Source organism: Butyrivibrio sp. YAB3001, from assembly GCF_900112195.1.
In the GTDB taxonomy this organism is placed as follows: Bacteria; Bacillota; Clostridia; order Lachnospirales; family Lachnospiraceae; genus Butyrivibrio.
Genome location: NZ_FOKR01000011.1, coordinates 1 through 115,343 on the forward strand (window position 1 = coordinate 1; position 115,343 = coordinate 115,343).

Here is a 115,343-nt window from a genome sequence, read left to right on the forward strand (position 1 = left end):
TCCTTATCAGCGTGGAAAACAACCTGAACGGATTTTGTTTTACGAGCCTGCTTATACTTTTGAGTTTCAGCAGCGACTTCACTGCGACACCAGGCTATAACATCATCGCGAGTTGGACCATGATCTTTTATCAATTCAGCAAGAGTACCGAGTTTACGAACTGTAGCAGTGGTGCTTTTTCCAGAATTATCGATATAAGATTTGGATATGTAGAATGATTCTGAGTTCTTGGACTTTGAGATTGTGAGTTTCATAATAAATACCCCCAGTCCTTATTATATCACGTATCACTATATATTACTATATAATAAGAATAAAAATTTGACAAAAAAATACAGGCCAGATGTGGCCTGTAAGGACTTCTGATGTAATTTAACTGTCAAACACCCGGAAAAAAATATAAAAAATGCTGCGGACATGATTATGGAATTAAGGGAAACGATTAAGATTGTTTTACAAAGAAGCCAAATAATGGTATATTATTACTGTTATTTGTAGTTTTTAATATTTATATTATTGCTTGTAGAGCCTTGGATTTATTCCAGGGCTTTTTTGATGAACAAAGAACAGCTTCACAAGTACATTGAAAACAGTACGGGCAATGAGTCAAATATCTGCCAGATCTATGCCATCAAAGACGGTTCTGTTGTTTATGATGATTGCTGGCATGGATTTAAGACTGAGGATGCGATGAATGTCAATTCCGTGACCAAAGGCGTCATGGGACTACTTGCCGGAATTGCTCTGGATAAGGGCTACATTAGGAATCTGGACCAGAAGGTGATGGATTTTTTCCCTGATTACAACGTTAAGCGCGGAGAGAAGACTATCTATGACGTTACCATCAGGCACCTTCTTACTATGACAGCTCCGTATAAGGGTAAGTCAGAACCCTGGAAAAAGGTGTGTACTTCACAGGACTTTACTCTTGCAATCCTTGATTATCTTGGAGGACGTAATGGAATAACAGGTGAGTTCAGGTATGCTACCCTTGGAATTCAGATTCTTGCAGGAATAATTGAGAGAGCTACGGGCGAAAAATGCATTGATTTTGCTAACAAAAATCTCTTTGAGCCACTGGGACTTCCGAAACGAATACCACACGGTGACAGTTCCAAAGACGATCTGTTGATCCTAAGTATTCTATGTGTGTTCAGCCTTCTTTTATTATAGGCACTAATAATGAGGATAAGATAAGTGAGATGGGCATCATAATAGCAAAAGGACTGAAGAAATCAACTCTTTTGTTGTATACTTATATCTATAAACTTAAAGATGTAGTAGTTACAAGGAGGGAAAAGCATGTTATTAGTGACAACAGAAACTGTTAGCGGAAGAAATCTTGAAATGCTAGGTCTCGTAAAAGGGAGTACGATTCAGACAGTCAACGCCATTAAGGACATCGGGTCAGGTCTTAAGACACTTGTTGGAGGTGAGCTTGGAAGTTATAACGAGATGATGTCCAAAGCCAGAGGGCTTGCAACAGACAGAATGATCAAGGAAGCAGAAGCGCTTGGAGCAGATGCTGTTGTGGGAATCAGGTACTCATCGTCTTCTGTCATGCAGAGTGCAGCTGAAATCATGGCATATGGAACAGCAGTTAAGTTTGTGTAAGCAGGATAGTAGTGAGTGAAATTTCGGCCATCCTGAAAAGAAAGAATAATGGTCCGGTTTCTGCAGCCATTTCATTTATGAGAACGCTGGTGTTCGAGCTATTATCAGTAATCATTTTACCAATCAAATTTGGAGTAAATGGAATCTGGGGTGCTGTCGCCGTGGCTGAAGTAGCATCATGTATACTCTCATGGACATTCCTTGTTACACAGAACAGGAAATACCATTATTTAAATCCGTGAAAGTTTTTTTTAAATTTTTTGTTTTCATGTGACCTACCTAATATTTTTTCTGTGTATATAGGCGATGGAGATTATTAATATGATAGAGTAATGTAAGTTACTTCTGAATATTTTAGCAAAAAATTACAGATTGTCCTCACCCCATTTTTTCAATTCAAGGAGAATGGGGATGAGGCTTTTTGTTTTTTCAGTAAGATTGTATTCTACTCTTACAGGCATTTCATCATACTGCTTTCTCTCCACAAGTCCGTCTGCCTCAAGCTCTTTTAATGAATTAGCAAGCATAGTATTGGTGATTCCATGTATTGAACGGCGTAATTCTCCATATCGCACTATTTCATTTTTATCGATGATGCACAGAATCATGATTTTCCACTTGCCGCCAACGGTATCAATAACTCTCTTTAATCCACAATCTTTTCCTGCGATATCTTCACATAATGGTTCTTTTGTCTCTTTTTTTCTCATAGTATACTTTTCCTTACCAGATAAATAAAAACTGCGTACTTGATATAAAAATTATACCACATATAATAAAACCATCAGCTGAGAAAAACAAGTAGGTTTCAAAGGAGAAGATTTACAAATGAAAAAGGCAGCTAATGATATAAAAAGATGTGTTGCCTGTGGTGTCTGCGTGTTGCAGTGTCCTAGAGAGGCAATAGATATCTATAAAGGCTGCCATGCTGTAGTAGATGTCATGAAGTGCGTTGGGTGTGGCATTTGCGAAAGAGCATGTCCTACAGGTTCGATCAAGGTAGCGGAGGTGCAGGATGGCATCAAATAAAACTAAACACTGGTATGATTATCTGTGGATATGGACAATTATTTATTTTGCACTGGGGTTCTTTAATATTCTGTTTGCGTGGCTTGGGATGATTGATTTTATATTACCGCTGATTTTTGCGATAGCAGGTGGAGATAAGCTGTTTTGTAACAGATTTTGCGGAAGAGGCCAGCTTTTCTGGGTACTTGGGAAAAACTGCAAGTGTTCCAGGAGTAAACCAGCGCCCAGATGGATATCTTCTAAATGGTTCAGATATGGATTCCTGGCATTCTTTATGACGATGTTTGGAACAATGGTTTTTCAGACTTATCTTGTATTTGCCGGGACAAATACTCTTCGAAAGGTTATAAAGCTCTTTTGGACATTCAAAGTTCCATGGAAATGGGCGTATAATGGAAGTGTGTTCCCCGACTGGGTAGCACAGTTTGGATTTGGTTTTTATAGCCTGATGCTTACATCAACTCTTATTGGGCTGATTGTTATGGCTTTGTACAAAGAAAGAACCTGGTGTTCATTCTGTCCAATGGGGACAATGACTCAGGGAATATGCAAGATAAAGGAAAGGTGTGGAAAATCATGACGTTAAAAGAGAGAGCTGAGAGAGCTGTTGAATTAAAGAATTCAGGAAAGTATAACTGTGCCCAGGCTGTGACAGTAGTTTTATCCGATCAGACTGAACTTGCAGAGGAACAGCTAAAGCAGATATCAGCAGGATTCTGCGCAGGAATGGGCAATATGGAAGCAACCTGCGGCGCACTAATTGGAGCAGGCATGGTGGCAGGACTTAAGACAGAAGGAAAAGGGACTCTCGGGATTACAAGGCAGATCCAGGAAGAATTTGCAACAAGATGCGGGGCCTTAAAATGCAAGGATTTAAAGACAATGACGGATGGTAAACCCTTATGCCCATGCGAGGAATGCGTGAGAAATGCTGTTATGATTTATGGTGAGATTATGGGATTTTAATGTTGTTTTAATGTTGACCATATATTATCAAAATGCAACCAGAAACAGGTGAGCACAAGGATGGGGATCAGGTAATTGATGAAAAGATTTCTGTTTTTGTGATGGATGAGCCTGCTATTAAACGACCTTTTAGCAATTCCAGGTTAAAAGAAAAAGTGGACGACTCATATATACAGGATGAATTCAGGCATGAGCAGTATGTAGTTGTCACCGAGGAAAACAGGAAAATCCTCATATCGGGATGCGCGCACAACGGAATCCTGAATATCCTTGGTGAATATGAAAGAAAATATGGATCACAGCCTGATGCTGTTATCAGCGGATTCCATCTGATGAAGAAGTCTGACTACACGGATGATGAGATCACCGAGATCATTGATACTGCAAAAAGGCTTAAAGAGTACCGGACAACATTTTATACCTGTCATTGCACAGGAATAAAGGCATATGAATCGATGCGCTGCATCATGGGTAGTCAGCTGAGGTACGTCCACTCAGGTGAAGAAATCAGACTGGAATACCAGAAAGGCTCACGAGAGGAAAGGAGAAAATTGTTTATGAAATGGCATAAGTTTTTTGCATGGGCAACAGTAATATGCTTTATCATCACCATGATGACCGGATATGAAAAGAAATGAGGCTAACATCGAAATGGATCTTTTTAATGAACATGGAAAAGAGCCTTGATCCGGAACAAACTACAGGCAAATTCATAATTCCTACGCAGAGCTATAGAGTGGATGGCGCTTCATACTACTATGCTCCAGCCTCAGATTATTTTGATACCTGTCACACCTGGGACGCAGGCTATGATATAGCAACAGATCCACAGTGCCTAGATAAAAATATCAGAAAAGAATTAGAAATAGCCCAGAGAACCTGGGAGAAAGGAATAATCCAACCACTTTTCAAATATGATTGGATTATACGTGATGATATGTAATTCATGCGAACGATGTGAAATAGTGAAAAAATATATTGAATAATAATCGCTTCGCTATGGATGCGCACTCGCGCAAAATGTTTCCTTACGTTACAAACATTGAAAATTCATTTGTCAATCAGAATAACCGTCAAGGTTTTAGAAATGTGCAGTTCTCGGACGAGCAGGATGATTTTCAAAATGAAGAATACAAGAGCATCCGAATGTTTCGAACAGCGTTGAGATGAGGATGCTCTTGTATTATGAATTTATGAAAATCACCGCGCAGACGAACACAAACATTTCTAAACCTTGACGGTTACATTCTGCTGATAAATGAATTCCAACAAAAAATTCAATAAAAAATCAAATTTCTTATTGACAATTTTTATTGATAAGAATATCCTATAAATGCAGTTAGCAAAGGCTAATAAATATTATCGTGTGCTAACATGAATTAGGAGGCTTATATGACACTTAATAATGCTGAACTTGGCAGAGAATATATGATAGATTCTATAGATACAGAGGGCGATGATGAAATGGAGAGCTTTTTGTTCTCACTTGGATGTTACAGCGGTGAGAAGATTACTGTTGTAGACAAGAAGAGAAATTTAGTTGTCGCTATTAAAGATGCCCGTTATAACATTGATCCACAGTTAGCAGATGCTATCAAGATTTAATTTTATCGAAATGTTAGCAATTGCTATCACAAACTAATGTAAACGTATTTATGTTAGCATATGCTATCAAAATATATGAAAAAAAGAATTTAGGAGGAAAGTTATGAGAATCGCAATGGCAGGTAATCCCAACAGCGGAAAGACCACAATGTACAACGCTTTGACTGGAAGAAGCGAGAAGATTGGTAACTGGGCGGGTGTTACTGTTGACAAGAAAGAAAGTGTTATCAAGAAGAAATATTATGATGGGGATAAGGAACTGATCGCAGTTGACCTTCCCGGTGCATATTCAATGTCTCCATTTACATCAGAGGAGAGTATCACCAGCGGATATGTTAAGAATGAGCATCCTGATGCCATCATCAATATCGTTGATTCAACAAATCTTAGCAGAAGTTTGTTCTTTACTACACAGTTACTTGAGCTTGGTGTTCCTGTAATCGTGGCACTTAACAAGAACGATGCAAATGATAAGAAGGGAAATGCCATTGACGAAAAGCTCCTCTCAGAAAAGCTTGGATGTCCTGTTATCAAGACTGTAGCAACATCTGAGACAGGCCTTAAGGAAGTAGTTAAGGCAGCTGCTGAGCTTGAAGGCAAGGGACAGAAAGAACCTTATGTGCAGGGAGAGGTTGACCTTACAGATAAGGCAGCTGTTGAAGCAGCAGATAGAAAGCGTTTCGAATTTGTTAATAAGATCGTAAGCGAAGTTGAAAAGCGTAAAGTGCTTACAAAAGATAAGAATTTCGGCGATAAGATTGACAATATCGTAACTCATCCAGTACTCGGCATTGTAATCTTTGCTGCAATTATGTGGCTTGTATTCTATATTTCACAGACAACAGTCGGAACATGGATCGCTGATATCCTTGCAGGATGGATTGACTCCTTCAAGGAAATGGTTGGTGAAGCAATGGCAGATGCTAATCCGCTTTTATATGCACTTTTAGTTGATGGTATTATTGGTGGTGTTGGTGCTGTAGTTGGGTTCCTTCCACTTGTTATGGTTATGTATTTCCTCATCGCTCTGTTAGAGGATTGCGGATACATGTCAAGAGCAACTGTAGTTCTTGATCCTATCTTCAAGAGAGTAGGTCTTTCAGGAAAATCTGTTATTCCTATGATCATTGGTACAGGTTGCGGAATCCCAGCTATCATGGCTTGCCGTACCATCAGAAACGAGAGAGAAAGACGCTCAACAGCGATGCTGGCAACATTTATGCCATGCGGCGCTAAGCTTCCTGTTATTGCTCTTTTTGCAGGCGCATTCTTCCCTGAATCAAGATGGGTTAGTTTTATCTGCTATATGGGCGGTATTGTTCTCATCCTTCTCGGAGCGCTTCTCATCAAGGCTATCACAGGCATGAAGTACAGAAAGAGCTTCTTTATCATTGAGCTTCCTGAGTACAAGGTTCCAAGTCTTATGTTTGCTGTAAAGTCAATGCTTGAAAGAGGAAAGGCTTACATTGTAAAAGCAGGTACTATCATTCTTGTATGTAATACAGTAGTACAGATCATGCAGAGCTTCAATTTCAGCTTCCAGCCTGTTGAGGAAGGAATGGAAAACACATCAATCCTTGCCGGAGTTGCTGGACCATTCGCTTATCTTCTTGTTCCTGTAGTCGGAGTTGTAAGCTGGCAGCTTGCAGCAGCAGCAATCACAGGTTTCATTGCGAAAGAGAATGTTGTTGGAACAATCGCTACAGTATTTGCAATTTCTAACCTTATTGATACAGAAGAGCTTGAACTCATCGGTGAAGGAAACGCAGTAGCAGCAGTTATGGGTATTACAAAGGTTGCAGCCCTTGCATACCTTATGTTCAATCTTTACACACCACCTTGCTTTGCAGCACTTGGTGCTATGAACTCTGAGATGAAGTCAGCAAAGTGGCTCTGGGGAGCAATTGCACTTCAGCTTGCAACAGGATTTACAGTTGGATTCCTTGTATACCAGATTGGTACACTTATTACTACAGGCAGCTTAGGAAGCGGATTTATTTATGGCCTTATCGCAATTGCTATATTCGCAGGAATTATAGTATATTTGATCAAGAGAAATCAGAAGGCAATGGTTCTCGAGTATAAGCTTGATTAAAAAGAAAGAGTAAAGTTATGGTTAATATTATTGCAGGAGCAGTTATTTGTCTGATTTTGGGATTTTCAATCGGATACATCTATAAGGAAAAGAAAAAGGGCACACATTGTATCGGGTGTCCTATGGCGGGAAATTGTCATAAGTCAGGATCCTGCAAGAAAATCGAGTAGTAGGTAGTTTGCCATCCTACTAATGAATAAAGAGCAAAGCCCGTTTTACACGGGCTTTACTTTTAAATATAAGGTTAGCAGAAGCTAACCTTATAACAAGCAGAAAATTGGCAAATGCTAATAACAGTTACGATAACTTATTTTTAATTATTTAATGACGGTACAGTGAATATTGGCGGGGACAGTGTATGAGTAATGAACAGATAATCAGGGCACTACGAGATAAAGGCATGCGAATTACCAAACAAAGAGAAATAGTTGCAAATGTCATAGCTGAAAATGATGGGGCTTCATGCAAAGATATCTGCTGCATAGTTCACAACAAGGATAAGTCTATTGGTACTGCTACTGTATATCGCATGATAAAGGCTCTGGAGGATATAGGAGTTGTTGAAAGAATAGATATGATCAAGCTGCAATAAGAAACGGTGTTAAGTGCAGTTTCTTAGTAGTATTTGAAAGGAACTAAATATGCAACTGGAATTACAGAATATCAGGAAGTCTTACGGAGAGGGGGCAAGCCGTATAGAAGTTCTCAAGGATATAAGCCTAAGCGTTGAAAAAGGCGACTTTGTGGTGCTTCTTGGGCCATCAGGTTCCGGTAAGTCAACTCTTTTAAATATTATTGGGGGAATCGACAATGCTGATTCCGGCAAAATTATAATCAGAGAAAAAAGTATGTCTGATATGAATGAAAAAGCTCTCACTGAGTACAGAAGAGAGCATCTTGGATATATTTTTCAGATGTACAATCTTATACCCAATCTGACAGTCAGGGAAAATATCGAGGTTGGGGCATATCTTTCTAAAAATCCACTAAATATCGATGAAATAATAGAAGTTTTGGGGCTTAAAGAGCATCAAAATAAGATTCCAAGTCAGCTCTCCGGTGGTCAGCAGCAAAGATGCGCTATAGGCAGAGCTATCGTTAAAAATCCCGATATCCTTTTATGTGATGAGCCTACGGGAGCACTTGATTACAATACATCCAAGGAAATTCTTGCGCTTATCGAAGAAGTCAATCAGAAGTATGGAAATACAGTGATCATGGTCACACACAATGATGCCATCAAGAATATGGCTGATTTTGTGGTGAAATTAAGGGATGGAGTGATCAGAAAAAGTTACAGAAATGAAGTAAAACAAACAGCTGCAGAGCTTGACTGGTAAAGGAGCAGGAAATGAAAAATCCGTTAAATAAAAGGCTCCTTAAGGAACTTACAGGGGATATCGGAAAATATATAGTTATTTTTATCTTACTTGTTTTATCAATTGGCTTTGTCTCCGGCTTTTTGGTTGCAGGGGAGAGCATGATAAAGGCCTATAATGAGGGCTTTGAAAAATACAATGTTGAGGATGGGAATTTTCGGACAGAAGATAGACTGACAGATTCGCAGAAAGAACGGATCGAGAGAAAGAAGGTCTCGGTATTTGAGAATTTTTATGTTGAGAAGGAATTCGACAACAATACAAAGCTAAGAATATATGGAAACAGGGAAGAAGTGGATAAAGTCTGCCTGATGGAAGGAAGACTGCCACAGGAGCTTTTGGAAATAGCAATAGACAGAATGTATGCGGATAATAACAAGCTTAGTGTTGGAGATACATTGGTTTCTGATGGCAAAAGCTATAGCATTGTGGGACTTGTGGCACTATCGGACTACAGTGCTCTTTTTTACAGTAATAACGATATGATGTTTGATTCTTCAGCTTTTGGTGTTGCCGTTATCTCAGATAAACAGTTCAAAGAGTATTCAAGCGAAGAAATTCAGTACAACTATTCATGGATTTATGATAATAAGCCTGAATCTGAAGAAGAGGAAAAAGAAGTTTCCGATGATCTAATGGAATCAATTGCGAAGAACGTTACTCTTGAGAATTTTGTGCCCGGATATTTAAATCAGTCTATTATTTTTGCAGGGGATGACCTGGGAAAAGATAAGGCTATGATGTCAGTTCTTTTGTATATCATTATTATCATCATTGCATTTGTTTTTGGTGTTACGATAAACAATACGATTCATAAAGAAGCGACTGTTATTGGTACACTTCGCGCGTCGGGATATACGAAAAATGAACTTATAAGGCACTATATGGCAATGCCACTGATAGTAACGCTTATAGCGGCTTTTATCGGCAATGTCATGGGGTATACGTTTTTTAAAGATTTGTGCGTAGCAATGTATTATGGAAGCTATTCACTTCCAACCTATGTGACGGTGTGGAGCGCGGAAGCTTTTTTGAAGACCACAATAATTCCGATGGTGATAATGCTTGTAATTACGTATTTTATTTTAAAGAAAAAACTTGCGTTAAGCCCACTTAAACTGATCAAGCATGATCTGTCAGGTAAAAAGCAAAAATCTGCAATTGCATTGAATAAACGCATAAGATTTTTTGACAGGTTCAGAATTCGTATTCTTATACAGAATAAGAGTAGTTACATTATTCTTTTTGCAGGACTTCTATTTGCAAATATGCTTCTTTTCTTTGGAATGATGCTGCCTCCGCTTCTTATACACTATCAGAACACAATAACGGAGACGATGCTGGCAAAACATATTTATCTGTTGCAGATACCTGCCGGAGCAGTGGATTCAGACGATGAGATGTCTGCAGCAATATCCTATGTCTTTTTACAGGGAAAGATAACAAGCAACAATAAGACGGCTGAGAAGTTTTCTGCAACCAGCTTGAAAACCACGGGAAGTGATGGAAGCAGAGTTGAGGAAGTGACACTATATGGAATAAAAGAAAATAGCAGGTATATTCAGGCTGATTTTGATGAAAAAACAGTTCTTGTTTCATCATCCTATGCAGATAAGTATGAACTGGAAAAAGGCGATGTAATAACGCTAAAAGAGCCATACGAGGATAGGTATTATGGCTTTAAGGTGACGGGAATATATGACTATGATGGCGGAATTGCGGTGTTTATGAGCCAGAAGCATCTAAATGATGTAATGGGGATGAGTGAGGAGTTCTTCTCAGGCTATTTCTCAGATACGGAAATAACTGATATTGAGAGCAAGTATATCGGAACAACCGTTGACGAGGAATCACTTACCAGAGTGTCAAGACAGCTAATGATCTCTATGGGAAATCTTATGTATATGGTGGATGGTTTCTCTGTGATCATGTTCATTGTTCTCATATATCTTTTGTCAAAGCTTATTATTGAAAGAAATGTTCAGTCCATTTCCATGGCCAAGATTCTTGGTTATTCGAAAAAAGAAATTGCAAAGCTTTATATTGTACCCACTGCGTTAGTGGTTGTTGTTTCACTTCTTATCTCATATCCAATCTTGTCTTACGTGATGGTTGCTATATTCAGGATGATGTTAAAGCAGATGATGAGCGGCTGGATGGTCATATGGCTTGATCCGGGAGTGTACGTAAAAATGTTCCTTATGGGGATAATCACCTACGCTGTTGTTGCTGTTTTGGAGTACAGGAGAATTGGTAAGATTCCGATGAGCGAAGCACTTAAAAACGTGGAGTGATAGAACTGGTGCGACATTTGGAAATAATTGTTATGGCGAATACGAGAAATTTTATCAATTAGTCAGATTGACTGCATTGGGGGGAGATGATAATATCTTTACTGTTAGCAAATGCTAACCATAAAACACAGATATGAGGCTCTTGGAGCCGGGAGGAGAAATTATGAAGAAAAAGATTTGCGCCATTGTGCTTAGCGGAATCATGCTTTCAATGGTTGGATGCGGAAGTTCGAATGAAGTGCCTGCGGAGGGGGAGACTTCAGAAGAAAAAGAAGTAACAGAGACAGCAGAAAGCTCAGAGGAACAGGAAGCTGCACAGGAACAGACAACAGTGGAAGAGAGCGAAGTTGCTCTTGCAGCAGCACTTGATCCAAATACAGAATATGTTTTTGGAACTGCCACTTTATCCTATGCTGATTTTTACAGTGGAGATGTATCAAGCACAGATTCCTATGACGCTGTATCTTCTGCTACTTCCAAGAAGTATGAGATATTTGAAAATATGGCAACAGACTACGTTGATGAGACAACAAATGCAGAGGGTTACCATATCACCGGAGTTAAAAATGTAAATGTTGCCGTTCCTGCTGATAAGGTTGAAGAGTATGAGAAGCTCAACGATAGCTTTGTCAAGGCAGATGCTCAGCCTGCACAGTACAAGATTGTATCAGTTGAAAATGGAGCTGCAAGCTATTCAGAAACAGTTCTTAATGTAGTTGATACAGTAGAAGATGCAGAGGTTGAACTTCTGACAGGTTCTAACTGGGGGGATTATCAGCTCAACATAAAAGAAACTTCTACAGCATACCTTAGAAATACAAGAGAAGATGAAGGCTTTGCAGTAAGCGGCGCTGTTCAGGGTGTTATTGTAGAGACCGAATCAGGAATCAAGGTAGGTATGGAGTACCTCCAGAGCGTTTGGGTACAGCCTTATGAAATTTCTTTTAACATCGAAGCAGACAATTCCCACAATAAGAGAGTTGTATTCGATAATTTGGCTGAGCTCTCAAAGCTTGAAAAAGAAAACATTGTGTCAGTAACTTACATCAATCAGAATGACGCTTATGTTTACAAATTTGCTCCTACATATGTAAAGCCTGTATATCGTGATGTAACTGTTACAGGAAAACCTGATGCAGAAAAGGTTACCTTTACTCTTAGTGAGATTCCTGAAGGCCTTGAGAATCCGGGACTTACAGTTACCTATATCGTAGGTGAAGGACATGATTCTGTAAGAACAGTTATTTTTGATGGAGCCCTGACAGAGGGTGAAACTTCAGTAAATCTTGATGCTGAGGCTTTTGCAGAAGCAACAGCTGACAAGTCACAGGAAGGAAGTTACACCGCAGTTATTACAAGTGATAACTATGCGAATGTAGCTGTTACGGTGGAAGAATGATCATTGTTTTCGCTTTGTTTATAGTACTTTCATTTGTGCTCATATCAGGCGATACGCTAAGAAAACATCCGCTCCCATTTTATTTGGGAGCGGCTTTACTATGCGCAGTTTCTTTGGCACTTCGGGCTTTGGGAATTTATAATTTCACATATTCAGGTATTGTGGCAGGGGCACTTTTTATACCTGTGATGTATGCAGGAGTTTTTCCACCCGGAAGTTTTGGCGCCAAAAAACTTATGCCGGTAAGAGCGCAGCTTTCTATAATAGGAGGCACTTTTGCAATAGAGCACAGTCTGGCTTATCTGGATGTGACTATCAAGCGTGCATTTTCTAATCTGGGAAATGCAAATGCTGTGTTATCGCTTTTGATTTCAATAGCTTTACTTGCAGTGATGCTTCCGCTTTTTATTACTTCTTTTAAATTTATCCGTAAAAAGATGGATGGAAAAAAATGGAAGAAATTGCAGAGAATGGCATATGCTTTTTATGCATTAATGTATGTTCATGTTCTTATATTTATGCTTCCCAAAGCAATAGGCGGAGTAGCAGGTTATGTGGAAAAGGTCGCAATATACTCATTTTTGTTCATTACATATCTTTTTTGCAGGATATATAGGGAAGCCTTTAAGAATGACAAGAAAACTATGGTTAAAAGGCAGATGCTATCTACTGTAGGGATTTTGACCGTATCTTTAATGTTCTTTATTTCAGTGAGCCTTACTAATCATAGCCAGGCAAAGAAAAATGAGGCAATGCCTGATGTGGAAGACGCTGCCGGTGAAGTTTTGCTTGAGGAAAAGAAGGCAGATGGCGTGTATTATGGCGAAGGAATGGGAAACAACGGAAAGATTGGTGTAGAAGTAACCCTTTCTGACGGACAGATCAAAAAGATAGAGATAGTAAAATTTCCTGATGATGAAGATTATTTTGATATAAATACAGATGGCGCCAAGATGATACAGAGTATGATCGAAGCTCAGAAAAGTGATGTTGATACAATTTCCGGCGCCACATATTCTTCTATGGGCGTGATAGATGCAGTGGAAGATGCGCTTTCCGATGCACAGGATTAATGGAATGGTTATTCTATGAGCTTGTTATATGATAATAAGAGCCTTTTAGCGTAATTCTTTATGATAATTTTAGAATTATAAGGGATGGAGCATAGTAAAATAGAAAGATGGGGTGTATTTATATTCATTTTTCTATTAAGGAGAGCTATCTGTATGGATGTTTCATCATTGAATATTGATCAGGAATTGTTGGAGCGTATAAATCCTGTGTTTAATACTGCGAAAATGACATTGTTTCAGCTGGCAGCCACAGGAGATCAGGATGCAATAAATATCGCTGATAAGCTGGGACTTACGCTTGAGGGTACACAAGGGGAGATGGATGCAGAGGAACTTCTCCTTAATTCAATCGTGCTTGAGACAAGATTTCGCACAATTGGAGCGATGGCTGAAAAGACGGATTTTGCTACAAAGGTTGATATGCCTTGCGGATATACTCCAAGGGCAATCGATTTTTCTAAAAAGGGCATAAATTATGTGGGGCTTGACCTTCCTGCAGCAATTACTGAGGGAAAAGATGCTATCACAGGTCTTATAGAAGCTGATAAGCGCAAATTTGTGCGTTTTGAGGGTGTTGATGCAACGAATTATGATTCGCTAAAAAAGGTATTTGATGAAATCAAAGGTGAAGTGTGCATTACTACTGAAGGCCTTCTTATGTACTTTACCGATTCAGAGACAGGAGAGCTCTGCGATAATATCAGACGAATCCTGGATTCTCATGGAGGATGCTGGCTAATGGCTGATCCTGAGACAGCGCTTCAGTATGTGATGACTGCCCAGGCAATCTATGGAGACAGATTCATGGAGATAATGCTTAAGGGCAAGAAGCGTGCGCAGGATAAATCCGATGTGGAAGTGTCATCAAGGACGCTTGTTATTGATCCATCAGATCCTAAGCAGAACATGGAAAATGCAATGGCGTTTCTTGCAAGCCACGGACTTAAGGCAGAGAGACTTATTGTAGGTGATTACGTTCCTGAACTTAAGAGCCTGAAAAACGCTACTTCTTCACAGATTGAGATGATAAAAGAAGCAATGCAGAAATTTGCCTATTGGAAAATTACACCAATAGAGGAAATACAGATTGATACTAAAGAAGCAAAGTGTGAGAATTTTGACCTGAGAGCAGAGTTTAAACGTGATAGCCTGACACTTCATCTGTGCGGAAGACTTGATACATTGTCTTCGCCGGGATTGTTGGCATTGTACGAGAAGACAGTGGGAATATTCACAATTGAGGAAGCAGTTGTTGACTGCTCTGAACTTGAGTATATTTCTTCTGCCGGACTCAGGGTTCTTTTGATTATGCAAAAGAGATGTAAGCGCGGTGTGACACTTACAGATATCAATGATAATATCAGAGAAATTCTTGAACAGACAGGGTTTGATTCAATATTAAATATTCAGGATACGTAAAAAGAGGCTTAGAGCCTCTTTTTTTCTTGACCTATAAACGCTGGGATGAAATAATAACGATAATATACATATGCAGGATGGTGGGAACGCAGTATGCAGAACATCCGATGAAATCATTTTTTGGCTTTTATATCATTTATATGCGGCACCTAAAGGAGTATGAAATGATACAGGACATCTATCCAAGTAAACTTAATAATTCGTTTGTTAATTGTGATATCAGTGATGCTGATTTTTTGCTGGTGTTTGATAATGAAGGAAGAATACTGATCAAGGATAATGCGGACGAACTTATTTTTTTAACAGGAAAAGACCTTGATGAAAACAAGGCAGTATATCTTTTTTCGATAGATGAAACAAGATATTTCCTTAGATTTGGAGATGAGGCTTTTTCAAAGGAAGGCTTCGGCTATTATTCAATAAGGGATATCCGTGATAAAGATTCAGGGTACGGCGTTTTTGCCGCGTTTACAGGCTATCATTTATGGAAATGGTACGATGACAATAAGTTTTGCGGTAAGTGCGGTCATCACCTTGAACTTGATGGTAAAGAAAGAGCTATGAGATGCCCTGAATGCGGGAATATAATATATCCAAGAATAAATCCGGCTGTGATAGTCGGAGTGACGAAGGGTGATAGTCTTTTGCTTACCAGATACAGAAGAGGCTATGGACATAATGCATTGGTGGCCGGATTTACTGAGATTGGAGAAACTCTTGAGGAAACAGTTGCCAGAGAGGTTATGGAGGAAACAGGAATTTCTGTGAAAAATATCCGGTATTATAAGTCACAGCCATGGGGGATGGCTCAGGATATTTTGGTTGGCTTTTTCTGTGATGCTGAGGGCGAGGGAGAAATCCACATGGACGAGAATGAGCTCAAATATGCGGAATGGGTGAAAAGAGAGGATATTGAGCTTCAGCCCAATAATCTGAGCCTCACCAATGAGATGATGAAAGTTTTCAAGGAAAGAATTGTATGAGAAAAGGGAACTGAATCGATTTAGGATTTCTTTCTGCTATCTATCTAGCCAATGAGTTTAAGGCTGATAAGAAAAAAGGAGTTGAATTCTTTATTAAGCTTGGAGAGATCGGCGGCTCTATGGATTATAATGATGCCATCGCGTATACGGGACTTAAGTCTTCTTTCTCGGAAGATGTTATCCGTGAAGTGGGAGAGTATCTGGAGAATGAATTGGAATTATAAGTAACAATAGGAAACAGGAGTCGGATAGTAAAATAATAATTTCTGGCTCCTGTATTTATAGAACTGTATTAAGATTTCTCGTTGTATGTAATCTGCCACCGTCATTCCGTAATATGTTTTGAAGGCGCTTTTGAGTTTGGTTGTGCCCATACAAGCTATTTTTGATAACGAATCTATTGAAATCTTATCTGCATAGTGGTCATTGATATAAAGACCAAGGCTTCTGAGTAATTCCGCATCGGCGGAGGAAACGGTGGCTTTGGTCTTTTCATTTAGTTTTCTATGGTGTTCAAAGATAAGGCAGAGAGCTTCCCGGACTTTTTGAAAAAACTAAGGGATAAAGGGAAAATCATAATCTTAAGGATATCTTAAGGATGGCTTTAAGAAAACTTTTATTTGCGTTGCTACTATATGGAATGTAAGGAGGAGCAACACAAATGGTTGATATGCTGGTTTTGGACAATGTAAATAAGGAGTATAAGGGAACGGTCGTTGTAAATGATCTGTCACTGAATATTAAAAAAGGAGAAGTGTTTGCACTTCTTGGCGCTAACGGAGCAGGGAAAACGACCACAATAAAAATGATTCTTGGGCTTACGAAGGCAAGCTCAGGAAAAATAGAGATTGATAACGCAGCGAAGATTGGATATTCTCCTGAAACACCATATTTTCCTGAATATCTCACAGCTATGGAAGTGATGAATTATTACGCTGGGGTAGAGGGCGATAAATCAAAGAAAGATAAGTCATATCTGCAAAGCCTTTTGGATATGACTGGATTATCTGATACGAAAATAAAAGTAAAGAATTATTCAAAGGGTATGATCCAGAGACTTGCACTTGCACAGGCGCTTATTTCCGACCCGGATATTCTGATCCTTGATGAACCGACAGCGGGTCTTGATGCACTTGGAAGAAAGCACAATCTTGAGCTCTTGAAAAGACTTAAAGAACAGGGAAAGACGATTATTATCAACTCCCACATATTGCATGATATTGAGGCTGTATGTGACAGAGGAGTAATAATGAAAAAAGGAAAAGTCATAGATACCTGGACTAAGGATGAAAGCAGCGAGAGTCTTGAAGATAAGTTTGTGAGGTTAGTGGGAGAGGAATGATCATGGAGATTACACTTAATGTAATAAGGGAGAAGATACGTAAAAAGATGCTTTATGTTACAACAGCGCTGGGAATTATTGTTGTAGCTGTTTTTTCTACAGATATGGGAAGTCTTACTGTCGGAGGGAGAAGTATAAATGATTATCATGTACTTCTTCCCATACTTATAAATGTCTTAAATTTTCTGAATGGGGCAATAGCTCTTGCAATTTCATGTTCAACTATTCCATTGGAATACGAAAGGCGAACAAGTCATCTGATATGGTCCAGAGGAATCAGCCAGGGCAGATATCATATGAGCCTTACAGTGGGAAATCTGGTGACTTCCTGGATTTCAGGAATTATTCTATATATGACACTTGGAGTGTTCGCGGTAATAAAAGGTTACGCAGATATTCTCGGAAAAATAGCAGTGGCCGCAGTATTTATGATGCTATATGCCGCAATCATCTGCATGCTTACATCGGCTCTTTCAATCAGAATACCTACACTTTTTACAGGTACGATAATGGTCATCATTTTGGTTTTTGGTGCGTTTAGGAATGCACTTAACCTGCTAACTGCAACTCTCACCGGAATTGGCGCAGTTGTGATAAAAAGAGCTATCCGGCTTATTCCAAATCTGGCAGGAATCAGCACACAGGCAGGAAATCTGGTCCAGGAAAAGCCATTGAATGCGCATGTGATCATCATGGCGCTTTTAATGATCTGGATAGCAGGACTTTTGGTAATGATCGTAAAGAGAGAGGAAGCATAAGGGGATGAAAAAGGGTGGATTTGTATTATATATGCTGCTTGGTGTGACTTTGGTGGTTTCAGGCTTTGCCACAACCGAGAGAGGACTTAAAGAAAACGACAGAGAAATGCTCTATAACGTTGCTGAAGATTATGAAGAACTTGGGGATATGGGTTTTAAAGGCTTTTATCCCCTTGATTATAAAGTGGCCTTTTCAGATTCTGAGAAGGAAATTCTTGTGAGTTATGATGAAGGAAAATGCAATTTTTCAGAGAGAAAAGCTGTCTATGGAGGACTTGTCGGAAGTATCTATCAGGATGGAGATGAGTTCGAGGTTATTGTACCGGAATATGACACCTGGATAACTCTTGAAAACTTAAATGACGAGCCTCTTTCTGTAGTTATCTGGCATGAAGGCTTCCATGCATATCAGAATTCTTATCACAAGGCGTATGAAAAAGTTACATCGGAGGTGATTTCGGAAACTGATCTTTCAGAGGTGGTTGATTCAAATATTGAGGGAAAGAAACTGTTCTCAGAGATGTTGAAGGTGTTAGAGCGCATAATAACTGATGAAAACTATGGCAACCTAAGAGAAATTGCGATAGAATATAGCAAAATAGCTAATGAGAGAAGGAAACTCTTTGGCGATGAAGTGAATAAATCGGAAGATTATTATGTGATGATTGAAGGCACAGCATATTATGTGGAATCACAGGCTGCAAGATTAGAGAACGGCGAAAAATTGTACAGAGATAATTACCTTGGTACAGCTTCAAAATATGCTGAAGGTAATGCTAAATATTATCGCCTGGGAATGCTGGAGTGTATGCTTTTGGATAAGCTGGCACCTGATTGGAAGGATTCTTATGGATTTGACAGAACACTTGATGAAGTGATTGAAGCTTATACACGGTAAGACTGCAGATTTTTCCTCAAGTTGCCCGAAATCATAATACTGCATATTAACGGGGATGGAGAAGATATGGAATACACAGTACTTGGGGCAGACGATGAGGTAGAAATACTTGATTCGCTGGAATTATTTTTAGGTAAAGAAGGAATAAGACTTATCAAGGCCGATAATGGGATATCGGCCTTGGAGTTGTTCAAGGAAAAAAAGCCAAATATGCTGCTGATTGATGTTATGATGCCGGGGCTTGATGGCTTTTCAGTTCTTAGAAAAGTTCGCGAAATAAGTCACGTTCCTGTTATTATGCTTACTGCAAAGGCTGAGGATTATGATAAGATTCTCGGCCTTGAGCTTGGCGCAGATGATTATATTTCAAAACCATTTAACCCTATGGAGGTTGTAGCCAGAATTAAAGCGCAACTTCGAAGAAACTACGATTACCATGAGAAATTTGACAAGGTTTACAAAGCTTTTGGAATAGAACTTAATACAGATGCAAAATCTGTAACAGCCGGGGGAGAGAGCATCGCACTTACTGGTACGGAATACAAAATATTAGAACTACTTATGCCTCATCCGGGGCATATTTTTACCAAGCAACAGATATCAGAGTATGCATGGGAGAATGACTACGCTGCGGATGATAGCACAATTATGGTGCATATAAGTAATCTCAGAAATAAGCTAAAGAAGGCAGATAAAGAAGCTTCGATGATCAAGGCGGTCAAGGGGCTTGGTTATAAATTTGAGAAAGAAAAAAGCTGATTATGATGAAAAAGAGAGCAAAACAGAAAAGTATTTTTTCAAGGCTTGTAAAAAGCTATATTTTGTTTCTTATTGTGACAATTATTCTGTATCTCGCTGTAGCTATAGCATTATTGATGTATCTGGGAAATGGGAGACTTGGTAACGCTTCACCGCAGACAGTTGTTAAGTACGATGGAACGATTACCGATATGGAAGTTCTGGAGCGCATCGGGGGATGGGTTGAGGAGCTTGACGAAAACGGAAAAGTAGTTGATGTCGTAGGAGAGAAAAAAACAGATAAATACAGTTATGATATTCCGGAATTGGCAAACTTACTTGATATGGGATATGTGGCATATAACAGTAACGGACTTATCATAAGTCAGTACGATTCTTCTGAAAAAAAGGCATACTCAGCATGTGCAAGATATGTTGGAAATACGAAACGTGTATTTCTTGTCTTTTATCCCGCGGATATGGTGACATACAGAATGTCATACATGCTCTCAAATGAAAATGGGAGAATGGATCTGGGATTTCTCGCTATTTTTGCTGTGCTTTTCATTGCTGAGATTGTCGGAATCAGTTTTTATTTAAAAAGGCATATAGAAATGCCGCTTAAGTTTCTGATGCAGGGAATGGATGAAGTAAGCGCAGGAAAAAGAAATGTGGTCATAGACTATATTACTGACAAGGAATTTGAGGGTATCAGAGAAAGATTTAACAGCATGGCTGAAAAGCTAAAGGAGAGTGAAGATAAAAGGCATCAGGTGGAGCAGAGCAGAAATCTGATGCTTCTTGAGCTTGCTCATGATATAAAAAATCCTATCGCTTCCATAAAGGGAAGTATTTGTGCACTTGAGGAAGGAATTGTTCCAAAAGAGAAAATAGACGATTATTACAAGACTATTGAGATGAAGGCTGAAAGGATAAGGGCTCTTACTGAGGACATAAATACCAGTCTTAAGATGGAGAGTGATGATTATAAGCTGAATCTTGAGAATACAGATATATGCGAGCTTGTGCGCAGGATCTGTGCTGAGTTTTATGAGGAGATTACTGCAACAGGAAAAGAATTTGATATCGACATACCTGACGAGCCGATTTTTACTGAAGTAGATACACAGCTTTTTAGAAGGGCAATCAATAATCTTCTTGGTAATGCAAATAAGTATAATGAGACCGGTAATAATATAGGCGTAAGAGTATATGGTGACTTGGGCAGGCTTACAATTGATGTTTATGATGACGGCGAAGCTATAGCGAAGGATTTTGCCGTAAGGATGTTTGATTCATTTTCAAGAGGGGATACGACCAGAAAAACCGACGGAGGCACAGGACTTGGACTGGCAATTTCCCGCAAAATCGTTGAAAAACATCATGGCACGCTTGAATATAAACGGGATGCGGGTAAGAATTATTTTACTATTCAGATGATGACATGACAAAGAAAATGTGGGTTAACTTATGAAAAAGAGATTGATATGGCTGATGCTTAGCGGAATATGTCTATTGTATTCCGTGAGTATATACTTTGTGGGAAGTGGGACTTTTTCTTTTGTGATATGGCTTGTTGGAGCATTGTTCTTTGGAACATTATTCTGGCTTTCCGGGCAGGATAGATGGAAAAAGATTCCGGTACCGGTGCGAAGGATAGCTTATGCCTGTATAGCTGTAGTGATGGTTGTTTTTATCTTATGTATGTCAGCTATGATAAGCCATTTTAATGATAATGGGGCGAATGATCTTGATTACATAGTTGTCCTTGGTGCACAGATGAGAAATAGCGGACCGAGCATAATATTTAAATACAGACTTGACGCTGCTTATGAATATCTTTTACAGAATCCGGATACAATGTGCATTGTCTCCGGTGCTAAAGGGGCTAACGAGTTAGTAAGTGAAGGCGAAGGCGGAAAAGAGTATCTGATTTCAAAAGGAATTGATGAAAATAGGATTATTGCTGAAACTAATGCAGTAGATACAGTTCAGAATATAGTTAATTCTTTGGATATCATAGGTAATAGTAAGGATGTAAAGATTGGTGTTGTGACTAATAATTTCCATGTGTTTCGGGGAGTTCATATCGCTAAGAAGCTTACAGACAGTGAGGTATATGGAATAGCCGCATATACAGTTCCCTGGTATCTTCCAAACAATATGGTCAGAGAATGCTTCGGTATTTTGAGGGATATAAAGAAGTTGGGGATGTAGAAAAAAAGGGCATAATGTGCATCATGCCTGCATGAATGCATTATGCCCTTTGAATGTATTATAGCCTACGCTTACTAACTCTAGCAGATAAGCAATACTGTGTCAAATTCCAATTGTTTTTGTGCTAAAATAGGAGAAATGGACTGTGATCGTGATTAGTTACGGTTCAGTATCTGTTTCATTATATTGTTCTGTGGGGAGTAATGATGGGGAGATTAAAGAGAATAATTTCGGTTGTTTTTTCGTTGCTATTGGTAATCTGTACTCTATGTAGTTGCAGATTGCCTTATTTTGATGATACGCGCACTCAGGGGGAAAAGAAGTATCCTGAGTTTATTACAATAGATGTCTTTGATGTGCAGTCAAACACCAGAGGAATCCAGCGGGGATGGTTTGCCAAGCTCGTCCGCGATAAGTTTAATATGCAGCTCAATATCATAGCTCCCAATAAAGAAGAACATGGAAACGCTATTTTCGAGAGCATGAGAGCTTCCGGAAATATTGGAGATATTATATTCATCGGCGCGGATGATGGAAATCTCCGGGAATTGGTAAGAGAAGGTCTTATTCTTGATATGACAGATTATATAGATGGCAGTGAGAACCTTCTTAAATATGAGGATCAGATAAGGCTTACTTCAGCAAATTCCGATGCTGAGGGCTTATTTGCAATTCCAAGTGAGATTTCCTCCAATACGAAAGTTGGGGAAGCAGATTTCAGTGAGCCCACCAATGCACCTTCTATTAGATGGGATCTCTATAGAGAGCTGGGATACCCGGAAGTTAATACCCTGGAGGATATTTTGCCTGTGCTTTCCGGGATGCAGGAAAATGCAGGTAAAAGCGATAGCGGGGATGATGTCTATGCTTTTAGTCTTTTTTCAGACTGGGACGGCGGCATAATGCAAAATGCCGGAGCTATTACATCGCTTTATGGATATGATGTTTTGGGATTTGTTCTGATGAATCCTGAAACCGGAGAAATGGAGAGTATAGCAGATGAGAATTCGGCTTATTTCAGAGCCCTTAATTTCTTTTTTGAGGCAAATGCCATGGGACTTGTGGATCCTGATTCTCCTTATCAAAGCTATGACAAGGTTGCTTCAAAATACAGAGATGGAGCGGTTCTTTATTCATTTTGGCCCTGGATGGGGCAGTCTTTGTACAATTCTGAAACAAGACTTCGTGAAGGAAAGGGCTTTGCATCGCTCAGAATAAAGGATGCAAGCTATGTGACCTGGGGAAATGACCCCGGTGGAAAGCAAAGTTTTTGCATGATGATAGGAAAAAATACCAAGGACCCGCAGAGAATGGTGGATTTTGCCAACTGGCTTTTTTCCAAAGAGGGAATTGAGTGCAGCGGTTCGCCCACTGGTGATTTCAGAGGGCCAGAGGGGCTGACTTGGGAAATGACGGAAGATGGGCCTAAGTTTACCGAATTTGGCATAAAAGCATTCATTGACATGGAAGAGAATCTTGAGGTTCCTGAAGAATACGGGGGCGGGCTATGGAGTCAGGGAGTATCCGCTCTTAATTTCAAACCTGTTGATGTTCAGGATAGCGATGAAAACGGTGTTCCTTATCGTTATCAGCTGTGGGATGACTATGCCACCCGCAGCAAGACTGTGGTATACAGCGATTGGAGCAAATTATACGGAACAGATAAAGAACCTATAGCCTATTTTAAGGAACAGGATATGCTTACAATAATTCCCGGTGTTGAGTGGGGAGGTTTTGTTTATCCTGAGTATCTTCAGACAATTGAAGATCAGTGCAGGCAAACAATAGTTGACCACTCATGGAAAATGATATTTGCGTCTTCCAGGGCTGAGTATGACCTTCTTAAAAAGGAGCTTATCAGCACTTTGGATAAACTTGGGTTTGATCAGGTTTTGGAACATAATATGAAGGCTGCAAAAGAAAAACAGTTATTGTTTGATGCCGCATTTAAGGGGGATACGTAATGCACCGGGGACGCGTTGGCGGTCAGATGTACCGCGTTTTGATATTTGCCCTTTTAATTCCAATGGCCATTATAGGAGTAATGTCAATCTCGATTCTTATGGGCCAGATGAAGAATAGATATGAGGAACAGGCAAGGGCAGAGAATATCAGAATTAAATCAATAGTATTTGATATTACCTCAATTGTTTATACCAGTCTGGAACCGATTATTTCTTCACAGGAATATAGGGATATGTTTTCGTCAGACAGTTATGCTGTTGTTACTAAGGGCAGATATGATGCCCTTGATGCGGCAGTTTCTTCTATCATAAGGACCACAGCAGCAATTTCCTCCATCAATATATATACCAATAACCCCAAGGTTCCAACGGGCAATCATGTGATAAATGTTGGTATCAGCGGCGCTGAAAGATTTGGAGAAAATGCGGATAAAGCAGCGGGAAGTGGAGTTACTGATGATCCCTTCAGCAGGTTTGAGTGGTACAACGACATTGATCATTCTGCATGGGATTCCTATACCTGTATTCATGTGCCGCTAAATGAATATGAGAATGACTATGAGCTTGCACTTGTGCGGCGCTTTAATACAGGTTCTTCTGACAACAGAGCTTACATCGTTGTGACGGTTAGCACAAACTATTTAAGGAACAGACTGCTTACAACGGATAATTACATGCTCATAAGTCTGGATAAACATCCTGTATTTTTTTCCTCCAATTACAATGAGCGTGAGATAGAAATGCCGGAGTTTGAAGGCAATGGTGTAGATGAGTACAATTATATGGGTGATATGATGCTGGATGGAAAGCTTGCTCTTACCTGTATTTCCAGTTTTGTGCCCTATAAAATATCTTCAAGATTTTTTGTCCTTATAGGAGATTATAATGCGCATGAAGCCATAAAAGATATCATGAGAGGCTTTATTCTGGTTTTGCTTCTTGCATTGATAGTTCCATTTGTAATAGTTGTTCTTTATTCAAGGTATTTTACGACCAGGGTAAATACTCTGAGAGAAGCCATGCACAGAGCCAGTATAGGTGATTACGATATTATTGAGAATATAAGCGGAGACGATGAGCTGACTGATACCTTTATGGATTTAAAGGCTACAACACAGCAGATAAGAGAGCAGGAAGCTAAGTTCTATGAGACAAGGATCCATGAGCAGCAGCTTATTAATATGCAGCAAAATATGGAATTTAAGATGCTCTCCGGGCAGATCAATCCGCACTTTTTATATAATACTCTTGAGGCTATCCGGATGCAGGCCATTAGAGGAGGGGACAGAGGCGTCGCAACCAGCGTCAAGTATCTTGCCAAAATAATGCATTATGTTCTTGAGAGTACAGGAAAGTCAACTGCAACTCTTGCGGAGGAACTTACGCATGTGGAGAGCTATCTGCAGATTCAAAGGCTTCGCTTTGGAGAACGCATCAACTGGAATTTCTATATAGCGGAGGATTTTGATACTTCCAGGTATTTCTTACTGCCGCTTCTTTTGCAGCCTATAGTAGAAAATGCCGTAAGTCACGGATTTAAGGACATGGATCAGAATGGACATATCAGCATAATCGTTGAATTAGGCGGTGAGGAGCTCCTTATCACGGTAAATGATGATGGAAAGGGGATGAGCCCGCAACAGGTTAAAGAACTGAATTCTTCCATAAATGAAAAGAGACAGGAAAATGATGGGAAAGGTGCGGAGAGTATCGGACTTTATAACATCAACCAGAGAATCAAATATTTTTACGGAGGTGATTATGGTCTGAAAATCAGATCAAATCAGGGAAAAGGCACCAGCGTTGAATTGAGACTTCCTATAAACACATATGATTCTGATAAATGTACAAAAAGTACAGTGAATTATGTAGGATTAACAGGGTAATAAATTAACAGATTATTGTATAAAATTGCATTTGTAAGCGATGCTTTTTGGCTTGCAGGTGCAATTTTTTTGTAGCATGCGCTAATTGGGGGAGGGGAAAAGTGTCTAAAGAAAAATTGGCGAAATATGTCTATTACCCATTTCGGGCAATCTCTGTACTGCTTTTGGTGGTTCTGTTTTTTCCGGCGCTTAATGTTGCCAGAATAAGCGGCCTGATCAATAGGAGTATTTCTCTTCTTACAACAGGATTTTCGTACGGGAACTTAATTTCCAATTTTGGAAGAGCCTTTAAAAAAGGTTGGGTCATGGAATCTACCTTGAGGCTTCTGAATGTATCAAGTTTGATAATATGCCTTGGAATTATAGCCTGTGCTGTTGGCGCCTGTTTATCCCTTGGAAACAGAAAATGCAAGTTCTTGGGGAATCTTACCAATGTAGTCGGTTCACTGGTTTCAACATTTGCAATGGCAGGTGTTTGGAGTGCTTACCAGCAGATGGCGGCAACTACAAAGCCTTCCAAGATTGAGCCAATGTTTCCGGGATTCTTCTTTGTTATGCTTGGAATGCTTGTGCTGATGGTTTTGATTTCTGTCTTTGAGATATATCTGGTGGGAAAGCCGGCTAAGGATGAGAAGTTTGAGATGGAAACGAAATTCAGATTGTTCCTTATGTTTCTTCCCTTTATCCTTTTGACTTTTGTTTTCAGCTATCTGCCACTATGGGGATGGAGATATGCTTTTTTTGACTACAAAGCCGGCGATACCTTATCAATGGAAAACTTTGTTGGTTTTAAGTGGTTTCAACAGCTGATACGAAACAGATCCACCACCAAAGATATCCTTAATGTTATGAAGAATACCCTGGCTATGAGCGGACTTGGAATTGCTACAAGTTGGGTTCCAATGGCTTTTGCGATTTTTCTTTCTGAAATAAAAAATGACAGATTCAGAAGAGTAGTTCAAACCTTTACAACGATTCCTAATTTCATCAGCTGGGTTTTGGTGTTTGCTATTGCTTTCTGTATCTTTTCCACAGATGGTTTTATAAGTTCTTTTATGATGAACCTTGGAATCTGGACGGAGGGAAAGAATTTCCTTATGGATGGGTCCCACACCTGGATAAAAATGCTTCTCTGGGGACTATGGAAGGGACTTGGCTGGAGCGCCATTATCTATATTGCAGGAATTGCAGGTATAGACCAGCAGCTGTATGAAGCGGCAATTGTAGATGGTGCGGGACGATTCCAGAAAATGTGGCATGTAACAGTGCCGGGACTTATGCCCACTTTTTATGTGCTTCTTCTCATGGCGGTGGCAGGAATACTCTCAAACGGAATGGATCAGTACCTTGTATTTGAAAACTCTTCAAATACAGCACAGATCATGGTCTTGGATCTTTATGTTTACAAGATGGGTATCGTTAAAGGAGCCATTCCATTATCCACAGTGGTGGGTATGCTTAAATCTGTCATAAGTGTAACGCTTTTGTATGGAGCTAATACCATATCCAAAGTAATCAGAGGAGAGACTATAGTTTGATGAGGGGATGAAATGAGTAAGAACAAGCATAACAAAAAAATAAAGCTCAAGTTCGGAGATGTAGTATTTAACATCATCAATTATTCGGTGTTTGCGGCCTTTACTTTGGTTTGTATTTTCCCGTTTTATTACCTGTTCATTAACACCATAAGTGACAATGAACTTGTGAGAAAAGGCCTTATAAACTTTGTGCCAAAGGGAATACATTTTGAGAATTACATTCGTCTTTTACAGGTAAATGACCTTTTTGGTTCCTTTGCAGTAACTCTTGCAAGAACGGTGCTTGGAACCTTTCTCATGGTTCTGGCATCAGCTTTTGTGGGATATCTTGTAACGCAGCAGGAGATGTGGGGAAGGAGCTTCTGGTACAGATTTTTGGTAATAACAATGTACTTTAATGCCGGAATCATTCCATGGTATCTGAATATGGCTATGTTGGGACTTACAAACACTTTCTGGGCATACATAATACCCGGAATAGTTGCACCTTACAACATTATCCTGGTAAAGACCTATATAGAATCTGCCATACCTTCTGAACTTGAGGAAAGTGCTGCTTTGGACGGGGCTTCTCATATGAAGATTTTCATGAGTATCATACTTCCTCTGTCCAAACCGATTTTGGCTACCATTACCATATTTGGAGCAGTGGGACACTGGAACTCTTTCCAGGATTCGCTGATTCTCATGCAGTCAGCGCCAAAGCTATATACTCTTCAGCACAGACTATATATATACCTCAATACCACCAGTAATCTGGCGGCTCTCATGAGTGCCGGAAGTACATCCGGTATTAGCAAGAGTGTAATGGATTCTGCATTAAACGGAAAAGTAATCAAGTACACAATAGCAATGGTTACAATAATTCCCATTCTTTTAGTTTATCCCTTTATGCAGCGTTATTTTGAAAAGGGAATAATGATCGGGGCAGTAAAAGGGTAAGAGACCCTTAGTGATAATTATGCAACTCATAAGGAGGAAAGCTATGAAAATGAAAAAGGTACTGGCTCTTTTAATGACGGGCGTTATGACGCTGTCTCTGGCGGCCTGTGGTTCTTCAACGGCTCCTGCAGATGCAGTGGAAGAGGAGGCTTCGTCAGAAGAAAAGGCTGAGGGAAATGAAACTTCGCAAAGTGCAGACACAACAGAGTCTACAACTGAAGAAACAGGAGATACAGCTGAGAGCAGCGGACTTGAAGGCGATCTTTCAGACATTATTCCTGAACAGACTGTTACACTTGATGTTTACGATCAGCTTGCAAACTATTCAGGTGAGCAGACCGGCTGGTTTGGAAAAATAATGCTCGATAAGTTCAATGTTAAGCTCAATATTATACCTGAAAATGATGGCGTTTATGATACCCGAATGGAGTCCGGAAATCTTGGAGACCTTGTTATATGGGGAAATGACGGCGATGATTATCAGCATGCGATTGATAAGGGAATGCTCTTTGATTGGGAAGAGGATGATCTTTTAAATGAATATGGACCTTACATTGCAGCCAATATGAAGGCTGCCCTTGAAAAGAACAGAGGTATTTCTTCAGATGGAAAGCTATATGGTTACGGCTTTGATGTGACACGTTCTGCCGAAGATCCGGGATCTTTTATGTATACCTGGGATTTAAGATATGATCTTTATGAGCAGATCGGATCTCCTGAGATTAAAGATTTTGACGGAGTGGTTGATGCTCTTGAGAAGATGAAAGAAATCTGTCCTACAGATGATAATGGAAACCCAACCTATGGCGTATCTCTTTTCAATGATTGGGATGGCGACATGGTGATGTTTGTTAAGTCTACAGCTACAGCCTATTATGGCTTTGATGAATTTGGACTTGGATTATATGATCCTGATACACAGACCTTCCACCCTGTTCTTGAGGAGAACGGTCCTTACCTTACAAGCCTTAAGTTCTATAATACACTTTACCAGAAAGGACTTCTTGATCCCGACTCACAGACTCAGGGCTTTAACGGTATGCAGGAAGATTATCAGAACGGTACTGCATTTCTTAACGTGTTCAACTTTATGGGATCAGCTCTTTACAATTCACCTGACCACTTAGCAGCAGGAAAGGGTATGTTCCCTGTTAAACCTGCAGATGCTACACCAATCAGATATGGTCTTAACATTTACGGCGGAAACAGAATCTGGTCTATAGGTGCAAATACTGAATATCCTGAACTTTGCATGGCTATCATTAACTGGCTTACAACACCTGAGGGAAGAATGATTTCAGAGTATGGCCCTAAAGATGTTTGCTGGTACTATGATGAAAATGGAAAGACTTGTTTTACAGATATCGGTCGCGCCTGCAAGACAGATATTTCAACAGAAATTGGCAATGGCTACGAAGGAACTTATGATGATGGTTCATTTAAGATGAATAACTCAACATGGGCACTGGATGCACCTAATCCGGACAGTAATGGTGAAACATTCAACTATCGTAACTGGGCAAGCTACTCTACTGAAGCCGGTTCAGATATTGAACAGAAATGGAGAGACTGGACAGGAGCTGATACACCTGACGAGTATCTGGATAAGTTTAAATATGTCCTTGCTCCCGGAACAATGTACACCGGCGGCGTTCGCTCAGATGAACTTCAGGTAGTTTGGGATCAGGTTTCAACCTGTGTTAAGGATAATTCCTGGAAAGCAATCTATGCAGCAAGCGACGAGGAGTTTGACTCTATTGTTGCTGATATGAAACAACAGGCAGAAGAGTATGGCTATGCGGAATGTATTGAGTTCCAGGAAAATGAAGCTAAACTCAGAGCAGCTGCTGAGGATGATGCTAAATCAAAGTGATAATGACTCCCTTATTGGCAAAAAGCCCGCGGCGCCTTAGGCGTCGTGGCTTTTTCGTCTATGAAGTATATGATAAAATTAAATATGTTTCGTAAATTCAAGGAGCAACGTATAGAATGGAAACTGTGCTAATAGTAGATGATGAAGAGAATATAAGAGAAGGCATAAAGCTTATCATTGATTGGGAGGAACTGGGATTTGAGATAATCGGTGATGCTTCCAACGGTGAGGAGGCTCTTTCAGCTGCTGAAAAAATGAATCCTTCTTTGATAGTCATTGATATGCAGATGCCCAAGGTTCATGGTATTGATGTTATCAAACAGTTAAGGAACAGGGGCTACAATGGCTATTTTATCATCCTTTCAGGCTTCTCAAATTTCTATTATGCCAAAGAAGCTATCGTAAATAATGTTGCAAACTATATCACTAAACCAATAGATGAAGATGAACTTTTAGCAACAGTTAAAAGAATAAAAGCAGATATTGATAAATCCAGGAATGAGGGAAGCAGACTGGTTGAAATAAAAAGTAAAGCCAGAAGTGTCATAGTCAGGGATCTTTTGTTAGGGGTACCGGTAACTGAAGAAAACCTGATATCAATGGATTTACTCTATCCCAGATATCAGGTTATTATCCATGAGACCTACAATTCGGGAAAAGAGACTGTAGGATATAGATTATCGGATCTTATATCGGTGTTTTTGGATGAAAAAAGCTATGAAATTACTACAGTAGAGAGAAATGAGTGCATTCTTCTGAAAGGAAGGACTGCAATTTCAAGATTTGAAGATTTTATAAGTCATTATCAAAAATCCCCCATTGAATCCGATAGTCCTCTGGATAATATATTTATTGCTATCGGCAATGAATGTGAGCATTTTTTAGATATTGTAAGCTCATATGAAAGGGCTAAATGGCTTGCTAAAAGAAGATTTTTTTGTGATGAAGGGGAACATTTTATACGGAAAGAAAATAAAGATTTGCAGAGTGTTTCTGACAGCAAAGATAATAAAGCTCAAAAGGATTTTTTTGAAAATGTGATGAATGCCATTGCCTGTGGAAACAGAAATATGGTGGTGAATGCTCTGGATGAAATCTATGAGTATGTGAAAAAGCATGAGGCGGAGAGTACGGATGCATGTCTTTTCATGACTGAGATCATGCTTTCCTTAAAAGAAAAATTGACTAGGCAGTACTCTGTACTTTCCGATGTTTTTGACACCAATGCAGGTATTATTGAGTTTATCGAGAGCAGGTTTTACCTGTATGAAATAATCCAGTATATTTCAGATACCATGGATATTGTGATGAATAAGATATATTGCAGGCAGGATGGTGAAAATGTAATAGAGGACATTATCTTTTATATAGACAGGTTTTATGCACAGCCCCTTACTCTTGAGGAACTGGCATTGCAGTTTGGCTATAACTCAGGATACTTGGGACGACTCTTTGCAAAGACCACGGGCTGCGGATTTACTTATTATCTCAATGAATGCAGGATTAAAAAAGCCAAGGAGCTTCTCTTGGAGGGCAGACACAAGGTATATGAGGTGTCGCAGCTTGTGGGATACAGCGATGTGGATTATTTCGGCAGAAAATTCAGGAAGCATGCCGGTCTTACTCCTGCGGAATTCAAAAAGATGAGAGATAAGTGTTAAAATATGGATAATGCTATAATATAGCTTTGTACATCTGCAGAAAAAAATAAGCATGAGGAGAAAAGTTATACTGGCAGACAAGATATTGAGAAAAATTATCAACTGCGTATATTTTAGAGCAAATCAGATTGTGATAAGCTAAAGAAGCAAACAAATGTGGGGATTCTGCATTTGTTTGTTTTGCATTTTGAGAAAAATAATAATGAACAGGAGATGATTTTTATGAAGAATTGGCAGCATTGTGTTTGGTTTTTAGGTGGAGTCCTTTTTGGAACAGCAGGTGTAAAAGTCCTTTCAAGTAAAGATGCAAAGAAGTGCTATACACATACTACAGCGGCTGTCCTTAGGGCAAAAGACTGTGTAATGGACACAGCAAACAAGGTTCAGGAGAACTGCGACGATATTCTTGCAGAGGCAAAAGAAATAAATGCTGAGCGCAAGATAAAGGAAGATGAAGCAGTAGTTGGAGAATAATCGAATATGAAAATTGTCATTAAACATGAGATTAGTGGACGTATCCGCTTTTCCATGCCAAAAAGACGTTTTTCTTTTGAAGAAGCAGATAGATTACAGTACTATCTGCTTTCTCTTGATGGTGTGGAAAAAGCTACCGTCTATGAGAGAAGTGCTGACGCAGTGGTAGTTTATACGGGTGACAGAAAAGATCTGCTTTCTAAGATCTGCAGTTTTGATTCTGATTCGGAAGGTGTTAAGGCGCTTGTGCCTGATAATACAGGAAGAGAGCTTATGGCTTCTTATAAGGAGAAGCTCATCGGCAAGGTAATCCTTCATTATGGATGCAGACTTTTTTTGCCATCACCTATCAGAAGGATAAGAGCCTGGATTATGGCCACCAAGTTCATATACAGAGGTCTTGTCAGCCTATTTAAGCATAAAAAGCTTGAGGTCGCTGTTTTGGATGCTACGGCTATAACGGTATCTCTTTTGACAGGGGACTATCAGACTGCTTCGTCAGTTATGTTCCTATTGGGTGTCGGAGATTTGCTTGAAGAGTGGACACACAAAAAGTCTGTGGATGATCTTGCCAGGAGTATGGCTCTTAAGTCGGATAAAGTCTGGCTCAAGAAAGACGGCGTTGAGGTACAGGTTCCTATTAGTCAGATAGTACCCGGAGATGAAATCTCAGTGAGAGTAGGCAGTGTAATTCCATTGGATGGAACTGTTGTGTCAGGGGAAGCCATGGTTAATCAGGCGACTCTGACAGGAGAAGGAATTCCTGTTGAAAAGAAAGAAGGTGCCTATGTCTATGCCGGAACAGTCATAGAGGAGGGCGATATTGTCCTTAAAGTAGAGAAGGCATCAGGAGCAACAAGATACGAGAAAATCATAAAGATGATCGAAGAGTCAGAGCAGCTTAAATCAGGCGTGGAGTCAAGAGCTGAGCATCTGGCAGACAGACTGGTGCCATATACGCTTGGTGGTACAATTCTTGCTTATCTGATAACCAGAAATGTGACCAAGGCATTGTCTGTACTGATGGTTGATTTTTCCTGCGCATTAAAGCTCTCAATGCCTGTGACAGTACTGTCTGCGATGCGAGAGTGCCAGGATAACCATCTTACAGTAAAAGGTGGAAAATTCCTTGAAGCTATTGCAGATGCGGATACCATAGTGTTTGACAAGACCGGAACACTTACAATGGCTACACCTAAGGTTGTGGATGTAGTTACGTTTTCAGAAAATGATAAGGATGAGATGCTGCGAATTGCAGCCTGTCTTGAAGAACACTATCCCCACTCCATTGCTAATGCTGTTGTCGCAGAAGCGGCAAACCGAGGCCTTGAGCATAATGAAATGCACAGCAAGGTTAAATATGTAGTTGCTCATGGAATTGCGTCGGATATAGATGGCAAGAAGGTTGTCATTGGAAGCTGGCACTTTGTAATGGAAGATGAGCAGTGTGTGGTACCTGATGGTGAACAGGAAAAGCTGGATGGCATTTCAAAGCAGTATTCAAGGTTGTTCCTGGCTATAGGCGGCAAGCTATCTGCTGTGATTTGCTTAGAGGATCCGCTGCGACCTGAAGCACCTGACGTTATCAAAAAGCTCCATGAGGCCGGCTTTAAGAATATAGTAATGATGACAGGCGATTCAAAGCATATAGCAAAAAGAGTTGCGAAAGAGGTTGGCGTTGATTCTTATTATGCAGAGGTTCTTCCGGAAGAGAAAGCAGGATTTGTTCAGCAGGAGAAAGCAAAGGGTCATACAGTTGTAATGATCGGTGATGGCATAAATGATTCTCCTGCACTCTCAGAAGCAGATTGTGGTATTGCAATCAGTGAAGGTGCACAGCTTGCCCGTCAGATTGCAGATGTGATGATATCCGAGGATGACCTGTATAAACTCATTACTTTAAAAGAACTTAGTGGTCTTTTGATGAAAAGGATACATTTTAACTATCGTTTTGTTGTTGGATTTAATCTGGGGCTGATTGGTCTTGGATTACTTGGAACCATAGCACCTGCAACAAGCGCTACATTGCATAACGGTTCCACGATAGCGCTTGGACTGCATAGCATGACAAACCTAAAGAGAGATAAGAACCAATAAGAAAAAAGAAGTTATTGAATGATGTTCATTATTGCGATACTACGTGAAAATCCAGATTTTCTATGGCTTTAATAAAGATATCGTCATCAATTTCTCTGTCAAATTCTATATCAACGCGACCTTTCTTAAGGTTAACTTTACATGACGCGCCATCAATACTGTTGATGGTGCGTTTTACTCTGTTCCTGCAGTTTTCGCAGTGCATTCCTTCTACAAAAAATGTTCTTTTCCCTATAACAGGGTTATTGAGTTTTTTATCAGGTTCCTTAACTGTGGAGCTTTGGCCGCAGCAACCGCCTTCTCCCTTGAAGTGCTTGATTGAGCCTGAAATGGCAATTGAAATAATAAGTATAAGGACAATAATTGAAACTATATTGGAAATCATTAATTCACGCTTTCTTGATAAATATTATCAACTAATAGTATTGATACACTTGTTAGTGTATACTAACATAATTTATTAGAAATGTCCAGAAAATATAAGGAGGCGAGTATGAGCTTAAGTGAATTAAGAAAGAACAGCCAGGCAGTTGTTGAAAAACTGACAGGTGATGAGAGATTTATGAGCAGGATTACATCCATCGGTCTTACACCGGGGTGCAGTATCAGGGTTATCAGAAACGATAAGAACAGACCTATGCTCATCTATTCAAGAGACACCCTTATTGCTCTTAACAGAAAAGAGTGTATGGGAATTGAGGTTACGGAGGTGGCAGGATGAGTAGCGCAACGATAGCCCTCCTGGGGCAGCCCAATTCCGGCAAATCGACACTTTTTAACGCTCTGACAGGACTAAGGCAGCATGTGGGTAACTGGCCCGGCAAGACAGTTGAGAAGAAAGAAGGCAGTTTTGCATATAAGGGTATGGAATGTGCTATTGCCGATCTTCCGGGTTCCTACAGTCTTACTGCAAATTCTGATGAGGAACTGATCACGAGAGATTATATTGCATCCGGAAAAGCTGATGTGGTATGCATTCTTGCGGACAGTTCACAGCTTGAGAGAAGCCTTTTCATGACTGCCGATTATGCAGGTATTGATGTGCCAAGCTTTCTTGTGCTTAACATGGCAGATGTTGCTAAAGATCAGGGAAAAACAATAGATGTAAAATCAATTGAGGAAAAGATTGGAATTCCGGTACTTCTTTTTTCTGCTACAGAAGGAAAAAAATATGAGTCATATTATGAGACTATGGAGCGAGCGGTAAAAGAGAAATCCAAGATAAACGTAAGAGCACTTGAAGCCGAATATGAGAAGATAGAAGGGTACAATCAGTTAAAAGAATTGATTCCGGAAGGTATAGTCAGCGGTTTTACAAGTATGTGGCTTTCCGTTAAGGCACTTGAAGGGGATAAGCAGGTGCTTTCAATGTTGAAGGCTAAGCTTTCTTCGGCTGATTATAAAAAAGTGGTTGATATCTGCAATAGCAGTCAGGGAGCTATTGCAACAGGAAGCAGTAAATTCAGATGGATTGATGAGATATTGGAGGGGAGTGTTACTTCCAGAAAGGAAAGCATTGCGCTAGGAAAACTTGATAAGATATATCTCAGCAGAGTATGGGGAAAGCCGGCGGTTATCTTAACTGTTCTGCTTGGTCTTATTGCCTCGTTTATTCCGGCGCTTCCATTTATGGGAATAGGACAGGGAATCGCTGCAATAAAAGCACCTGTCGCCGCTGCGCTTAGTGCTGCAGGCGCTCCGGACATTCTGATCCAGATAATATGCACTGTTCTTATCCAGTCATTCTGCTATATAGTTCAGATGCTGGGATTTGTTTTTGGTGTCACACTTGTTTTTGGACTCCTTGAGGAAGTCGGTGTCATGGCACGTATTTCCTATGTTTTTGACAATACTATGGGCAAACTTGGCCTTCAGGGAAAATCTGTTATGCCTTTCCTTGTAAGCTTTGGCTGCACCATGGGAGGTGCAGCAGGAGCAAGAGTTATCGATAACTGGGGACAGAAGGTTCTTACCATAGCGCTGGCTTGGGCAGTTCCATGTGGAGCAGCATGGGCTGTAATTCCTATGCTTTCGGCTGTGTTCTTTGGCCCCGGAGCGGTGCTTGTGATCGTTGCAATTCTTATTACAATGGTTCTTCATATGTGGGTAACAGCTAAGATATTTGGAAGAAAGCTTGTGCAAAAGAGCGACAGATATGGAATGATAATGGAACTTCCGCCATATCATAAGCCTAAGATTGGAGCACTTCTTCGTTATGTTCTTGGAAGAACCGGAGATACATTTAAGCGTGTAACAAGCGTTGTGCTCTTGGTATGTGGCGTGTTCTGGCTCTTAAGCTATACTTTTGTTCCTGGTACGCAGCCGATTTTGTATCGCATTGGTACAGCAATTGAGCCTGTCACGAAAGTTTTTGGGCTTGGATGGCAGCTGTTTATAGCATTTATTGCATCTGCAGTTGGAAAAGAGGGCGCAATAGGTGTTATCAGTGCTCTATTTACCGGAGGAAATCTTTCAGCAGCCTTTAATGATGCCATGAGCGGAGCAGGTGCAGCATCAAATTTGAATGAGATTCTTCTTTCAAATGTTTCTAAAGCGGAAGCTCTTGCTTTTATCTTTGCGATGACCTTTAACATGCCATGCGTTGTAGCTCTTGCAGCCACATTCCAGGAGACGTATTCAGTCAAATGGACTGCAAGGATTGCTCTTTATTACACTGCTACAGCACTCCTTTTGGCAGCGGTGGCTTATCGTATTGGACTGATTATATTTTGATATTGTGCTTTCTGGGGATTTATTATGAGGGATTTAATTGAACTATTAAGTGATGGACATGCCAGAACTGAGAAGCTTCTGGCAATCGAACTTCACACAACAGTTGAGGATGTAAGAAGACAGATAGAATATTTGGAACACATGGGTATAATCCACAAAGTAGATGTTTCCTGCTGCAGCAATGGCTGCGGCGGGGATTGTGGTAAGTGCGCTCCCAAGGATGGATTTAAGAATATGGGAGCGATGTATGAAATTGTTCTGAAAAAAGCTATATCATGATGTGAAAAGAATCAATAACCTTAAAGAGTATTCCATTCTTGTTTACCTGGTTCTGTTTGATGTGGACTGTTTGCGATATGCAGAGGGCGTCATGCCTGTATGCTTTTTAAACTGTCTTATATAATGCTCTGTGGTATCGTACCCAACAGCTTCTGCTATGGTCTGCACCGTCATGGTGGAATTGGCAAGAAGATCCTGCGATCTTTCGATTCGGACAGTTCGCAGGATATCTGTGTAATTCATGCCTGTGAGCTCTTTTATCAGTCTTGATGTATATTCATTGGAATAGTGGAACTTATTTGACAGATCCGACAAGGTAACGTCTTTGTAGTTTTCCTGAATATACTGGATAAGAGCATAGCGCTGGACATCTACTCTGGAATCGAACAGGGGCATCTGAACAGATTCGGAGTACCGTCTTATTATCAGATAGAAGTCGAGGAGTAGGGTGTTTGTTATGGCCTGGTAGTGGTACTCTTCCTTGTTGCGACTCTCTGTTAACATCCATATGAAGGACTCGGAAATGGTCGCGTCCTGGCCGGTCCTGAACATTATATAATCGTTCGCCTTTTTGGCATAAATGTTGTTCAGAAAGAAGGATGAGAGGATGTTACGGGTGTTGAGAAAGGAGTAGAACATAGTGTGAAGTGTATCACGGCGCAGCATTATATTTATGGCGATAGTGTCGTCAAATACCGCAAAAGAATGCCTGATTCCCGGTGGGATCACGCAGAAATCTCCTGTTCTCATCTCAATGGTATTGCCCGATATAGTCTGGGTGCATCTGCCATCGTAAATATATGAGATTTCAAAAAAGGTATGGCTATGCTCAATATCCGGGCTGTATCTTTCGTGCTTTTGAACAATAATACTGTCATTGTCAGACAGATCAAAAAAGAAATAATCCTCATAAACATTGGGGATTGTTTCTTTTTTTTCTTTGATAAGAAGGTGCTTACTCAGCACCATTTCCATGTCAAGATTCTTAAGAAATTCTCTAAGCGAATCCGGGTTCTTCCCTGCGAGGTAGTACTCTCTATAAAATGCTTCCACCTCTGTAACATCGTATATATGCTGCTTTAATGCATTAGCGTCCATTTTATTCTCCTTATATTGAGGGCTCCTATTAAATATACTATATCTGCTCGGCAAGTAGATGTCAAAAAATCAAAGATTTATATAAAAATTATTATATTTAAATCATAAAACATCAATAATATTGAGCGATTTTGTGAATTATGTTCAGTGCTTTTTAAACATATAATTGCATCATAAAGAGCGCCGTTACAGAAAGGAATGGGCAGTTATGAATAAACCAGTTCTTGAAATGAAGAATATCAGCAAACGATTCGGAAGCGTCGTGGCTCTTAACGAGGTTGACCTTGAAGTTTATCCCGGCGAGATCAGAGGCCTGATCGGTGAGAACGGATCAGGAAAATCCACTATTTCCTCAATAGCTGCCGGAATGCAGAAAGCAAATGAAGGAGAGATGTTTTTTAAGGGAAACAGATGGGAACCGGCCAGTATGATAGATGCACTGAACAAGGGCATTGGAATGGTTGTTCAGGAAAGCGGAACCATTGGAGGAATATCGGTGGCTGAAAACATGTTCCTTGCCGAACTTGGGAGCTTTAAAAACAAATTTGGCCTTGTGGACAAGAACAAACTGGAAAGAAAAGCAGATGAGGCTCTTAAAAGCGTTGGGATAGCAGGTATCAGCGGAAGAGATGCGATGGGAAGGCTGGACTTTCAGGACAGAAAGCTGGTTGAAATAGCCAAAGTTATCATGAAAAACCCGGATATTCTGATCATCGATGAGACATCAACTGCGCTGTCCCACGATGGAAGGCAGATCATGTACAGTCTGATCAGAAAAATGAGGGATGACGGAAAGTCAGTGATCTTTATATCTCATGATCTGGACGAAATCATGGAAGTCTGTGACACGTTGACGGTACTCAGGGATGGAAACATCATAAGGACTTTTGAAAAAGAGGAATTTGATGCAGATGCCATCCGCAGCAGCATGATAGGAAGAGAGCTTAAAGGTGATTATTACAGGGCGGATACGGAGTGTACATCTCTTGATGAAGTGGTACTCAGCGCTCAAAGCCTGAACTACAAAGATAATTTAAAGGACGTTTCACTGGAGCTCCACCGCGGAGAGATTGTGGGAGTCGGTGGCCTTGCGAGCAGCGGGATGCATGATCTGGGTGAAGCCCTTTTCGGAGCGCTAAAGCTTGATTCGGGGCATGTTATCTGCGGTAGTGGAAAAGAGATACTCAGCCCTCACAATGCAATGGGGCAAAAGATCGGATATGTGTCGAAAGACAGAGATCAGAAATCGCTTTGTCTCGATGCCAGTATAAAAGACAACATTGCTATCGCCGGAATGAATATCTTTAAAAACAAAATAAACCTTGTTACTTCATCCGGTGAGAAAAAATATGTAAAAAAACAGGTGGATGAACTTAAGATTAAATGTTCAGATATGGATCAGGCAGTAGGTCAGCTTTCGGGTGGCAATAAGCAGAAGGTTGTCTTTGGTAAATGGATAGGCTGCGGAAGCGAGATACTGATCCTGGATTGCCCCACAAGAGGCGTGGATATCGGAGTCAAGCAGGCGATGTATCAGCTCATGGTAAAGCTCAAAAATGAAGGCAAGGCAATACTTATGATAAGCGAGGAGCTGCCGGAGCTGATAGGTATGAGTGACAGAGTACTCATTATGAAGGACGGAGAGATCACAAGAGAGTTTAAGAGAAGCAGTACCCTCAGCGAGGGAGACATCATAAGCTACATGATCTGAGGAAGGTAAAAGAGATGACAGATAAAAGAAAAACCAACATAAAACAAAAAATCATATCCTTACTTCCCATTGCCGCTTTACTGGTTTTGTTTGCAGCATTTCTGGTGGTGGTAAGCATAAATGGTTACAGGCTGGATATGTACCTGAAAATAGTATTTAATGAGGCTCTTGTTCTTGCGGTGGTTGCTACTGGGGCGATCTTCATTTATACCCTTGGCACCTTTGATATAAGCCTTGGAGCATCAACGCTCTTTGCAGCCACTATGGGGGTCATGACTTATAACAAGACTCAGAGCCTTATTTTGATGATCGTCGCGATATTCGCAGTGGGTATCACAGCTTCACTGCTGAATTCGGTTTTAGCCTCGGTTTTTCATATACCTCCCTTCGTGACAACTGTTGCCATGATGTCGGTTCTTTCAGCTCTCTCAGCACAGATCATCACAAGTTATGGAGGAGCTCTTGGCGGAATAAGTATTCCCAGCGAAGTTGTAAAGCCCTTTGACAACATAGGTTTGAAGGCAATGCTTTTAATAGCCTTTTTTGCCATATGCTTCTTTGTATTCCAGTTTACGAAGGCCGGAAGAAGGATGAAATTTGTGGGCGGAAATCCAATTTGTGCAGAGCTTACAGGAATAAAGGCAAGTAAATATACGATCCTGGCTTTTGTGATGGCGGGAATTGGAATCGGCCTCGGAGCATTTTTGACACTTTGCTATACCCCATCGGTTACTACTACAACAGCATCAAGTATAGGAATGAATATCTTTATTGCGATCGTTTTCGGAGGAATGCCAATCTCAGGAGGTGCAAGAAGTAAGATTTACGCGGCACTGATCGGTGGCTTCTCATATATTTTGCTGAATGACATTCTTGAGATAGTCATAGACAGCAGCGCAGCATACGGCATCACACAGGTGATCAGTGCAGTCTTTTTCCTGGCGGTGGTTTATGTAACCAGCATGAATTACAGGACAGCACTGTTACCAAGATAAAGGAGGAAAATATTATGAACAAAAAACTTACAAAAGTGATCGGACTTATCATGGCCGGGGCCATGACGGTGATGGCAGGATGCGGAAATTCGGCACCTGCTGCACAGGGTAGTGCTGATAACGCAGCACCGGCACAGGAAGCTGAAACAACTACTCAGCCTTCCGGCAAAGCCAAGAAAATCGGAGTGCTTGTAGCAGATGTCAGCGGTGAGGAAGCCCTGGGATTTAGAAATTACTATGAGAAGTATATTCAGGAAAACTATGATGTTACCTTTGATTACACTGATGCGCTGGCAAGCGCTGAAGACGAGAAGGCCGCTATTGAAAAATTTGCATCAAAGGGATATGACGCAGTTATCTCTTTATCCAGCAGCGACAGAGCACAGCAGATTGAGACCTGCGAGCAGTATGGCCTTTACTATGCAATAGCTTCAGGAGTTCTTGATGACGAGCAGTATGAAAAATACAAAGGTTATGAGCACTTCGTTTGCCAGATCGGACCTTCAAATGCCACTGAATTTGAGGCAGGAAAAGCTATGGGCGAGTATTTTAAAAATCAGGGAGTAAAGAAGGTGGCTCTCTATGGCGCTTTCATTCCAAATCCTATGCACGTTTTCAGAGCAGCCGGTATTCTTACGGGACTTGGTTGTACCTACGGCGGAGCAAATGACATGGGAGCGATCGTGGGACAGATTTTCAAGGATCAGGGAATTGATCTTTCAAAGGTTTCCGGCGATGTTGAACTTGTTGCATACCTCCAGGGATATGGCGATACAACAACAGATGAGCTTGGTGCAGCTATTCAGAAGGCTCCCGAGGCATTCCTTTCAGTTGGAATGGCAACTACATTCTTTGCACAGACACTTTCACAGGAAAATATACCTTTTGCCGATATTGATTCCTTTACTGCCATGAACAGTCAGTCAATGGAGAGTGGAAGTCTTAAATATCTTGCAGGTAAGTATTCATCATCTATCGGACCTGTATTTGCGCTGGTTTCAAATGCGATTGACGAAAATCTTATCAGAAATGATGAGGGAAATGCTGTATCGCTCAATCAGGGCTATCTGGTAGCAACAGACAAGGCAACCTTCGATGAGTATTTTGTCAATGACAACGGTGATTCACCCATCTACAGCAAAGAGACACTTGATAGCATTATCGGAAGTCAGGTCACCTATCAGGATGTAAAGAGCCTTGTAGAGAGTAAGTAATACAGAGTAATAAGGAGATTAGCTATGAGTACCCCGAAGAGAATCGTAAACGCACTGGCCATGCCGGTTGTAACCCTTGTGGTTTTGCAGACTCTTTGCCTGTTAAATGGACAGAGTGTGATTTCAAATATGAAAAGCTTTGACAATTTCATAGTTTATACAGCTATTGTGATGATCACAACCATGGCTCTTTCCATAAATCTGAACAGCGGAAGATTTGATTTCTCCCTGGGATCAATGGCCGGTCTGTCATCTATCATAGGGGCAAAAATAACCTATGGGATTCTCTCCGGGGGAAATGGCTCTGCACCGCTGATGCTTTGTATATCCCTTGTTGCAGGAGTGATACTTGGACTAATATCGGGTCTTACATATTGCACATTAAGACTGCCTCCCATCATAGTCTCACTGGGAGTAACGCTAGTGTATGAGGGAATTATGTACACAATAACCGGTGGCAAATATGTTATGAGTGAAGTTCAAAATCCTTCAATGTCCGCTCTTACAGGAACCTGGGTCTATGCAGCATTGATAATAGCGGCAGTCCTTGCATTTATGATAATTACTTTTGATAAAACGGCCTTTGGATATGACTACAACGCACTTAAGTCGGGACAGAAGGTGGCTGTGGCTACAGGTATCAATGAGGTAAAAAACACTCTGATATGTTATGGGATCAGTGGAGGCCTGATGGGTATAGTGGGAACACTTAATGCGGCCAGAAATACGACAATAAATGGAGGACAGCTCAATTTTGGCAGTATAGCCATCATGTTTACAGCATTTCTCCCTATGTTTATCGCAGGATATATCGGCAGATTCACAAACGAGAAGATTGGCTTTCTCCTGGCGGCTGTTTGCATGTCACTTTTAAATTCTACCTTTGCTGTATTCTCAAACTCAGTGAATGCAACAATGCAGTCAATTATAAATGCAGTATTGCTGGTTGTTTTCCTTATTTACCTGAACAACAATGATTTGATAAAGAGATTATTGAAAGCATGAAAGATTTAAGATTATTGAAAAAAGCAACGGCTCTTTTCCCAAGGTTAAATGAAAAAGAGATTGCTGTAGCCGAAACAGTAAGTATTACAAGGGACGGCAAGGGAATAAAGAAAAAAAGTCTCCGGGATTTCAGGACTATGTCACTAAAAAAAGGTGATGAGGTCATCCTTGACTTTGGTGGACATCTGGTTGGATATCTTTCTCTTGATTTTAAGAACATAGGAGCTCATGCAGATGCTCCGGTGCTCTTAAGAGTACGCTTTGCCGAAAGAGAAGTAGAGCTGTTTGAGGATGCATCAGAATACAGTGGCTGGGTAAGCGCATCATGGATCCAGGAAGAGCTGGTAAAGGTGGATGTGGTCCCCGGAAGGCTGGACTTTGACAGACGATATTCATTCAGATTTGTAAGGATTGAGGTTATGGATATCAGTTCAAGATTTGATCTTCAGATTTCCGAAGCTTGGGCCAAGGCCGTCACTTCTGCCAGAGATACGGATCTTTTACCCTATGAGGCGGCAGATCCCTTGGACAGAGAGATGGACAAGGTGGCTGTAAAAACTCTCAAAGATTGCATGCAGACAGTGTTTGAGGATGGACCTAAAAGAGACAGAAGGCTGTGGATAGGAGATCTTAGGATACAGGCTCTGGCCAATTATGAAACCTACAGAATGAATGATATGGTCAAATCCTGCCTATACCTGTTCGGTGCGCTTACTCAGGAGAATGGAAGAGTCGGAGCCTGCGTATTTTTGGAACCTGAGCCTGAAGTAGACGACACATGTATGTTTGACTATTCTCTGTTTTTTGTGGTCATTCTCAGGGATTATTACAGAAAGACAGGTGACCAGGAGGCGCTGGAGGATCTGTGGCAGGTATGCCGCAGACAGATCAGTCTTGCCAGAGAGGACCTTGACCAACACTATGTAGTAAAGGACCTTGACGTTCTTGGCTGGTGCTTTGTGGACTGGAATCTGGAGCTGAATAAACAGGCAAGTGCGCAGGGGATATTCCTGTACGCGCTGGAGGCAGCAATTGAACTTGCCGAGCAGGTCGGAGATGTGCTCTCAGAGGAAGAGTATGCTGATCTTTACAACAAAGTAAAGGATGCAGCCAATACTTTTTTATATGATGAAAAAATGGGCATGTACGTAAGCGGGAAAGACAGACAGATCTCCTTTGCATCTCAGATATGGATGATACTTGGAAATGCCGTTGAAGGTAGTGCTGCACTCAGGCTTTTGGAAAGACTAAATGGCTGCGACGGTGCTGTTAAAATGGTTACTCCTTATATGTATCACAACTATATAGATGCACTTATTAAGCTTGGCAGGAAAGAAGACGCTCACAATCTTATGAGACAGTACTGGGGCGGAATGATCAAAAACGGTGCAGACACCTTCTGGGAGCTGTATAATCCCGAAAATCCGGACGAGTCACCTTACGGAGGAACTATTGTAAACAGTTATTGTCATGCCTGGAGCTGTGGCCCGGCGTATTTTCTCAGGAAATACTTTGCTTAATACTTTGGAAGAAGAGAGTTTGATATGACATTTGATAATTATGAAATCGATTATACGGGGAATCCGTTTTTTCTTGACGAGAGTGCCATAAATTGGGTAAAAGAGACCTTTGAGGACATGAGCCTTGAGGAAAAATGCGGACAGGTTTTTTGTCCTATGGGATTTAGCAGTGAAGATGAAGTTCTTCGCGGAATCGTCAGTGGAATTGGTGTTGGCGGGATGATGTACAGAAGTGGGAGAGCAAAAGAGATTCAGGATACTCACAGAAAAATACAGTCAATGGCCAAAATTCCGCTTTTATTAGCCGCTAATACGGAGAGTGGTGGAGATGGACTGGCAGTAGAGGGGACATCTTTTGGCAAGCCAATGGCAGTTGCAGCAACTGCGGATCCTGAAAACGGCTACAGGATGGGGTATGTTGCATGCAGGGAAGGGTCAGCACTGGGACTAAACTGGTCTTTTGCTCCTATCGTGGATATCAACAGAGACTTTCATAATCCGATAACAAACGTCAGGACCTTTGGCGATGACCCGGAGAAGATAGTTTCCTTCGCTTCACGCTATATGGATGGTGCAGATGAAAATAATGTTGCCGTGTCAATAAAACATTTCCCCGGAGATGGAATAGATGAAAGAGATCAGCATATCCTTACCAGTGTCAATTCTCTGTCTGTAAAAGAGTGGGATGACAGCTTTGGATATATCTATAAAAGTCTTATAGACAAGGGAGCAAAGACTGTAATGGTGGGCCATATTGCCCAGCCGGCTTATGTAAAAGAGATTAACAATAATGCTGACAGAAGAAGCATGTTGATGCCGGCATCTCTTTCTAAGGAACTTCTTGGAGGTCTTCTCAGAAAACGTCTTGGCTTTAATGGCCTTATAACCACAGATGCCACTCCCATGGTAGGATTTACCAGTGCAATGCCCAGAAATATTGCCATACCGAATGCCATAGAAAACGGCTGCGACATGATTTTGTTCAACAAGAGCCTTGAAGAAGATTACGGTTTCATGCTTGAGGGTATTGGCAGTGGTTTGTTGTCCGTAAAAAGACTTGATGAGGCAGTGCTGAGAATCCTTGCAACAAAGGCATCCCTGGGGCTTCATGAGAAACAAAAAAACGGAAGTCTTGTCCCTATGGAAGAAGAGTTATCAGTTGTTGGCTGCAGCAAACACAGAATGTGGGCAAAAGAGGTGGCTGATAAGGCTGTCACTCTTGTGAGGGACGAGAAAGCTCTTTTGCCGTTAAGTCCGAAGAAATACCGGAGGATATACCTAAATGTGATCGACAAGGAAATGGACCCGGAGAGCGCATTTGTAAAGATGTGGAAGGATAAGCTGGAAGAAGAAGGGTTTGAAGTTACGGTAAGGGACAGACGTGTTAAAATTGTCCCGGCTGATTTTATGGATCCGGCATCACTGCCTGATGAGAAGAAGGCTCTTTTACATGAGATGTACAGAAGTGTTGCTGAGATGAAGGAATCCTTTGATCTGTATCTATATGTCTGCAATATGGAAAATGCTTCAAATAACACTACTTTGCGACTCAACTGGAACGTAGTGTTTGGGCTTGGAGATGATGCGCCCTGGCATGCATCAGAAATACCTATGATGATGATATCGACTTCGTATCCATATCATCTGTTTGATGCTCCCATGATCGGGACTTATATTAATTCCTACAGCGCAGGTGCGGATTTTGTCGATGCAACTGTAGAGAAAATAATGGGCAGATCTGAGTTTATGGGAGTAAGTCCCATTGATCCCCTGTGCGGAAAGGATTACATCTGATATGAAATATAAGGCCATAATTTTTGATCTGGACGGAGTTATCTGTTTTACCGATGAATACCATTATCTTGCCTGGAAGGAGCTGACAGATGAGCTGAATATTCCCTTTGACAGGACTATCAATGAGAGGCTAAGGGGCGTCAGCAGAATGGATTCTCTTGAGATCATACTGGAGAAATATTCAGGACCTGAGTTCTCAAAGGATGAAAAGGAAAAGTTCGCCGGAAAAAAGAACGACATCTACAGAAAGAGTCTTGAAAATATGTCTGAAAAAGACCTCTCGGAGGAGGTCAGAGAGACGTTAAAGGAGCTTAGAAACAGGGGACTTAAGCTTGCCATCGGATCTTCGAGCAAAAATACCAAGTTCATATTAAAACAGATCGGGCTGGAAGGTTTCTTTGACGCCATAAGTGATGGCACCAATATCACAAGATCCAAACCCAATCCGGAAGTGTTCTTAAAAGCTGCCCAGTTCCTTGCAGAAGAGCCGAAGGACTGCCTTGTTATAGAAGATGCTGAAGCCGGCATAGATGCTGCGGTATCGGGCGGTTTTTACAGTGCCGGTATCGGGAGCGCAGAAAGCTATGGAAAGGCCACATATCATTTAGAGAGCTTTAAGGACATTCTAAAGTATGTTTAATGGTAAAGTTTCTCTTTGGCAGCTTTGTGCTTAAAGAAGAGAAACACAAGATTGACAGATGGTCAGTACAATAAACTCGTAGGCTGCATGAACAAGAAAGAGCGTAGAGAGTTTGAACGCAGGCAGGAGGAGCTTCGTCGCGATAGGGAAGAAGACAGCCCTTTGTTCCTAACCACACTTTATCTGCCGGATGGGACAAAAGAATCGCCCCAATGTCATTTAGATAAAAAATGCAGAAAATGCTAAATAGGCACGCTACGTTCTTCAGATTATACAGTAGCGTGGACATCTACGTGACACCGCTTTATCTTTAGACTGTTATCACGTAGTTTCGCTATGATTTTATGGCATTCTACGTGATACATCCCGTTAACAAACCTCTCCTCACGTATTTTTTCCAAATATCTGTTTGTTTTTACGTGTTCTACTACTAATAAAGAGCAGTGTCTCACGTAGACACTTCCAATATCATGCTTGTTGCTCTGTCACATCTTTTTCTTATCTAAATGACATTGGAACCGCCCCTCTGTCCCATCATGTATCGGTCCATGTCCTCGGCGATCTGCTTGGATACAGCGACAGCTGCCACAACGGTTTTAGCACCGGTAACGACGTCACCTGATGCAAATACTCCGGGAAGGGATGTCTCACCCTTGGAATCTGTGGCAAGATTTCCTTTTTCGTTGAGCTTCAGTTCTTTTTCATGAGTAACAATCCTGTCCTGCGGGACCTGTGAAATAGCGATCATGATGCTGTCTGCAGGAATTAGATGCTCAGTATCTGCAAGGACCTTTAGCGGAGTCTTTTGAGTATCTGCTCCTTCTGCCTCAAGCTGTGCAAGCTTTTCCTCATCAGGTACCATATCGCAGAACACCGGACCCTCGTCCTCAATCCTGACAATGGCTTTTCTGTATTCAAACTTAACGCCGTCTACCTTGGCATATTCGAACTCTGCTTTGGATGCGCTGACCTCATCACCTCTTACATATACCACAACCTCTTTTGCTCCATGCCTAATGGCAGTTCTGGCTACGTCCATAGCTGCGTTGCCTGCACCGATTATAGCAACCTTGTCGCCAAGCTCGTAGACATCAGGATTGTTGAGATAGTTGATAGCATAGAAAACATTTCCAAAAGTCTCTCCCGGAACGCCCAGCTTTCTCGGCTTCCAGGCACCGGTTCCGATAAACACACTCTTGTAGCCATCATTCAGAAGATCCTGTATTCCCGTAGAACCGCCAATCGCAAAGTTGGGTCTGAACTTGATGCCAAGCTCCCGCATCTTTTTGCAATATCTATCCAGGATAGACTTGGGAAGCCTGAACTCGGGAATGCCATAGCGAAGTATTCCGCCAATCTTGTCATGAGTCTCAAATACTGTGATCGAGTATCCCTTGAGTGCCAGGATTATTGCGATAGTGATCCCTGCCGGCCCAGCGCCAATAACTGCCGCTTTCATGCCGTTTGCCGGAGCAGGCTTAAGTTCAAGCCTCTCAAAACATGAGTCGGAAATATAATTCTCAATTGATGATATGTGAATGGGCTCACCCTTGATTCCTCTGACACAATTGCCCTCACACTGGTTCTCGTGATTGCACACAAGCGAACATACCATAGAAAGCGGGTTATTCTCAAAGAGCATCTGAGCCGCTTCAAGCATGCGATTTTCCTTAAAAAGACGTATCATCTCCGGAATATTTGTGTGAATCGGGCAGCCATTCTCCCTGCACCTTGGATTAGGGCACTGAAGGCAACGATTTGCTTCATCGATAACATGTACTGACATAGAATAATCCCCCGCTTTCTTTTTTGATTATTCTATATGTAAAGAAAATCAATAAATACCCCTTTTCATGGAGCGTTTATTGATTTTCTTGAAGTGTGGGATAGGGAGACGTTTTGAAACAAGGGGATGGTTTGGAACAAGGGGACGGCTCTCTGTAAAGCTCCTAACAACTTACTCTCTTATTACGGGTTTAAATTATTGCCAACGTATTTCCGATACTTTTTCCTCGTATGATTCAAAAGCCATGCAAATCCTTTTGCAGATGATGTTGAAACAAACGTGGATTCTATCGAAGAGTATGTGTCTAGACAGGCCCTTAAGAGTCTTGATTATGGACGGTTATTGTTTTCGAGAGACAGCAGATGTATTTATTATACTTATGATGTTTTTATAAATGATATATCGGAATTGACGGATGCCATACTGGATAAGACAATTACTGGGGCTGCGCTCTATATAGCAGAGGTTTATGGATCTGATATTGCGGAGATATTAGAGGCTGATAATAAATAACTTTAATTTTTTTGTTGACATGGACACATAATGTCCGATATATATGATAGTGTATTATCAGAAACAACAAACAAAGATTTTTCATGATTCAAAATGAATTTCAAGAAAGGAGGACGATCATGAAACACACGATGAATACTAACAACATAGCAACAATAGACAACAGGGGCATGATTGTCCGCCGTCTTTATTTCTAAAACTATTTCACACAAAGAAAAAGGACTGGTATAAGGACAAGACTTTAGGCCTCTGAAGATTAGAGGTGTTTTTGTGTACTCATTTACACAAGCACCTTAGGCGGAGGTTTTATTTTGATACCAGTAAAAGGAAAATATTCAGATGCCATGATCATGTGCATGGGGGATGTTGCTGATGGAAATGTTGACCAGTATGCGATTGCTCAGGTACAGATGATCAGCGACATCGAAGCTACAAAGGGTAGCAAGATCCGTGTAATGCCTGACGTTCACCCTGGAAAGGTTGGACCTATCGGTCTCACAATGACAGTGACAGACGCAGTTCTTCCTGCACTTATCGGAATCGACATTGGCTGTGGTATGAGCATGGTAAAGATTGGAAAGATCAGAAAGGATTTCCAGAAGCTCGACACAGTCATCAGAGACAACGTTCCGGTTGGATTCAAGGTAAGAAACAATGTTCACAGGGATGCATCAGATTTTGACCTCGGAAGACTCAACTGCTTTAAGCACATCAGAGATGATAAGGCAATGCTCAGTATCGGAACTCTTGGCGGAGGAAACCACTTTATTGAGCTTGATGCAGACGAGAACGGAGAGGGATATCTGATCATTCACAGTGGCAGTCGTCACCTTGGCAAGGAAGTTGCTGAGTATTACATGGATAAGGGACACAAGTACTTAATGGAACATGGAAAAGAGGGTGTTCCATATGAACTTACTTACCTTACAGATGAGCTTCTTTCAGACTATCTTCATGATATCCAGGTTGTTCAGGAATACGCTGAGCTCAATCGTCACATCATTATGAAGGAAATCTGCAAGGGAATGAAGTGGAAGGTAACAGATGAAAAGAGCTGCATCCATAACTACATTGAGCAGACAAATGGAGCAGCTATCCTTAGAAAAGGTGCCATCTCCGCTAAGGAGAATCAGGAGGTGATCATACCAGTAAATATGAGAGATGGCGTAATCCTTGGCGTAGGAAAGGAAAACACTGAGTGGAACAGCTCAGCACCTCATGGCGCTGGAAGAATCTCATCAAGAGAGAAGGTTACAACCAGCCACACAGTGTCTGAGTTTAAAGCTTCCATGAAGGGAATTTATACAAGCTGCATCAGCAAGGACACACTGGATGAGGCACCCTTTGCTTACAGGGATATTGATTACATTAAAGAGGCTGTAAAGGAGACTGTTGAGATCACAAAGCTCCTTAAGCTGGTTTATAACTACAAAGGAGGCAATGCCTAAATGATATTACAGATCAGCTCTGGAATGGGCCCAGTTGAATGTAGTGCAGCTGTAGGCGGCATTTTCAGAGCATTACAAAAGGAATTTCCGGATATAGAGATGATTACAGGCGTGAAAGGAGAGGTAGAAGGAGCCTATTCATCAATTATTTTTACTTCAGAACAGGACTTGTCAGCCCTTGAAGGTACAATGCAATGGGTGTGCAAGAGTGGCTACAGACCGGGTCACAAGAGAAAGAACTGGTTTGTAGATGTAAGCATAATCGAAGAGCCTGATGAAGTGGATGAGAAGATTACGGAAGACAAGATAACATTTCCGAATCTCATGGGAGCATTTGATGTCATAAAGGCATGGGGCTTTGATTATAAAACAGTTGCATTTGTTTGGGTGAAGCAGAATAAGAAATGCGATTCTCTTTTCTGGGGTATGGGCTATTGGACAAGATCCAATGCAGAAATCTGTCTGCTTGCCACCAAAGGACATCCAAAACGAATTGGCAGAGCGGTCCATCAGGTAATCATCAGTCACATCGAGCAGCACAGTAAAAAGCCAGCAGAGACTCGCGACCGGATCGTGGAGCTTGTCGGTGATGTACCTCGAGTGGAACTATTTGCAAGACAGAAAACTCCGGGCTGGGATAGTTGGGGGAATGAAGTGGAGAGTGATTTGGAGTTGGCAGCGTGATTAAAAATACGCGGGTGATGCATAGAAAACATCACCCGCGTGGTTTATTAGTCATCTTTTGCCAGTTCACGCTCAATATCTTCTTCTACTTCGCGTTCTGTTTGTGCATGTGATTCAATGAGATTACCAATTATTTCCCGGGAACATAGCATACCTAACTCATATATTTCTACTGTGGCACCAGCAGCAGTGAGTTCGTCATAGCATTTAGCCAATTTTTTTACGCCGGGGTGGCTGATGTGTTCGCTTGAGTATACGAAGTCATTTGATTCAATCGCTTCTTTTATCTCTCCCATTGAAGCGGAGGTGTATTTTCTTAGAATGCTAATACACTTTGAAAGGGAGTCATAAGCTACAATCTTTAAAAAAATATAATCATCTAAGTCTTTTTGATTCATTTTGTTTTCCTCTGTTTGTGTAATAGGTTTGCGTTGATTGGTTTGCCTGGTATTGAGTTTTTGAAGTTGCCTCCATGCCATCCATAAAAATGTTCTCTGAAAGTAGCAGGGAATATCACACCACTTTGATTTGCAAGATGTGGATAATGAGAGACACTGTATGTGTGATGGCTATGAAGAGTTCTGCCATTATGTTTAGGACGTCTTCCGTGCAGGATATCATTGGCTTGTTCAGGAGTCCATTGCCTGGTGGTGGGAAGCTTGCTAATTAGGCGCTTCTTTTCTTCCTTCCAAAATTTATCAATGCCAGAATTTCGTCTTTTGTTAAGCCTGATGTTGCTCTGATAAGTATGATATTCAGTTCTTGTAATAGTCCTGTTGGCAACTTTTTTGCGAAGGCTGCTTCGCTGCTTGGGGGATAATTCTTTGTATTTAAGAGGATGATCCCTTAAGTCCAAGCCTCTGGTTCTACTAGATATGATATCACTTTCTGATGGGATTGTGATATTGGAACTGCCGTCTGAGGCAAAAGCACGAGAGAGCTTGGAACCGATAGTACCAGTAAAGTGATTACTGTTTGCTTTGCTCATGGTGCACCTCCTTATAAGCTTTACATGTCTTGCTGTCAAAGGAGATTATCTCGATACCGCATTGCCGAAGAAAGTCAAAAATCGAATAGTTGGATGAACCATACACCAGAATCTTTGAGGGTTTGATAACAGTAGCTAATTTTTTAAGCCCGTCTTCAAACAGAGGACGATTATTGAGCTTACGTATTCCGCTGGCTACTGTTCCAATACAAAGATTACTTCCAACAGGGATTCCGTCGAAACAGTAGCTCCAAGTCTCATATGTTCCCCAACGTACACAATTTATGACAGGTATATCCAGTGAGTTCATCCAACAACCAAATGCTCTCATGCGATAGGTGTTGAATCTTTTCCATGGATCCGGAAAGTCTGCATTGGTAGAAAAATCCGGAGAAATGATACCTGCAAAATGGCAGATTATTTCTAAGGCCTTTTCAGGATATGTCCAGATGCTACTTCTTTTTCCATCAAACTTTTGATCATCGATAAAGAAGTGTATAAATGCATTGACATGAAAGTCTTTGTTGCCGGAGCGAATATGCTTTTTGTACAGAGCTTTAGCGTCTTCATATGAGATTAGTTCTTGCGGAATTGTTTCTGTAGAAACGCAATAAGGGATATCACTTCCAGGAGCAAAGGTGGCGTTCTTAACCATAAATGCATTCCACATGTCATGGCAACCTGATCTGGGTTGCATTTGTTTAGCATTATTCATGTGCTTCTCCTTTCTGAATTTAATAGCAGATGTTGAAACACATGGGCCCAAGTGCTTTTCTGTTTATAATTGTGACAGGTGAAATTAAGTTTAAAAATTCCCACTTCTGTCAATCCTGCTAAGGTTTTCCTTGTACTACGATTGAGTAATGCATTAGTGAGAAAGATGAAATAAATTATACTTATCGGTGTACAAATATATCGAACGGTGGAATAATATATAGTTAAAGATATAGGAAGGGAGAAGGATGTAATGAGCTATGAAGAACATATTGGCGAGAATATAAAAAATGTCAGAAAAGATCAAAGTCTTTCTCAACAGCAGCTTGCGGATAGATGTGGCATGTCTAACACTATGATTAGCGAGTACGAAAGAGGCAATAAAATACCTAATTTGGTTACGACTGCGAAGATAGCTTCAGCACTCAAAGTAAGTATTGATCGTCTGTACTATGGTGATGAAAATAATGCTTTTATAACCACAGTAGATGACGATGGAAGAAAGATAGTTAATGCTGTATATCTTTTGTGGGATAAAGGCGTGGTTTGGTACCATGAGAATCTGCGTTATTCAGTTTTTCCAACAATGGATGAGAATAATGGATACTTTTTGTTTGTAAGACAATTTCCTGAGCAGATAAAACGCCTTATAGTGAGCCTAAATGATTATAAGGCAAAAAAAGATACTTTTCCGGATCCGGAGGCATATCTGGAGATGATACTTTCGTCTGTCGCTAGCGATATTAATAAAGAGATAGAGAAGCAGGAATCTGAAAAAGAAATTAAACACAAAAAATGATAGGGGTGCCATAGGATGCAGGATTTGAAGTAGTCCATAATGAGATTGGCTCTGATAGCAGACCCGGAAGGGAAAGTGAATAGTGGATCAATGTAATTGGAAGAAAGGGTTGACAATTTTCATCGGTATATAAAATAAGTATTTGTGAAAGAGTGAATAATGGATTTTTTTGATATAACAGACGACAACGGAATACCCACAGGTAAAACCATAAGCAGGAGTGAAGCTCATGATAAGGGGATAGCTCACAGAACAGCGCATATCTGGATTGTAAGAAAGGTCGGCGATGGTTATCAAGTGCTTCTTCAGAAGAGAAGTGGTGAAAAAGAATCTTTTCCAGGCATGTATGATACTTCCTCCGCAGGGCATATCCAGGCAGGGGACGATCCGCTGGAATCCGCTCAGAGAGAGCTTCATGAAGAACTTGGAATAATGGCAAACGAAGGAGACCTGACATTTGCGGGGAAGTTCCATATCAATTATGAGATGGAGTTTCATGGAAAGCCATTCCGGGACAATGAAGTGGCTTTTGTTTATGTGTATGAAAAGCCGGTTGATATCGACAACCTTGTTCTTCAGAAAGAAGAGGTAGATGAAGTTAAATGGTTTGACATATATGAGGTCCGAGAAGGATGCATCCACAGAGATGGAACATTCTGTGTTCCGATGGAAGGGCTTGAAACACTCATGAAGTATCTTGGTGCGGATTAATGAATCAGGCAGAATTGATTAATAAAGTAAATGGCTCTATGTATCATCAGGTGAAGACAACAGGTTATGCCACAGCTGTACAGACTCTTATGGATGTGGGGATCTTGTCAAAAGAGGACTATGAGAGATGGCGGAATGGTCAGGTTCCATATCTTGAAAAGGTCTGTAAGATTAACCTGAAGAAACTTGCAGGTGTTCTTGAGGAAATGAAGCGGTACGCTGCAAAGAATAACTTGAAGCCGAGTTTTACATTTTATAAGCAGTGGGGGAAAAAGAAAAAAGTACTGTGCAGCTTAGATTTAGTAAGACCGGGAATGAGTATATTGAGAAACTGTATGCGACTCATTATGTGAGAAATTGATGCGGATGTATGAGGAACTGTATGGCAATGATACCAGAGTTTGATTCACAGCGTGAAAAGGAAAAGTATTTCAGATCCTTATCACCGGAACAGAAGATAAATGCTTTTACAGAACTGATTTGGGAATCAGAGCACATCGTATTCCTTGGTGGTGCCGGTGTTTCTACCGAAAGCGGCACTCTTGAAGTAGGCTCTGCAGCTCAGCTTGCGCATATGTATCATGAAAAATATATGGTGATAATCAATAAGGGAAAGACCAAAATGGAAGGGAAAGCAGATCTTGTTTTCCATGACAGCATTGGAAAGGTTATGAACTCGTTGGATTGGTAAATCCGACTTAGTGAGTGTGAAAACACAGGAGAGCTTATATGAAGTATAGAGAAAATAAGAAAACAAAAGACAAGATAAGTGAAATAGGATTTGGTTCGGCATATATATTTGAGGCAGGATTTGACACTGCGGTGAAAACAATTCGACATGCCTATGAAAGCGGAATCAACTATTTTGATATGGCCGCCGGGGATGGGAGTGCTTTTCCTATGTATGGAGAAGCGCTATCAGATGTCAGGGACAATATTCTATATCAGATACACTTCGGGGCAGATTACTCAAGGGGAACCTACGGATGGTCACTTGACCTTGATACCGTCAAAAGGTCTCTTGATAAACAGCTTCATGATTTAAAGACTGATTATATAAATTATGGCTTCATACATTGCCAGGATGAGTTTTCAGATTGGGAAACTTATCAGAGAAATGGGGTATATGACTATCTCCAGCAGATGAAAGCTGAGGGTGTTGTAAAGCATACCGGCTTATCATCACATACTCCGGCAGTCATACAGAAGATCATGGATGATGCAGACATTGATATGCTTATGTTTTCTATCAACCCGGGGTATGACTATGGGCAGGGAGATTATGCTCATGGCGGCGTGGATGAGAGAGCAGAAGTATACAAGCGCTGTGAAAAAGAGGGAGTTGGAATCTCTGTCATGAAGCCTTTTTCCGGAGGGCAGCTCCTTGATGCCAGGCAATCTCCATTTGGACAGGCACTGACTCCTTACCAGTGTATCAGATACTGTCTGGATAAACCTGGCGTGTTGACAGTCCTTCCGGGGGCTCAGAGTGTTGCAGAAGTAGATGAACTTCTTTCGTATTATGACAAGTCAGAGGAAGAGCTGGACTATTCTATCATAGGCACTTTTGCTCCGTCCCAGGCTGCAGGTAAGTGTGTGTACTGTAATCATTGCAAGCCATGCCCCGCAGGAATAGATGTTGGTCTTGTAAATAAATACTATGATCTTACTAAGGTTGGAGACTCTCTTGCAATAGAGCATTATAAAACTCTGGAAAAGAATGCATCCGATTGTATATCATGTGGTCACTGCAACAGCAGATGCCCGTTCGGGGTAGATCAGATTAGCAGGATGAAAGAGATAGCAAACTTTATGATGTGAGTCGAGTTTATCCGATAATAATAGGGGTGATTATGTCAATAAAAGAATATATAAGTCAGCAAGATAAGACAATTCAGCCAAAACTGGAATTGATTTATAATACAATTCACGATGCAATACCTGATGCAGAAGAACGGTTAACCTGGGGAATGCCTACGTTTTGGAAGGGAAGAAATATAATACATTTTGCTCCTGCCAAGAAACATATAGGATTGTATCCGGGACCTGAGGCAATAGAGGCATTTGCGGATAAGCTGGGTGAATACAAAACAAGTAAGGGAGCAATACAGCTCCCTAATGATAAAGACCTGCCACTTGAACTTATTGCAGACATAGCCAGATGGAGTTATGAGAACAACAGGAAGTGATTTTTATGATGACTTCTTAAAAATGAAGGGCTAGGATTGTTTGGAAAATGATTTGCAGATTTTATTCTTATTTAATATTTTAGTGCACAAATGTATAGGATAATTGAAGAGATGGCAGTCGATAAACTGAACATTTATAAATGATGAATAGATGGAGGAGGACGACTTATGAAAAGATCACTATCAATTATCCTAGTGGCAGCACTGCTGATTAGCTGCATTGGGATCACAGGATGTGGGAAGGGGAATACTAAGGCCCTTTCAACATACTGGGCAGCAAATTCCCAGGCGGCGGAAAGTCTGAGAAACTATGTGACAAAGGTTACCAACAAAAAGGATACAGAGAATTTTATTCCGGTTGAGGATCGTATAGCCGTATTTGACATGGACGGAACCCTCACCTGTGAAACTTACTATACTTACTACGATACCATGATGTTCATCAATTATTGCCTCATTGATCATCCGGAGAGAGTTTCTGACGAACTAAAGGCAGCTGCGCTTGAGATACAGCCTGGCTACACAGCAGGAGAGGAGCTGGCAAGAAATTTTGCCAGGGCCTACGCCGGCATGACCGTAAAGGAACTGTATGATTATGCTGTTGAATTCGGAAAGAAAGAGACTGACAGCTTCGAGAACATGCGCTACATTGACGGCTTTTATGAACCAATGGTTGAAGTGGTGAAATATCTCTATGACAACGACTTTACTATCTATGTGGTCAGTGGTACAGAGCGTACTACTACAAGAGCCATTGTTGCCAATTCTCCTATAAAAGATTATGTTGACCCGGCCCATGTGATTGGAACTGAGTTTGAGGTTAAGGTAAAGGGCTACGAAGATAGCTCTTCCAATATGGATTTCAAGTATGCTGACGGAGATGAGCTTGTTTTCACCGGTGGATTTGTTCAGAAGAACCTAAACGCCAATAAGACTATCTGGATTGAGCGTGAAATAGGCAGGTATCCTGTTCTTGCCTTTGGAAATAGCGGCAGTGACACCAGTATGATGAATTATGCGCTGGATAAAAGAAATCCCTACCTTTCAGAAGCATACATGGTAGTTGCAGATGATGATGTACGGGAATGGGGTAAGCAGGACTGGGCGGAAAAATCCGCAGCCTACGCAGAGAAGGGATATGTTCCCATTTCCATGAAAAACGATTTTCTGGAAATCTATCCTGAGCCAATCAAAAGAGCAGCCGAGCAGTATATAGAGCCTGAATATAAATTGTCTGCTGACAGTAGCAATATTGTAGAGTTCCCTGCTAAGGCCGAGGAAACTACCGGCAGTGAGGAAACAGATGAGAACACACTTACAGCTCTTTCACGTGAGGGCTATACCCTTGAACAGGCAGTGGTTCTTAGCAGGCATAACATCCGCGCTCCGCTATCAGGCGAGGGATCTGCGCTGGATACCATCACTCCCAATAAGTGGTTTGACTGGTCGGCTCAGGCCAGTCAGCTTTCAGTAAGAGGCGGAACCCTTGAGACTGAGATGGGGCAGTACTTCAGAAAATGGCTTGAGGCAGAAGGGCTTTTTGAACCGAACTATCAGCCTGAAGACGGAGCAGTTCGCATATATGCCAATTCCAAGCAAAGAACTATAGCCACAGCAAAGTTCTTTTCCGCGGGACTTCTTCCTGTTGCCGGCGCTCAGGTTGAGTACCATATGGACTTCGACACCATGGATCCCGTGTTCAATCCTGTGTTCACCTATATATCAGAGGATTACGCTGCGGATGCTGAGGATGAAATAAAGCAAAACTATAATGATACCATCGCTAGTCTTAGTGATAATTATGATCTTATTTCTGAGGTCATTGATGTTCAGGAATCAGATGACTACAAGAAGGGTGTCTTTACAGGATTTAACGTTGATGACTCTGAATTTTCTTTTGAAGAGGGAAAAGAGCCTTCGGTGAAAGGTTCACTTAAGACCGCGTGTCAGATATCTGATGCTTTGGTGCTTCAATACTTTGAGGAACAGGATCCGGTGAAGGCAGCTTTCGGCCACGAGCTTTCAGAGGCAGACTGGGAGACAATATCAGAGGTTAAGGATGTATACGGCGATGTTCTGTTTTCGGTTCAATCAGTTGCGGTTAATGTGGCACATCCACTTCTTGAAGAGTTGGAAAAAGAGCTGTCAACAGAGGGCAGGCAGTTCACATTCCTGTGCGGACATGACTCCAATCTGACAAGCGTTCTTTCGGCACTTGAAGTTGAGGATTACAGCCTTCCGGGAACTATCGAGAAGAAGACACCTATCGGAGGAAAACTTGTGATCAGCAAGTGGAAAGATAATGATGGTCAGGAATTCATCAGCCTTGACCTGGTTTATCAAAAGACACAGCAGCTTCAGCAGATATCTCTTTTAAATGACGAGAATCCGCCAGGAATCTATACTTTAAAGCTCAATGGAATAAATGCCGATGCAAATGGACTGTATCGGGCAGAGGATGTAATGGAGCGTTTTGAGAAGGCAATTGGGGCCTATGATAGCCTTGTAGAAGAATACGAGGCAAAAGACGCAGCATAAAGAAAAAAGCACCAGGTGGCTGAATTTAAGAAGATTGCTTTTTATAACCATCTGATTTTTGAAAAGAAATCTATTAAATAAATATAATTATGCAAAATGTAATTGACAGATACCCCACCAGGGTATATATTGATAAAAAATCAATATACCCTAGCGGGGTATTTGTGATGGAGGAAATATATGTCTGAGAACGAAAACAATATGGAAGAAATGAATGGCTGTTGTCCGCATTGCTCCGGTAAGCATAAAGATAGAGATGATAAGGAAAAAAGAGATCTGATGAACAGGTTAAAAAGGATAGAAGGGCAGGTGCGTGGCGTAGAAGGAATGCTGGAAAACGATGCATATTGTACTGATATCCTGATACAGGTATCTGCAATTACCAGTGCTCTCAATAGTTTTAACAAGGTTCTTTTGGCTAATCATATGAGAACCTGTGTGGCTGACAATATCCGTGAAGGAAATGATGAAATTATTGACGAGCTTGTTGTCACACTCCAGAAACTCATGAAGTGATAAATTGGTCTCCAAATGTCAGACCAGCGAAAGGAATAAATATGGAACAATACAATGTAACCGGAATGAGCTGCGCTGCATGCCAGGCCAGAGTAGAGAAGGCAGTAAATGCTATAGATGGTGTTGACAGCTGTGCTGTAAGCCTTCTTACGAACTCCATGGGAGTTGAGGGAAGCGCATCATCGGAAGAAATAATTAAGGCAGTAGAGGCGGCCGGATACGGCGCAAGCCTTAAAAAGTCAAATAAAGCAGGTAATACTGCAGGAGACTATGAAGATTCGTTAAAAGATACGGAAACACCGGTTTTGAAAAAAAGACTTATAGCTTCAGTCATTCTGCTGATTCCCCTGATGTATGTTTCAATGGGGCATATGTTATGGAACTGGCCGTTGCCGCAGTTCCTTGATGGAAATCATGTGGCGATGGGATTGTATCAGCTCCTGATTGCAGGCTTTATCATGGTTATAAATCAGAAGTTTTTTATCAGTGGATTTAAAGGGCTGATTCACAGGTCTCCAAATATGGATACCCTGGTAGCACTTGGAGCTACAGCGTCCTATGTCTACAGTGTATATGCGCTTTTTGCTATGACCGGTGCTGTGATGGATGGAAACAACGATCAGGTCATGTACTACATGAATCAATTTTATTTTGAATCAGCTGCAACTATCTTGACACTTATTACAGTGGGGAAAACCCTTGAGGCGAGATCAAAGGGAAAAACCACAGATGCACTGAAAGCACTCATGAAGCTTGCTCCAAAGACCGCTGTTATCCTTGATGGCGATATAGAGAAAACTGTCCCGGTAGAAGAGGTAAAGGTTGGGGACAGATTTGTTGTAAGACCCGGAGACAGCATACCTGTAGACGGTATTGTAAAAGAGGGTGAGAGCGCAGTTAACGAATCATCACTTACAGGAGAAAGCGTTCCTGTAGAAAAACAGGCAGGAGATAAGGTATCAGCTGCAACCATCAATACTTCCGGATATATGGTATGTGAAGCTACCAGGGTTGGTGAGGATACAACTCTTGCCGGAATCATACGTATGGTTAGCGATGCTGCGGCTACAAAGGCACCGATTGCCAAGATTGCTGACAGAGTATCGGGAGTTTTTGTTCCGGTGGTAATTGGTATCGCATTTGTTACTTTTATTGTGTGGTTATTGGTTGGACAAAGCTTTGGATATGCCATGGCAAGAGCGGTATCAGTCCTGGTAATAAGTTGCCCCTGTGCTTTGGGACTTGCAACTCCCGTTGCGATAATGGTTGGAAACGGTGTGGGCGCAAAGAGCGGAATTTTGTTTAAGACTGCGGCAGTGCAGGAACTTACAGGAAAAACTCAGATAGTGGCACTTGATAAGACTGGAACAATAACGACAGGTGTGATGCGTGTTACAGATGTAATCCCTGCGGATGGCATCAGTGAAAATGAACTAATTACAGCTGCATATGCACTTGAATCAAAAAGTGAGCACCCTATTTCAAAAGCAATCATTGAGCATGCAAAAGAGCATGGGATTGCGCTTCTTGATACAACTGAGTTTGAGGTATTATCCGGAAATGGGTTAAAAGCAAAACTTGAGGGTGCATCTGTTGCCGGTGGAAATGCACGATTTATAGCAGATGTACTTAAAAATCACGATTCCTTAAGCACAGAATCTTTGAATAAACTGTCAGCGCAGGGTAAGACACCGGTTCTTTTCACAAAAGATAGCAAATTAATGGGAATAATTGCGGTTGCTGACACCATAAAGGATGATACGGCGCAGGCGGTTAGTGAGCTTAAGAAAATGGGTATCCATGTGGTAATGCTGACAGGTGATAATGAGATCACGGCAAAGGCAATTGCAGAGCAGGCCGGAGTTGATGAAGTAGTAGCGGGAGTACTTCCTGATGGTAAAGAGGCAGTTATCAGAAAACTCATGGAGCATGGAAAAGTTGCCATGGTCGGAGATGGAATAAATGATGCTCCTGCGCTTACCCGTGCGGATGTGGGAATTGCCATTGGAGCAGGAACTGATATTGCAATAGATGCAGCGGACGTTGTGCTTATGAAGAGCAGTATCCGCGATGTGGCAGCTGCAATAAGAATCTCAAGAGCAACTATCAGAAATATCCATGAGAATCTGTTCTGGGCATTTTTCTATAATGTCATCGGTATTCCGCTTGCCGCAGGCTGTTATGTGGCTGCCTTTGGTTGGACGCTTAATCCTATGTTTGGGGCAGCAGCTATGGGACTTTCAAGCTTTTGCGTAGTATCTAATGCACTAAGGCTTAATTGGATAAAAGTGCATGATGGAACCAAAGACAAGGCTATAAGAAATCCGATTGATCATAAAATCATTCAGTCAACAAATGGTCAGACTGTTGATGATACAAAATTAAATGACAAAAAAGAAAAGGAGAATAAAGAAATGAAAATTAAGGTAAATGGTATGATGTGCGCACATTGTGAGGCTCATGTAAAGAAGGCTCTTGAGGCTATAGACGGAATCGAGTCTGCTGTTGCTTCCCACGAGGAAAATATGGTAACTATCACAAATTCTAAGGATGTTGATGAGTCTCTTATTAAGGCAGCTGTAACAGATGCAGGCTATGAATACGCAGGAATTGCATAAATTAAATATGTACATAAAATTTTCATAATATGACTAATAAGTCTTGAAAAGCCCATCATTCATCTTAAAGGATATGAATGGTGGGCTTAGTATGAGTTTTTTGCAGGATGACCAGTTGGTCATTTGTTGTGAGTTACATGTTGTGTTAGCGAATTTTTACTTGCTCTTTATTTAAAGTAGCTTTATTATAGTTGCATAAAATACATAAGACGGAAGGTGCTTATGGACAAGAAAAAAACTGATACTGGTCAGACAGAACTGCGCACTGTGCTGCGCAGTTCGTGAGAAAATGATTCAGTAGTGAGCGCATTCCTTCGACGAAGTCGAATTGGAATGAATGCGCGAATTAGTTACTGGAACGAGCTGATAGCGAGTGAACAGTAATTAAAAGCTTGTTGCATGAGTGAAAAGGGAAGCGGGTGTGAATCCCGCACGATCTCGTCACCGTGTTTCGATAGTTCTTTTCAATATGCCACTGGGGTGACCTGGGAAGGTGAAAAGAGCGCACAAGAATCGATCAGCCGGGAGACCTGCCTGTCGTCGTACATGGGAAACCAAGTCACGAGGAATTGACTGTACGAAGCTTGTAAGTGAATGAACTAGAAAAACTAGTGCATTTGCTTTAGTTTTGCGTACTCAAAAAGTCTTCGCCGCTCTGGTGGAGGCTTTTTTCTTTGTTCTTTTTCTTTTCTGACAGGATTTCCATGAAAAAGGAGGCAAATATTATGAGAAAAAAACTATTGGCAGTACTTTTGGCCGGAACACTGACGTTGACAGTTTTTGGCTGTGCAGGAAATGAAGGAAGTGTAGCCGAGACTGAGCAGAGCCAGAGCGAAACTACTGCTGAGGAACTGACAACAAATGAAGCTGAAAAAGCTGTTGAAACAGCTACTACTGAAGATGCAAATGTAATTGAAGATGGAATTTATACAGCCAGATTTACAACTGATTCAAGTATGTTCCATATCAACGAGGTTTATGAAGACAGAGGAACTCTTACAGTAAAAGATGGAGTTATGACACTTCATATAACTCTTTCTTCCAAGAATATCGTGAATCTTTTCCCGGGAAGCGCTGAGGATGCTCAGAAAGATGGAGCAGAATTACTTATGCCCACAACAGATGAGGTTACTTATGCTGATGGAACTACAGAGGAAGTATATGGCTTTGATGTTCCGGTTCCTGTGATAGATGAGGAGTTTCCACTTGCTCTTATCGGAACAAAAGAAAAATGGTATGACCATATGGTAAGCGTTTCAGATGTTCAGCCATATGAAGAGGATGCAGACAAGATGGCAGCTGATAATGTAGCAAAGCTTATTGACAGTATTTATGTTCAGAACTTTACAGATGACACTTATGATAACTGCGAAAAGGCAAAAAAAGCCTGGGATGAGCTTACAGATGCGCAGAAAGAACTTGTAGAAGGAGAGGATGCTGATCCGGATTACTTTGGAAGAGATACCGGAGATGCATCAAAGGACGATCCTTTGAATGCTGATGATATTGGTGAGAATGAACTGTTGGTTGTAAGCTTTGGAACATCTTTTAACAATAGTAGAGCAACTGACATCGGTGGAATTGAGAAAGCACTGGCAAAGGCTTTTCCTGACTGGTCTGTAAGACGAGCATTTACAGCGCAGATCATAATCAATCATGTGTACGCAAGAGATGGTGAAAAGATTGACAACATGGAACAGGCACTTGAGAGAGCTGTAAACAATGGCGTTAAAAACCTGGTTATTCAGCCAACACATCTTATGCACGGCGCTGAATATGACGAGCTTAAGGCTGCTGTAGAAGAATATAGTGATAAGTTTGAGTCTGTTGCTATAGCAGAGCCACTTCTTGGAGAAGTCGGAAACGATGCAACTGTAATTAATGAAGATAAAGAAAACGTTGCAATCGCTATCACTAAAGCTGCTCTTAAGGAAGCAGGTTTTGATGATCTTGCAGCAGCAAAAGAAGCCGGCGTTGCATTTGTATTCATGGGACACGGAACATCACATACTGCAAAGGTTTCATATGATCAGATGCAGACACAGATGGATAAGCTTGGCTATGACAATGTATTTATTGGAACAGTCGAGGGAGAGCCTGAGGATACTGAGCTTTCAAATGTTATTCAAAAAGTAAAAGATGGCGGTTATAAGAAGGTAGTGCTTCGTCCTCTGATGGTTGTAGCAGGCGACCATGCTAATAATGATATGGCAGGTGACGATGAGGATTCATGGAAGAGCGGATTCACAGCAGACGGAAGCTTTGAGAGCATAGACTGCCAGATCAGTGGTCTTGGTGGAATTGAAGATATTCAGAGTATTTATGTTGAACACGCTTCTGCAGTTATCAAGTAATAATATATGGTAAAAGAGTTAAGAAAAAGAGGAAATATCATAAAATATTTCATTTTCGTTTTCTTTTCCGTATTGATGATTGGATGCGGTAATATTTCCGATGGGGAATTTACCGCATCTGTTGTCCTTACGGGAGGAAGCGGAAAGGCTTATATAGAAAGTCCTTGCAAAGTTACTGTTTCCGATGGAAAAGCAATTGCCCACATTGTATGGAGCAGTCCTAACTATGATTTTATGATTCTGGACGGAGAGACCTATTATCCGGTTAATGAGGAAGGCAATTCTAAATTCGATATTCCTGTGCAGTTTGATAAAGAAATGGTTATTCAGGCTGATACTACAGCGATGAGCACTCCGCACTTGATTGAATACACTTTACTCATTACTTTGGATGAGAATTCTAAGGAAGCTTTAAATTCAGATGGAAATAGGACAAATAGCGAAGAAATAACTAAAACAGTTTCTTTTGAGCCTCCTATTATAGATGGTTATGCATATCTTGGTACAGATGAGAACGAATATGCTGAAGGCTTCAGGATTCACAGGTACGAGGGGGATTATGCTGTCATAAGCATGTCGGATGGCAGAAATTACCTGATTGTTCCTGAAGGCAGTGAGGCGCCTGATAAAATAGCAGATGATATCATAATCTTACAAAGACCTTTGGACAGGATATATCTTGCGGCTTCCGGAGTGATGTGTCATTTTGATTCCCTTGGAAGAGTGGATGACATTCTGTTTTCAGGTTTAGATACTGATGATTGGTACATAGAGTCTGCAATTGAAGCGATGGAGTCAGGAAGGCTCCTTTATGGTGGCAAATACAGTGCTCCCGATTATGAGCAGATGGTAAATATGGGGGTAGATGTTGCTATAGAGAATACCATGATCCTTCATGTGCCCAAGGTTCAGGAAAAGCTTGAACAGCTTGGAATTCCTGTTTTTGTAGACCGCTCAAGCTATGAGCCGCAGCCTCTTGGAAGATGTGAATGGATTAAGGTATACGGTGTTTTGACAGGCTGTGAAGAGAAGGCTAAAAGTGCTTTTGATGAGCAGAAGGCACAGGTTAATTTTGATAGTTTGTATAATCTGAGCGAAAAAAAGGTAGTAATTTTTTCGCTGAATTCAAATCATCAGGTTGTTACAAAGAAGGCCAATGATTATTTTGCAAAAATGGTTGAGATGGCAGGGGGCAAATATCTTTCACCCCAAGATGGGGATGAAGAGGGAACTGCCCAGACAACTATCAGCATGGAGGCATTTTATTCTTATGCGTCAGATGCTGACATTTTGATATACAACGCTACTATATCCGATGTGCCAAAGTCACTGGAAGAACTGGAAAATGCAGATGCCATTTTTTCTGATTTTAAAGCCTTTTCAGAAGGATGCGTATGGTATACAGATAAATCCCTCTATCAATTTGCAGACAGGACAGGAACGATAATAAATAATCTTCAGAGCGTGATAACTGAAGGAACAGAAGAAACAGTTTTTTTTCATAAATTAAAATAATGTAGCAGGAGTTAATAAATTGGCCAAGAATCTTATGATCCAGGGCACTATGTCCGGAGTAGGGAAAAGTATATTGACGGCGGGGATATTAAGAGTATTAAGGCAGGATGGCTTAAGGGTAGCGCCGTTTAAGTCTCAGAATATGGCGCTAAACTCTTTTGTTACCAAAGATAAAAGAGAAATAGGAAGGGCCCAGGCGCTTCAGGCTGCAGCGGCAGGTCTTGAGCCAACTTCCGACATGAATCCAATCCTTCTTAAACCCATGGGAGACACTACTTCTCAGGTGATAGTAAACGGGCTCCCAATCGGGAATATGAAGGCAAGGGATTATTTTCGCATGAAAAAAAGCCTTATTCCGGATATTTTATCTGCTTATGAGAGGCTGGCCAGGCAATCAGATGTCATAGTAATAGAGGGAGCTGGAAGTCCAGTTGAGATAAACTTAAGGGAAAATGACATTGTAAATATGGGACTTGCAGAGGCTTTGGATGCTCCTGTGCTTCTTGTGGGTGATATTGATCCGGGTGGAGTTTTTGCACAACTGCTTGGAACTTACAATCTTTTATCTGAAAGGGAAAAAGAAAGGGTAAAAGGGCTTGTGATAAATAAGTTCAGGGGAGATGTGACTTTGCTTGAGCCCGGACTTGATATGTTTAAGCCATATTGCAGCGTCCCTTTTGCAGGAATAGTACCATTTGTGGGGCTTGACCTTGATGAAGAGGACAGTGTTTCCGAAAGGCTTAGGATCAATAAAAAAAGTTCTGAGAACGCGGATGTCAGGATTTTGGTGGTAAGGTTGCCATTTATAAGCAATTATACTGATTTTACGATTCTTGAGGGAATTTTCGGAGTTTCTCTTTCTTATATAGATGAGCCGGATGCCCTTGATGAAGCAGATCTTATTATCCTGCCAGGGACCAAGAACACGATTTCTGATATGAAATGGCTCTATGAAAAGGGGATTGCAGGAAAAATACAGGAACTTGCCAAAAAGGATGTTCCAATTATCGGGATATGCGGTGGATTTCAGATGCTGGGGAGAAGCATACAAGATCCTGATAATACAGAGGCGGGGGGAAGTGAAAAAGGCCTTGGGCTTATACAGGTTGATACCGTTTTTGAGGCGACTAAGAACCTCAGACAGATAAAGACACAAACTGGAACTCTTACAGGAATATTTAAGCCTTTATCTGATTTAGAAATAGAAGGCTATGAGATACACATGGGGGTAAGTTACGGCGAAGAAGAAATGCCTGTAAGGAGCGAAGAATCAGTTCTTGGTACCTATATACATGGGATTTTTGACTCACCGGAATTTACGAGAAGGCTTTTGAAAATAATATATGAAAAAAAAGGTCTTGACAGGGAAGTTCCCGAGATTGAAGGGGCTTTTGTCCATCAGGAAAAAGAGCTAAATAAACTGGCGGACGTTCTTAGGCAGAATCTGGATTTTGAGCTGATTTATAAAATCATAAATTCTTGAATGAAATGACAAAAAACACGCTTCTATTGCGGCTTTAAATGGCCTATTTACATGAATTCTTAGGTTATGATTAAAGACTATGAGGAAAAGAAATGGAAATTAAGCATATACGTCCAGCGGACATAGAGAAGGAAAGCTTTCGCATAATAAAGAGTGAACTTGATGAGATGGGCAAAAGCATTCCGGAGGAGCTATTGCCTACTGTCATACGTGTTGTGCACACGACCGCTGATTTTGAGTATGCTGATACGCTTGTTTTTTCAGAAGATGTGATTTTCTTGGCTAAGAAGCTTATTCGTCAGGGAGCGCACATAGTTACTGATACCAACATGGCGCTGGCAGGGATCAACAAAAAGACTTTAGCGAAGTTTGGCGGTGAGGTTCACTGCTTCATGGCTGATGAGGATGTAGCAAAAGAGGCAAAAGAAAGAGAAGTCACAAGGGCTATTGTAAGCATGGAAAAAGCGGCAAACCTTGGCGTGCCCACAATTTTTGCAGTAGGAAATGCGCCGACTGCGCTTATAAGATTAAAAGAACTCATGGATGAGCAAAATTTCCGTCCAAGTCTGATAATAGGAGTTCCTGTGGGATTTGTGAATGTTGTTGAGGCCAAGGAACTTATTATACAAAGTGATGTGCCATATATAGTAAATAGGGGACGAAAGGGAGGCAGCACAGTAGCGGCTGCAATCTGTAATTCAATTTTGTATCAGTGCTAAGGAATTTTATGTTATGACTGATTTGTTCATTGAAAAGGGCGGAAAAAAGTTAAGGTGCGGATTTACAACAGGGAGTTGCGCAGCAGCTGCTTCAAAAGCTGCACTCCTCATGCTCATAGAAAATATTGAAATCCACGTTGTTACGATCATGACACCTAAAGGCATTCCATATAATGCGGAGATTACAGATATTACCCAAAACAGGGAAGAAGGCTATATATCCTGTGCAGTGATTAAGGATGGGGGAGATGATCCGGATGTTACAACAGGCACCAGGATAGTTGCAAAGGTAAGGCTTAAGGATTTGCCCGGAATTACAATAGATGGGGGAGAAGGTGTTGGAAGAGTCACAAAACCGGGGCTTGACCAGCCCATAGGAGAAGCAGCTATAAACTCTGTTCCAAGAAAGATGATAAAGGAAAATCTTGAAGAAATTCTTGAAAGCCATGGAATGTCTGGAAAAGGTGTTTTGGTTACTATAAGTGTTCCCGGGGGAGAGGAACTAGCACACAAAACCTTTAATCCAAAGCTTGGCATTGTGGGCGGAATTTCGATTCTTGGAACTACAGGAATTGTTGAACCTATGAGTGATGAAGCGCTTTTGGAAACGATAAGAGTTGAGACAAAAGTTCGCATAGCTCTGGGAAGAGACATTCTTTTTGCGGCGCCGGGTAATTATGGGCTTTCATTTTTAAAGGAAAACTACGGGATAGATGAAAGTCTTGTGGTCATGAGCTCCAACTTTATCTATGACACTGTCAGAATCGCCGTAGCAGAAGGTTTTAAGAGACTTCTTTTTGTGGGACATATAGGAAAACTTGTCAAAGTTGCCGGCGGTATAAAGAATACGCATTCTATGTACGGAGACCACCGAATGGAGATACTATCGGAAATATCACAAGCCTGCCTTGATGATCAGACTTTTTTGATGATAAAAGACAAACTTTCTGAATGCGTTATGACTGATGAAGCGGTCAGAATAATCAATGAAACCGGAAAAGGCGCCATGGTTTTTCAAAAAATGGCTGAGGATATCAAGTTTAATATTGAAAAATGGTCGGAGGGGCAACTTACAGCGGAAGTAATAGTCTTTTCGAATGAAAACACAGAGCTTGTTGCTACTGCAAGAGCTCATGAATATGTAAAGGAAGCATGATTTATGGTTCATTTTGTCGGAGCAGGTCCGGGAGCTAAGGATCTTATTACTATTAGAGGAAAAGAACTTATAGAAAAAGCAGATGTTATTATATATGCGGGTTCATTGGTAAATCCCGCTCTGTTGGATTATGCTGGTGAAGCGTGCGATATATATGACAGTAGCAGACTTAATCTGGATGAAGTGATAGAGATAATAAAATCTGCTGAAAAACTCGGAAAAGAAACAGTGAGGCTCCACACAGGAGATCCCAGCATATATGGCGCTATCCGAGAGCAGATGGATATTCTTGACAGAGAGAACATTGTTTACGATGTAACACCGGGAGTAAGCTCTTTTTGTGGAGCGGCAGCAAGTCTACAAATGGAATATACTCTGCCGGGAATCACGCAAAGTGTCATTATAACAAGAATGGATGGTCGTACCGGTGTGCCCGAAAAGGAGTCGGTTGAAGCACTTTCAGCTCATGGCGCTACGATGGTGTTCTTTCTTTCTGCAGGTGATACAAAGAGACTTTCGGACAGGCTTATTGCAGGCGGTGTTTCCGGGGATACCCCATGCGCAATAGTCTACAAGGCTACCTGGCCAGATGAGAAAAAGCTTGTTTGCACGATAAAAGAACTTCCTGAGAAAGCCAAAGAATACGGTATTACCAAAACTGCGCTTATTATTGTGGGAAAAGCAGTTGCTCAGAGCGGATATGAACTTTCAAGGCTATATGCTCCGGAATTTACGACTGAGTTTAGAAAGGGCAATGCATGAACAAAAAAAGGCGATATGTCTATGTGTTTATCATATTGATCATTCTGACAATTGCGGCGCTCATTTTGAATCTTCTTATTGGAAATATCAGGATTGATCTAAGGACTGTATTGGAAGTTCTTTCAGGCAATGCTACAGATGTCAGGAAGCGTAACATTATTATGAATATCAGGCTTCCGCGGACTTTGATGGCTTTTATCCTTGGTGGAGCGCTTGCTGTTGCGGGATTTCTTTTACAGACGTACTTTTCAAATCCTATCGCCGGTCCATATATTCTCGGAGTTTCTTCAGGGGCCAAGATGGTGGTGGCGTTGCTGCTTATTTTTGTGGCTAAAGGAAGCGGAAAAACCACAGGCTACATGCTGATATTGGCGGCATTTACAGGTTCTATCATTGCTACGGGCTTTATAATATTGATCTCGAAAAGAGTGAAAAATATGGGGGCACTTCTTGCCGCCGGAATCATGATCGGATATATTTGCAGCGCAATTACCGATTTTCTTATAGCATTTGCTGAGGATTCCGATATAGTTAATCTCCACAGTTGGTCACAGGGGAGCTTTTCCGGTGCTTCAGCGGAGGGCGTAATTTATTGTATTGTCACTGTTTCTGCAGCCATGCTCTTTGTAATACTTTTGTCCAAGAGCCTTGATGCTTTAAGGCTTGGGGAGTCTTATGCAAGGAGTGTTGGTGTGAACGTAAAAATGTGCAGAGGAATGATAATTCTTTTGTCCAGCATTTTATCTGCCTGTGTTACGGCTTTTGCAGGACCGGTTTCATTCATTGGAATTGCTGTGCCTTTTCTTATGAGAGAGGCTTTAAAGTCGTCTAAACCAATCGTGCTGATACCTGCATCTTTTTTATCAGGTGCAATTTTCTGTCTTTTCAGCGATCTTTTGGCAAGGATGATGTTTGCTCCAAAAGAGCTTAATGTATCGGCTGTAACATCGCTTTTTGGCGCACCTATAGTGATTTTTATGATAGTCAGGAGGCAGAACAGGCGTGAAAATTAGTAATCTTAGTGCAGGCTATCAAAAGAAAATAGTGGTCAGAGATTTGACAATAGATGTTGCCGAAGGAGAAATAATCTCGCTCATAGGGCCAAACGGCGGAGGCAAATCAACGCTTCTTAAAAGTATCTCAGGGGAGCTTGATAAGATTGCAGGAAGCGTTTATCTGGGTGAGGACGAAATTAAGAATATTCCGCTAAAAGAACTGGCGAAAAAAATGTCTATTGTAAATACAGAGAGAGTGCGCCCAGAGCATATGAGTGCTTTTGATGTGGTTATGTCCGGGAGGCTTCCGCATACTGACGGCTTTGGGCTCAACAGTAAGGAAGACAGGACAATTGCCCTAAAAGCCTGCGAAATGATGAATATAGAGGAATTTCTTACCGTGCCGTTCTCAGCACTTAGCGATGGCCAAAAGCAGCGAACTCTTATAGCCAGAGCGATATGTCAGGAACCTGAGTATCTTATCATGGATGAACCTACATCATATCTTGATATCAGGCACAGGCTTGAAATGATGGATGTTGTAAAGAAACTTGCAGGTCAGAAGATAACTGTCATTATGTCGCTTCATGAAATTGAGCTTGCCCTGGAGATTTCAGACAGAGTCATTCTTGTGAAGGCTGACGGAACTACTTTGTGTGAAAGTCCGGCAAAAGTCATAGAAAGCGGAGTGATAAAGGAACTCTACGGACTTACAGATGAGATGTATGAAAGAGTAAAAAAACAGCTTCCTATTGTAAAGCAAGCTCCTGAAAAAAGGCACTCTTCATATTTTCTCAATAAAGAGTGTGAGTATTATCCATGTCATAAGCTTCTTGAAGAAAAGTTTAGCTGTTTGTTCTGTTATTGCCCTTTATACGACATTCCTGACTGTGGCGGAAGTTATACCTACACCTCTAAGGGTGTTAAGAATTGTAGGGACTGCACTTTTCCACATGACCGTGACAATTATAGCGCAGTGATAAAAAAGCTTAAGGATAAAATGTATGGAAAAAGCTGAAACCGGAAAATATAAGTTCATATGTTTTACTGAGGAAGGCTGCAAGCTGATGAATCGCCTTCGGTCAGAAGTGTTACAAAATGAGAAAGAATGTGCATCTGGTCAGGATTTTGTTGAAGATTATAGAGAAACAAAAGTAGAGAGTTTGCCAGAGTGGACTAGTGAAAATTTCAAGCAGGGAAATATTCTTGTTTTTATAGGCGCTTTAGGCATTGCAGTCAGAGCTATTGCTCCATTTTGCAAGGACAAGACTAAAGACCCGGGGGTAATTGTAGTTGATGAGAAAGGCACTTTTGTCATACCGGTTCTTTCAGGGCATATAGGCGGAGCTGTAAGTTCGGCAAAAGAGCTTGCGGCAATTATCGGCGCTATGCCGGTTATTACAACAGCGACGGATGTAAGAGGTGAGTTTGCTGTTGATGTTTTTGCAAAAGAAAACAATCTCGGAATAAACGATATGAAAAGAGCCAGGAAATTTACTGCAAAAATTCTTGCAGGTGAAGAAGCTACTTTTCTGGTTTCGCCAAATACCTCCCATAAGGAAGGACTATGCCTTATTCCTAAGTGTACAGTGGTAGGAATGGGGTGCAGAAAAGGGAAATCTTTTGATGAACTCAATGAGTTTCTTAAATCTGCACTAAACAGCGTCGGAATTGATGCAAGATCCTTAAAGGCAATTGTCAGCATTGATAAAAAGAAGGATGAGCAGGGACTTATAGAATTAGCAGAGTTTTATAAGGTTCCTTTTATAACGTATCCGGCAGAGGTTTTGATGAAGCAGGTTGGAGATTTTGAGCATTCCGACCTTGTTATGGAAGTGACAGGAGCAGACAATGTCTGCGAAAGGGCTGTTATAGCATATGGCTGCACCAGATTAGTACAAAAGAAACTGGCAAAAGACGGTATGACTATCGCAATCGGTATGACGGACGTTGGAGTGGAATATGAACGTTATGAAAAATAAAAAAATCTGGGTTGTAGGAATTGGCCCAGGAAATGAAAAAGATATGACAATAAGAGCCCATGAAGTTCTGAATGGATGCGAATATATATGCGGCTATACAGTGTATTGTGAACTGGTGAAGCCTCTTTTCCCTGATAAAGAATATATCAGTACCCCAATGACAGGTGAGGAGAAGAGAGTTCAGCTTGCCTTTGAAAAAGCTGATGAGGGACATGAGATTGCAATGATTTGTTCCGGAGATGCAGGGGTGTATGGAATGGCCGGGCTTGTGTATGAGATTGGACGAGACTATCCGGAGGTCAGTATCGAGGTTATTCCGGGAGTTACGGCGGCTCTTTCGGGGGCAGCGCTTTTGGGTGCGCCGCTGATCCATGACTTTTGTCTTATTAGCTTAAGCGACCGCCTCACACCTATGGAGCTTATTGAAAAGAGACTACGAGCCGCAGCGGCAGCTGACATGGTCATCGTGATCTATAATCCTGAAAGCCGGGGAAGAAGCGGATATCTATCAAAGGCCTGTGACATTCTTCTTGAGACATTTCCTCCTGAAAGAGTATGCGGAATTGTAAGGAATATCGGAAGAAGCGGCGAAAGCAGCACTGTTATGACGCTTGATGAACTAAAAAATACCAAAGCTGACATGTTCTGTACTGTGTTTATCGGCAATTCGTCCACCAAAAATATAAGCGATGTCATGGTTACTGAAAGAGGATATAAGAGTGAAGTGTAAGATACTTGTTTTTGGAGGCACAACTGAAGGAAGAGTTCTCGCAGATTATCTTCGGAGATATGATATTTCTCATGAAGTCAGCGTTGCAACTGATTATGGAAAAGAAATACTTGAGGAAAGCGGCGAAGAAAACCTCATGGTTGGGCGTAAAAACTCAGCTGAAATATCGGATGTTATTATATCAGAAGGCTTTACTCTTGTAGTGGATGCAACACATCCCTTTGCTACAGCGGTTTCTGAGGAAATAAGAAAAGCATGTGATATGGTCGCGGTGCCATATTTAAGGCTTAAAAGAGATACCGGAGAAAGCCTTTTAGATAATTCAAATATAATTTATGTAGATACAATAAGAAATGCAGTCTCTGAACTTGAAAGAGTTTCCGGGAATGTACTTCTTCTTACCGGAAGCAAGAATCTAGAGGAAATTGCAGCATCTTTTTCTGATGTATCAAGATTGTATGTCAGGGTACTTCCAAATGAAGAGAGCATAAGAACCTGCGTTAGAGCCGGTCTTCAGGGCAGGCAGATAATTGCGATGCAGGGTCCGTTCTCCAAAGAGATGAATATTGCAACTATAAAAGAAGTTGGCGCAGAAGCTATTTTTACCAAGGAAAGCGGTAAGACCGGTGGTCTTGACGAGAAGATAAATGCAGCTCTTGAATGTGGAATAAAGGTTGTAGTTCTGAAAAATCCCGAGAGTATGGGAAAAGAAACATGTGGCTATGATCTAAAAGACGTTCTTAAGATGATTTCTGCACATGCAGATAAAGAGATTGTGCCCAAGAAATCAATTTCCCTGGCCGGAATTGGACCAGGGAGCGATGAGTATCACACACAAGAACTGGAAAAAGAACTTAAAGAGGCTGATATTATCTTTGGCGCCAAGGCAGTATTAAAAAATATCCAAAAAGACAATAGACCTTTTGTTTCTGAGTATGATGCAGAGATAATATTTGATCATCTTAGAGATAATCCGGGATTTGAGCATCCTTTGATTTTATTTTCAGGGGATATCAGCCTTTGCAGCGGGGCTAAAAAAGCTACAGCTTTTTTTGAGAAAAACGGTTATGAGGTAAAAAGAATATCAGGAATATCTTCAGTAACTGTTTTGGCTGAGAGACTTCGGCTTTCGCTTGAGAATATAAGACTTGTCAGTGCTCATGGTAAAGAATGCAATGTAATCGGATATGTGAATGAGAACAGTGAAGTGATTGTCCTAACATCGAGCGCAGGGCATGCATCTGAGTTGTGCACTGAGATTAAGAATGCATTTCATGATAAAAAAGGCGTTGGGAGTGCTTTGGAGGCTGCGCAATCAGAAAATGATAAAGATAATTTTCTGATTGTTGTGGGGTGCGAGCTTGGAACAGAAGATGAAAGAATACTTGATGTGACAGATACTGAAGTTATTTCAGATAATATTAAAGGAAAATGCCTTATTTATGTAAAGAATCCTTATGCTAAAAAAAGAAGTGTGGTAAGAGGTCTATGCGATGATGAGATTATACGGGGCCATGCGCCAATGACAAAGGAGGAGATAAGAGCTCTTTCCTTGCGTAAGCTTGCGCTTTCTAATGATTCAGTTCTTTATGATGTGGGTGCCGGAACTGGGTCCATATCACTTGAGGCGGCGCTTCTTTCTGCTGATATCAAGGTCTTTTCTATTGAAAAAAATGATGAAGCATATGAGCTTTTGAGGCAGAACAAGGATAAATTCGGCGTTCAGAACATGGAACTGATTTACGGAGAAGCTCCAGAAGCGCTGCAGTCTCTTCCTGTGCCAAGTCATGCTTTTATAGGCGGAAGCAGCGGAAATATAAAAGAAATACTAAGAACTGTTTTTGATAAAAATGATGCGACAAGAGTAGTGATAAACACGGTTACTGCGGAAAGCTTTGCAGAAGTTGTGGATTGTATCAAGGAATTTAAGGATATAGAACCGGATATTATTCAGGTGTCCGTCAGCAGGTATAAAAAAGTTGGAAGATATCATCTTGCTGATGCACTAAATCCTGTTTATATAGTTACGCTTCAGAAAGGTGCGCCGGATGGTAGAAACTAAAGAATTTCCAAGATTTATGATATGCGCTCCTGCAAGTGGCAGCGGCAAGACACTTATAACCTGCGCGCTTTTGAGGATACTTACAAGACATGGGTATCTTCCGGCTTCTTTTAAGTGCGGACCTGATTATATAGATCCTATGTTTCACAGGAAGGTTCTTGGCATTCCCTCAAGGAATCTGGATCTCTTTTTTATGGAAGAGAAAGGCCTTAGGAAGACTCTTGGCAGAGGCTCTGATGGTAGAAATATCGGCGTTTTGGAAGGCGTAATGGGGATATTTGACGGTATTAGCGCTGATTCCTCAAAAGGATCATCAATTGATATCAGCAAAATCACAGGGACGCCTGCAATTCTTGTGGTCAATTGCAAGGGCATGAGCAGGTCTGTTATTCCGCTGGTAAAGGGATTTTGCGACTATGACAGGGATAAACAGATACATGGAGTGATTCTTAATAACATATCGCCTATGGTCTCAGGAAGCATAAAAAAAGAGATTGAAGAAGAAACAGGAATTCCGGTCATAGGTTTTTTACCGGCTATGAAAGATGTCGATTTTGGTAGCAGACATCTGGGACTGATAATGCCTGATGAAGTTCCAAAGCTGTTGGAGACTATAGACCAGGTGGCAGATAAATTAGAGGAAAATCTGGAGCTGGATAAGCTTATCTCTATTGCTAAAGAGGCGGATAGAATAGGTGTTTGCGATAAGCCTAAGTTGTCGGAAAAAAGGGTTAAAGTAGGCGTTGCAATAGATGAGGCATTTTGTTTTTATTACGAAGATAACTTTGATCTTTTGAAAGAGATGGGGGCGGATATAGTGCCTTTTTCCCCTATACATGACACTAAGCTTCCCGAGGTATCAAGACTTATTATTGGAGGAGGATATCCGGAGCTTCATGCTAAAGAGCTTTCTGAAAATTTGTCCATGAGAAAAGAAATATTAAATGCGGCCAAAAATGGAATGCCTATTCTTGCCGAATGTGGCGGCTTTTTGTATCTTCAGGAGAAACTTTCTGATCAGGCTGGAATAAGCTATGAGATGGTTGGCGCACTTAAAGGTCAGGGATACATGACAGGCAGACTTGGACATTTTGGATATGTAACCATGGAGGCTGGAAAGCATGGAAAATACCTGGATATTGCAGAAAGTGTAAAGGCGCATGAATTCCATTATTACGATACGACGGATAATGGAGATGTGTGCATTTTGAGAAAACCTTCAGGAAAATCCTGGAGTGGTTATCAGATGATAGGAAATGTTTTTGGCGGATTTGCGCATCTTTATTATCCTTCATGCCCAAAGCTGATCAGGAGGTTTTTGGAGTGTTAGATTTTAAGTCTTTGACAGAGATTAAGATAGAAAAGCCGGATTTTTTGTGTGGCGAGATTATAAAAAAATGCTGGGATTCAGTTTCCAAGCCAATTGATGGCCTTGGAGATTTTGAAAATCTCATTTGCAGGATAGGTGCGATCCAAAGAAGGAATACTCCTGATATTTCAAAGAGAGCAGCACTGATTTTTTGCGCGGACAATGGCATTGTTGAAGAAGGGGTATCCCAAAGCGGCAAGGAAATAACACTATCTGTCGCTAAGGCGCTGGGAAGTGGGATCAGCTCTGCATGCCACCTTGGGAGATTTGCTAAGGTGGAAGTTATCCCTGTTGATGTTGGGATTGATTCTTCCGAGAACATAAGCGGTGTGGTAAATAAGAAAGTTGCAAGGGGAACACGGAATTTTCTAAAAGACCCTGCCATTACGAAGGAAGAGACAATTTTGGCGATTGATGCCGGGATTTCGGAGGTAAAGGAACTGTCAGAAAAAGGGTACAGAATTATTGCAACAGGTGAGATGGGCATAGGAAACACGACGACTTCTACAGCAGTTCTCTGTGCCATGCTTGGGATTGACGTTGGTGTTACCGGACGCGGCGCAGGGTTATCTGACGAAGGACTTGGCAGGAAGAAAAGAGTTATCCAGGAAGGAATATCCAGGTATTCATTTGATAAGATAAATGAGCCAAAAGAGCGTGCTTTTGAAATACTGAGATGCGTAGGCGGGCTTGATATTGCTGCCCTTGCAGGAGCTTTTATAGGTGGAGCAATTTATCATATCCCAATGGTATTGGATGGAGTGATAAGCAGTGCGGCTGCGCTTGTGGCAGAGGCACTTTTGCCCGGAGTTAAGTATTATCTTATTCCGTCACACAAGGGAAGAGAAAAGGGGAATGAACTTGCACTTAACGCACTTGGATTGTCGCCATTTTTAAATGGAAATATGGCATTGGGAGAAGGAACCGGCGCTATCATGCTTTTCCCAACTCTTGATATGGTAATGGACTACTATGAACATGGAGCCAGATTCGAAGATTATAACATCGATAAATATGAGAGGTTTGGCAAATGATATATTTGGTCTTGGGAACGCCTGACAGTGGTAAATCTGCAAAGGCAGAGAGTATTGTAATGGATATTGCCGGGGCAGGGAAAAAGTATTACATAGCGACAATGATTCCCTATGGAGAAGAGGGGGCAAAGCGGGTTAAGAAGCATCGCGACATGCGAGCCGGAAAGGGCTTTGAAACTATTGAATGTCCTGTAAAAGTCCATGAACTGATTTCAATGACCTCAGATTTGAAGGATGCTACCGTTCTTTTAGAGTGTATGTCAAATCTTATAGGAAACGAGATGCATGATCCTGAAATATCAGACAGAATTAATTTCGAATGCGAAGCGCATGGAAAAGCTGATAAGGTGGATGACCTTGCCAAAATGTGTGATTATATTGTTGATTCTGTGATGACACTAGCCAGGGAAGTTGAAAATATTGTTATTGTAGCCAACCACTTTTCTCTTGAGGATGAGGGATATGATGAGGATACAAGAAGATATGTGACTTTGGTGGATATGGTCAACACAGAGTTAAAGAAAAGAGTGGATAAAGTATATGAACTTGTTTAAAAGTATAGCAATTTCTTTTTCCCTGTATTCAAAGATACCTATGCCGATTTTTGAATGGAAAGAGGAAAACTACAAGCATGCGATAGCTTTCCTGCCGCTTGTAGGAATGGTCATTGGCATCATTTCTTTTGTGTTATCGTTTTTATGTAGTACTTTCCATATGCCTGTGTTTTTCGTGACAGCAATTCTTACGCTTGTGCCGGTGTTTCTGACCGGGGGCTTTCATCTGGACGGCTTTATGGATGTTCAGGATGCACTTCATTCATATCAGCCGAGGGAAAAGAAACTTGAGATAATGAAGGATCCGCATATTGGCGCATTTGCTGTGATTGGCGTTGGAGCTTTGGCACTGATGTGGCTTGGATTCATGTACCTATTGGTAGATAGGGCATTCTTAAGTGAAAAGATAACGTCGCTATGGGCGTTTTGCGGAATATATCCACTTGTCAGAGCATTTTGCGGCTTAAGCAGTATTCTTTTCAAAAATGCAAAGAAAGACGGAATGCTTTCCATGGAAACAGGAAAGAGCGGAAAACTTGATGTTTGCCTGCTTTCTGTTCAGGGAATAGCCTCATTTTTGTTTATGCTATTTATGAATGTACTTACAGGTATTTGTGCGTTGGCAGGTGTTATTCTTTTTACATTTTGGTACAAGAAAATGTGTCAAAAGCAGTTTGGCGGCGTTACCGGGGATACAGCCGGCTTTTTTGTTGTGGCAGGGGAAGTATTTCTTTTGATGGTGATATCTTTTTTGAGTTTATGAAGACATTGGGATATGCAAAACATGAGGAAGTAGAATATGTGTGTATTCAGAACTGTTAGAATTGAGAGAGTTATTTGTAACTGAGTAAGTAGTGATATCACAAACAGTTCACGATTTAAAACGAAATAACGTACCATAGAAAGGATCAATAATAAACGGTGGTAAATAATCATATAATTGCTTTTGCAATAGGATTTTGTCTGGACCGGATAATCGGGGATCCATACAATATTCCTCATCCAATAAGACTTATTGGTAATCTGATCAGTTTTTTGGATAAAAAGCTTTTGGGAAATATTGAAAATAAAGAAAATATTCAAGAAAAGCGTGATCTTCAAAAGGAGAAGAGGCGTGGAATACTGATGGCAACGTTAGTGATCTTGATAACTGCGATTGTTACTTTTATAGTCAGCTTTGGGGCATATTTTATCAATAAATATCTGGGCATTGTGGTGGAAGCTGTTCTTACGTGTTATATTCTTGCGGCAAAGAGCCTTAAGGATGAGAGCATGAAAGTGTACAAGGCTCTTGAAACCGGAACAATTGAGGATGCAAGAAAAGCAGTATCTATGATAGTTGGCAGAGATACTGCTTCTTTGGATAAAGAGGGAGTGACAAAGGCAGTAGTTGAGACTGTTGCCGAGAATACTTCTGACGGTGTGATTGCTCCACTTATCTATACATTTATTGGAGGACCAGTCCTTGGGCTTATTTACAAGGCTATAAATACTATGGATTCAATGGTGGGATACCATAATGACAAGTATGAGTATTTTGGAAAGGCAGCGGCTAAAATTGATGATGTAGCAAATTATCTGCCTGCAAGAGCCAGCGCTGTGTTTATGATAATTGCGGCTTTTTTTGGAGGTAAGGATTATTCAGCTTCCGGAGCTATAAAAATATTTAAAAGAGACAGATACAATCACAAGAGCCCTAATTCGGCTCAGACAGAGAGTGTATGTGCAGGGGCGCTGTCAGTAAGGCTTGCAGGCGATGCAAGCTATTTTGGAAAAATTGTTAAAAAACCATATATCGGGGATCCGATAAGAGCGATTGAGACAGATGACATCAAGCGCGCATGCAGGCTTATGTATCTGACGGAATATATTTGCGGGCTGACATTGCTTGCACTGTGGGCAATCGTTAAATTTGTTGTCTAATGAAGTAATGCTTTTTACTATGTGGTTGCGCTATATAGTAGAGAATTATTATTAAATAATGTTGTGCTGCAATGTGTGACATTTTTTACCTATAAGTTATTGGATATAAAGGAGCGGTTGTGATTCACGGCGGAGAAATATATGACAAAACAGTTGAATACGATTTTTCAGTAAATCTTAATCCTACTCCCTGTCCCAAAGATGTGAAGGATGCGCTCATTGATTCTATATCTGAAGTGGACAGGTATCCGGACATTTCACAGCAAAGATTTAGGGAGTATGTTGCAAGGGCAGAGAATAAGCTTGCAGGAAAAGATTATCTGACAAAAGACAATGTTATTGGCGGAAATGGAGCATCGGAGCTTTTCATGTCAATTATAAGATTGATAGCGCCAAAGAATGTCCTCCTTCCAATTCCGAGTTTTTTTGGTTACAGACATGCTTTGAATGCACTTGATGGGGTTAAAATCCATGAATATCTATGTAAAGAAGATAATGATTTTTGCATAACAGATGATATTATTTCTGAGATAACTGAGAATACAGATCTGATATTGCTTGCAAATCCCAATAATCCAACGGGAAGAGCGGTTGACAGGAATGTTCTGAAACATATAATTGACAGGTGCAAAGAGACAGATACCTGGATTATAATAGACGAGTGTTTTTTGCATTTGACAGACGGAGCAGAAAGCGCCTTGAAATATATTGGCGATACGCCAAAGCTATTTATTGTCAATGCATATACAAAGCTGTTCTCACTGCCCGGAATCCGCGTTGGTTATGCTATGGCTGACAGTAAGAACATTAGCAAGCTGCAGAGATTTTTGCCGGAGTGGAATATGTCTGTGTTTGCGCAGAATACCGGATATGCCTGCGCAAAGTGTATCCTTGAGACAGATTTTGTCGAGAATACTAAGAATACGGTAAAAGAGCTATGTACAAAGCTTTCTGAACTTTTGGCTGAATGTGGATTTAGGGTATTAAGGTCGGATACGTGCTTTGTTCTGATAGAATCAAAGGCTGATCTGTACAGTCTTTTCCTTGATAAGAAGATACTTATTAGAGACTGTTCGAATTTTATCGGACTGGGCAAAGGATATTTCAGAATATCTGTTTCCGGTTATCACAGACTTTGTGAATTAAAAGAATATATAAATAGTAATAAGGATAGGATATGATTTTATTTTTTGACATTGATGGAACCATATGGGATTACAAAAATTACATTCCTGACAGCACGAAGGAAGCTATCAGCCTTGCTCAGAGAAATGGGCATAAATGCTTTATCAACACAGGAAGGGCTAGGGCTTTTGTTTACAACAAGGAATTATTGTCACTGGGCTTTGATGGAATAGTGTCTTCATGCGGATGCATGATCGAGTATAATGATGAAGTTATTTTTAACAGGCTGGTAAGCAGGGATGAGAGCATCAGGACAATTGAGACCATGAGGAAATATCATTTCAAGCCGATTCTTGAAGGACCTACTTATCTTTATATGAATCGTAGCGATTTTGAAGGCGATATGTATGGTGAAAAAGTCATGAAAGAGATGGGAGATAAGCTTCTTGGCATTGATGAAAACTGGGGAAACTGGGAGATGAACAAGTTATCAGCAATCTGTCCGGTAGAAACAAGGGATAAATGCTTTGAAGAATTGTCTGACCTGTATGATTTTATGCTTCATACAGAGACGATTTTAGAAATGGTTCCAAAGGGAATCAACAAGGGGACAGGTATCCTGGAAATATGTAAACTGCTTGGTGAAGACCCTCAGAATACCGTCGCATTTGGAGACAGCATAAATGACAAGGAAATGCTTGTTACAGCAGGTACGGCTGTGGCAATGGGCAGAGCCTCCGATGAAACAAAAGCCCTGGCTGACATCGTTACCACATATCTTGAGGATGACGGAATATGGAACGCGATGAAACAGCTAAAGCTTATCTGATTTTCTACGATTTTTTTAAATTTAGCGTAGCGTAATCAAACTGATGTTTGATATAATGTGTTCGAATACATGTTTGCAGATAGCAGGGAGAATTTATGCTGGAACTATTAGAAACGCTGAATGAGGCACAGAAAGAGGCTGTTACAAGTACAGAAGGGTATATAAGAGTAGTTGCGGGAGCTGGAAGTGGCAAGACAAGAGCTCTTTCATATAGATTTGCTTATCTTGTAAATGCGCTTGGCATTATGCCGGGGCATATTCTTTGTGTTACTTTTACCAACAAATCAGCCAATGAAATGCGACAGAGAATACATCTTTTGACCGGTGATAATGATACCGGCTATATCAATACATTCCATGGCTTTTGTGTTTCGGTTCTGCAGGAAGATTCCCATGCGCTTCAGTATCCTAAGAGTTTTCTGGTATTGGATAATTCAGATATAGACGACATTTTGAAAATTATCTATGAGGAGCGAGGCCTTTCTTTGCGTGATAAGACGTTTAGTTCAGCGAGAGATATGTTTGAAATCCGTAAATGTAAGGATGAACCGGAGTATTATCTGGATATGCTGAATATGTCTGTTGATGCGCTCAAAGAGAAATATGATAACGCTAAAAAGGTGGACGATATTCTTTTCTATGGCTATCTTTATCAGGAAAAGAAATGCTTTGGCCTTGATTATAATGACCTTATCAAATTTACTTTGTATATGTTTAGTGAACATGCAGATATCAGGCTTAAATGGCAAAAGCGTCTTGAATATATAATGATCGATGAATTTCAGGATATTGATGGCCTTCAGTATGAGCTTATGGATGTATTGTCTTCGTACCATAAGAATCTTTTTATTGTCGGTGATCCTGATCAGACTATTTATACCTGGCGAGGGGCAAGTGTTGGTTTTCTGCTTGGCTTTGACCAGAGTTATCCTAATGTTAAGACTATTTATATGAATGACAACTACAGGTCTACACCTCAGATCATTGCAGCCTGTAATAGTCTCATAGACAAGAATAGTCAGAGACTGAAAAAGAGCTTGATAGCCCAGAATGAGAGTGGAGAAAGTGTGTTATGTCATTTTGCGCCTAATACTGCGGATGAGGCTGACTGGATAACAGGTCAGATGCTTGTTCTGAAAGGTATGGGTGTTCCATATAGGAATATGGCTGTTTTGTACAGGGCTCATTATGTTACAAGGACGATAGAAACAGGTCTCATCAAGGAGAAGATACCATATACGATTTACTCCGGGGTTCAGTTTTATGGACGAATGGAGATCAAAGATGCTCTTTGTTATTTAAGGATGATACTTTATAGGGATGATGTTTCGTTCAGACGAATAGTCAATGTTCCTAAAAGAAATCTTGGGAAAAGACGAATGGCTTTTCTTGAGAAATATGCCGCTGACAACGGCTGTTCTCTATATATGGCACTTGGTGAAAATCTTGAAAATGAGCCAATAAAAGGGACTAAAGCAAAGAGCTTTATTAATATTATAGAAAAGTATGCAAATAGTTATGAAGGAATGCCTGTTTCAGAGCTTCTTACTAAAGTATTGGAAGATTCCGGCTATGAAGAAATGCTTAGGACAGAAGGTGCTCAGGATAGACTTGATAACCTGGCAGAGCTTAAGCAGTCTGTTTTTGAATATGAGACAACTTGTGGTGAAGAAGTAGGGCTTGAGGATTATCTTAGACATATTGCTTTATTTACTAATGCTGACTCAGACATTGAAGGAAACGATAAGGTGAGGCTGATGACTGTTCATGCCGCCAAGGGACTGGAATTTCCGTATGTATTTCTTTGCGGAATGAATGAGGGAATTTTTCCTTCGAGGAAAATCCATTCGCTTGATGCGATGGAGGAAGAAAGAAGACTTGCGTTTGTTGCGATGACACGTGCTCAGAAGAGGTTGTTTTTATCTGAGGCAGGTGGGCAGACTTTTGAAGGAATACCAAGATATCCATCACGTTTTATCATGGATATTGATGAAAAGTGCCTTGAGTTTACGCAGGAGCCTTCGCAGGAAATGATGCAGAGAGTCAGGAAATATATAGCAAATGAAAGCAGGCATCTTAAAGGCGCAGAAAAACTTAACTTCTTAGAAAAGGGGCAGAGAGTGGAACACGCCATTCTTGGAGCAGGTACAATTCTTGATATTGATACTGAAGAAGAGAGCTACCTGGTACAGTTTGACACTATGCCCACGCCAAGACAGATTGCGATGAAAGTGCGCCTTAAGCCGGTAGATTAACTATTCATCTTTGAAGCCTTTGAGTGCTTTAGTCTTTTCCTGCTCCGTTAACTCCAAGAAATTCGACGAAGTCACCCTGTTTTATTTCAAAGCTGAGATTGTTTACAGCAAAGAATTTACCATATCGCTTTGTGAGATTTTTAAGTTCTATTGAATTCATTTGTTCTCGTGTCCTTTCTTTTGTTTTTTTATAGTTGGATGATACTGTAGAATATACTTATGCAAAATAGAATTTGAGGTAAGTTGTAATTTTCGAAGGGTAAGTTGCAAAACCCGATGATTTTTCAGGGAGATTTATGAAATGATAATACAAACAGGTTCACGCACAGATATTCCGGCTTTTTATGCTGACTGGTTTGCAAATAGGCTTAAGGAAGGCTTTGTTTATGTGCGAAATCCCTACAATATGACATATATTACAAAGCTTACGCTTAATCCGTCAGTGGTGGATCTTATCAGCTTTTGCTCCAAGAATCCTAAGCCAATGCTCAAATATTTAGATCTTTTACGGCCCTATGGTATGTACTGGTACGTGACAATCACAGGCTATGGAAGGGATATTGAGCCAAATGTTCCCAAGATAACAGATGTCATTGAAACTTTTAAGAGATTTTCTGAGTTTGCGGGAATTGATTCCATGGGCTGGCGGTATGATCCTATTTTTCTAGACGACAAATACACCAGGGACTATCATTTGGAGATGTTTGAGAAGATAGCCGCAGCTCTTGATGGTTACACAAATACTAGCGTTATTAGTTTTATTGATATCTATCAGAAGGTAAAAAAGAACTTTCCTGAAGCAAAGGTTTTGGAAAAAGCGGATAGGCTCTACCTTGGTGAAAATATGGCGCGAATTGCAAGAGAGCACGGCATGGTTCTTCGTCCATGCGCAGAAGGAAATGAGCTGGAAGCTTTTGGAGCGGACTGTAGCGGTTGCATGACTCAGGCTATTTATGAGAAGGCTTTGCATAATACAATGAATTTTCCGAAAATAAAAAATGCAAGAGAATCCTGCAAGTGTTTTCTTGGAAATGATATCGGAATGTACAATACATGCCTTCATATGTGCAAGTATTGCTATGCCAACTATGATTACAAGACTGTCATGCAAAACCATGATAATCATGATCCAATGTCACCACTTTTAATAGGACATGTAAGACCTGAAGACGAAATCCATCAGCTTGAGCAAAAGAGTTGGATTGATGGGCAATTGACATTTGATTTTCTGTAAATTTGCGAAATATAGGGTAAATTTTTGCCCATTTAGGACTATTTTTTAAGAATTCAAAACAGTATACTATATTTTTAGAAACTTTTATTTTTATATTTACGGGGTGAGGTGTGTATGAATATTGAAGTAAAGAAGGGGTGTGGAGAATGATGAAAGAAGTACTTGAATTTAATCACAAGAAGCAATGTGGACTTTGGCTAATGCTCATAGGTGTTGTTTTAATCATAGCTGCTGTTTTTGGTGGGAGTTTTCTGGTTAATCCATTTATATTTCTTGCCGGATATTATGCCTGCTTTTTTGGAGTGAATGTTAATAAAAAACTGAGGAATAAACTTTCACAGGGAAGTATTTCACAATTCCAGATCAGGATGATATACATGAGCATAGCAGCTCTGTTTATTTTGATGTTTGCTATAGCAGGACCATTTATCCCCGGTTGGCATTGGAGGCTTATATGGCTCGGAGTTCTTTTGGCAACAGGAATTCATTTCTTGTTATGGTTTGTAATTCATGGTTGGAGCATGATAATGCTTGGAATAACATGTATTATTATATCCGTAGTCGGTTATGCAGCTGTTGATATACCTCTTGTTTGGATTGTTATTGCTGATGCGGTAGTTAAAATACTGTTTGGGATATATCTTTTCTTTTTCTCAAAGCCTTCGAAATTTGTACCAAGAAAATTATGTGTTGCTGAATGAAATATGAAGGGAAAATGGGGATAAAGCTTCAGCACAAAGAAGATTAGTATGAAGAGAGCAAATCTATGATCTTTTCGTAATTAATGGCGTGGAAGGCATCAAGTACCTGATTCCACAAAGGTGCGACATTTTCAGATATTGTGTATTCAGACATTTCTTTATAGACAGCTTCCAGGGTGTCATAGTCCATGTCCTGTGCGGCTTTTTTAATCTGGGCAAAAGCCTCATCGACAAGGATAGATGAGGCTACAGGCTGTATAGTTTTGCTTTGATTTTGTTTATTCAGTAACTGACGGACTAATTCTGTTACCTGTCGGAATTTCTGCTCGTAATCATTGTGATTTTTACGGATTATGTCATAATCTCCGGCCTTTCCGGCATTTTCAAGATTTTGGGCATCATCAGCAAGCCCAAGAGCGCCTATGATTCGGCTTGAGCTTTTAAGAGCGTGGATCTTTATGGTGTAATTCTCAAAGTCTTCACCAGAATAGAAGCGGTTTAGATCCGCCAGGCTCGTATCTGCGTTATTTGAGAATATTTCAAGCATAGACAAAAAACATTTTTCGTCGCCACTATTTGCTATTCCGGCTTTTGAATCTATCAGATCCTGATCTTGCAGTGAAGATAGTTCTTCAGAAAGTGGAAGAGTAGTTGTTATAGACCCGTTTTTAGCGTTTTCCGTAGTGTCTTTTGTAAGCTCAACCAGGTCCGAAGGAAGATATTTGATAAGCATATCTTCGAGAACATCCGTCTTTATAGGCTTGGTTAGATAATCGTCAAAACCGGCAGAAATGTATTGCTCTCTGACACCGGAGATTGCATTAGCTGTAAGGCATACCACCGGACTATTAAGGTTTGGATTATCGTCATCTAGCTTTAATTCATGAAGCGTTGCTATACCGTCTTTATTTGGCATCATATGATCAAGGAAAATTATGTCATATTTTTTATCCCGCATCATTGCAAGAGCCTCATCGCCGCTGGATGCAGTGTCTGTGTCAATAAGAGTCTGTTTGATAAGATTTTTGAACACAAGCAGATTCATAGGATTGTCGTCTACAACAAGAATGCGGGCCATAGGAGCGGTGAATTTCTCTTTGTAAAAATTCTCTTTGCTATTGGCAGGGAGATGCTGGGTGCTGAAATCTCCGAGTAGCTCAGTGCCTCTGACCTCTTGTTTAAGGGCAAAATGGAAGTTGGAGCCCTCTCCGTAGGTGCTTTCTACTTCTAAAGTAGAGCCCATCATACCAAGAAGACTTTTGGTAATGCTCATTCCAAGGCCGGTTCCCTCGATATTTCTGTTTCTCTTTTCCTCAATACGTTCAAATTCGGAAAAGAGCTTTTTTATATCTTCAGGTTTGATTCCAATGCCTGTATCCTTTATTGACACTAAAAGAACAATGCTGTCAGGATCATTTTCCGGCTTCTTAAAGCTCATTGTGAAGGTGACAGAGCCTTCTTCCGTGTATTTGGCAGCATTTGTCAGGATGTTGGTTATGATCTGTTTTAAACTTTTTGAATCTCCGTAGAGTTTTTTTGGAATGTCCGGGTTAAAATCAAGCTTTAGTTCCAGTTTTTTGGCATCAAGACGAGGTCGGATCATGTTTACAAGGTCGTTTAGTACAGTTAAAAGATCGTATTCAACGGCTGTGATTTCCATCTTGCCGGCTTCAATCTTGGAAAAATCAAGGATATCATTAATGATGTTCAGAAGGGTCATTCCTGCAGATTTAATATTCTCGGAATAGGAGCGGATTTCCGGTTCTGTGGATTCACGCAGGATCATCTCATTCATTCCAAGAACTGCATTTATAGGAGTTCGGATTTCATGGGACATATTTGCCAGGAAGTTACTTTTGGCTTTACTTGCTTCTTCAGCTTTTGTAATCTGTTCGGTGAGAGAAGAAGACATGGACTGCAAGGCGTTAGACAGAATACCCATTTTTTCCTCTTCATATACTTGGATGGGCTGGCTGAAATCGCCTTTTTGATATTTAGATGCTATTTCTGTTAATTGATTTATGGGGTTAGTTATAGTTCGTATGGTAAAAAGACACATTGCCACTATAATTGGCATGCTGATACAAAGAATAATCATAAATGAAATGAGAATTTTTGTGTATTGCTCTCTGACCTGATCGTCGTACCATTCCTTGGGAAAGTCAACCCCGATAATTCCGGCTACTTCGCCGTTAGAATCAAAGACAGGGCTGTATGCGCTGTAGAATGTGCCCCAATTATCTGTAGTTGTGTAATCTTCTGCGGCGGCAACCCCCTTACTGGCGGATACAAGAGCTTCTGTTGTCTCAATTGCGGCGCCAAATTCATCTATACTTTCCATGGTTGGATCGATTGAAATTGTAAAGGTTCCATCGTCTTCTATGTGAACTGCATAAATGTATTCTGCTTCGATATTGTTAAGAAAAATGGCCAAAGTATTATTGATGTTGTGATATCCTGCACTGCCAATTTCATTTATGGTAATTCTTTTCAGACTGTCTCCACTGATTGATCCGGCAGCACAGTTTGCTATATCTATCATTCTTTGTTGTGTGAAATGTTTGATTGTATTGTGCGCCAAAAATAAAATGGTAGCACAAAATAAACTAGTAGAGAGAAATACTGCTAGCAGGACTATTTTCCATATTCGGATTACCAGGTTTTTCCGGAAAAAGATCATTTTTTTTACCTGAAAACTGAATAATGATACGTATATTAATATACCATATACAGAAGGTTAAATTACCATGTTTAGCAATTGTTTATATTTGGTTGATAAACTAATTGTTAAACCGTTGATTAAATGTGTCCCATTATGGAACATAGTATTGAAATAATCGGTAGGAAATTTCATGATAACATTCCTTGCGCGGTTTTATAGAATTGTGAGTGCTTTTTGGAGATGCCATTTTATAGAAAGACACTTGGGAGAACAATGGTTAATATCGCAAAGCTATTTTGGCGCTGAAAAATGCTTCAAAATGGCTTTTTATTTTGCCTGAAAAAATGTATGATAATTCATAAGTTGTTTGAAATCAGAGAGAATCGTACCATGGATAGGGTATTTATCCTGTTTTCTGGACATAGGTATTGAAACATGTGCTGATTGTATGGAATACCTTTGTTTTATGGTGTTCTACATATGGTTCTTTTACGGAGTATTAAATGTAAAAGCGTTTTGGTTGTATGACTGGAAAAAGGATAAGTTTTAAGGAAAAAAGCAAAATAATTCTTAGAAGAATACTTCTGATAATTATGGTAATTATTGCAGTCATCTTCTTTGTTTTGCATTATGATTCAAAAGAATATGCCTTGCAAAATGAACAGGAATATATAAACAGAATCTGCAAGATGACACATAATAGAGCTGTCGCTGTAGGAATAATGGACGGCGATGAAAACATATATCTGGAATACTGTGATATTGATGGGGAAAAGGTAGATGAGCATACGCTTTTTGAATTAGGATCGACGACAAAAGCATTCACAGGATTGGGAATCCTTAAACTTGAGAAGGAAGGCCTGATAAACATGGATTCACCTGTCTCAGACTATATAGGCTGGTTTAAACCACAGTATAAAAGCTGTGATGCTGTAGTCACAGTCAGGCATCTTATGAATCATTCAAGCGGGATTCCGGTATGGACCATTTCGCTTATTCCGGAGGGCAGCGAAGGGGAAATTACTTTAGAGGAAACTGTAAGAAAAATAGCCAATGTTAAGCTATCTCATAACCCTGGACAAATTCATGAATATGCAACAATCAATTATGATGTGCTTGCACTTATTATTGAAAATGTCACCGGCCAAAAATATGAAGATTATATTACAGAGACTGTTCTTAAAGCTGTAGGGATGAATGAGTCATTTTTTAGAACTTCAGACTCTGACAGGCAGCGTATCTTTACGGGACGTAAGGCTGGCTTTTTTGGGATGTGGCAATATGATGCTCCAACCTATTATGGAAATACTGCAGCCGGCTATCTTGCTTCTTATACTGCGGAGCTTGTCAAATGGATGAGATATGTAAGGAAAAATATTGATTTTGATTCTTTTCAGATAACAGACGCAAATAATTACTATGCGGGATGGAATTTACATCCCGACGCTCAAGAGCTTAAAGTGAGCTGAGGGGAACTGAGTTGTAATAGAGTGGCAAATTTTTCCAAAGAAATCCAGATGTGCATCAGAAGTACAACGATTTCGGTGGAGCTCAGGGGTGTTCAGTACCGGTCAATGCTGAAATTGTCCAAAATCGGGTTCCGCTCTATTCGCTGATTTGAGTCATTATTTGATGTCAAAAATGTGGCAAAAATGATTCAAAAAGAGGAACAGTTGAAAGCGTGTAAATAATGACCGGTTATTTACTTGACTCAATCAGCAAAGTAGAAATGTTATTTTAGAATTACGATAAGAACAGATTCCAACAATAATTAGGACATATACATTTTTCAAATGAAGAAGAATGTATGTGTCCTTTTTTATTCTTTTTTTCTAGCGCATCTCGGCCACCCAAAAAGGAGGACCGACGATGAATCGACCAAAACCACCACCAGTGAATTTAGACAAATATTGTGAAGGAAGATCCCGTAACTATGTCTCTTATGAAGATGGAGCCAGGATGTATGGCATGACATATTGGGGATTTGTGAGGCTCTGTCAGGAGATTGGAGCCAATATTCCCTTGAGGAAGACATCCATAGTAGATACGGAGATCGTGGAAGCATATATAGAGGAACATACACTTGAAATGGTAGAAGAGAAGGAGAAAGCAGATATGGCTAGAAGAAAGATAGAAGATCTTGAAGATCTCATTAAATTAGGGAAAAAGAAATATGTTCGAATCGCTGAAGGTGCTGAGCTTTATTCAGTTGGACTTCATACCTTTGAGTCCTGGGCCAAGGATGCCGGGGCTACAAGGAAGGTAAAAGGAGTTGTGCTTGTAAACACTGAGAAAATCGATAAGTTTATCGAATCATTTGCGGAGGATTGATTATGGGTAAAGTAATTGCGGTAGCAAATCAGAAAGGCGGAGTCGGAAAAACAGTAACCAGTGTAAATCTTGGTATTGGACTTGCAAGAGAAGGCAAAAAGGTCCTGATGATTGATTCGGATCCTCAGGGATCTTTGACAATCAGCCTTGGTTGTGAAGAGCCGGATAATCTTGATTATTCCCTGGCAAATGCACTCATCAATATCATCAATGAAGATCCTGTGGATGTAACTAAGGGGCTTATCCATCACGAAGAAGGTGTTGATATCATGCCAGGCAACATTGAACTGTCTAGCTTGGAAATTACATTAACCGGTGTGATCAGCAGAGAAACAATCCTAAAGGAATATGTTGATAAGGCCAGAGAGCTCTATGACTACATAATAATTGACTGCATGCCTTCTCTTGGAATGATGACTATAAATGCCCTTGCTTGCGCTGACAGTGTACTCATTCCGGTACAGGCCGCCTATCTTCCTGTAAAGGGTCTTCAGCAGCTGATTAAGACCATAGGAAGGGTTAAGAAACAGCTTAATCCAAAGCTTGAGATTGAGGGAATCCTTATAACTATGGTAGATAACAGAACCAATTATGCAAAAGACATTGCGGCTCAGATTTATGAAGCTTATTCCTCAAGCATAAACGTGTTTGATACAGAGATTCCTCTTTCAATCAGAGCTGCAGAGATCAGCGCTTCAGGAAGCAGCCTGTATGTATATGATCCTAAAGGAAAAGCGGCATTTGCATACACATCACTCATAAGGGAGGTAATGAATAATGGCACAAAGAGTTGGGCAGAAAGTAAAGCTATCTAGTATAGATGAACTCCTCGGTGTTCCAAGCACCGAGGGGGCTGTAGATCTTGATGTATTAACAATATATCCTTTTGAAAACCATCCTTTCAGAGTCGTTGATGATGAGAAGATGGATGAGCTGGTTGAAAGCATCAAAGAAAGCGGAGTTCTTACTCCGGTTCTTGTAAGACCGGATGACGAAGGTACTTACGAGATGATCTCCGGTCACAGAAGACTTCATGCGGCTAAGAGAGCTGGGCTTCGCAAGATCCCTGCAATCATCAAGGAAATGACAAATGATGATGCAACTATTGCGATGGTTAACGCAAATTCCCAAAGAGAAGAGGTATTACCCAGTGAAAGGGCGTTTGCATTGAGAATGAAGATGGATGCTATGAAACATCAGGGGAAAGCAACTTCGTCCCTTGAAGGGACGAAGTTAAGAACAGGAGACAGTATAGATAGTTTAAATAGGTCTCAGGTTCATAGATACATTCGACTTACTTATTTAATACCTAAATTATTAGATATGGTTGATGAAGGAAGATTGGCGGTTTTTGTTGGAGTGGAGATTTCCTTTCTCAACCAAGCATACCAACAGTGGATTTATGAATATATCCACGAAAACGGAATGATTAAGCAGGAACAGCTCATGGATCTGAGAAAGTACCGTGAAGATAATTCACTTACTCAGGAACAGCTGATAGACATTCTAATTCAGGGAAGATCCACACCTCAGGCGAGAAAGAAGTTCACAATCACAGAACGTAAGCTTAATAAGTTCTTTCCGGCTTATTATTCTCAGCCAGAGATAGAAAGAATTATCTACGGCCTTTTAGAGCAGTGGAGACAGGAACACGAAAGTGAGGACAAGTAATGCTGGAATACTTTTATAACACACAAGCAGAGCAGTTTGCCTCTGTTGAGATACCCAAGGAGCTTCTGACGGGGAAGAATTTCTCTTCCCTATCTCCAGCGGCCAAGATGATGTACGCAGTTCTTTTATCCAGGATGACAGAAGCTAAGAAGAACAGATGGATAGATAACGAGAACAGAGTTTATATCATTTATCCCCTTAGTAAGCTACAGGAAGATATTGGATTCTCAAGACATACAGTTATAGACAGCATGAGCGAATTGGAAGAGATTGGTCTCATCCAAAAGCTACAGATTAAAGGCAAGCCAAGCAGAATTTATGTAAAAAATTTTAATAAAGCACATCGATTTCAACTCATAGGGTAGTGCAAATATTGCACCACTAAGGAGTATAGAACGGAAATAATAGTAATTGAAGGGAGGTAAAAAAGAGTGAGCGAAAGAATCGTTTTTGACTATTTTAATGGTCAGGAAGCGGAGATGCTTGCCTTTTATAGAATACCTAAGCTTTTGTTCACAAACGCCTATTTTAGGGATTTAGACGCCCTTGCTAAGACATTATATGGCCTTATGCTGGATAGAATGTCATTATCCCTGAAAAATAAGTGGTTTGATGAGTTACAAAGAGCTTATATATACTTCGCTCAGACAGAAGCCGCAGAAATGCTGGGATGTGGCGAGGACAAGATCAGATGTCTGTTCAAGAATCTTGAGGAATACGGGCTTATAGAGCGTAAGAAACAAGGCCAGGGGAAGCCAACAGTTATTTATCTTAAGAATTTTGCTTCTAAAGAAAATGAAATTTCAGACCCCGGAAATATCGGGGTCAAGACCACGGAAAATTCGGGTTCTAGACCAATCGAAAATCGGGTTCTAGACCACGGCAAATCCGACACTAATAATAATAATATTAATAATACTTATAAAGTTATAAATACTAATCCTATCTCTTCGATGGGACAGGAACTGAATGATGAGTATAATGCATACGCAGAAATCATCAGAGAGAATTTGGCCCTGGATATTATGCTTGAAAGATATCCGGATGAAAAGGAAATTGTTGAAGGAATCTATGATCTTATCCTCGAAACAGTTCTTTGTAAGAACCCATCTATATGGATTTCCAAGAACGAGTACCCAACAAATCTTGTTAAGTCCAAGTTCCTGAAGCTTAACAACATGCATCTTGAGTATGTCATGGACTGCATGAAGAACAACACTACAAAGATTAGGAATATAAAGAATTACTTGTTATCAGCACTATTTAACGCACCGACAACGATGGGAAGCTACTATCAGTCAGAAGTAAGCCACGATATGGCTTGTGGAGCAGTTTAAGAAAGGAGAATCATATTATGCTAGCTATAATCTTACTGCCAATCGGAATACTACTTGGAATAGCAAAGGTCCTTATAACCAGGCTTGATCTGCTTAATTCACTTATGGTAGGAGCAGTTCCTGCCTTTCTTATCCGAAATATGGGTTTTGAAACTAGGACATCTTGGATTATATTTGGCGCTACTGCGCTTATGGCCTTTATCATCCAGCACATGTTTAAAATCGGTAAGGTACTCTTTGGCATCTGGGGATGCCTGGCTGTAGGGATCCTGTGCTATCTCTTCAGGGATAGCAGCCCTTACAATACTAGGATGATTACGGCTGGTGTTGGCATGGCTATAGCGGCGGTTATGAATTTTGGCTTTTGGATGTTTGAAGAATAATATAATGGTAATTTGCTGTAATTTGATTTCTTGAAAAATGCAGTTTAGCTAAGATAATGAATTTGTTTAATATAAAGGTCAGAAAATACCTGTATTTCATTTGAAATATTGTTTACATGGGTTAAAAATGTATATTTTCTATCTTGATGAAATGGAGACTTGGAATGACAAAAGGCGAATAAGCGGATATGTATTTTGCCGCAATCCAACAATATAATTGAATCATAAAAACACAGAAGAACACTTTAAGCATCAGGAGGATGCAGGGAATCAGTTTATCAGATTTCAGGAGGAGCAAAGTGGACTGGGGAATTATATTATTTCCTGGTCCACTTTTTTTGAAAAATAAGTAAAACAATAGGAGCGATAATAAGCCTGCTTGAAGAAAGGAGAGTGGATATTATGATGAACATTGCGATTCTAATAATATTAGCCTTTTCGGGATTGATGATCTGGTTTGTTTTGAGACCAAAGAAAAAGAGTTCTTATGAAAGAACAGGGATTTATGACGTACTAATGACAGAAAAGCAGTTTCGCAAAATTGCTATAGCATCATTAAGATGTTGGATAGACCGAATAGAAGACTTTTATGTTGAGGATGGAGTTGCATATTTTGAAGTAATGTCCCAAAGAGGCATATCAACGTGGAACTTTTGCATTGACTTTAATGATGGCGGAAGAATAACAGGAAGATATCATATAAATTCAGATAATATCGAATCTGGCATTCCACAAAAAATAGCCAATAGAATGGAGACAAAAATACGAAGAGCGTTGGACCAGGATTCTGATTACACAGGCTGGATAGTTTTACTTCTAATTCTTGCCGTTGTATTTGCTGGAATGATAATACTAGGAATGGCTTTTGCATAAGAATATATGTTTGGAACGCTTGTGCGAATACTTAGAGAGGTTTATGACCCAATAAATTGTTTAGGATAAGGATGTAGGGTGGTAGTAGTCTCATGAAATATAAGCAGAGAGGAGAATTCCTATGAAGCACGCAGTAATTGATCTCGAAATGTGTATGGTTCCAAAAGGATATAGAAAGCATGGGTTTAAGTATCGTCAAGAGACAATCCAGATTGGAGCAGTACTTCTTGATGAAGATTACGAAGTTGTCGACGAGTTCAATACCTATGTTAAGCCTGAATATGGAGTGATTGATAACTTTATAGAGAATCTTACGGGGATAACACGACGTGATGTGGCGGCAGCTCCATGCTTTGAAGAAGCGCTTGAAGCGTTTTTAGATTGGCTTCCTTCAGATGATGTAAGATGCGTTTCCTGGAGCAATTCTGATCCAAAGCAAATTATTCATGAAACCTTTGAAAAGGGAATAGAAGATGATAGGCTCGAGATTATCTTTGCAAACTGGATTGACTGTCAAAAGATTTTTGGCCAGAAAATGGAGAGAAAGAAAGCATACAGTCTTGAAGAAGCTCTTTATATTTCAAACATAGCTCCTGAAGGAAGGGCTCACAATGGCCTTGTTGACGCAGCTAATACAGCAACTCTTTTCACAAAGCTTGAGACAGAACCGGATTACAGACTCAATGAATGGTATGAGACAGCAAGAAAAGAAGATGTTGATCACCTGAGCTTCTGTATGGGAGATCTCTTTGCAGGGATAGTACTAGCATAATACCGGAATAGATCGCTTCCTCATTACAATTGAATATCCTTTTTGATTCGCGAAGAAATCATGTCCTGTAGTGAAAGGAGGATTGCACTGCAAATGTTATGGAAAAATGGCAGTGTAAATTTCACATGAATAATACAGGGCACAATGCAAGTGATATTTTCAAAAAGGATTCTTTACAATTGAATATTGATGAGGAGGTGGCGGCAATGAACAGCAATCCAGAGCGCTATAGTGGCGTATATAAAGAATTGGCTGAACTTATTGGTGATGCTGCGACGTTGAAGATCTGGAAGAGGTTTTCTGGACTTAATATCACGTTTCCGCAAAAGCTTTATTCAATAGATTTTCGTAAGGAATTCATAATGGAAAACATGGAGCTTATGAGACCTTCAGAGATGGCAAAAGCTTTAGGGCTATCAGAAAGAAGAGTGAGACAAATTATAGCAGAGATCAAGTGCGAAAAGCATTGAAAAACTGCATGTGATGTAAAAATGCCAAACTGCAAACGATGTTTAGGGAATATTTAGACTATTTTTAAAAAATCATCATTATGAACGCCTATAATGTATAGTGAGGGTTTATTAAGCAAAATATATAGATACAGGCAGTTTGGGGAGCAATATATTTACATCAATAAAGTAGACCACGGTGTACTGTGGGATTTGAGGAAGGAAAGTTATGATGAGGAAAAAATCTATTATCTTATTGGCTGCGATGATTATTCCACTGATTTCATTAAATACATTTAGAACGAACTCTATAACTTGTTATGCTGCTGAAACTGCGGCAAAGCAGCCGGTTGTAGGAGTAACGTATGTATTTGGTGAAAAGTCAAAATATGATTTTTCTGCACCAGAAAGCTCTGAAGCAACATCTAAGGATAATACATATGGTTCGTTTGAAATCTCTGGCGATATTTCTAATACAACGACCAAGGATGGGATGCCGTCTTATGGAGTTAATGGTGGTAATTTGCAGTTTATATATACCTACGATGATACTATGCTTAATGCTACCGGAGCGCAGGAACATTTTGTCGATGATAAGACAAAGACTATAAATGATATAACTTTAGATAATGACATTTTAAAGGGTGCATTAGTATTACAAACATCTAAAGATGGAAAAGTATGGTATACGGTACCAAATGAAACAGAAACCAATTTATTTGCAACTGATAAAGTTAGAACTGAGTCGTTCTATACTACTACGGACACACAGTTAATGAATGGTTGCTATTACAGGATAATAATAGCTTATAAGACTGAGAAGACAGTTGGGACTAATAAAATATTGTTTGTAAAGACAGATGATAAGGAATATCACAAGTACGCTGAGGTATATTCTTTCTACGCATATGATGCTACCGCGGTAAAAGTAAAAGTCCCAGAGGATGATAACCGTATGAATATGGGCAAGGTAGTAAGGTGCACTGATTATGATTCATATGGTGGAGCAAAAGACATAGATAATGAGGATCCGCACTCTGGATGGTCTATTGGCTCATTTTTCGTTGGTGGTTATACAGATAGTGTGGTTGACTCACAGACTAAAAGAACAGTATTTCTAAAGAACAACGGAGATCGTATCAGTCTGTGGTTTGATTTGGAGCAAAATATAAATCAATGCAGAAATAACCCGGATATAAAGATTGTTGCTGATACTAAGGGCTATGATAAGGGATTTGATGTGCCTGGTGGTGTTAATGAGACAATGGATTTTGGTAAAGGCGTCCTTATGATCAGGCAGAAATATAAGGACAATACATATTCTGATCCACAGGTATATACAAACTTTCTTGAGGCGGGAGCATCTCCGGATGCTACGACCAAGGTCGACTTGTTTGAAGAAGGCGATTATGAAGTTGCTTTGGATTACGCCGTAAAATATAACAAAACAAAACTGTTTGGAAAGACTATAGCTCCGCAGACTAATCACTACAGAATTGCATTTGAATTTGAGGTTCGAAATGGTAATACGTTGGTGTTCTTGAAAGATACTGCAACAGGGTCGGATCTTTCTAATGGTTCAATAACTGAGAATGGATTTTATATTGACCTGGCAAATTCTCAGTACCTGAAAGTTCACGTAAAACGTGAAGTGCTCAAGGATGGGTTTGACGGTCTTTCTGAAGATACTAAATTTAATAGCAGTGCGACAAATGGGGATAGATTCACCAAAGAAGGGGTATATACAGTTACCGTATCAAATCAATACAACAACGCTTCAACTGAAAAGCGAATATATGTAGGTAAGGACAATATACTTAAGGCCTATATGGTTACTGGGCTGTCAATATCAGAAATACAAGAGCAGCTAGAATTAGGTGCAACTATTGAAGATGATGGTACATTGATACCTCCGCCGGAACCAGAACCGGAACCGGAGCCAGAACCTGAGCTGACAGCTGAACAGGATAATGGTGTCGAAGGAGCTGCTACGGATTCATCATTAGGAAATACTAGCGTCACTGAAAATGCTCAAACATCTGAGAATACTAAGTCTACACCAAAAGAAACAGTTGGACAGGATTCCTCCATTGAGAATAAGGCATCTACAGGTAAAGGTAACGATGAGAAAAAAGAAATCATGAATGATAAAAAGGATGAAAAGGGGAAAACACCGAAATTACCTGTTGTACCGATTTCAATTGGGATAGTTATACTGGGATTTGTTGCATGGAAGAGAAAAGAATTAGTTGCTCTTTTTTCATCGAAAGATCAAGAACAGAAAGAAAACCACATAAACAATGATGCTGCAGTTAGCAACGAAAGTGATAAGGAGGACGAGAATAAATGAAAAAGTCAATTGCCCTTATCTTAAGTATGGTACTAGTTCTGACTGGTTGTGCATCACCAGTCTCCGAAAGTAATAATGAAGCTGTTAATATGGCATCCGAGGAATCTGCGACAATAGAGACAGCAGTTAACAATGTGGATGAAACAGTACCAGAAGAGACAGAAATTCATTCGGAAACTGCTACAACGAATGCTGAGAACTTATCATTTTCAGGATTGGATGATGAAGAGTTACTTACTTATGTCCAGAATAAAGTATATTCTGATGTGGTGAGCGGGCTTAATAGTGATGAATACTTTGTCGAAAATGTAGAAGCTATTTATGTTTCCGAAGAGTATATAGAGGAACTGACATATAACTCACAATCAAACATTTTCTTTGGATACACTCTCGATGAATTAAATAATATGTTCCAGGGTTCTCGCTACATCTTTACCGTAGATGATAATGGTCAGACGGTAGTGCAGGAGATGGAAACATTTTATGATGATTCTGCTCAAAAAATGCTTGAGAACGTAGCTATAGGCAGCGGGGTTATACTCTTATGTGTAACAGTGTCAGTTGTATCAGGAGGTCTTGGAGCGCCTGCAGTTAGCATGATATTTATGGCTAGTGCTAAGACCGGAACTGCATTTGCACTTTCATCTGCTGTTTTGGGTGGCGCTGCCACGGCTATAACAACTGGATATCAGACTTCTGATGTAGAGCAGGCATTTGAGCAGGGGATGTATGCGGCCAGCGAAGGTTTTAAATGGGGCGCTATATCGGGAGCAATTGTAGGTGGCGTTAGTGAAGGCACTGCGCTCTATGGAGCAGCAAAGCAGACAAACTTCACTATGAACCAGTATGCAAAGATTCAGCAGGAGACAGGATATCCTCTAGATGTAATCAAAGAATTCCATAGTATGGAAGAGTATCAGGTATTTAAAGACGCCAATTTAAAGTCTACTATGGTAGGCAATAAATCTGCATTGGTACGAACAGATATAGATTTGATGCAAGTTGATGCAAAGGGCCGAACGAATCTTGAGAGAATGAGACAAGGATTAGCTCCTCAGGATTCGAATGGAGTATCTTATCAGCTTCATCACATCGGCCAGAAAAAAGATGGCACATTAGCAATTCTTTCTGAGGCAGAACATGACAATCCTGCTTTGCACGGCTTCCTTGAAAGAACAGAAGCTCATGCACCTGGCAATAACTGGGATGCTGAAAGGAAAGCTTTTTGGGAAGCATATGCAGCCATGGTTGGTTAATTGGGAGGTACGAACTATGAGTAAAATAACAGAAGCATTTGAGAATAAAAGAAACTTTTATAGTGAAAAAGGTGCCTCATCCGAAGAAATAATAGATGCTGAGAAAAAGCTTGAAGTCAAATTTGCTGATGATTATAAAGAGTATCTTAAGCTTTATGGATCGGTTTCTTGTGCTGGTCATGAATTGACTGGAATTAGCGCAGACGCCAATCTGGATGTAGTGAATGCTACATTAAAGCAGTATAAGAAAAATCCAAATGTTAACGAACCGTTCTATGTTATCGAAGATACTCATATGGATGGAATAGTAATATGGCAGACCGAATCAGGAGAAGTATTTCAGTCAGAGTATAAAGAAGCACCTTTGAAAGTATATGGTTCCTTAGCGGAATATGTTTCCTCTTTTGAGAATTGATGAAAACCTCTTCCGATATAAGTGAAGTAATAATTGGAGATTATTATGAGCGAATACTATTGTCCTAATTGTGGAGCGGATCCAGTTTATGAGAGGCGGAAAGCTTAGAAAAGTAAGATTTGAGTATTCCGGATATGCTGTGGAAGCTGTACTTGATAGACTTCCTACGGCACAAATAATCAATGAATATGAAGGGAAATATACGGTTGAAGCAGAGGTTTTTGGAGATGGGATAGATATGTGGTTGAAAAGCCAAGGCGAAAATGTGCAGGTATTGAAATGAGCCTGTGATTCTGGGTGATTATAATGCAACGAATTTAGGAGGCTAATATGGGTGGGAAAATTGAAAATATTACAATACAGGGTATAGGCGGTACTGTGGATACGATTAATCAGATGCGCTTGGACCAGTATTTAAACAACTTAAAGATTCAAAATACAAATTTAGAAAAGGCAATTGAGGAATTAAGTAAGGCTAGAGACTTTTTAGGATCACCAGAACACATATTAGGAACAATGGCAACCAAACATGGAGAGGTAGCAGAGGTTTTTGACGTACGATTTGGAAATGCTGATAGGATTATCCGAGGAGAAGATCCCAATTTTACTTTTGATGGTGTTGGAAGAACTGCTGCAGAAGATTATCTGAAAAATTACCTTCCGATACAATCAAAGTTTGTGCAAAGTAATTTATCTATAGATGCTGTAATTAATCATCTTAAGGATTATCCTGACTTTGTAGAAAAAGGAGGTAGTTACTGTATTCCAAAGGACTTTTATGAACAAATAGAAATATGGAGAAAACTATCACCTGAAGAGTTGACTAAATTACCTGCATCAGAAGGAGGACGGCTTGCAAGAAATGTTATAAGTCGTGTTCATGAGTTAGAAGACAAGGCGGGAAAATCATTTGCAGAAGTTGTCGAGCCTTCTCAGTGTAACTATGACCAGGTTCAACTTAATTGTGCTGGAAATACTATAGATGGCAAAGAAAATGAAATTATCGAGGTAGATAATAAGTTAAGAGAAAAGTATTGGGAGATGTCCAGGGCTTCTGTAACAGAAGGGTTGAAAATGGCAGGAATAGCTGCTGCTATTTCTGGTGTCATTTCGTTTTCAGTTTCTCTAATAAGTGTGATGAAAGGGCAGAATAAAAACATTTCAGAACTGACCAAAGAAGATTGGATGGACATACTGAAACAAACTGGCATTGGAGTGGTAAAAGGAGGTGTTTCTGGAGGTGCTATTTATATATTAACAAATGTCGCTGGAGTGTCAGCGCCATTGGCTGCTGGTATTGTGTCTGGCACACTTGGAATAGCTACTGAAGCAGTTCGCCTTTATAGAAAAGAAATTACACTGGATGACTTTATTTATAATGCAATTGATGTTGCTACGGAAGCGGCTGTTAGTGCGGCTGGTGCTTTTGCGGGACAGCTTTTAATACCAGTACCTGTATTAGGCGCAATTATAGGATCTATGGTGACAACTGCTATTTTGGGCATGATTAAAAAATATATTTTTGGTGGGGGATTTTATGAACTTGTCAAGCAAGCTCATAAAGAAAAGGAGTTTTCCGATGAATATAAACCTCTAGTTGAGGCATTTGAACAGGCAAGTAGTGAGTGGGAACGATTAGAAAAGGAAATAACAAATATGCTCAGGCCGTATATAAATGCTAGTGAATCGGTATTCGAAAGGAAAGTTGAAAACTTGAGCAACTATATAGAGGGGATTTAAATATGAGTGAAATAGCTAATAATCTTGAACAGAGAGCAAATGAATTTGTGATGGAATGCAAGAATTATCCTGATGAAGAAATTAGTAAGATAGTAGCTGGAATGGTTGCAATAATAGAAGGTAATGAAGCAACGTACGAACGTATGAAAAATCAGAAATGGTTTGAACGCATTTGGTATGGGCTTACTTTACAAAATAAGGCAACTGTAAAGGAAATGCATGCAAAACGCGAAGAGCTTACCAAATATACCGTTAGAATTATAGTTAAGATGAATATGATTCTAGCAGAGCATGGTAATTGTATTTTCGATTTATATAGAGCAGTTGCAATTGTTAGAAGAGATATTGATTTACTTACAGATCAGGTTTCTGCTCTTGCACAAAAATTAAATGAGAAAATAATAAGTGTCGATCAGTATTATTTTTTAATTAATGAAATACGCAATCGAAAATTCAGTGTTGAAACACCTTTATTAAGCTTGATTAATATATTGTCTTTTATTGACAGTCGTGCATCAAAAGATAAGGCTAAGCTCGTCCAGTTAAAAGAAACTATGGAAGAGATGGGATTTGATTTTTCTAAGGAAGTAACAGTATCACATTACGCCGAAGAAATTCTTTCATTACCAAAAGAAAGTGTGGGTAGAATATTACTATTTTGCCAAAATTTTGCAAATAGAAGTCGCTTTATGGCATTTACTTGCTCTCTAATGGAAAACTATTTCTACCAGTGGGAGTCAGAAAGACATTTATCAAAGGCTAATGGAGAAGCTTTATCGCTTGCGCTAAATAGTAATAATCTACATGCATCAGATACATGTATAATTGGAGAACTTTTTGATGATATAACAAAGGAATTACCGAATGAATTTGATATTGTAGATATTTCATTTCAGGAAATATCTACGGAAATTCCTGCAAGACGTTTTACTAGAAAATCGACTAAGGCATTGAATATTATTGTTACAGGGACAGCTGGTGCAGGAAAGACTACGCTAATCAATTCGATTTTTGGGTGGAATTGTGAAGTTACGGGACAAGTGAAACAATCAGTAAGTAAATACTCAAATGACGAAGATAGTTTATGCTTATTTGAAACTGCAGGATTTTATTTTGATAATGTGGTAAACGATGAGATATTTAGGAGTATTGAGCAACTTAAACACCAACATGATAATTGTGTTGTTTGGTATTGTATTAATTCTCGTGGAAATCGGGTGGACACTCCATTTATTGAACGTATTTATGGCATAAAACTTCCTATAGTTATTGTTCTTACTCAATCTATCATTGAAGACAATTTATTAGAGAACGAAATAAAGCAAATGATACAGAGTAGAAATATGAGTAAAGTAAACTGTGTTTCAGTGGTTGCGAAAGAATATGAGAAACCTGCCAAAGTGCCAGTAGAAGGCTTGGAGGATTTGATTGATTCTACGATTGGTATAAGCAGTTGCGATAATTCAAATATAGGGTGAAGTTTTTAGGAAAGTAAAATTATAAGACTGGGATGTGTATTTGGAGAAATAATTGGATTTTTGATACTTTCATATTTGCTCTAGAGGGAAAAAATGAATAATGTCAACATAGTGGTAATGGGAAAAACAGGCTTTGGAAAAAGCACACTAATTAATGCAGTATTGAGCGAGGAAGTTGCGGCCACTGGAACTGGACATGCAATAACTAAAAAAAATGAAAAGTACAGCAAACAGGTAGACTTGCCGTTAGGTAAGAAGAATGCGTTGGTTAGTTGTAATTTGAATATGTATGACACGGTTGGGTTAGAAATTGATAATTCGATCACTGAACAAACGCTTGAGAACATAAAGGAAGAAATCGAGCGTACGAAGCAAGGTTTGGCGGTAAACGATATTTATGTTGTTTGGTTTTGTGTTAATGATAGGAGTAATCGATTTGAGTCTTATGAGATTGAGCTTATAAAAAAACTTTCGATAGATTATGAAATACCATTTATCATTGTCCTTACTCAGTGCATTTCGGAAGATGAAGGAGAATTGCCAAGGCAAATTAGAAGAAATCTACCTGACATTCCGATGCAGAAAGTGTTGGCTAAGGATTATTCTACAAGAGGTGGAAAGGTAGAGGCTTTTGGAGTTAATGATTTACTGAAAAAAAGCATAAATGATTATAAAAAACTTCGGGTAAAAATATTAGAACAGAAAATTGATAATCTAGATGAAAATCGTAAATTAAGAATTGAGCAGATTGAAAGTAGAGGAAAGGCAGTTGTTTCAGGTTATTCGTCGGCTGCGAAAAAAATTGGATTTGTACCTGGAGGATGTATTCCGATTGTCCATGGTATGTGTATAAAAATGATTTCTGATCTTAATGGAATTGCTGGAATAAAGTCAGGAGGAGATCTGGCTGCTGAGGTTTTTGCACTTATTACATTCGGGATAATTGCATCACCATTTATGGCTGTTCCGTTAGTAAGTTCGTTGATCGCGTCTATTTACGTTGAAACTGTTGGTGATTTTTACTTGGAAGCTTTGGTTAAAGTTATTCATTTGTCTACAGATAAAGAATTAAAAGATAATGAGCTGATAAAGAAAAGACTTAAAGAAGAGCTTTCAAAGTTAAAAAAGTAGGAGGATGAATAATGGCTAGTGTTACTGGTGAGCAAAAGTTCAATCAGAAAAAAGATGAGCTCGAAAAGAATTTAGATGAGAGATTAAATGCAGATAATTTACCTGATGCAAACATCATGGTTGTAGGAATTACTGGAACAGGGAAAAGCACTTTGATAAATGCGGTATTTGGTAGTGAACTGGCAGCAACTGGAAGCGGACAACCAGTAACAGACCATATATCAGAATATAAGAGCAATGATACTCATATAAATATTTGGGATACTATTGGGTTGGAATTGGATTCTGAAAAGACAAAAGAATCAATTAAATCAATACGAGCAAAAATTGCATCTAAAGCGGAGTCTGAGGATCCGTACGATAGAATACATGCTATATGGTATTGTATTAATTCGGGAAGTAATCGTTATCAAGGTGCAGAGCTAGAATTTATAAAGGAGCTGTATACTATTGGAGTTCCGTTTATTATAGTGTTGACACAATGTTCCGGAGATGAGGAAGAGGTGAATGCATTTGAAGCGGAAATTAAGAAAATCAATTCTTCGATGAACATGGACGACATTAAAGTGGTTCAAGTACTGGCTTTGCCGGTTAAATATCGAGGACAAGCAGAACCAATTCCTGCGTTTGGACTAGATGAGTTAGTTAATGTAACTTTACAGCTACTACCTGACTTTATAAAAAGCGGTTTTATTGCTGCGCAAAAAGTTAGCCAAAACCAAAAACGAAGTGAATGTGAGGGAATTATATGTGAATATGTTAGGGCAGCACAATTAGATTTTTGGGATAGGGTGCCACTTGTTAATGTTGGAAGAACTGGTAGAAATATTATGAATATGTTTAGAAAGATTGGTGAGATGTATAATACGGTATTGTCCGAGGAGAGTATAAAAGAAATAATGGATAAATGTCACGTTGATAAAGAAAATAAATTCTTTGGGCTTATAAGTCCTATTGATATGGGATATAGTAAAAAAATAACTGCATTATTAGAGCAGAAAAAGGATGAAGGTTTTTCTGTTGAGGTATCTGATGTAGAAAGCAAATATCGCGCCGCAAGAATGATAGCTTTTTATGGATATACATTTGTGGATGCCATTGAAGAATTGTGGAGGAACTTGACAGAAGAACAACTTAAAAACGTTGATATGGTCGTAAGAGAACTTATTGGAATTATTAATGCCAAGCTGAAGGCACGTGTCAAATGAAAGGAGATTTACTATGAAGGAGAAAGGGGCAAATGATGTAATCACTGTTATTGTGGCGGGAGTAATAATATTCGGAATTTTAGGCGGGTTATTATTTGTAGATAAATACGCGAGTCGTTAACTGCGACGTTTTGCGACAAAATGCGACGGATTGTCCCGGTTTTGCGACGAATTGCGACGTTTTGTCCATTGCAAGCCATTTTTAGGGATGATATTATTATAGTGGACAAGGGAGCAGGTAAGAGCCAAGCTTCCTTGTCTTTCTTATGCGCATAATTGAATAAGGGAAATTTAGAGCGTCAGCTCATGACTGAGAAATCAGTTGTGGGTCTGGCGCTTTTCTTTTGCCCGAAAGCAGATGGCTCAATAAAAGAAGAGAGGAAGAAGTTATGGATTTTGAAGAATTCAAAGAAGCCATTACCAAGGATGTTAAGAAAGCAGTGGATGAGCGACTTGGCACCAACACAGAGGTCGAGATCAGGCATAACAATAAGACAAACTACTCTTATGATGCTCTGATCGTAAGACCTGAGGGTGCTGAGGTTGGAGTGAGTCTTGATTCGGACCAGCTGTACAAAGGCTTTGAGAACGGAATTGATTACAACACAATCGTATCCGGAGCTGCTGATCAGGCAGCCAAAGCTCTTAAGGAAGGACCTGAGTTCGATATCGACATGTTCTCTGATTACGGTCAGATGAAGGAAAAGCTTTCAATTGAAGTCATCTCTGCTGAGAGAAATGCAGACATCCTCGTAAATGTTCCTCATAAGAACCTTGAGGATATGGCGATTGTCTACCGCTTCAATGTGGGTATGACTCCTGAGGGAAGAGGCACAATCCTGGTTACAAACGACATGCTTGATAAGTACGGAATCACTGCAGAGCAGCTTCATGCTGATGCTCTGGAGAGTGCTCCTGAGATCAGGCCTGTAGTTATCAAGGGAATGTCAGAATTCCTTGCAGAGATGATGGGTGCTGAACAGGCAGAAATGCTTGGTTTTGCACCTGTTCAGGATGAGCCGGTACTTGTGGCATCTGTTCCTGACAACATCAAGGGAGCCGGAATCATAGCCTACACCGACTTTATGGATAAAGCGGCTGAGAGGATTGGCGGCGACTTCTATATTCTCCCTGCATCGATTCACGAGGTTCTCCTTGTGAAAGATGATGGCATGGTCAGCAAGGAACACCTTGAAATGATGGTAAAAGAGGTAAATGCCACCACGGTAGATCCTTCAGAGCAGCTTACCGATAGTGTTTACCACTACGATTCCAAGGAAAAGATCTTTGAGCTGGCTGATAAGTTTGAGGCCAGGACCAAGGGAGAGAAGGAAATCGTAGGTAAGGAGAAAGGCTCACTGATGGCTGAGATCAAGGAGAAGCAGAAAGAAGTAGCTGCAACGCCTAAGAAGGAAACACCTGAGATCAAGCCAAAAGCTAAGGGAGGGGAAGCAAAATAAGATGATTTTTTCGAAGGATAAGCCAAAGAACTGCCGCGGTTGTCAGCATAAAGACGTCTGCGACGGAGTAAAAAGAAGATGTGTATACAGACAGGAAAAGCTGGAAAAGAACTTTGGGGATGACTACCCATGTAAAGGCTGTTGTTATGGGGAGTGTAGCAGAATCTGCTTCCCCTGCTATAAGAACCTTTTAGGACAGCCGGGAATAAAAGAGTGGGAAGCTGCGCACCCGAAGGTCAACCTCGGATAAGCTTGGGTTTTCCTTTGATAAATCAAGCAGAAAGGGGGATAGCATGGAAGTTTATGAATTTGACGACGTTGTCGTTATAGTCATGAAGGGGGTGACGCTGATTGCAATCAGATCAGACGACGAAAGAGAGCATCGAGTTCTGCTATAGGCGTGCACTTCAGGCAAAAGACCTTACTGCCAGGAATCTGGTAAGGCTCATAAAGCTTGCAAAATTCATCTGCAATAAGGTCAAAGAATCAAAGGACCCGGAAGTAAAGCATGGGAAGATGAAGATAAAGGACCTGATCCGAAAGGATGAAGGTGCTACCAGCGTTGATGTTTCCAAGACAGAGCTTAGGGATTTCAAGAGAGTAGCCAAAAGATATGGCGTTGACTTCGCTATTGTGAAACACAAGACTGAAGATAAGACGCTGTACTCAGTATTCTTCAAGGCTAAAGATCAGGAAGCCATAAACGATCTGATCAATTACTACACGGAGAAAAGGCTCTTGAAGGAGAGCAGGCCTTCTCTTAGGGAACATCTTAAGGAACTGAAGGACAAAGTCAAAAATGCTCCCCATAAGATCATTCACAGGGCAAAGGAGAGGAGCAGATGATTACATTAGATACTCTTCTCCATAACCCCAGGGCTCTTATCGGAATCATTGGCTTTGTTGTGATGATGCTGGTCTTAACCATCTGGGACAAAAGGGAAAATAGGCGAAATTTTAAGAAACGCATAGAATTTGGTTCTGCCAAATGGGGAACCAAAAAGGACATAGAGCCCTACATAGACCCAGTGTTTGACCAGAATGTCATTCTTTCGGAATCTGAGATGCTGACAATGAACTCAAGACCTGAGAATCCCAAGTACGCCAGGAACAAAAACGTCATGGTAATTGGTGGTTCCGGTTCAGGTAAGACGAGATTCTTTGTTAAGCCCAACCTTCTTCAGATGCACTCATCCTATGTGGTTACTGATCCAAAGGGTCAGCTTCTACCAGAAACGGGGACAGCTCTTTTGAAAAATGGATACAGGATCAAGGTGTTTAACTCTATCAACTTCAAGAAGAGTATGCATTATAACCCATTTATGTATATCCATTCGGAAAAAGACATCCTGAAGTTGGTCAGTGTACTCATGCTAAATACCAAGGGTGAAGGCAGTGGATCAAATTCCGATCCCTTCTGGGACAAAGCAGAAAGGCTGCTGTACACAGCGCTCATAGGATATATCCATTATGAAGCGCCAAAAGCTGAGCAGAATTTCACCACACTTCTTGAGATGATCAATGCAATGGAAGTCAGAGAGGATGATGAGAACTTCAAAAATGCTATCGATCTCCTTTTTGATGAACTTGAGGAAAAAGATCCCGAGCACTTTGCAGTAAGGCAGTACAAGAAATATAAACTTGCTGCCGGCAAGACTGCTAAGTCTATTTTGGTTTCCTGCGGTGCTAGAATGGCTCCTTTTGATATTGCGGAGCTGCGGGAACTTACTTCCTATGATGAGCTGGAGCTTGATACCTTAGGGGATGAGAAGACAGCTCTTTTCCTGATCATGTCAGATACGGATGGAACATTCTCATTCCTCATAAGCATGATCTACACTCAGCTATTTAACCTTTTGTGTGAAAAAGCTGATGATGTGTATGGGGGAAGGCTTCCGGTCCATGTAAGGTGCCTCATCGATGAGTTCGCCAACTGCGGAAAGATTCCGGGGATAGAAAGACTTGTAGCCACAATCCGAAGCAGAGAGATTTCAGCCTGTATAATTCTTCAGGCCAAGTCCCAGTTAAAGGCAATCTACAAGGATGATTCCGAGACTATTGTGGGCAACATGGATTCTCAGATATTCCTTGGCGGAACCGAGCAGAACACGCTCAAAGATTTAAACGCCATCCTGGGAAAAGAGACAATCGACTATATCAACCTTCAGGACACAAGGGGCAACTCAGAGAGTAAAGCCAACAATTTCCAGAAGGCAGGTCGTGATCTTATGACCATGGATGAGCTGGCTGTTATGGATGGTGGAAAATGTATCGTTCAGGTTCGAGGTGTAAGACCATTTCTTTCAAAGAAATATGACCTGACACAGCATCCACGCTACAAACAGACAGCGGATTACAGCAAAAAGAACTATTTCGATATCGAGAAGTTCTTGAAGCAAAAAGACAACTTAATATTGAAACCCGATGACGAGTACATAGTCATCGACGAAAATGAAGCAGGTAACTATTAACCGGCATCCCAGCATCACGAGGGGTGTCGCTAACCAAAAACAATTATTGGAGGAAAAGAATTATGGCATTTTTTCAGAGCAGCGTAACAGTTTTACAGACACTTGTAATCGCACTTGGTGCAGGTCTTGGTATCTGGGGTGGTGTAAACCTCATGGAGGGCTACGGCGGAGATAACCCTGGAGCAAAGTCTCAGGGTATGAAGCAGTTGATGGCTGGTGGCGGAATCGCCCTCATCGGTACCACACTTGTACCTCTTCTTGCAGGTCTTTTCTGATCCGCGAGGAGGGAAGGAATCAGGTCGGGGAGTAACAACTCCCCGGCTTTTTCCAAATTAGTAGAAATAATGGAGGGCATGAATGGAAGCCGTACTTGAACAAATAGAAGAGTGGGTTAGAAACATGCTCATTGAAGGAATAATGGAACACCTGACAGGCGTCTTTGACTCGATGAATACAGAAGTAGGCGAAGTCACAAACATTGTTGGCCAGACACCGGCAAGCTTTATGCCTTCAGTCTATAACCTGATCAGAAATCTGTCAGAGAACGTGATAATGCCTGTGGCGGGAATAATACTTACGTTTATTGCCTGCTACGAGCTTATCCAGCTTGTTATAAGTCACAACAATCTTGCGAACTTTGAGACCTGGATTTTTTTCAAGTGGGTTCTCAAAACCTTTGTTGCAGTAACACTTATCACAAACACTTTTACCATAACCATGGCAGTATTTGATGTTGCCAAATGGATAATCGACCAAAGCGGAGGAATAATAGCAGCCAGCACGGCAATTGATGCATCAGCTCTTGCCGGTATGCAGTCTACACTTGAAGCAATGGAGACCGGAGAACTATTCAGTGTCTTTTTACAGACCTTTGTTCTTCAGTTCCTTGTAAGAGTAGCAGCAATCTTTATTTACATCATAGTGAATGGAAGAATGGTGGAGATCTATCTTACAATCTCCCTTGCACCTATTCCTTTTTCAACCTTCGGAAATCAGGAACAGTCCCAGATTGGGCAGAATTATTTCAGATCAGTATGTGCTCTTGGATTCCAGGGATTCCTTATTATGGTCTGCGTAGGAATATATGCAGTGCTTATCCAGTCGATAGCATTTTCATCTGATATCATGGGCTCACTTTGGAAAGCGTTTGGATTTACGGTACTCTTGGGATTCACACTTCTTAAGACCGGTTCTATAGCAAAGAGTATTGTTCATGCACATTAAGAAGGAGGGCTATGGCAAATTATATCAGCGTACCTCGTGATTTTTCCAAGGTTAAATCCAAGGTATGTTTCAACCTGACTAAAAGGCAGCTTATATGCTTTTCACTTGGGGCGATGATTGGTGTTCCGACATTTTTCCTGATAAAAAGACTTGGCAATGTAACAGTGGCAACACTGGGGATGATGATCTCCATGATGCCGCTGTTTTTTCTTGCCATGTATGAAAAGAATGAGCAGCCGCTTGAGGTGTTCTTGGAGCATTTCATAGATGCGACTTTTGAAAGACCCAAGAAACGCCCATATATAACACAAAATTATTATGCTCTGCTTGCTAAGATAGCGGAGCTGGAAAGGAAAATAAAGACAGATGATAAGACCTTTTCAAAGGACAGACAAAAAGAAAAACGTCCCGGAAAGCGCTCAGGCAAGCATTCCCTTTGAGCGAATGTTTCCTGACGGTATCTGCAGAGTAGGGAAAGACTTTTACTCAAAGACGATACAGTTTCAGGATATTAACTATCAGCTGGCGCAGCAGGAAGACCAGACAGAGATTTTCGAAGAGTGGTGCAGCTTCCTGAATTTCTTTGACAGTTCTGTGCATTTTCAGTTGTCTTTTCTGAATATGTCCACAGATGCAGAGAAGTTTGAGAAAAAGATAGCTATAAGGCACAGAGATGATGGCTATGACAGAGTCCGAGATGAATACAGCCGAATGCTCTTTCGTCAGATGCAGGCAGGAAACAACGGACTTACAAAGACCAAGTATCTTACCTTTGGTATTCACGCAGATTCAATGAAGAGTGCGAAGCCACGACTCATCCATATTGAGACAGATCTTCTCAATAATTTCAAACGTCTTGGAGTCCTGGCGCAGACCCTTAATGGAAAAGAGAGACTGGAGCTTATGCACGCTCAGTTCCATATGGGAGATGATGCCAAGTTCTTCTTTGACTGGAAAGATACAGTAAGAGCAGGCGCTTCCGTTAAGGATGCAATTGCTCCATCAAGCTTTGAATTTGTGAACGGAAGGCTGTTTAAGGTGGGTGAGACTTACGGAACAGTCAGCTTCCTTCAGATTACGGCATCAGATATAAGTGACAGAATGCTGGCAGATTTCCTCAGTATGGAATCCAGCCAGATTATCACAATGCATCTGCAGTCAGTAAATCAGAATGAGGCTATAAAGACAATCAAGCACACTATCACAGAGCTGGATCGTTCCAAGATTGAGGAGCAGAAAAAGGCTGTTCGTGCCGGTTACGACATGGACATAATTCCTTCAGATCTTGCCACTTACGGCAAAGATGCCAAGGCACTTCTGAAGGAGCTGCAGTCTCAGAATGAGCGAATGTTCCTCATGACATTTATTATTATGAATACCGGAAGCAGCAAACAGGACCTTGAGAACAATTTCTTCCAGGCAAACAGTATTGCCCAGAAGCATAACTGTAATTTGGTCCGCCTCGACTTCCAGCAGGAGCAGGGGCTTATGAGCATGCTCCCTCTTGCAAGTAATCTAATCGATATCAGAAGGGGAATGACAACCTCATCAACAGCGATCTTTGTGCCATTCACCACACAGGAGTTGTTCCAGACGGGAAAAGAGTCTTTGTATTATGGACTTAATGCTCTTTCCAACAACCTTATCATGGTGGACAGAAAGATGCTTAAGAATCCTAATGGACTTATCCTTGGCACACCTGGTTCCGGTAAGTCTTTTTCTGCTAAAAGAGAAATCGCAAATGCCTTTCTTGTGACGGATGACGATATCATTATCTCTGATCCTGAAGCAGAGTACAGGCCCCTGGTGGAACACTTTGGTGGACAGGTGATCAAGATCAGTCCTACCTCAGATCAGTATATCAACCCCATGGACATCAACATGAACTACAGCGACGATGATAATCCTATCATGTTGAAAGCAGATTTCATTCTGTCACTCTGTGAGCTGATTGTTGGTGGAAAGGATGGACTTCTTCCTGTGGAAAAGACCGTTATAGACAGATGCATTCATCAGATCTATCTGAGGTATTTTGAAGACCCAAGACCTGAGAATATGCCTCTTTTGGAAGATCTCTATAATGAGCTCTTAAAGCAGGATGAAGCTGAGGCCAAGCACGTGGCGACAGCTCTTGAAATTTATGTTTCAGGTTCCCTGAACGTGTTCAACCACAGGACCAACGTAGATATCAAGAACAGGATTGTCTGCTATGACATAAAGGATCTTGGTAAGCAGCTTAAGAAGATTGGCATGTTGATTGTTCAGGATCAGGTCTGGGGAAGAGTCTCGTCCAACAGAGAATCCGGAAAGTCCACCAGGTACTACTTAGATGAGATGCACTTACTTTTGAAGGAAGATCAGACAGCAGCCTACACGGTTGAAATTTGGAAGAGATTTCGTAAGTGGGGCGGCATCCCGACTGGTCTGACACAGAACGTCAAGGATCTTCTTGCTTCCAAGGAAGTTGAGAATATCTTTGAAAACTCTGATTTTGTTTACATGCTTAATCAGGCCGTTGGCGACAGACAGATTCTTGCAAAGCAGCTGAATATCAGCCCTCATCAGCTCTCGTATGTAACCCATTCGGGAGAAGGTGAAGGGCTTTTATTTTAC

109 protein-coding genes, 3 pseudogenes and 1 riboswitch (1 of these 113 running past the window's edge) are annotated in these 115,343 nt (G+C 40.5%); of the genes and pseudogenes, 102 read left to right on the forward strand and 10 right to left on the reverse strand.

The genetic code is table 11. The features are described from left to right. Positions 1 to 254 (reverse strand): annotated as a pseudogene (locus BM086_RS12120) (IS1634 family transposase); the annotation flags it as partial. A 301-nt stretch (positions 255 to 555) separates the two neighbouring features. Between BM086_RS12120 and BM086_RS12125 the strand changes: the two are divergent. The 3 genes from BM086_RS12125 (at position 556) to BM086_RS12135 (ending at position 1,856) form a co-directional block, all read left to right on the forward strand. Further along, entirely contained in the window at positions 556 to 1,173 is a 618-nt protein-coding gene (locus tag BM086_RS12125; protein ID WP_242952190.1) for a serine hydrolase domain-containing protein, read from the forward strand. 129 nt (positions 1,174 to 1,302) lie between these two features. After that, positions 1,303 to 1,614, forward strand: a complete 312-nt coding sequence (locus tag BM086_RS12130; RefSeq protein ID WP_092326919.1) for a YbjQ family protein — start codon at positions 1,303 to 1,305, stop codon at positions 1,612 to 1,614. A gap of 11 nt (positions 1,615 to 1,625) precedes the next feature. Continuing rightward, on the forward strand, positions 1,626 to 1,856 hold the full coding sequence (locus tag BM086_RS12135; RefSeq protein WP_092326922.1) for a hypothetical protein: 231 nt from the start codon (positions 1,626 to 1,628) through the stop codon (positions 1,854 to 1,856). Positions 1,857 to 1,979: 123 nt separating this feature from the next. On the opposite strand, the gene BM086_RS12140 is transcribed toward BM086_RS12135, so the two are convergent. Continuing rightward, a complete protein-coding gene (locus tag BM086_RS12140) occupies positions 1,980 to 2,324 on the reverse strand; it encodes a winged helix-turn-helix transcriptional regulator (RefSeq protein ID WP_092326925.1) in 345 nt (114 codons plus the stop codon). A gap of 118 nt (positions 2,325 to 2,442) precedes the next feature. Here BM086_RS12140 and BM086_RS12145 point away from each other — a divergent pair, with 118 nt between their 5' ends. The 29 genes from BM086_RS12145 to BM086_RS12280 all read left to right on the forward strand — a co-directional run bounded on the left by BM086_RS12145 (position 2,443) and on the right by BM086_RS12280 (position 34,244). Then, complete coding sequence (locus BM086_RS12145) at positions 2,443 to 2,643, forward strand: 4Fe-4S binding protein (RefSeq protein ID WP_092326928.1); 201 nt, start codon at positions 2,443 to 2,445, stop codon at positions 2,641 to 2,643. Continuing rightward, a complete protein-coding gene (locus BM086_RS12150) occupies positions 2,630 to 3,223 on the forward strand; it encodes a 4Fe-4S binding protein (RefSeq protein ID WP_092326930.1) in 594 nt (197 codons plus the stop codon). Before BM086_RS12145 ends, BM086_RS12150 begins: the two co-directional genes overlap by 14 nt. Continuing rightward, positions 3,220 to 3,609: a C-GCAxxG-C-C family protein gene (locus BM086_RS12155; RefSeq protein WP_092326933.1), complete on the forward strand. Its 390-nt coding sequence runs from the start codon at positions 3,220 to 3,222 to the stop codon at positions 3,607 to 3,609. Before BM086_RS12150 ends, BM086_RS12155 begins: the two co-directional genes overlap by 4 nt. A 32-nt stretch (positions 3,610 to 3,641) precedes the next feature. After that, positions 3,642 to 4,247, forward strand: a complete 606-nt coding sequence (locus tag BM086_RS12160) for an MBL fold metallo-hydrolase (protein WP_092326936.1) — start codon at positions 3,642 to 3,644, stop codon at positions 4,245 to 4,247. Positions 4,248 to 4,273: 26 nt separating this feature from the next. Continuing rightward, positions 4,274 to 4,552: a hypothetical protein gene (locus tag BM086_RS21260; RefSeq protein WP_092326939.1), complete on the forward strand. Its 279-nt coding sequence runs from the start codon at positions 4,274 to 4,276 to the stop codon at positions 4,550 to 4,552. A gap of 449 nt (positions 4,553 to 5,001) precedes the next feature. Then, positions 5,002 to 5,214, forward strand: coding sequence for a FeoA family protein (locus BM086_RS12170; RefSeq protein WP_092326941.1), 213 nt, complete (start codon positions 5,002 to 5,004; stop codon positions 5,212 to 5,214). A gap of 103 nt (positions 5,215 to 5,317) precedes the next feature. Beyond that, a complete protein-coding gene (feoB, locus tag BM086_RS12175) occupies positions 5,318 to 7,309 on the forward strand; it encodes a ferrous iron transporter B (RefSeq protein WP_092326943.1) in 1,992 nt (663 codons plus the stop codon). Positions 7,310 to 7,326: 17 nt separating this feature from the next. Then, positions 7,327 to 7,479, forward strand: coding sequence for a FeoB-associated Cys-rich membrane protein (locus tag BM086_RS20575; protein ID WP_141107744.1), 153 nt, complete (start codon positions 7,327 to 7,329; stop codon positions 7,477 to 7,479). A 188-nt stretch (positions 7,480 to 7,667) separates the two neighbouring features. Next, positions 7,668 to 7,901 carry a Fur family transcriptional regulator gene (locus BM086_RS12180; protein WP_092326945.1) on the forward strand — a complete coding sequence of 78 codons (234 nt, stop codon included), beginning with the start codon at positions 7,668 to 7,670 and terminating at the stop codon, positions 7,899 to 7,901. Positions 7,902 to 7,950: 49 nt separating this feature from the next. Next, positions 7,951 to 8,649, forward strand: coding sequence for an ABC transporter ATP-binding protein (locus BM086_RS12185; RefSeq protein ID WP_092326947.1), 699 nt, complete (start codon positions 7,951 to 7,953; stop codon positions 8,647 to 8,649). An 11-nt stretch (positions 8,650 to 8,660) separates the two neighbouring features. Further along, positions 8,661 to 10,982 carry an ABC transporter permease gene (locus BM086_RS12190; RefSeq protein ID WP_092326949.1) on the forward strand — a complete coding sequence of 774 codons (2,322 nt, stop codon included), beginning with the start codon at positions 8,661 to 8,663 and terminating at the stop codon, positions 10,980 to 10,982. A 163-nt stretch (positions 10,983 to 11,145) separates the two neighbouring features. Beyond that, complete coding sequence (locus tag BM086_RS12195) at positions 11,146 to 12,381, forward strand: hypothetical protein (protein WP_092326951.1); 1,236 nt, start codon at positions 11,146 to 11,148, stop codon at positions 12,379 to 12,381. Beyond that, complete coding sequence (locus BM086_RS12200; protein WP_092326953.1) at positions 12,378 to 13,454, forward strand: FMN-binding protein; 1,077 nt, start codon at positions 12,378 to 12,380, stop codon at positions 13,452 to 13,454. The genes BM086_RS12195 and BM086_RS12200 overlap by 4 nt, the downstream gene beginning before the upstream one ends. 153 nt (positions 13,455 to 13,607) lie before the next feature. Beyond that, on the forward strand, positions 13,608 to 14,873 hold the full coding sequence (locus BM086_RS21265; RefSeq protein WP_207650984.1) for an STAS domain-containing protein: 1,266 nt from the start codon (positions 13,608 to 13,610) through the stop codon (positions 14,871 to 14,873). A 164-nt stretch (positions 14,874 to 15,037) separates the two neighbouring features. Beyond that, complete coding sequence (gene nudC / locus BM086_RS12210) at positions 15,038 to 15,856, forward strand: NAD(+) diphosphatase (RefSeq protein WP_092327303.1); 819 nt, start codon at positions 15,038 to 15,040, stop codon at positions 15,854 to 15,856. A gap of 661 nt (positions 15,857 to 16,517) precedes the next feature. Further along, positions 16,518 to 17,198, forward strand: a complete 681-nt coding sequence (locus BM086_RS12215; RefSeq protein WP_092326955.1) for an ABC transporter ATP-binding protein — start codon at positions 16,518 to 16,520, stop codon at positions 17,196 to 17,198. 2 nt (positions 17,199 to 17,200) lie between these two features. Further along, positions 17,201 to 17,956, forward strand: a complete 756-nt coding sequence (locus BM086_RS12220) for a hypothetical protein (protein WP_092326958.1) — start codon at positions 17,201 to 17,203, stop codon at positions 17,954 to 17,956. A gap of 4 nt (positions 17,957 to 17,960) precedes the next feature. Next, positions 17,961 to 18,854 carry a hypothetical protein gene (locus tag BM086_RS12225; protein ID WP_092326960.1) on the forward strand — a complete coding sequence of 298 codons (894 nt, stop codon included), beginning with the start codon at positions 17,961 to 17,963 and terminating at the stop codon, positions 18,852 to 18,854. 66 nt (positions 18,855 to 18,920) lie between these two features. Beyond that, entirely contained in the window at positions 18,921 to 19,613 is a 693-nt protein-coding gene (locus BM086_RS12230; RefSeq protein WP_092326963.1) for a response regulator transcription factor, read from the forward strand. Positions 19,614 to 19,615: 2 nt separating this feature from the next. Then, on the forward strand, positions 19,616 to 21,040 hold the full coding sequence (locus BM086_RS12235) for a HAMP domain-containing sensor histidine kinase (protein WP_092326966.1): 1,425 nt from the start codon (positions 19,616 to 19,618) through the stop codon (positions 21,038 to 21,040). 22 nt (positions 21,041 to 21,062) lie between these two features. Beyond that, positions 21,063 to 21,809: a YdcF family protein gene (locus tag BM086_RS12240; RefSeq protein ID WP_092326969.1), complete on the forward strand. Its 747-nt coding sequence runs from the start codon at positions 21,063 to 21,065 to the stop codon at positions 21,807 to 21,809. Between the two features lie 203 nt (positions 21,810 to 22,012). Beyond that, a complete protein-coding gene (locus BM086_RS12245; RefSeq protein WP_141107745.1) occupies positions 22,013 to 23,773 on the forward strand; it encodes an ABC transporter substrate-binding protein in 1,761 nt (586 codons plus the stop codon). Next, positions 23,773 to 25,659 carry a sensor histidine kinase gene (locus BM086_RS12250; RefSeq protein WP_092326975.1) on the forward strand — a complete coding sequence of 629 codons (1,887 nt, stop codon included), beginning with the start codon at positions 23,773 to 23,775 and terminating at the stop codon, positions 25,657 to 25,659. Before BM086_RS12245 ends, BM086_RS12250 begins: the two co-directional genes overlap by 1 nt. 101 nt (positions 25,660 to 25,760) lie before the next feature. Then, positions 25,761 to 27,197 carry an ABC transporter permease subunit gene (locus tag BM086_RS21415; protein WP_092326978.1) on the forward strand — a complete coding sequence of 479 codons (1,437 nt, stop codon included), beginning with the start codon at positions 25,761 to 25,763 and terminating at the stop codon, positions 27,195 to 27,197. 12 nt (positions 27,198 to 27,209) lie between these two features. Continuing rightward, the gene (locus tag BM086_RS12260; protein ID WP_092326981.1) at positions 27,210 to 28,139 is read left to right on the forward strand and encodes a carbohydrate ABC transporter permease; all 930 of its coding nucleotides are present in this window, start codon (positions 27,210 to 27,212) and stop codon (positions 28,137 to 28,139) included. A gap of 43 nt (positions 28,140 to 28,182) precedes the next feature. Continuing rightward, positions 28,183 to 30,012 (forward strand): extracellular solute-binding protein, encoded by a 1,830-nt coding sequence (locus tag BM086_RS12265; protein WP_092326984.1) that lies wholly within the window; start codon positions 28,183 to 28,185, stop codon positions 30,010 to 30,012. Positions 30,013 to 30,128: 116 nt separating this feature from the next. Beyond that, positions 30,129 to 31,673, forward strand: a complete 1,545-nt coding sequence (locus tag BM086_RS12270; protein ID WP_092326987.1) for a response regulator — start codon at positions 30,129 to 30,131, stop codon at positions 31,671 to 31,673. A gap of 213 nt (positions 31,674 to 31,886) precedes the next feature. Further along, positions 31,887 to 32,147 (forward strand): DUF6110 family protein, encoded by a 261-nt coding sequence (locus tag BM086_RS12275; RefSeq protein ID WP_175560262.1) that lies wholly within the window; start codon positions 31,887 to 31,889, stop codon positions 32,145 to 32,147. A gap of 6 nt (positions 32,148 to 32,153) precedes the next feature. Then, complete coding sequence (locus BM086_RS12280) at positions 32,154 to 34,244, forward strand: heavy metal translocating P-type ATPase (RefSeq protein ID WP_092326990.1); 2,091 nt, start codon at positions 32,154 to 32,156, stop codon at positions 34,242 to 34,244. A gap of 28 nt (positions 34,245 to 34,272) precedes the next feature. Here BM086_RS12280 and BM086_RS12285 read toward each other — a convergent pair whose 3' ends face one another. Beyond that, complete coding sequence (locus BM086_RS12285; RefSeq protein WP_242952191.1) at positions 34,273 to 34,629, reverse strand: heavy-metal-associated domain-containing protein; 357 nt, start codon at positions 34,627 to 34,629, stop codon at positions 34,273 to 34,275. 108 nt (positions 34,630 to 34,737) lie between these two features. On the opposite strand from BM086_RS12285, the gene BM086_RS12290 reads away from it, so the two are divergent. The 3 genes from BM086_RS12290 to BM086_RS12300 are packed head-to-tail and all read left to right on the forward strand — an operon-like array spanning position 34,738 to position 37,256. After that, entirely contained in the window at positions 34,738 to 34,965 is a 228-nt protein-coding gene (locus tag BM086_RS12290) for a FeoA family protein (RefSeq protein WP_092326992.1), read from the forward strand. Next, positions 34,962 to 36,977: a ferrous iron transport protein B gene (gene feoB / locus BM086_RS12295; protein ID WP_092326995.1), complete on the forward strand. Its 2,016-nt coding sequence runs from the start codon at positions 34,962 to 34,964 to the stop codon at positions 36,975 to 36,977. Before BM086_RS12290 ends, feoB (BM086_RS12295) begins: the two co-directional genes overlap by 4 nt. Before the next feature lie 24 nt (positions 36,978 to 37,001). Then, positions 37,002 to 37,256 carry a FeoC-like transcriptional regulator gene (locus tag BM086_RS12300; protein WP_092326998.1) on the forward strand — a complete coding sequence of 85 codons (255 nt, stop codon included), beginning with the start codon at positions 37,002 to 37,004 and terminating at the stop codon, positions 37,254 to 37,256. A 42-nt stretch (positions 37,257 to 37,298) separates the two neighbouring features. Here BM086_RS12300 and BM086_RS12305 read toward each other — a convergent pair whose 3' ends face one another. Next, complete coding sequence (locus BM086_RS12305) at positions 37,299 to 38,354, reverse strand: AraC family transcriptional regulator (RefSeq protein WP_092327000.1); 1,056 nt, start codon at positions 38,352 to 38,354, stop codon at positions 37,299 to 37,301. Between the two features lie 208 nt (positions 38,355 to 38,562). On the opposite strand from BM086_RS12305, the gene BM086_RS12310 reads away from it, so the two are divergent. From BM086_RS12310 to BM086_RS20580, 8 genes are read left to right on the forward strand one after another with little or no spacing between them, the layout of a single operon-like run. Further along, positions 38,563 to 40,065, forward strand: a complete 1,503-nt coding sequence (locus tag BM086_RS12310; RefSeq protein ID WP_022779854.1) for a sugar ABC transporter ATP-binding protein — start codon at positions 38,563 to 38,565, stop codon at positions 40,063 to 40,065. A 14-nt stretch (positions 40,066 to 40,079) separates the two neighbouring features. Next, on the forward strand, positions 40,080 to 41,060 hold the full coding sequence (locus tag BM086_RS12315) for an ABC transporter permease (RefSeq protein WP_092327003.1): 981 nt from the start codon (positions 40,080 to 40,082) through the stop codon (positions 41,058 to 41,060). Between the two features lie 14 nt (positions 41,061 to 41,074). After that, positions 41,075 to 42,274 carry a substrate-binding domain-containing protein gene (locus BM086_RS12320; RefSeq protein WP_092327006.1) on the forward strand — a complete coding sequence of 400 codons (1,200 nt, stop codon included), beginning with the start codon at positions 41,075 to 41,077 and terminating at the stop codon, positions 42,272 to 42,274. A gap of 24 nt (positions 42,275 to 42,298) precedes the next feature. Next, entirely contained in the window at positions 42,299 to 43,279 is a 981-nt protein-coding gene (locus BM086_RS12325; protein ID WP_092327009.1) for an ABC transporter permease, read from the forward strand. After that, on the forward strand, positions 43,276 to 44,799 hold the full coding sequence (locus BM086_RS12330) for an alpha-L-rhamnosidase-related protein (protein ID WP_092327011.1): 1,524 nt from the start codon (positions 43,276 to 43,278) through the stop codon (positions 44,797 to 44,799). The genes BM086_RS12325 and BM086_RS12330 overlap by 4 nt, the downstream gene beginning before the upstream one ends. Positions 44,800 to 44,823: 24 nt before the next feature. Continuing rightward, positions 44,824 to 46,593, forward strand: coding sequence for a glycoside hydrolase family 3 protein (locus BM086_RS12335; protein ID WP_092327014.1), 1,770 nt, complete (start codon positions 44,824 to 44,826; stop codon positions 46,591 to 46,593). A 1-nt stretch (position 46,594) separates the two neighbouring features. Then, a complete protein-coding gene (gene pgmB / locus BM086_RS12340; protein ID WP_092327017.1) occupies positions 46,595 to 47,233 on the forward strand; it encodes a beta-phosphoglucomutase in 639 nt (212 codons plus the stop codon). Positions 47,234 to 47,284: 51 nt separating this feature from the next. Then, positions 47,285 to 47,479: a hypothetical protein gene (locus BM086_RS20580; protein WP_141107746.1), complete on the forward strand. Its 195-nt coding sequence runs from the start codon at positions 47,285 to 47,287 to the stop codon at positions 47,477 to 47,479. Positions 47,480 to 47,735: 256 nt separating this feature from the next. On the opposite strand, the gene BM086_RS12345 is transcribed toward BM086_RS20580, so the two are convergent. Further along, a complete protein-coding gene (locus BM086_RS12345) occupies positions 47,736 to 49,019 on the reverse strand; it encodes an NAD(P)-dependent oxidoreductase (RefSeq protein ID WP_092327023.1) in 1,284 nt (427 codons plus the stop codon). Positions 49,020 to 49,319: 300 nt separating this feature from the next. Between BM086_RS12345 and BM086_RS12350 the strand changes: the two genes are divergently transcribed. The 3 genes from BM086_RS12350 (at position 49,320) to BM086_RS12360 (ending at position 51,664) form a co-directional block, all read left to right on the forward strand. After that, the gene (locus BM086_RS12350; RefSeq protein ID WP_141107747.1) at positions 49,320 to 49,532 is read left to right on the forward strand and encodes a hypothetical protein; all 213 of its coding nucleotides are present in this window, start codon (positions 49,320 to 49,322) and stop codon (positions 49,530 to 49,532) included. A gap of 350 nt (positions 49,533 to 49,882) precedes the next feature. Further along, positions 49,883 to 50,980: an RtcB family protein gene (locus tag BM086_RS12355; RefSeq protein ID WP_242952199.1), complete on the forward strand. Its 1,098-nt coding sequence runs from the start codon at positions 49,883 to 49,885 to the stop codon at positions 50,978 to 50,980. After that, on the forward strand, positions 50,981 to 51,664 hold the full coding sequence (locus BM086_RS12360) for an MT-A70 family methyltransferase (protein WP_242952192.1): 684 nt from the start codon (positions 50,981 to 50,983) through the stop codon (positions 51,662 to 51,664). A gap of 47 nt (positions 51,665 to 51,711) precedes the next feature. Here BM086_RS12360 and BM086_RS12365 read toward each other — a convergent pair whose 3' ends face one another. The 3 genes from BM086_RS12365 to BM086_RS12375 are packed head-to-tail and all read right to left on the reverse strand — an operon-like array spanning position 51,712 to position 53,367. Next, the gene (locus BM086_RS12365; RefSeq protein WP_092327032.1) at positions 51,712 to 52,062 is read right to left on the reverse strand and encodes a hypothetical protein; all 351 of its coding nucleotides are present in this window, start codon (positions 52,060 to 52,062) and stop codon (positions 51,712 to 51,714) included. After that, on the reverse strand, positions 52,059 to 52,652 hold the full coding sequence (locus BM086_RS12370; RefSeq protein WP_092327035.1) for a hypothetical protein: 594 nt from the start codon (positions 52,650 to 52,652) through the stop codon (positions 52,059 to 52,061). The genes BM086_RS12365 and BM086_RS12370 overlap by 4 nt, the downstream gene beginning before the upstream one ends. Then, the gene (locus BM086_RS12375; RefSeq protein WP_092327038.1) at positions 52,633 to 53,367 is read right to left on the reverse strand and encodes a DUF4417 domain-containing protein; all 735 of its coding nucleotides are present in this window, start codon (positions 53,365 to 53,367) and stop codon (positions 52,633 to 52,635) included. The genes BM086_RS12370 and BM086_RS12375 overlap by 20 nt, the downstream gene beginning before the upstream one ends. A 252-nt stretch (positions 53,368 to 53,619) precedes the next feature. Between BM086_RS12375 and BM086_RS12380 the strand changes: the two genes are divergently transcribed. The 28 genes from BM086_RS12380 to BM086_RS12515 all read left to right on the forward strand — a co-directional run bounded on the left by BM086_RS12380 (position 53,620) and on the right by BM086_RS12515 (position 85,584). Continuing rightward, positions 53,620 to 54,165 (forward strand): helix-turn-helix domain-containing protein, encoded by a 546-nt coding sequence (locus tag BM086_RS12380; protein ID WP_092327042.1) that lies wholly within the window; start codon positions 53,620 to 53,622, stop codon positions 54,163 to 54,165. 159 nt (positions 54,166 to 54,324) lie between these two features. Continuing rightward, the gene (locus BM086_RS12385; RefSeq protein WP_092327045.1) at positions 54,325 to 54,876 is read left to right on the forward strand and encodes an NUDIX hydrolase; all 552 of its coding nucleotides are present in this window, start codon (positions 54,325 to 54,327) and stop codon (positions 54,874 to 54,876) included. Then, positions 54,876 to 55,229 carry a hypothetical protein gene (locus BM086_RS12390; RefSeq protein ID WP_242952193.1) on the forward strand — a complete coding sequence of 118 codons (354 nt, stop codon included), beginning with the start codon at positions 54,876 to 54,878 and terminating at the stop codon, positions 55,227 to 55,229. The genes BM086_RS12385 and BM086_RS12390 overlap by 1 nt, the downstream gene beginning before the upstream one ends. A 29-nt stretch (positions 55,230 to 55,258) precedes the next feature. Continuing rightward, complete coding sequence (locus tag BM086_RS12395) at positions 55,259 to 55,567, forward strand: hypothetical protein (RefSeq protein WP_092327048.1); 309 nt, start codon at positions 55,259 to 55,261, stop codon at positions 55,565 to 55,567. 38 nt (positions 55,568 to 55,605) lie between these two features. Further along, positions 55,606 to 56,697 (forward strand): aldo/keto reductase, encoded by a 1,092-nt coding sequence (locus BM086_RS12400; RefSeq protein WP_092327051.1) that lies wholly within the window; start codon positions 55,606 to 55,608, stop codon positions 56,695 to 56,697. 32 nt (positions 56,698 to 56,729) lie between these two features. Beyond that, positions 56,730 to 57,065, forward strand: a complete 336-nt coding sequence (locus BM086_RS12405) for an iron chaperone (protein WP_092327054.1) — start codon at positions 56,730 to 56,732, stop codon at positions 57,063 to 57,065. Positions 57,066 to 57,233: 168 nt separating this feature from the next. Then, positions 57,234 to 59,603: a histidine-type phosphatase gene (locus tag BM086_RS12410; RefSeq protein WP_092327057.1), complete on the forward strand. Its 2,370-nt coding sequence runs from the start codon at positions 57,234 to 57,236 to the stop codon at positions 59,601 to 59,603. Between the two features lie 201 nt (positions 59,604 to 59,804). Beyond that, a complete protein-coding gene (locus BM086_RS12415; RefSeq protein WP_207650987.1) occupies positions 59,805 to 60,119 on the forward strand; it encodes a metal-sensing transcriptional repressor in 315 nt (104 codons plus the stop codon). Between the two features lie 41 nt (positions 60,120 to 60,160). Continuing rightward, the gene (locus BM086_RS12420; RefSeq protein WP_092327062.1) at positions 60,161 to 62,737 is read left to right on the forward strand and encodes a heavy metal translocating P-type ATPase; all 2,577 of its coding nucleotides are present in this window, start codon (positions 60,161 to 60,163) and stop codon (positions 62,735 to 62,737) included. Positions 62,738 to 63,098: 361 nt separating this feature from the next. After that, a riboswitch (cobalamin riboswitch) is annotated at positions 63,099 to 63,285 on the forward strand. Positions 63,286 to 63,921: 636 nt separating this feature from the next. After that, positions 63,922 to 65,091, forward strand: a complete 1,170-nt coding sequence (locus BM086_RS12425) for a sirohydrochlorin cobaltochelatase (protein ID WP_442857339.1) — start codon at positions 63,922 to 63,924, stop codon at positions 65,089 to 65,091. Between the two features lie 6 nt (positions 65,092 to 65,097). Continuing rightward, the gene (locus tag BM086_RS12430) at positions 65,098 to 66,606 is read left to right on the forward strand and encodes an ABC transporter substrate-binding protein (protein WP_092327065.1); all 1,509 of its coding nucleotides are present in this window, start codon (positions 65,098 to 65,100) and stop codon (positions 66,604 to 66,606) included. A 19-nt stretch (positions 66,607 to 66,625) separates the two neighbouring features. Beyond that, on the forward strand, positions 66,626 to 68,089 hold the full coding sequence (locus tag BM086_RS12435) for a cobyric acid synthase (RefSeq protein ID WP_092327068.1): 1,464 nt from the start codon (positions 66,626 to 66,628) through the stop codon (positions 68,087 to 68,089). Between the two features lie 92 nt (positions 68,090 to 68,181). Next, a complete protein-coding gene (locus BM086_RS12440) occupies positions 68,182 to 68,808 on the forward strand; it encodes a precorrin-8X methylmutase (RefSeq protein WP_092327071.1) in 627 nt (208 codons plus the stop codon). A 13-nt stretch (positions 68,809 to 68,821) separates the two neighbouring features. After that, positions 68,822 to 69,964, forward strand: coding sequence for a cobalt-precorrin-5B (C(1))-methyltransferase CbiD (cbiD, locus tag BM086_RS12445; RefSeq protein WP_092327074.1), 1,143 nt, complete (start codon positions 68,822 to 68,824; stop codon positions 69,962 to 69,964). 3 nt (positions 69,965 to 69,967) lie between these two features. Continuing rightward, positions 69,968 to 70,726: a precorrin-4 C(11)-methyltransferase gene (gene cobM / locus BM086_RS12450; protein ID WP_092327077.1), complete on the forward strand. Its 759-nt coding sequence runs from the start codon at positions 69,968 to 69,970 to the stop codon at positions 70,724 to 70,726. Next, positions 70,723 to 71,739: a FecCD family ABC transporter permease gene (locus tag BM086_RS12455; RefSeq protein ID WP_092327080.1), complete on the forward strand. Its 1,017-nt coding sequence runs from the start codon at positions 70,723 to 70,725 to the stop codon at positions 71,737 to 71,739. Before cobM ends, BM086_RS12455 begins: the two co-directional genes overlap by 4 nt. Continuing rightward, positions 71,729 to 72,739, forward strand: a complete 1,011-nt coding sequence (locus tag BM086_RS12460) for an ATP-binding cassette domain-containing protein (RefSeq protein WP_092327083.1) — start codon at positions 71,729 to 71,731, stop codon at positions 72,737 to 72,739. The genes BM086_RS12455 and BM086_RS12460 overlap by 11 nt, the downstream gene beginning before the upstream one ends. After that, positions 72,726 to 73,703, forward strand: coding sequence for a cobalt-precorrin 5A hydrolase (locus BM086_RS12465; RefSeq protein ID WP_092327086.1), 978 nt, complete (start codon positions 72,726 to 72,728; stop codon positions 73,701 to 73,703). The genes BM086_RS12460 and BM086_RS12465 overlap by 14 nt, the downstream gene beginning before the upstream one ends. Next, the gene (gene cobJ, locus BM086_RS12470; RefSeq protein ID WP_092327317.1) at positions 73,693 to 74,433 is read left to right on the forward strand and encodes a precorrin-3B C(17)-methyltransferase; all 741 of its coding nucleotides are present in this window, start codon (positions 73,693 to 73,695) and stop codon (positions 74,431 to 74,433) included. The genes BM086_RS12465 and cobJ overlap by 11 nt, the downstream gene beginning before the upstream one ends. After that, positions 74,423 to 76,495: a precorrin-6A reductase gene (cobK, locus tag BM086_RS12475; protein ID WP_175560252.1), complete on the forward strand. Its 2,073-nt coding sequence runs from the start codon at positions 74,423 to 74,425 to the stop codon at positions 76,493 to 76,495. The genes cobJ and cobK overlap by 11 nt, the downstream gene beginning before the upstream one ends. After that, positions 76,482 to 77,825: a cobyrinate a,c-diamide synthase gene (locus tag BM086_RS12480; RefSeq protein WP_092327092.1), complete on the forward strand. Its 1,344-nt coding sequence runs from the start codon at positions 76,482 to 76,484 to the stop codon at positions 77,823 to 77,825. Before cobK ends, BM086_RS12480 begins: the two co-directional genes overlap by 14 nt. After that, the gene (locus BM086_RS12485) at positions 77,819 to 78,898 is read left to right on the forward strand and encodes a nicotinate-nucleotide--dimethylbenzimidazole phosphoribosyltransferase (RefSeq protein ID WP_242952194.1); all 1,080 of its coding nucleotides are present in this window, start codon (positions 77,819 to 77,821) and stop codon (positions 78,896 to 78,898) included. The genes BM086_RS12480 and BM086_RS12485 overlap by 7 nt, the downstream gene beginning before the upstream one ends. Continuing rightward, positions 78,895 to 79,452 (forward strand): bifunctional adenosylcobinamide kinase/adenosylcobinamide-phosphate guanylyltransferase, encoded by a 558-nt coding sequence (locus BM086_RS12490; RefSeq protein WP_092327099.1) that lies wholly within the window; start codon positions 78,895 to 78,897, stop codon positions 79,450 to 79,452. Before BM086_RS12485 ends, BM086_RS12490 begins: the two co-directional genes overlap by 4 nt. After that, complete coding sequence (gene cobS / locus BM086_RS12495) at positions 79,439 to 80,215, forward strand: adenosylcobinamide-GDP ribazoletransferase (RefSeq protein WP_092327102.1); 777 nt, start codon at positions 79,439 to 79,441, stop codon at positions 80,213 to 80,215. Before BM086_RS12490 ends, cobS begins: the two co-directional genes overlap by 14 nt. Positions 80,216 to 80,373: 158 nt before the next feature. Next, complete coding sequence (gene cbiB / locus BM086_RS12500) at positions 80,374 to 81,375, forward strand: adenosylcobinamide-phosphate synthase CbiB (protein ID WP_092327104.1); 1,002 nt, start codon at positions 80,374 to 80,376, stop codon at positions 81,373 to 81,375. Positions 81,376 to 81,494: 119 nt separating this feature from the next. Further along, on the forward strand, positions 81,495 to 82,556 hold the full coding sequence (locus BM086_RS12505) for a pyridoxal phosphate-dependent aminotransferase (RefSeq protein ID WP_175560253.1): 1,062 nt from the start codon (positions 81,495 to 81,497) through the stop codon (positions 82,554 to 82,556). Then, positions 82,553 to 83,329: an HAD family hydrolase gene (locus tag BM086_RS12510; RefSeq protein ID WP_092327108.1), complete on the forward strand. Its 777-nt coding sequence runs from the start codon at positions 82,553 to 82,555 to the stop codon at positions 83,327 to 83,329. The genes BM086_RS12505 and BM086_RS12510 overlap by 4 nt, the downstream gene beginning before the upstream one ends. 95 nt (positions 83,330 to 83,424) lie before the next feature. Further along, positions 83,425 to 85,584 carry an ATP-dependent helicase gene (locus BM086_RS12515; protein WP_092327111.1) on the forward strand — a complete coding sequence of 720 codons (2,160 nt, stop codon included), beginning with the start codon at positions 83,425 to 83,427 and terminating at the stop codon, positions 85,582 to 85,584. Between the two features lie 28 nt (positions 85,585 to 85,612). Here the strand turns inward: BM086_RS12515 and BM086_RS21635 are convergent, their stop codons facing one another. Continuing rightward, on the reverse strand, positions 85,613 to 85,744 hold the full coding sequence (locus BM086_RS21635) for a hypothetical protein (protein ID WP_255367817.1): 132 nt from the start codon (positions 85,742 to 85,744) through the stop codon (positions 85,613 to 85,615). A 141-nt stretch (positions 85,745 to 85,885) separates the two neighbouring features. Here BM086_RS21635 and BM086_RS12520 point away from each other — a divergent pair, with 141 nt between their 5' ends. Both BM086_RS12520 and BM086_RS12525 read left to right on the forward strand, forming a co-directional pair. Further along, positions 85,886 to 86,818, forward strand: coding sequence for a DUF1848 domain-containing protein (locus BM086_RS12520; RefSeq protein ID WP_092327114.1), 933 nt, complete (start codon positions 85,886 to 85,888; stop codon positions 86,816 to 86,818). 146 nt (positions 86,819 to 86,964) lie between these two features. Beyond that, positions 86,965 to 87,519 (forward strand): DUF6609 family protein, encoded by a 555-nt coding sequence (locus BM086_RS12525; RefSeq protein ID WP_242952195.1) that lies wholly within the window; start codon positions 86,965 to 86,967, stop codon positions 87,517 to 87,519. A gap of 43 nt (positions 87,520 to 87,562) precedes the next feature. On the opposite strand, the gene BM086_RS12530 is transcribed toward BM086_RS12525, so the two are convergent. Continuing rightward, complete coding sequence (locus BM086_RS12530; RefSeq protein ID WP_175560254.1) at positions 87,563 to 90,061, reverse strand: ATP-binding protein; 2,499 nt, start codon at positions 90,059 to 90,061, stop codon at positions 87,563 to 87,565. Between the two features lie 644 nt (positions 90,062 to 90,705). On the opposite strand from BM086_RS12530, the gene BM086_RS12535 reads away from it, so the two are divergent. From BM086_RS12535 to BM086_RS12660, 26 genes and pseudogenes are all read left to right on the forward strand, one after another. Then, on the forward strand, positions 90,706 to 91,650 hold the full coding sequence (locus BM086_RS12535) for a serine hydrolase domain-containing protein (protein ID WP_092327117.1): 945 nt from the start codon (positions 90,706 to 90,708) through the stop codon (positions 91,648 to 91,650). Positions 91,651 to 92,050: 400 nt separating this feature from the next. Next, complete coding sequence (locus tag BM086_RS21785; RefSeq protein WP_330391596.1) at positions 92,051 to 92,512, forward strand: DUF6462 family protein; 462 nt, start codon at positions 92,051 to 92,053, stop codon at positions 92,510 to 92,512. Between the two features lie 2 nt (positions 92,513 to 92,514). Next, entirely contained in the window at positions 92,515 to 93,327 is an 813-nt protein-coding gene (locus tag BM086_RS12545) for a ParA family protein (RefSeq protein WP_092327120.1), read from the forward strand. Further along, on the forward strand, positions 93,290 to 94,183 hold the full coding sequence (locus BM086_RS12550; RefSeq protein WP_092327123.1) for a ParB/RepB/Spo0J family partition protein: 894 nt from the start codon (positions 93,290 to 93,292) through the stop codon (positions 94,181 to 94,183). Before BM086_RS12545 ends, BM086_RS12550 begins: the two co-directional genes overlap by 38 nt. Further along, positions 94,183 to 94,548: a replication initiator protein A gene (locus BM086_RS12555; protein ID WP_092327126.1), complete on the forward strand. Its 366-nt coding sequence runs from the start codon at positions 94,183 to 94,185 to the stop codon at positions 94,546 to 94,548. The genes BM086_RS12550 and BM086_RS12555 overlap by 1 nt, the downstream gene beginning before the upstream one ends. A gap of 66 nt (positions 94,549 to 94,614) precedes the next feature. Continuing rightward, positions 94,615 to 95,520, forward strand: a complete 906-nt coding sequence (locus BM086_RS12560) for a DUF6017 domain-containing protein (protein WP_092327129.1) — start codon at positions 94,615 to 94,617, stop codon at positions 95,518 to 95,520. A gap of 17 nt (positions 95,521 to 95,537) precedes the next feature. After that, positions 95,538 to 95,903: a hypothetical protein gene (locus BM086_RS12565; RefSeq protein ID WP_092327132.1), complete on the forward strand. Its 366-nt coding sequence runs from the start codon at positions 95,538 to 95,540 to the stop codon at positions 95,901 to 95,903. A gap of 402 nt (positions 95,904 to 96,305) precedes the next feature. Further along, positions 96,306 to 96,776: a hypothetical protein gene (locus BM086_RS12570; RefSeq protein ID WP_092327134.1), complete on the forward strand. Its 471-nt coding sequence runs from the start codon at positions 96,306 to 96,308 to the stop codon at positions 96,774 to 96,776. Positions 96,777 to 96,897: 121 nt separating this feature from the next. Beyond that, entirely contained in the window at positions 96,898 to 97,548 is a 651-nt protein-coding gene (locus tag BM086_RS12575; RefSeq protein ID WP_092327137.1) for a 3'-5' exonuclease, read from the forward strand. A gap of 206 nt (positions 97,549 to 97,754) precedes the next feature. Further along, the gene (locus BM086_RS12580) at positions 97,755 to 98,018 is read left to right on the forward strand and encodes a Mor transcription activator family protein (protein ID WP_242952196.1); all 264 of its coding nucleotides are present in this window, start codon (positions 97,755 to 97,757) and stop codon (positions 98,016 to 98,018) included. A 208-nt stretch (positions 98,019 to 98,226) separates the two neighbouring features. Continuing rightward, positions 98,227 to 100,347 carry a hypothetical protein gene (locus BM086_RS12585; RefSeq protein ID WP_092327143.1) on the forward strand — a complete coding sequence of 707 codons (2,121 nt, stop codon included), beginning with the start codon at positions 98,227 to 98,229 and terminating at the stop codon, positions 100,345 to 100,347. Further along, a complete protein-coding gene (locus BM086_RS12590) occupies positions 100,344 to 101,603 on the forward strand; it encodes an HNH/ENDO VII family nuclease (protein ID WP_092327146.1) in 1,260 nt (419 codons plus the stop codon). The genes BM086_RS12585 and BM086_RS12590 overlap by 4 nt, the downstream gene beginning before the upstream one ends. Positions 101,604 to 101,619: 16 nt before the next feature. After that, complete coding sequence (locus BM086_RS12595) at positions 101,620 to 102,018, forward strand: SMI1/KNR4 family protein (protein WP_092327149.1); 399 nt, start codon at positions 101,620 to 101,622, stop codon at positions 102,016 to 102,018. Positions 102,019 to 102,091: 73 nt separating this feature from the next. Beyond that, positions 102,092 to 102,301: pseudogene (locus tag BM086_RS12600) on the forward strand (helix-turn-helix transcriptional regulator); the annotation flags it as partial. Between the two features lie 47 nt (positions 102,302 to 102,348). Further along, positions 102,349 to 103,758 (forward strand): hypothetical protein, encoded by a 1,410-nt coding sequence (locus tag BM086_RS12605; protein WP_092327155.1) that lies wholly within the window; start codon positions 102,349 to 102,351, stop codon positions 103,756 to 103,758. 2 nt (positions 103,759 to 103,760) lie between these two features. Continuing rightward, complete coding sequence (locus BM086_RS12610) at positions 103,761 to 105,236, forward strand: GTPase domain-containing protein (protein WP_092327158.1); 1,476 nt, start codon at positions 103,761 to 103,763, stop codon at positions 105,234 to 105,236. A gap of 93 nt (positions 105,237 to 105,329) precedes the next feature. Beyond that, entirely contained in the window at positions 105,330 to 106,367 is a 1,038-nt protein-coding gene (locus BM086_RS12615) for a GTPase domain-containing protein (protein WP_092327161.1), read from the forward strand. 11 nt (positions 106,368 to 106,378) lie between these two features. Further along, positions 106,379 to 107,575, forward strand: a complete 1,197-nt coding sequence (locus tag BM086_RS12620; RefSeq protein WP_092327164.1) for a GTPase family protein — start codon at positions 106,379 to 106,381, stop codon at positions 107,573 to 107,575. Positions 107,576 to 107,964: 389 nt separating this feature from the next. Continuing rightward, entirely contained in the window at positions 107,965 to 109,035 is a 1,071-nt protein-coding gene (locus tag BM086_RS12625) for a DUF5688 family protein (RefSeq protein ID WP_175560255.1), read from the forward strand. A 1-nt stretch (position 109,036) separates the two neighbouring features. Next, the gene (locus tag BM086_RS12630; protein WP_092327166.1) at positions 109,037 to 109,285 is read left to right on the forward strand and encodes a hypothetical protein; all 249 of its coding nucleotides are present in this window, start codon (positions 109,037 to 109,039) and stop codon (positions 109,283 to 109,285) included. Positions 109,286 to 109,386: 101 nt separating this feature from the next. Further along, positions 109,387 to 109,881 (forward strand): PcfB family protein, encoded by a 495-nt coding sequence (locus BM086_RS12635; RefSeq protein ID WP_092327169.1) that lies wholly within the window; start codon positions 109,387 to 109,389, stop codon positions 109,879 to 109,881. 35 nt (positions 109,882 to 109,916) lie between these two features. Beyond that, a pseudogene (locus BM086_RS12640) lies at positions 109,917 to 111,506 on the forward strand (VirD4-like conjugal transfer protein, CD1115 family); the annotation flags it as partial. 62 nt (positions 111,507 to 111,568) lie between these two features. After that, the gene (locus tag BM086_RS12645) at positions 111,569 to 111,781 is read left to right on the forward strand and encodes a Maff2 family mobile element protein (RefSeq protein ID WP_092327175.1); all 213 of its coding nucleotides are present in this window, start codon (positions 111,569 to 111,571) and stop codon (positions 111,779 to 111,781) included. An 82-nt stretch (positions 111,782 to 111,863) separates the two neighbouring features. After that, the gene (locus BM086_RS12650; RefSeq protein WP_092327177.1) at positions 111,864 to 112,730 is read left to right on the forward strand and encodes a VirB6/TrbL-like conjugal transfer protein, CD1112 family; all 867 of its coding nucleotides are present in this window, start codon (positions 111,864 to 111,866) and stop codon (positions 112,728 to 112,730) included. A gap of 11 nt (positions 112,731 to 112,741) precedes the next feature. Continuing rightward, positions 112,742 to 113,170, forward strand: coding sequence for a PrgI family protein (locus BM086_RS12655; protein ID WP_092327180.1), 429 nt, complete (start codon positions 112,742 to 112,744; stop codon positions 113,168 to 113,170). Further along, positions 113,097 to 115,343, forward strand: the 5' portion of a protein-coding gene (locus tag BM086_RS12660) for a VirB4-like conjugal transfer ATPase, CD1110 family (protein ID WP_092327183.1). The gene runs 129 nt beyond the window's last position; 2,247 of the gene's 2,376 nt are visible here — the first part of the coding sequence; its start codon is at positions 113,097 to 113,099; its stop codon lies beyond the right edge, outside the window. Before BM086_RS12655 ends, BM086_RS12660 begins: the two co-directional genes overlap by 74 nt.

What these genes read in the sequence shown, in the direction of transcription:
- cobM (WP_092327077.1), top strand. Translation starts at nt 69,968, where the DNA reads ATGGTTCATTTTGTCGGAGCAGGTCCGGGAGCTAAGGATCTTATTACT.
- BM086_RS12395 (WP_092327048.1), top strand. Translation starts at nt 55,259, where the DNA reads ATGGCAATGATACCAGAGTTTGATTCACAGCGTGAAAAGGAAAAGTAT.
- BM086_RS12260 (WP_092326981.1), top strand. Translation starts at nt 27,210, where the DNA reads ATGAGTAAGAACAAGCATAACAAAAAAATAAAGCTCAAGTTCGGAGAT.
- BM086_RS12170 (WP_092326941.1), top strand. Translation starts at nt 5,002, where the DNA reads ATGACACTTAATAATGCTGAACTTGGCAGAGAATATATGATAGATTCT.
- BM086_RS12375 (WP_092327038.1), bottom strand. Translation starts at nt 53,367, where the DNA reads ATGAATAATGCTAAACAAATGCAACCCAGATCAGGTTGCCATGACATG.
- BM086_RS12555 (WP_092327126.1), top strand. Translation starts at nt 94,183, where the DNA reads ATGCTGGAATACTTTTATAACACACAAGCAGAGCAGTTTGCCTCTGTT.
- BM086_RS12180 (WP_092326945.1), top strand. Translation starts at nt 7,668, where the DNA reads ATGAGTAATGAACAGATAATCAGGGCACTACGAGATAAAGGCATGCGA.
- BM086_RS12610 (WP_092327158.1), top strand. Translation starts at nt 103,761, where the DNA reads ATGAGTGAAATAGCTAATAATCTTGAACAGAGAGCAAATGAATTTGTG.
- BM086_RS12280 (WP_092326990.1), top strand. Translation starts at nt 32,154, where the DNA reads ATGAAAATTGTCATTAAACATGAGATTAGTGGACGTATCCGCTTTTCC.
- BM086_RS12420 (WP_092327062.1), top strand. Translation starts at nt 60,161, where the DNA reads ATGGAACAATACAATGTAACCGGAATGAGCTGCGCTGCATGCCAGGCC.
- BM086_RS12215 (WP_092326955.1), top strand. Translation starts at nt 16,518, where the DNA reads ATGGTTGATATGCTGGTTTTGGACAATGTAAATAAGGAGTATAAGGGA.
- BM086_RS12305 (WP_092327000.1), bottom strand. Translation starts at nt 38,354, where the DNA reads ATGGACGCTAATGCATTAAAGCAGCATATATACGATGTTACAGAGGTG.
- BM086_RS12550 (WP_092327123.1), top strand. Translation starts at nt 93,290, where the DNA reads ATGGCACAAAGAGTTGGGCAGAAAGTAAAGCTATCTAGTATAGATGAA.
- BM086_RS12250 (WP_092326975.1), top strand. Translation starts at nt 23,773, where the DNA reads ATGCACCGGGGACGCGTTGGCGGTCAGATGTACCGCGTTTTGATATTT.
- BM086_RS12490 (WP_092327099.1), top strand. Translation starts at nt 78,895, where the DNA reads ATGATATATTTGGTCTTGGGAACGCCTGACAGTGGTAAATCTGCAAAG.
- BM086_RS12545 (WP_092327120.1), top strand. Translation starts at nt 92,515, where the DNA reads ATGGGTAAAGTAATTGCGGTAGCAAATCAGAAAGGCGGAGTCGGAAAA.
- BM086_RS12410 (WP_092327057.1), top strand. Translation starts at nt 57,234, where the DNA reads ATGAAAAGATCACTATCAATTATCCTAGTGGCAGCACTGCTGATTAGC.
- BM086_RS12285 (WP_242952191.1), bottom strand. Translation starts at nt 34,629, where the DNA reads ATGATTTCCAATATAGTTTCAATTATTGTCCTTATACTTATTATTTCA.
- BM086_RS12310 (WP_022779854.1), top strand. Translation starts at nt 38,563, where the DNA reads ATGAATAAACCAGTTCTTGAAATGAAGAATATCAGCAAACGATTCGGA.
- BM086_RS12235 (WP_092326966.1), top strand. Translation starts at nt 19,616, where the DNA reads ATGATGAAAAAGAGAGCAAAACAGAAAAGTATTTTTTCAAGGCTTGTA.
- BM086_RS21265 (WP_207650984.1), top strand. Translation starts at nt 13,608, where the DNA reads ATGGATGTTTCATCATTGAATATTGATCAGGAATTGTTGGAGCGTATA.
- BM086_RS12245 (WP_141107745.1), top strand. Translation starts at nt 22,013, where the DNA reads ATGATGGGGAGATTAAAGAGAATAATTTCGGTTGTTTTTTCGTTGCTA.
- BM086_RS12355 (WP_242952199.1), top strand. Translation starts at nt 49,883, where the DNA reads ATGTGCATGGGGGATGTTGCTGATGGAAATGTTGACCAGTATGCGATT.
- BM086_RS12595 (WP_092327149.1), top strand. Translation starts at nt 101,620, where the DNA reads ATGAGTAAAATAACAGAAGCATTTGAGAATAAAAGAAACTTTTATAGT.
- BM086_RS12585 (WP_092327143.1), top strand. Translation starts at nt 98,227, where the DNA reads ATGATGAGGAAAAAATCTATTATCTTATTGGCTGCGATGATTATTCCA.
- BM086_RS12140 (WP_092326925.1), bottom strand. Translation starts at nt 2,324, where the DNA reads ATGAGAAAAAAAGAGACAAAAGAACCATTATGTGAAGATATCGCAGGA.
- cobS (WP_092327102.1), top strand. Translation starts at nt 79,439, where the DNA reads ATGAACTTGTTTAAAAGTATAGCAATTTCTTTTTCCCTGTATTCAAAG.
- BM086_RS12195 (WP_092326951.1), top strand. Translation starts at nt 11,146, where the DNA reads ATGAAGAAAAAGATTTGCGCCATTGTGCTTAGCGGAATCATGCTTTCA.
- BM086_RS12330 (WP_092327011.1), top strand. Translation starts at nt 43,276, where the DNA reads ATGAAAGATTTAAGATTATTGAAAAAAGCAACGGCTCTTTTCCCAAGG.
- BM086_RS12575 (WP_092327137.1), top strand. Translation starts at nt 96,898, where the DNA reads ATGAAGCACGCAGTAATTGATCTCGAAATGTGTATGGTTCCAAAAGGA.
- feoB (WP_092326995.1), top strand. Translation starts at nt 34,962, where the DNA reads ATGAGTAGCGCAACGATAGCCCTCCTGGGGCAGCCCAATTCCGGCAAA.
- BM086_RS12275 (WP_175560262.1), top strand. Translation starts at nt 31,887, where the DNA reads ATGATTTTTATGAAGAATTGGCAGCATTGTGTTTGGTTTTTAGGTGGA.
- BM086_RS12240 (WP_092326969.1), top strand. Translation starts at nt 21,063, where the DNA reads ATGAAAAAGAGATTGATATGGCTGATGCTTAGCGGAATATGTCTATTG.
- BM086_RS21785 (WP_330391596.1), top strand. Translation starts at nt 92,051, where the DNA reads ATGAATCGACCAAAACCACCACCAGTGAATTTAGACAAATATTGTGAA.
- BM086_RS12455 (WP_092327080.1), top strand. Translation starts at nt 70,723, where the DNA reads ATGAACAAAAAAAGGCGATATGTCTATGTGTTTATCATATTGATCATT.
- BM086_RS12415 (WP_207650987.1), top strand. Translation starts at nt 59,805, where the DNA reads ATGGAAGAAATGAATGGCTGTTGTCCGCATTGCTCCGGTAAGCATAAA.
- BM086_RS12125 (WP_242952190.1), top strand. Translation starts at nt 556, where the DNA reads ATGAACAAAGAACAGCTTCACAAGTACATTGAAAACAGTACGGGCAAT.
- BM086_RS12530 (WP_175560254.1), bottom strand. Translation starts at nt 90,061, where the DNA reads ATGATAGATATAGCAAACTGTGCTGCCGGATCAATCAGTGGAGACAGT.
- BM086_RS12335 (WP_092327014.1), top strand. Translation starts at nt 44,824, where the DNA reads ATGACATTTGATAATTATGAAATCGATTATACGGGGAATCCGTTTTTT.
- BM086_RS12185 (WP_092326947.1), top strand. Translation starts at nt 7,951, where the DNA reads ATGCAACTGGAATTACAGAATATCAGGAAGTCTTACGGAGAGGGGGCA.
- BM086_RS12630 (WP_092327166.1), top strand. Translation starts at nt 109,037, where the DNA reads ATGATTTTTTCGAAGGATAAGCCAAAGAACTGCCGCGGTTGTCAGCAT.
- BM086_RS12155 (WP_092326933.1), top strand. Translation starts at nt 3,220, where the DNA reads ATGACGTTAAAAGAGAGAGCTGAGAGAGCTGTTGAATTAAAGAATTCA.
- BM086_RS20575 (WP_141107744.1), top strand. Translation starts at nt 7,327, where the DNA reads ATGGTTAATATTATTGCAGGAGCAGTTATTTGTCTGATTTTGGGATTT.
- BM086_RS12590 (WP_092327146.1), top strand. Translation starts at nt 100,344, where the DNA reads ATGAAAAAGTCAATTGCCCTTATCTTAAGTATGGTACTAGTTCTGACT.
- BM086_RS12290 (WP_092326992.1), top strand. Translation starts at nt 34,738, where the DNA reads ATGAGCTTAAGTGAATTAAGAAAGAACAGCCAGGCAGTTGTTGAAAAA.
- BM086_RS12365 (WP_092327032.1), bottom strand. Translation starts at nt 52,062, where the DNA reads ATGAATCAAAAAGACTTAGATGATTATATTTTTTTAAAGATTGTAGCT.
- BM086_RS12615 (WP_092327161.1), top strand. Translation starts at nt 105,330, where the DNA reads ATGAATAATGTCAACATAGTGGTAATGGGAAAAACAGGCTTTGGAAAA.
- BM086_RS12405 (WP_092327054.1), top strand. Translation starts at nt 56,730, where the DNA reads ATGTCAATAAAAGAATATATAAGTCAGCAAGATAAGACAATTCAGCCA.
- cbiD (WP_092327074.1), top strand. Translation starts at nt 68,822, where the DNA reads ATGACTGATTTGTTCATTGAAAAGGGCGGAAAAAAGTTAAGGTGCGGA.
- BM086_RS12465 (WP_092327086.1), top strand. Translation starts at nt 72,726, where the DNA reads ATGGAAAAAGCTGAAACCGGAAAATATAAGTTCATATGTTTTACTGAG.
- nudC (WP_092327303.1), top strand. Translation starts at nt 15,038, where the DNA reads ATGATACAGGACATCTATCCAAGTAAACTTAATAATTCGTTTGTTAAT.
- BM086_RS12200 (WP_092326953.1), top strand. Translation starts at nt 12,378, where the DNA reads ATGATCATTGTTTTCGCTTTGTTTATAGTACTTTCATTTGTGCTCATA.
- BM086_RS12480 (WP_092327092.1), top strand. Translation starts at nt 76,482, where the DNA reads ATGGTAGAAACTAAAGAATTTCCAAGATTTATGATATGCGCTCCTGCA.
- BM086_RS12380 (WP_092327042.1), top strand. Translation starts at nt 53,620, where the DNA reads ATGAGCTATGAAGAACATATTGGCGAGAATATAAAAAATGTCAGAAAA.
- BM086_RS12325 (WP_092327009.1), top strand. Translation starts at nt 42,299, where the DNA reads ATGAGTACCCCGAAGAGAATCGTAAACGCACTGGCCATGCCGGTTGTA.
- BM086_RS12220 (WP_092326958.1), top strand. Translation starts at nt 17,201, where the DNA reads ATGGAGATTACACTTAATGTAATAAGGGAGAAGATACGTAAAAAGATG.
- BM086_RS12160 (WP_092326936.1), top strand. Translation starts at nt 3,642, where the DNA reads ATGCAACCAGAAACAGGTGAGCACAAGGATGGGGATCAGGTAATTGAT.
- BM086_RS12515 (WP_092327111.1), top strand. Translation starts at nt 83,425, where the DNA reads ATGCTGGAACTATTAGAAACGCTGAATGAGGCACAGAAAGAGGCTGTT.
- BM086_RS12580 (WP_242952196.1), top strand. Translation starts at nt 97,755, where the DNA reads ATGAACAGCAATCCAGAGCGCTATAGTGGCGTATATAAAGAATTGGCT.
- BM086_RS12430 (WP_092327065.1), top strand. Translation starts at nt 65,098, where the DNA reads ATGGTAAAAGAGTTAAGAAAAAGAGGAAATATCATAAAATATTTCATT.
- BM086_RS12525 (WP_242952195.1), top strand. Translation starts at nt 86,965, where the DNA reads ATGATGAAAGAAGTACTTGAATTTAATCACAAGAAGCAATGTGGACTT.
- BM086_RS12265 (WP_092326984.1), top strand. Translation starts at nt 28,183, where the DNA reads ATGAAAATGAAAAAGGTACTGGCTCTTTTAATGACGGGCGTTATGACG.
- BM086_RS12190 (WP_092326949.1), top strand. Translation starts at nt 8,661, where the DNA reads ATGAAAAATCCGTTAAATAAAAGGCTCCTTAAGGAACTTACAGGGGAT.
- BM086_RS12150 (WP_092326930.1), top strand. Translation starts at nt 2,630, where the DNA reads ATGGCATCAAATAAAACTAAACACTGGTATGATTATCTGTGGATATGG.
- BM086_RS12605 (WP_092327155.1), top strand. Translation starts at nt 102,349, where the DNA reads ATGGGTGGGAAAATTGAAAATATTACAATACAGGGTATAGGCGGTACT.
- BM086_RS12345 (WP_092327023.1), bottom strand. Translation starts at nt 49,019, where the DNA reads ATGTCAGTACATGTTATCGATGAAGCAAATCGTTGCCTTCAGTGCCCT.
- BM086_RS12270 (WP_092326987.1), top strand. Translation starts at nt 30,129, where the DNA reads ATGGAAACTGTGCTAATAGTAGATGATGAAGAGAATATAAGAGAAGGC.
- BM086_RS12400 (WP_092327051.1), top strand. Translation starts at nt 55,606, where the DNA reads ATGAAGTATAGAGAAAATAAGAAAACAAAAGACAAGATAAGTGAAATA.
- BM086_RS12225 (WP_092326960.1), top strand. Translation starts at nt 17,961, where the DNA reads ATGAAAAAGGGTGGATTTGTATTATATATGCTGCTTGGTGTGACTTTG.
- BM086_RS12320 (WP_092327006.1), top strand. Translation starts at nt 41,075, where the DNA reads ATGAACAAAAAACTTACAAAAGTGATCGGACTTATCATGGCCGGGGCC.
- BM086_RS12145 (WP_092326928.1), top strand. Translation starts at nt 2,443, where the DNA reads ATGAAAAAGGCAGCTAATGATATAAAAAGATGTGTTGCCTGTGGTGTC.
- feoB (WP_092326943.1), top strand. Translation starts at nt 5,318, where the DNA reads ATGAGAATCGCAATGGCAGGTAATCCCAACAGCGGAAAGACCACAATG.
- BM086_RS12645 (WP_092327175.1), top strand. Translation starts at nt 111,569, where the DNA reads ATGGCATTTTTTCAGAGCAGCGTAACAGTTTTACAGACACTTGTAATC.
- BM086_RS12385 (WP_092327045.1), top strand. Translation starts at nt 54,325, where the DNA reads ATGGATTTTTTTGATATAACAGACGACAACGGAATACCCACAGGTAAA.
- BM086_RS12565 (WP_092327132.1), top strand. Translation starts at nt 95,538, where the DNA reads ATGCTAGCTATAATCTTACTGCCAATCGGAATACTACTTGGAATAGCA.
- BM086_RS12650 (WP_092327177.1), top strand. Translation starts at nt 111,864, where the DNA reads ATGGAAGCCGTACTTGAACAAATAGAAGAGTGGGTTAGAAACATGCTC.
- pgmB (WP_092327017.1), top strand. Translation starts at nt 46,595, where the DNA reads ATGAAATATAAGGCCATAATTTTTGATCTGGACGGAGTTATCTGTTTT.
- BM086_RS12625 (WP_175560255.1), top strand. Translation starts at nt 107,965, where the DNA reads ATGGATTTTGAAGAATTCAAAGAAGCCATTACCAAGGATGTTAAGAAA.
- BM086_RS12655 (WP_092327180.1), top strand. Translation starts at nt 112,742, where the DNA reads ATGGCAAATTATATCAGCGTACCTCGTGATTTTTCCAAGGTTAAATCC.
- BM086_RS12130 (WP_092326919.1), top strand. Translation starts at nt 1,303, where the DNA reads ATGTTATTAGTGACAACAGAAACTGTTAGCGGAAGAAATCTTGAAATG.
- BM086_RS12570 (WP_092327134.1), top strand. Translation starts at nt 96,306, where the DNA reads ATGATGAACATTGCGATTCTAATAATATTAGCCTTTTCGGGATTGATG.
- BM086_RS21635 (WP_255367817.1), bottom strand. Translation starts at nt 85,744, where the DNA reads ATGAATTCAATAGAACTTAAAAATCTCACAAAGCGATATGGTAAATTC.
- BM086_RS12360 (WP_242952192.1), top strand. Translation starts at nt 50,981, where the DNA reads ATGATATTACAGATCAGCTCTGGAATGGGCCCAGTTGAATGTAGTGCA.
- BM086_RS12440 (WP_092327071.1), top strand. Translation starts at nt 68,182, where the DNA reads ATGGAAATTAAGCATATACGTCCAGCGGACATAGAGAAGGAAAGCTTT.
- BM086_RS12535 (WP_092327117.1), top strand. Translation starts at nt 90,706, where the DNA reads ATGACTGGAAAAAGGATAAGTTTTAAGGAAAAAAGCAAAATAATTCTT.
- BM086_RS12620 (WP_092327164.1), top strand. Translation starts at nt 106,379, where the DNA reads ATGGCTAGTGTTACTGGTGAGCAAAAGTTCAATCAGAAAAAAGATGAG.
- BM086_RS21260 (WP_092326939.1), top strand. Translation starts at nt 4,274, where the DNA reads ATGAACATGGAAAAGAGCCTTGATCCGGAACAAACTACAGGCAAATTC.
- BM086_RS12315 (WP_092327003.1), top strand. Translation starts at nt 40,080, where the DNA reads ATGACAGATAAAAGAAAAACCAACATAAAACAAAAAATCATATCCTTA.
- BM086_RS12520 (WP_092327114.1), top strand. Translation starts at nt 85,886, where the DNA reads ATGATAATACAAACAGGTTCACGCACAGATATTCCGGCTTTTTATGCT.
- BM086_RS12300 (WP_092326998.1), top strand. Translation starts at nt 37,002, where the DNA reads ATGAGGGATTTAATTGAACTATTAAGTGATGGACATGCCAGAACTGAG.
- BM086_RS12370 (WP_092327035.1), bottom strand. Translation starts at nt 52,652, where the DNA reads ATGAGCAAAGCAAACAGTAATCACTTTACTGGTACTATCGGTTCCAAG.
- BM086_RS12390 (WP_242952193.1), top strand. Translation starts at nt 54,876, where the DNA reads ATGAATCAGGCAGAATTGATTAATAAAGTAAATGGCTCTATGTATCAT.
- cobJ (WP_092327317.1), top strand. Translation starts at nt 73,693, where the DNA reads ATGAAAAATAAAAAAATCTGGGTTGTAGGAATTGGCCCAGGAAATGAA.
- BM086_RS12230 (WP_092326963.1), top strand. Translation starts at nt 18,921, where the DNA reads ATGGAATACACAGTACTTGGGGCAGACGATGAGGTAGAAATACTTGAT.
- BM086_RS12510 (WP_092327108.1), top strand. Translation starts at nt 82,553, where the DNA reads ATGATTTTATTTTTTGACATTGATGGAACCATATGGGATTACAAAAAT.